This is a genomic window from Bacillus sp. BC08 (assembly GCF_054326875.1).
The window spans coordinates 57,672-173,014 of sequence record NZ_JBTGPA010000034.1; the positions used below are offsets into that span (position 1 = coordinate 57,672).

A 115,343-nucleotide genomic window follows, 5' to 3' on the forward strand; every position below is an offset into this window, starting at 1 on the left:
ATCACATCTAACTCTTGTTTATTTACTCCATTTAATACGTCTTTACGTTGTTTACTTGAAAATTTCATGGTAATTCCTCCCTTTGATAACGAAAAAAGAGACCACAAACTCCGCTATAGATTTCGCCTCTATAGCGCGTTGTGGTCTCTCCAAATCTCCTACCGAATTATTAACTTGTCACCATTATAACACTGTTTATGATTATTTGAAAGCTTTTGTTGCTTCAATTGCTTTTTTCCATCCAGCATATAGCTCTTCGCTTGTTGCCGCTTCCATCGTCGGTTCAAAGCGTTTGTCCATATGCCACTGTTCTTTAATTTCATCTTGGTTTTTCCAATATCCAACCGCAAGACCAGCTAAGTACGCTGCACCTAAAGCTGTCGTTTCATTGATTACTGGACGCTCTACAGGAACGTCTAAAATATCACTTTGGAACTTCATTAAGAAGTTATTCTTAACCGCTCCACCATCAACGCGTAATGTTTTTAGTTCAATACCTGAATCTGCTTCCATTGCACATAATACATCTTTCGTTTGGTACGCTAAAGATTCTAGTGTTGCACGAATGAAGTGCTCTTTCGTCGTACCGCGCGTTACACCAAACATAGCGCCGCGTACTTCACTATCCCAGTACGGTGTACCTAAACCTACGAATGCTGGTACAACGTATACACCTTCAGTTGATGCAACGCGTGATGCGTACACTTCACTCTCACTTGCATCTTTAAACATGCGCATTCCGTCACGTAACCATTGAATTGCAGAACCTGCTACGAAAATACTTCCTTCTAATGCGTAGTTTACTTTACCATCTATTCCCCATGCAATTGTTGTTAATAGGCCATGTTCAGAAGCTACTGCTTTTTCACCTGTGTTCATTAACATGAAGCAACCAGTTCCGTAAGTATTTTTCGCCATACCTTCACCGAAACAAGCTTGTCCAAATAATGCTGCTTGTTGGTCACCAGCTACACCTGCAATCGGTACATTTTGACCGAAGAAGTGATAGTCAATTGTTTCTCCATAAACTTCAGATGATGGACGTACTTCTGGAAGCATGCTCTTTGGTACTGTTAACATATCTAGAAGCTCATCATCCCACTGTAAGTCGTGGATGTTAAACATTAACGTACGTGCTGCATTTGAGTAATCTGTTACGTGTGCTTTACCACCAGATAGTTTCCATACAAGCCACGAATCAATTGTTCCGAATAATAGATCGCCATTTTCTGCTTTCTCTCTTGCACCTTCAACGTTATCTAAAATCCATTTTACTTTCGTACCAGAGAAGTATGCGTCAATTAAAAGACCTGTTTTTTCGCGAACCATTTCGCCATAACCTTTTTCTTTTAACTCATCACAAATTTCAGCTGTTTGGCGAGATTGCCATACGATTGCGTTATAAATTGGTTTACTAGTTGTTTTATCCCATACAACCGTTGTTTCACGTTGGTTCGTAATACCGATACCAGCGATTTGTTCTGGTTTTACATCTGCTTCGCTTAAGCAAGTTGCGATAACTGCTAAAATAGATCCCCAAATTTCTTGTGCGTTATGCTCTACCCAACCTGGCTTTGGAAAATGCTGTGTAAACTCTTTTTGAGCTGAATGAACAATTTCACCTTTTTTATTGAACAGAATTGCGCGTGAGCTAGTTGTTCCTTGGTCTAAAGAAAGAATATATTTTTTCATATTGGTTTCCCCCTATGCTACTTTTCTACTATTTGTATTACTTTCACTTTTTTTACTTGTCATATAAGAGATTGCTAGTACAATCACAGTTGTAATAATCACATAAATAAGTGCTACATTTTGTTTTCCTTCAAATACAACTTGATGGAATAAACCTGCAAGTGATCCACCTAAAATTGGACCAACTACTGGAATCCATGCATACTTCCAGTTTGAACCGCCTTTTCCTGCAATCGGAAGGAAGAAGTGTGCGATACGCGGACCTAAATCACGAGCCGGGTTAATCGCGTATCCTGTTGTTCCACCTAATGATAAACCAATACTTACGATTAAGAAACCTACGATAAATGGATTTAAACCATCTGCAAATTTATTTGCTCCAATTGCTAATATACCAAATACTAAAACGAATGTTCCAATCATTTCACTTAAAAGGTTTGCAAATGTGTTCGGAATTGCTGGACCTGTTGCAAATACACCTAATTTTGTTCCTGGATCTTCTGTTTCTTTCCAGTGTGGTAAGTAATGTAAATATACAAGAACTGCCCCGATAATTGCCCCAATCATTTGTGCTGCGATATAACCTGGTACGTCACTCCATGGGAACGCTCCCTTAAATGCTAGCCCTATCGTTAAAGCCGGATTCAAATGTGCCCCACTAATTGATCCAACTGCATATGCTGCAACTGCTACTGCTAAGCCCCAGCCCATTGTAATAACAATCCAACCAGAATCTTTCGCAAACGACTTCTTTAAACTTACACCAGCGCAAACGCCGCCACCAAGTAAGATTAACAACGCAGTCCCTATTAACTCTCCTAAAAATGCTGACATAGTATCCCTCCACAATCAATTTAAACGCTTTTAAATGTGATAGAGGTAAAATGAATGGCCATTCGTTTTTTTCAAAAGAAAAAGACCCACAGCTTCGCACGCTTCTATATAAATTTATATAGAAACAATGAAATGTGGATCTCTACTTTTCTCCGTCACGTTTATTAACTTGTCTATAATGTTAACCTCTTATGAAAGCGGTGTCAACGTAAATATTCACATTTTCGTCACTTTTTTTGGTAATGTTTCCATAGTTCGCGTTTTGATGTCGTAATCGCTGTCGCACCAGCATTTAAAGCTCTTTCAACATCTTCCACAGTACGAATGAAACCACCCGCTAAAATCGGGACACCAGTACGCTCTTTCACTTCAGCAATCACATCCGTTAGCGCACCAGGAAGCACCTCTATATAATCCGGTTTCGTCTTTTCTAGCAAATTACAGCTCTTTTCCATCGCGCTAGAATCAATTAAAAAGATGCGTTGAATTGAAACAACACCCTTTTGCTTCGCCTTCATAATGACACTCGCCTTTGTCGAAAGTAACCCGTACGGTCTAAACTCTTGGCATAAATACTCCGTCGCATGCCCATCACTCTGCAAGCCATGAATTAAATCCACATGTAAAAACACCTTTTTACAATATTGCTTCGCAAGTGACACGACACTCTTCAATTGACCGACATGAATATCTAAAATAACGATATACTCATACGAACTATGTAATAACTTTTCCAAATCTTTAATTTGCCTCACTGCCGGCAAAATCTTCTGTTCATGAAATTCCATTCTAAATGTCCCCTTCTTTATGTCATCCTATCCTTTATAGTACACAATTTGAGTAGAAAGAACAGCTAGTCCGGGGAATTATTTCCTCTATCTATATATTTTCTTCAACTTATCAGAAGCCATGCCACCTACAACCATTAGGATGAGGGGTAAAAAATTCATTACATATGGTGCATCTGCTACAAATGTAATGCTCGCTCCTGCAAACTTATTTAACATCCATACAACGATTTTTGTAAGAAATAAAAACACACCCACCATAAATAAACTATCAAAAAACACCTTCCATTTTGGATATGCTAACTGTTTACTATCTTCAATTACTTTTTGCGTCAACTCTTCATCACTCCTTAACAACTCATCAATCGTAATACCGAACAGATCGCTTAAATGAATAATAATTTCAATGCTCGGATAGTTCTTTCCCGTCTCCCATTTTGAAACAGACTGCCTACTTACATGAATTTTTTCAGCCAAATCATATTGCGACCAATTTCGTTTTTCTCGTTCTTCTTTTAAACGTTCACTAAAAATCATACTGTGTTTATCACCTCTCTACGTCTAGTATGGTCAAATAACTCACGAAGAGTAAAGCGAGTTGTCGTTGCGTAGGTGGTGCAACTTGTGCGTTACATATTGAAATGGCGCTATTTCATACTTTATATCACGCTGGTTTTATATACTTTTCTTCTATAATAATTTCCCGAACAATAATACAATGAACAGATGACTAGATTAAGCATAAAAAATACGCCATCCTTTCTTATCATTCTCCAGAAAGAATAACGTAAAGTTTCATTTTTTAAATAATAAATAAATTATGAACTTCTCAGCTGAAAATAAAGTATTGTCTTTTCTTATCTTCTAATATCTAGGTTGTGATTGAATATTTGTAAGGTGAACGTCATACATATCAATGATTTCAAGAAATCTATCAGCTTCACGGAAAACATGGTCCGCCAATAATGGGTGGATAATACTCTTTATTTTACATTGCTCAATTAAATCACGTGCTGTTTTCTTAAAATCCCGAAGAGATGCAACCGACACACGATTTTGATCTAAAAATTGATCTAAAAGTGGGACTGTTTGAGATTGTGGTTTCATAGATTCTAAGTCAATTGCTTGATACATCAATTCATCAAAATCATTACTAAAATTCCGAGCTGTATCTACAAGCTTTCTTTCCGATGGATCAAGAAGATGACCAATAAATTTAGCGTGGTCTGCCATAATCCTTAAAAAGAAAACATTTTCTTTAATAATAGCATCAGGAAGAGCATCTAATTTACCTTCGTTTAATTGTATTAAACGTTTTCTAAAATAATCAGCTTCCCTACTTGTATGGTCAACTAAAAGTGGAAAGTTATTTTGTCCTGGCAATTTACATGTGAGAATCAATCCTAAAATTTTCCGTTTAAATCCCCAAATATTAGTCGCGGCTTGTTGTACTTCTGAATTAAATCTTTTTATTTGCTCAGGATCTGTTTCATTTGTATAGGAATGCGCTATTTGTTCAATATGTTCAAACAATCGATAAAATTGATTCGCCTCTTCGATTAGCTGGGTATCCTCGCATCTAAACCCTAAGCGAAGAAAAAAAGAATGCTCCTTCATGATTCTAGACCAAAAACGAATTTCATTTAATGAACGCTCAACAAACATTACAGACGTAACACCTGTATCAGGATGTAATGATGTTTCATCCCTATGCATTGTTAATCCCCCCCAGTAAATATCACGCTAGTTCCATTCTTATGAGAAAAAAAATATATAAATACCATCAATAAAAGTTCATGATGAATATCGTATACATGTAATATTAAATATAACCTGCTCCCAAAAAGAAAAAAGGCTACCACCTAGATGTAAAGTTCTACTAGGTTGTAGCCTTTCAAAATTTCTATTAAAGCAATACCGAATCTTTATCACTATCCTGATTCCGTTTCTCTCGCTCTTCTTCTAAACGCTTCATATATACTTCGCCTTCTTTTTCGATAAACTCATTATCCATCTCTTGCTCTTTTTTCGAAGTATATAAAACCATGTAGCCACTTAATACGATCCCGACGATTACAAGATACACCCACCATGGTAAAGTTTCCACTGTACTTCATTCCTTTCCTTAGACAAGCCTTATTAGTTTCACTGTATGAGGAAAGAAGTGGATTTATGCTTAAAATTTATTGTGGATTCTTCGCGAAGAACGCTTGTACATATTCCATAAACTCTATTGGTTCCTGACGAAACGGTGCGTGGTAGCCTTTTTCAATGATATGGAACGTACTATCCGTAAATAGCTGATGATACAGTTCACCATTTTTCCAAGAAACGCTCTTATCGTGTCGTCCCCATATAATTAAAGTCGGCACCTTAATTTTATCGGCTTCCATCGCGATGCGGCGCTCTCTCATTTTCGTAAGCTGATCATAATGCTCTTTATCGTCACGACCATTTTTTACTGCATTTTTATTATAATCCGTAATCTCTGTTACAGTTTGCAAGTCCGTTGATAGCGGCGGCACTTCATAGCTTTCTTTTTGCTGGAAAGACTCTATCCCTGTAGAATCCGCTAAAATGAGATGCGTTACTGCATCTGGATATAAATACGCTAAATTTAGAGACATCTCTCCGCCCATCGAATGACCAAGTACTGCGAATTGATCGTATCCAAGTTTCTTCATTAGTTTATAATATAAATTCACTTGCGCAGGAAACGAATACTGAAAATCAACTGGCTTCGAAGAACGTCCAAATCCTAAAATATCAACCGCTATAATCGTGTGGTCCTTTACAAGTTCCGGGTAAATATCACTAAACCCATCAGATGAACCACCAAACCCGTGAAGCATAAGTAAAGGCGGCTTCCCCTCACCAATTTGCTTAAAATAAATCGTCTGTCCATCAATCTGCGCCATACTCTCTTTCGTATTCAGCTTCATCATAACAGTATTTTTCACTTCTCCAACCTTCGCAATCGGCTTATCAACAAAGTTACATACGATTAACAAAACGAGCACAATACCGCTAATGAAATAAAATTTAAACCGTTTCAAAATTCCCGTCTCCTTTCTCTTGTTGCTATTTAAAGTTTTTACATTATTTGGTTGTTTTATGATTATTTTTAATTGTAACTAAAACAGTTACAATTATACTAAAAAAATATTACTCACTGCCATTAGTGATGGTTATTTTGTAACTATTATAGTTACAAACGAAAAGTAAGTCAATTATTTTATTCCATATAATAAAAAGAGCGCTGAACAAATATCAGCACGCATCATCACTATTTACACACAGTTGTTCCGCTATTTCTTGTACCCGTTCCATCGTTATTCCTTCTCTAAACTCCACTGCTAGAGGATGGTCTGTCGGCTCTAATTCAATATAAGGACGAATGCCATCGGCTCTCGGATGAACCATCGTTTTTAAACTTACTGTTTCCAACTCATATGGTAAATCCGTTGAAAGCCACCCAAACATCGGCTCTAACAGTTCTTGTTTATCCCAGCATTCATTCACCTTATCAAAATTCGCTTCACTTAATGAAACCCATACACCCCATATGAAATGTTCATCTGTACCAATGATAGGGGTTTCAATACTCCCCCGCATAAAGAAGTGTTCTCCATCCATCACGCATATTCAAATCTATCTTCTCGCTCTTCAGGTTCAGCATCATAATAATAAATAGGAGCTGCTGATCCATAGCTCGTTGGAATTTCTTCATGATATGTACCGCAGCACCTACAAGTATACCCATTCATTTTCGTCATTCTATTCCTCCATCAGTTTTACATTCATTTTAGCAAAATATTTATAAAGCGAAAATAAAAAAAGCAAGCAGTTCCAGCGATCCGCTAAAACTACTTGCTCTCCAACTTACTATCTCTATTGTTACTCTTTAATAAATTCCTTCGTGCTTCTTACTGTATCAATTGGACGAACTAATTTTTCAATTTCTTCACGTTTTGGCTCTAGGAATGGAGGTAATGATAACTTTTCGCCAAGTGTTTCGTATGGCTCATCTCCCATAAATCCTGGGCCGTCTGTTGCGAATTCAAATAATATTTGCGGTGCAACTCTTGCATATAATGACTCGAAGAAGTGACGATTTACATATCCAGATGACGGAAGCCCTACGCTACCGATTCTCTCAATCCACTCTTCTAATACAGCGCGATCTTCTACGCGGAATGCAGCATGGTGCACTGTACCAAAGCCTTGTTGTGCTTCAGGAAGAACCGTATTATGTTCTACAATAACAGAAGCACCGTTTCCGCCTTCGTTTACTTCAAATAAATAGAATTCTCCTTCTTGCGCAATCTCTTTAAATAATAAAACTTTTTCTAACACTTCTTTGAAGAAACTAAAGTTTGCGATACGAATAAATACAGGTCCTAAGCCAGTAATTGCATATTCTAATGGAACTGGACCGTTTTGCCACGGTGTACCTGACTCTATCCCGTTATCTAATTCATCTGAGATTAATTGATAGTGTTGATCATCAAAGTCAACGAACGAAAGAGTTTTCTTACCAAATTGCTCTTTAATGCCTGTATGTTCTACTTCAAGACGGTCAAAACGTTTCACCCAATACGCTAGTGCTGCATCAGTTGGCACTCGGAATGAAGTTTTTGAAATTTCATTTGTACCGTGGACCCCTTTTGGAATACCTGGGAAGTCAAAGAATGTCATATCTGTTCCTGCACTACCTTTATCATCTGCAAAGAATAAATGGTACGTTTGAATATCATCTTGGTTTACTGTCTTTTTAACTAAACGCATTCCTAAAACGTGAGTGAAAAACTCATAGTTCTTTTCTGCACTACTTGTAATTGCTGTAACGTGGTGAATTCCTTTTAATTGGTTCATTTTATATTCCTCCAATGGGTTTTTAAATTTATATTTTCTCTTCTATTATTTTTCTTCAATAGGTGCTAATTTCGCTTCAATTTCTGCTCGCTGATCTTCTAAGAACGGCGGTAAATCAAGTTTTTCTCCTAAATGCTCTACATCGCCATCAACTGTAAATCCTGGTCCATCTGTCGCAATTTCAAATAGGATTCCGTTTGATTCGCGGAAGTATAAGCTTTTAAAGTAGAAACGGTCGATAATGCCTGAAGAATGGAAACCTTTTTGTATTACCTGTTCTTCCCAGTAAGCAAGCTCTGCATCATTTTTTACACGAATTGCTAAATGATGAATGCTACCGCGGCCTGGCTTTTCAGTAGGACCCTCTAAATATTTCACAACGATTTCTCCGAAGGCTTCTCCTTTAATAGATTGGAAAATCGCTTCTTCGTCATTTCGGCTAACTTCTGTATAACCAAATATGTCTGTAAGTGTACTCGCCAGTTTATCAAGTCTACGCACTGTCATTTCCACAGAACCCATTCCTTGAATTTGATGTTCAGCAGGAACTTCTGATTTCTCCCACGTTTCCCAGTGCTCCACTTTTTCTCCGTTTGAAACGAGTAGCACGAGGCGAAGGCCTTCCGCATCCTCAAATTGCAAAGCAGGACGATTTGCATATGTTGTTATTTCACTATGTTTTATATCAAATTTCTCAAATCGTTCTTTCCAGTAATGTAAGCTTTCCTCTGAAGGAACGAGTAATCCGATTCGCGTAATTGCATTCGTACCACGGTACGTTTTTCCTACTAAAGGCATTTCAAAAAATGATAGTTCCGTACCTGGGCTCCCTGTTCTATCTCCGTAAAATAAGTGATACATAGATGGATCATCTTGGTTTACCGTCATTTTCACACGGCGTAAACCAAGCACGTTTTTATAAAAATGGTTATTCTCACTTCCGTTTTTTGTAACCATTGAAATGTGATGATGCCCTTTAATTTCATACATTGATAATTCCTCCGTTTCATTTTACTAGTCAAGTGATACCTAAAAAATAATATGCTTCTTAGCTTTTCAATTTATTCTTATTATGTTTTTGTAAATTCATCTTAGTTTTTACTGAATAAGTTACTTCGTTTTTTTAATCGAAAGCAAGTGAGTGTATGTTTTTCATATGACTCAATCGCTTTCGTTACTATCACTTTACATCTCAAGTGATTAAAAAGCAAGTAATTTATCTCAAATTCGAGATATTTTTTTATTAAATAACATTTTGGACTAAAAACACGAGAAATTCTTGGTTTGAGAACATTATAAAATTCATAAGTTGATGGATGTGAGATATCGCCAGCATTTTTGAAAAAAACACGCTACGAGTATGCGAGATTTTTTACAGTTTTTCCGTTAATCCAATAACAGACAAGCACCCTAAAACCGCACCAGAATAGGAATGTATAAAAAATTGCATAGATCCATAGAACGTAAAAAGGAGGTTCCCTTGTGAGAGCAGGGTTCCTCCTTGTCCTTGCTACCGATAATAGGACGTTATGTTAACTGATCATGTATAGGATATTCATATAGGAATTGTTTCTATCAATGCTGAATTATACAAAGAAGGAGGCATGATAATGAAAAAAGAACAATTAATATTAATTGCTAGTCTTACTCTTTTATTTCCTGTCCTTGAATTTTTCTTCCAGAAATATGATTACTTCAATTTTTACGCACATATAGGTATTATAGCCATTGCTGTATCAACCGTCATATTCACACTCCATTATATAAAACAAATTTATTAGAAATTATCGATCGTATGAGGAAAGTATGAAAGAATAGAATTTAATTGAATATGTTTTCTATTACCCGTTTCAAGCTCTTCCCCATACCTTTTACTGCCCATACTAGTTTAAGGAACACTTTAAAGATAGCATCCCATACGTGTTCATTAATAAAAAATTCGTATACTTTCTTTAACCACTCTTTCGGGGATTTACTCTTACGTTTAAACCTTTGCCAATGCGTTTCTTCACTAGTTTTCATAACTACCCCTTCTTTCTTAATCGAATATGCTTTCTATTAGAAGTTTTAACACCTCGCTATAATGATGAAAAGAACGAGGTTTATCATATCTAGCAATTTAATCACTCCTAATTTTAAATTAAATTCATTATATAACGATTTCTAAATTTTTAGTTAATTACCAGTGAGAATTAAGCAAAATTTAAACAAAAACACCTATATTAGGATTTAGTTACAGGTTTCCCCCCTATAAAATCAACTATTTGCGCCACCAACTATGGGGTACGCGAATTACTTTGATATTATCTTTGAACGAACAAAATAACTCCTTTCGAAAAACAAATGAACTGATATTAATCAACTGCCAATAATCGAGAATTATGTAAATAAGCTGCCCATATGGACAGCTTATTGTATTTTTTGCTTAGCATATTTTTTCTGAAACTGGCGTTACTCAACTAAAAAGTTGATATGCTCCCATTCTAGTGGCGAGATATGTTTTATTAGTTCTTCGTTACACCCATGCGTACTTCTTAACTATTTTATTTCATTTTTAATAAAGTGAAACTTTAATCAGTGGGGGTTTTCTTCACCCCCCACTGATTATCAGCCCTCACCAATCGGACTTTTATGGGCAGCCCGCCCCCCACCTAAATTCTTTGCTTTCGCTGAATTTTGAGTTGGGGTTCTTACTGCCCATTAAAGCGGGATAAATTAAAATTTAATTACTTAACATTATGCTTATCTTGGGAGCAAGGTATTTTATCGGTGAGTGTATACAAACCATGTAATGCTTGCTGTTAATAATGCTGACGAAATCAAAGCTGTAAGAACACTATATGTTTGCCACATAAGTATTGTTGACCAATCGAAAGCACAGCACAGTATACCCAGGGCAATCGTAGCGGTCAGGAAAATAACTGTTACGGTTATTCTCTTTTTTGTCATTGGCTGCCGCTCATTCGTTCTCCTTCTGCGTAATCCTAAGAGAAATAGCAAAACGGCCAATAGGCAAAGAATAATTGTGATAGACGACAAAATGATATCCAAAAGCTGTGTGCCGCTTATTTCATATGACTGAGTTAGATTGCCTTCTAATATATCTTTAACTTTTAGTACCATGTTTGTATTGGTATTTGCGCCGTTGCTCAGCAAGGAGACGGCTGTTCGTTCATTTGGCAGTATGACTACTTCGGTTCTGAAATTTGGATTGCCCCCAGTGTGTTCTATAATCGTTTGTTCGGCGTTTACGGACCAGCCTGCCGCATAATACATACCGTTGACAGCCGAAACAGACATATCACCCCTATGTGATTTTTCGATAACCATGTGAAATATTTCGGGTATGTCCTGCACGATCCCCATCTGTATGCCCATCCAACGCGCCATATCTTTTGTATTAGAAATGATGTAGCCTGCTGGTTTATTCCCAGCATAATCCGGAGCTTTAAATGGAGTTGTCATAAAAAAGGAAGAACGGTAGCCCTGTGCCAACTGTCCAGTGGCTTGAGCAGCTTCTTTATAAACATACGTCTGGTGAAGACCTAACGGCTGAAATACCTGTTCCTTCATAAAGTCTTCATAGCTCTGTCGCGACACAATCTCAATAACCAAACCCAATACGTCATAATTAACGGTTCCATAGTTATACTGTTCACCGGGAGGGAACGCCAATTCAGCATCCACGAGCATTTCCACAGTCTTTTGCAACATATCCGGTGTATTGCCTTGTGGAATATTTTGAAGATGCCTAATATTTGTTAGACCACTGGTATGGTGAAGAAAGTTATTTAGTGTAAGACTTTGCATATCAACAGGTTTCCCTTGATATTTTAATGTAAACCAAGGTAAATATTTTTGGACAGGGTCAGTCATTGAAAGCAGCCCTTGCTCTTCCAATAGCATAATACCCATACCGGTAAAAGCTTTACTGACCGAGGCTAACTCATAGAGTGTATTTTCACTTGCAGACAACCCCTTTTCACGGTCTGCATACCCTGAAGAAAAGTAGAACACTTCATCATCAGCAAGTATTGAGATTGACATTCCCGGCACACCTGATATACGACAGGCATCATCTAGCAACGTTTGTATTGCCGCAGATTGCGAACCTGACAACGCATAACTTTTTGTTGCAAATCCTGAGAATAATATAAATATTGTTAATACAAAAACAATAATCTTTTTCATAAACTCTCCTTTTTGGAAAATTATAAGAGAATAATATAAAGTGAACCTATAATCAGCCCTCACCAATCGGACGTTTACGGGCAGCCCGACCCCCACCTAACTTCTTTGCTCCAGCCAAATTTTGAGGTCGGAGTTTTACTGCCCGTTAATGTTGGATAAATAACCTCCTTTTACAACTACGAAACTAAATTTTAATGTATCTTTCTATTCACCTGTATAATATCAAATAATTGCGAATAGTTACACTCGAACGAACAGATGGATGTAATTTGAAACAACTTTAAAGAGCCTTGCTACGTAGAATGTAGTAAGGCTCTTAGCTTTTTAATAATCAAAATTCAATAACTTTATTATCATTATACAACAGCCCCACTAAGCTTTTAACACTTAATGAGGCCATTTGATTCACATTATTAATTATGGAACGTCGGTTTATAGAACGAACGATTATCAAGTGCAAAGACACGCTCAGTGTATTCGCCTGGTTTTGTGCGTCCTAATGCACGGTCCATCATGTTCATTTTTGCATCTAAGTTATCGATGTAGTGCAGAATTTCTGCTTCTTTTACTAATGGTGGTTTTGGGCTACCCCATTCTGCTTTTCCGTGGTGAGAAAGGACGATGTGTTGAAGAATTAATACTTCTTCTGCATCGATGTTCAGCTCATCTGCTGCTTTACCAATTTCGTTCACCATAATAGAAATATGGCCTAGTAAATTTCCTTCTAACGTATACGTTGTAGAAATCGGGCCAGATAATTCGATTACTTTACCAAGGTCATGTAAAATAACCCCTGCATATAGTAAGTCTTTATCTAAAGATGGGTATAGATTTGAGATAGCTTTCGCTAAATCAAGCATCGATACGACGTGATAAGCTAATCCAGATACGAATTCGTGATGATTCTTTGTCGCTGCTGGATATTCTAAAAATTCGTTTTGATGCTTATTTAATAAATGTCTTGTTAGACGTTGAATGTTCGGATTTCTCATTTCAAATATGTATTGCGTAATTTTCTCGACCATATCTTCTTTTTTCACTGGCGCTTTTTCTACAAAGTCTGAGATGTCCGTTACTTCATTTTCATTCGCAACTCGGATTTGTTTCACACGTAATTGAATACGTCCTTTGTAGTTTAGAATGTCACCAGCTACTTTAACGATTGTTTCCGCTACATATTGTTTCTCAACTTCTGGTGATACGTCCCATAGCTTCGCTTCAATATCTCCACTTGGATCTTGTAAGATTACTGTTAAAAACGGCTTTCCATTGCTTGCTAGACCTTTTGTCGCTGTTTTAATTAACAAGAAAACATCGACTTGTTCACCAACTTCATATTCTGCAATTTTCTTTTTCATTCGAATTCCTCCACCATATCAGTTACTTTTAGTATAGCACACTACAACTCATTTTCTTTACGCTTACGCACTAATTTTATAATCTGTTTTTCTGTAAAATACGTTAGTAAATGCGCATGACATGTAAAGAAGATGACTTGTCTGTCTTTCGCAATTTCCTTTATTAGCTCAATTGTGCGATTCGTCCTTACCGCATCAAAATGCACGAAACTATCATCAATAATGAACGGATAATCATGCTCAAATGTTTTCGCTAACGCAAATCTCAGCGATAAATATAACTGCTCCGCTGTCGCTTGGCTTAGTTCATGACTGTAAAAACGCATACCATCGTTACGCTCGACAATGAACGGCTCTGCCTCTGACGGTGAAAAGATTTTACTATATCGTCCGCCTGTTAAATACACAAAGTACTCTTCTGATTTTTGTAAAATACGAGGAAGATGTACTTCATGATAATATTGCTTCGTTTTCGTTAACACTGTCTTTGCAGCCGCATAAGCAGCCCACTTCTTCACTTGTTCACGCACTTGCGCTTTTTTCATTTCCCACTCGTGCATTAAATCACCATACGTACTGCCTTCTTCTAAATTCGCAATTTCCATACGATGTTTCGCAATGCGCTCTGTTAGTTCTTTTTCCTTTGTAAGACAGTTTTGCGCGGCTGTCATTTCTTGCTTTAATTTTTCATCATAACCTTCAGCTTCATAATGTTCAGCTAATGATAAACTCGTTAAACGCTGTTCTAACAGATCAATTTGCGGTAACAAACGCCCTACTTGCTTCTCAGCATCTTCACGTTTTTCCGCCAGTTTACCTGCTTCTAAAAACATCTCTTCATCTGTAGAATGTGCGATATGCCATAAACTATCTCGTTCTACTAACAGTTGTTTCAATTGCTCTTGCATGAACCCATATTCTTCTTGCCATTCAGCTAGCTTCTCTTTTAGCTGCTTACAAGTTTGGCGCTTTTCTTTCTCATTTTGCATACGGATTTGTGCCTCGTGCAGCTTACTATACTCCGCACTACCGATAACAGTTTCTAGTTTATGTTCAAAATGCGAAATCATTTCATACAATGAAGATTTGCGCTCACTTTTCTTCTCTAACTCACGATATAATTGCTGCATTTTTTCCATACGCTCAAACGCCGGCAATATGTGTGCATACGTATAAAACTCAGGGAACGTATAGCGCATTTTATACACATTTACTTGTTCGCTAATGCGGAACGTTTCTCGCTCCCACTCCTCATAGGATGAAACGACTTTATCATACGCTCGCTCCATTTGCTGCAACTTATACGACTCGCGCTCAAATAGCTTACGAATCTCTTCATCTTTTTCTAACTCATAGCGCACAGACATCGCTTCTTCACTTTGTCTCCCGCCAGCACTTTGCTGAAGAGTAAGAAGTTCTTCTTGTAATCCACTTGATGGATCTTTATATAAAACAAGGGCAAGAACAATCCCTACAAAAATAATGACACTAATAAATAAAAGCGGGCGGTTATCTATAAATAAGCTTGTAAATAAAACGACTGTGTTAATAAGAAGTAACAGAAGACAAACTCTTTGCCACTGCTTTTTCTTTTGCATAGCCGCTCCTGCTTTTTCCTCGTACTTACGCTTCATTCTCTCTGCGCCCATACCGATAAACGCCGCATCTTGGAACGACTTCTCTTTCTCAGCTAACGCACTTCGCTCTTCATCCGCTAACATTTGTTGCTTAACTTGTCTTATGTTTTCTTCTTGTTCTTCTAATTGCTCCTGCGCTACTTTAAAACGATCATCGAGCTGTGCTTTTTGCGTTTCTAATTCACGCGCTTTTTGCACTGCTTGCGTAATTAACTCTTTCGTTGCCAAACTCATATCAAACGAAAGAACTGTTTCTTTTTCAAAAGTAGCACCAATTTGTTGCTCTAGTTCTGCCAGCTCTTCTTTTATATTCGTAATCGTTCCTGTTATATCGCGCATTTCTTGTCGTGCATTTTCATAAGACATATGCTGCATACGAAGTTCTTCTACATAACTTTCTTTTTGCAAAAACGCTTCATCTATTTGAATCGATTCCATTTCCGATTGCACATTCTCTATTTTCTTATGGAGTGAATCCACTTGTAATTGAAGCGGCTCCATCTTCGCCTTAATCGCTTCATAGCGTGCCATCCCGTTTACAGGAAACTGCCCGCTCTCGTTTTCTAACAATTTCTCGTGCGCACGCTTTTCAATAACGAGAGGTTCTAGCGCTGCTAATATTTCATAATCTTGCTTTCGCTTTTCTGCACTCTCTTTTTCAACGCGAACAACAGCAAGTTTCTCTTCACTTTCTTTTAACTGCTCCACTTGCTTTTCATACGTGCCAATTTTTCCTTGCCACTCTTTCATCTTCTCTTCAAGCTTCTTCATCTCTTGCAGTGACACGTTAATTTCTGGTTTACGCCCACTCGGCTTAAAGCGCTGATCCATTTCTTTTTCTAGCTTTTTATCTAGCTGTAATAACGCATCGCTTCCGACTGCGCTTGCTGAAAATAAATAATTACCAATATCCGCTTCGCCGAGCTGATGAATATTTTGAAGGCCGTGCATATCAAATGAAAAGACAGATTCAAATAAACTTTCATTCATCCCGCTTAATATATCGTGTAAAATTTCTTCGCCGCCCGTTTTCCTGTCCTCAAAATAAACGGTCACCTCACCAGCTGCCGTCTTTGGCAATCGTTCAATTTTCAAACGGCCATACTTCTCTGTTTGCACAGTCATCGCACCGCCATACTTGCCGCCTTCTTTCGGCTCATAACGGCGTTGTCCTCTCGTCGGAAAACCGAATAAAATACTTTTCATAAATGAGCGAATTGTCGATTTCCCCGCTTCATTTTCACCGTATAAAACAGTCAGCAATGAAAGATCCATTTCCACATTTTCTAATTTTCCGTACCCATAAATATGGAGTTTTTCAATTCTCATTTTTTATCCCTCTCTTGCTGGAATAATTGCTCTAAAATAATATTTTCTGCTTCCTTTTGAATCTCTTTCTTCTCTTCTTCTGTAAAAGATTCAATACTATTACGCGCTACAGGAGATGTCCAAATCGTGCGCAATACTTCCTCCATATTAGTGAAGGCTTCTAACTCTTTTAGCACACTACCGACGAAATGATTTTCTTCTTTCAAACGCTCGATTTCTGCAAAAGAAACCGTCTCATTTTTCCACTTCATCGCATATACGAAATCTTTTCGTTCTTCGCCAGCTGCTAAAATATGAAAAATCTCTTCCACACGTTTTTCATCACGTAAATAAGGAGAAAGTGGCCCTTGCCCTGTAAATACGACAGTTAAAAGCGTCCCTTCTTCTTCTCTTCGGCATTCATTCATCGCACTTGATACGCTCGTCATAAGTTCATCAACAGTTTCAAGTCCATCGATACTCACTTCTATCTCATCCCACACAACATCTGCTGTATGAAAAAATGAACAGTGCGATCCTTGTTTCGTAAGTTCAATCAAGTATGCACCCTTCTCACCCGTTTCCTTACGATGGCGCCCTTGTATATTACCTGGATAAATAATATACGGCTCTTCTGATAAAATTTCACGTTTATGTATATGACCAAGAGCCCAATAATCAAACTGCTTTTCTTTTAGCTCACGAATTTGAAACGGTGCATAGCGATTATGCTCTGCATCTCCTTCCACACTTCCGTGAAGCATACCAATATGAAAAGGCGCATCACTCATTTTCGTATACTGCGCTGTCATATTATCCGTTACCGCTTGCTGCAAATAACTAAACCCGTAAATAGAAGCTACTAGCTCACCATTTTTATAAAATGATTTCTCTTCTACATAAGGCTCCATAAACACATGAACATTTTCCGGAAACTCAATTGCTGCCCAGCTGCCCCCTAAATGATCGTGGTTACCGTGAATAATAAAAACAGGGATATCGTACTGCGACAGTCTCTTCATTTGCTCGCGCACAAACACTTGCGCTCTCAAACTTCTCGTCTCCGCATCATACAAATCCCCGGCTAGTAATACGAAATCAACGCGCTCTTGAATTGCTTTATCAACAATACGCTCGAACGATTCAAACGTACTCTGCTTCATTCTCTCCCAAACAGACTGCGGTACATTCATCTCCATTCCTTTAAACGGACTATCCAAATGCAAATCAGCCGCATGTATAAACTTCACTTGTTTCACAAATAACGATCCTTTCTTTTTCCGTACTTTACTACGAATAGTAAATCTAGTGCCCATAAAACTTCCCCTTTATTTTAACACGCAATGTCATATATTTCTTTGCATATTCTAGTGATTTATGCCAAAATAGTTATAAGATTCTGATTTTTATTATTGGAGGGAATTTTCATGGGAGTATACGTTCTAACAGTCTTTGAAAAAGATGGTTCAAAAGCATTAGACGAATCATTCGAGGCGGCAACTGAAAAAGAAGCGAAAGCAAAAGGTGAATCTATTTTACAAGAAAAAGGATTGTACGAAAAAACACATCGCTGCACATCTTCTGCAGGTAAGCTCGTTTTATTCCAGCGCTAAAAAAAGAAGCGTCATCCGCTTCTTTTTACTCTACTATATCTTCGTCACACCACGTAAACACCACATCTAGAATGCGATTACCGATACGTACGCGCTTATTCCATTTTCCTGTTTGGATCTGATGTTGCAATTCTGCTTTCATCTTTTCCGTCCAGTTGTGAATCGTTTCACTACCGTCGTACGGATATACGCTTGGAAACTCTTCCTGCAGTAGATGCAAGCTCTCTGCATCAAAATGAAAATGGAAGAAGTAGTTTGCTGTAAGCGATGGTTCTTGCAATCGTAAAAAATGATCATCAACTTGCTTTCTATTTCTATAGAAAGTAAAGATATTCACTTTACCGCTCGTAATTTGGTCAATTTGAATTTCGTGCTTCTCTATAATCACGTCTTGCCCACCTCGTTATATACTATCCTTAGTATATATGTCTTTTGCAACAAAGTTAACCATTTTCGCGCGAAATTCATTTCCTTCATTATATTACCTGTACCTCCATATGCAATCAGAACAAATAAAAACAAAGTTGAAGGGGAGCGATCACATGTATTTCGGAAGCAAAGGTTGGTATGTAAAAGAACTTAAAAAATTAGGTATTCGTACTTACGAAGGTAAAAAACTAGAATCATATCGTACGCATGTGTTATCTAGTTTACTTGAGAGAATGAAGAAGGCTTCGGCTTAATAAAAAATAGAAGAAGCTACTTTTAAAGTAGCTTCTTGCTTTTGAAAAATTTACTACCCTTTGTACCAATCATAGCCTAAATGAATAACATTCGCCTTCATATAAGACAATGAATTCTCCTCAAGAAATGTCTCATAATCCACAAAATTATCCATTCCAAATCTATCATTCTGAAACAAAGTTGCGTCACATTCATCACAAACATATACAACTTTATTTATATCTTTAATTTCTGCTTTATAAACGAGACCATTTCCATCACATCTTGGACAAACAACTTTTCCTTTAAATAGCTCCATTTTAAACTCCTCCACCACAAACTTTTAGAGTCTTAACTATATAATAGAATAAACTAACCCCTAAAACCAAAAATGCTATAATAAACCCAATCAAACTAAGGGGGCACATTTATCTTGCACGGAAAACACATTCAATTTCACAAGTTTGGCAACCCAAAAGATGTATTACAAGTTGAATATAAAAATATAGAACCACTAAAAGAGAATGAAGTTTTCGTCCGTATGTTAGTTAGGCCGATTAATCCATCTGACTTAATTCCCATTACCGGAGCGTACGCTCATAGAATTCCGTTACCTAACATACCTGGTTATGAAGGTGTTGGTATTGTAGAAGGTGTTGGTGCGGGCGTTACTAGAGACCTTATCGGTAAACGTGTTTTACCGTTACGCGGAGAAGGTACTTGGCAAGAGTATGTGAAGACGTCAGCTGATTTTGTAGTCCCTATTCCGGATTCTATTGATGATTTCACAGCGGCGCAAATGTATATTAATCCTCTTACGGCGTGGGTCACTTGCACAGAAACGTTAAACTTACAGCGTAATGACGTTTTATTAGTGAATGCTTGTGGATCCGCTATTGGTCATCTTTTTGCGCAGTTATCACAAATTTTAAACTTCCGATTAATTGCTGTTACAAGAAATAATAAGCATACAGAAGAATTACTGCGCCTTGGTGCTGCATATGTAATTGATACTTCCACTGCCCCGCTTTATGAAACCGTTATGGAATTAACAAACGGGCTTGGTGCAGATGCTGCGATTGACTCTATCGGGGGACCAGATGGAAATGCATTAGCTTTCTCCTTACGTCCAAACGGGAACTTTTTAACAATCGGTCTTCTATCAGGAATACAAGTAAACTGGGCAGAGATTGTCACGAAAGCAAAAGTACACGCGAACATATTCCATTTACGACATTGGAATAAAGAAGTCTCACCCTATAAATGGCAGGAGACGTTTCGTCACTTAATTCGCTTAGTGGAAAATGAGCAATTACGCTTTATGGCGGTACATTCTACATATGACTTAGCGGATGTGAAAGCGGCAGTTGATGTCGTGCAGTCTGCTGAGAAAACGAAAGGAAAAGTGTTTTTGACGAGTTATTAACTACAATTGAAGTGGGCTTTTGATTGACCTTTTAAATAGACTAGATAATACATTTAGGAACGAAAATTTGTAAGTATCTGGTATAATCCTATTAAAAGGTGAAAGGAGATTTTCACATGTGGTTCATTTCGGCAATCGTGCCTGTTGTAATAGTCGGTGGAATTGTAGTATTTGTAATAAAAAGATTGGAACATAAATATAAGAACGGAAAATTAGGTAAGAAAAAATCAAAAGAAGCTCAAAACTTATTAGACAGTCTCATACCTATAGGAATGCTTGTTGGCTGTATAATCGGTTTGATTTTCGGCATGTTTTTCCCGGACTTCTCCCTGCTTTCAGTTAGTTTAGGATCTGGAATAGGCTATTTATTTGGTTATTTTGCCTATGAAACTTATAGTAAGACAGGAGATAATTTTTCATAATCCAGAAAGAATAATCAGGACATTACATAGTAGTCATATACAATATGTACTGTCCTTTATTTTTGCATCAACGCTATCACCTTGCCTTTCACATCCTATACACCTTTTCTTACCTTAAATAACAATTTTATTATTTGTCATATAATTAGCACCTTCGTTAAACATATATAAAGATTGTTGTATTTCTTACTTTTCCCTTTGAAAACAATATATACTACATTTGAAATAAGCAAGTGTGTCTGCTTATTATCTAAATTCCCGTGCAATACCCCCTCGCGAAATGCTAGGAGAGCACTCCTAGCATCTTTTACAATAACGTTTTGCCTAATTTAAACAATATGTACAATATAGTTTTTTTCAGCTTATAGCTGGCTAGTACATTCGCCCTTATCTTATTTTTTCATTTATAAACTCCATCAACTCTTCTTCATTTTCACTTTAGTCATGAAACAAAAAAATCCCCTCAAAGCATCAACTTCAAAGGGGAGCCTGTTTTTCATTTATTTATATACGTACAGCTGTACCACTTACAGCAACCATTAACATTCCATCACGAACAACTTCATAATCTACATCAATACCAACGATAGCGTTCGCACCTTTTTGTTTTGCAAGTTCTTTCATTTCATCCATTGCGATATCACGAGCTTCTTTTAGCTTGCTTTCATAAGAACCAGCACGACCACCGACAACATCACGAACAGAAGCGAATAAATCGCGGACAATATTTGCACCCATAATAGCTTCACCGTTTACAATATCGATATACTCAATAATTTCTTTACCTTGAATTCCAGACGTTGTTGTTACAATCATGACTGACACTCTCCTAATAAGTTGTAGTTTGAATAAGCTTTCTTATATCTTTATTATGACATGGAAAAAGTATCTAATCTATTGAATTACCTTACAGGAGTGTGACAATTTTGTAAGAATGAAGCGCCTATTCTATTCAATAAAGCGCTTTAACATTTGGATACGTAAATGATTCTCTATTTTCTCTCCAGTCCTTTTCTACTTCTTTAAAAGTTGGTCGTCCTAATTCTTCCTTGTTTTTCTGTTTACGAAACCATTTCTTTACATACTTCTCTCCATTTTTGTTTTGAACCGTACAAAGGAAACTATTACTACTATCCTTTACTATTTTTACAATCACGAAAAGACACCCCTTCTCTCTTAAACTTGATCTTTTACTATAAGCCCTTCCTCTCTTATAGTCATACGACTCCTCGGCCGCGCCAAAGTTGTAAGATCAAAAACGATATTCACTATGTTTAATATGTGACGTACATATTATTTAAAGAAATCGGAGTTATAAGCATTATGCTTATCAAATATTTTATAAATTTCTAACTTATCATCTAATTTTGCATCTACTAAAATTAATATATTTCCATCGTAAATGTATTCTTCATACTTCTTAGCATGTTCTTCAGGAATGCCTAATCCGATAAATGCTCCTATTAAACTTCCAGCTCCTCCGCCAATACCGGCTCCCCCAATAGCTGCTGCGATAGGTCCCGCTGCTACAATTGGACCCATTCCAGAAATGGCAAGTACACCAAGACCTGTTAATAAACCACCGAGTCCGCCTGCTACTCCTCCTGCCACAAGCCCTGTCGCTGAAAAGATATCCGCTTTATGTGCGGTTTCATGATTCACTTTTTCACCCGATTTTTCTTCCAGATGTTCAATTTCCTTTTGATCCTTTGCAATAGCTGAAATGTTATCACCTGAGTATCCTTTATCTTTTAATTCATTAATAACGAACGCCGCATCATCAATTGTTCTAAAAATACCTACTATTTTTCTATCTACATCCATAACTATTAACCTCCTAAATTTTTATATCATGTATCTTTATCTTTCTTCATTTCTGTATACACTAATCTTCTTATTAACATAACCATTTACGAAAAAAGCGAATAGTAAAAGCATTACAAGCGAACTACTTAACAAGTAAATTAAATCAAATGTAATATCAATCATTAGTTCATTCATGTATACCAGACTCCTTTTTATTAAAAGTAAAAGTATATTTTATAGACTAGAAATCTTACAATTCATCTTCAGTCAATCTCTTTGTAGTATATGTATACCCTTCTTAACCCTTTCTAAACGTAAAATACTATAATTATATTTTTTCTTATTTATATGTTTAACATTTTTTAAAACGGGTATGTTTATATTGTTATGCTTACTATATAGAAAGGAATATTTCGATGAATGCAATCCAATCTACTACTATTCTTTATAATGAAACACCTACAATAACGCAGATTCATCATTTTTACGCTTTAATGACAACATTTCAAACTAATTTATTTATAAGTAAACACGGAACACTTACTTCTATTAAAAGCTTAAGCACATTAGTATCCTTTTTTCTTACTGTAAAAAAGAGAGAACTTGTATTATTTATCTTTGAAGGAATGGATGCAAACAAAGCTTTAAGAACACTCTTTCCTTCTTAAAAGTTTTATTATCCCCCTATTCCCTCGATTGTTACTTTTCATATATAGTTTTATATTTCAAAATGATTTCCTCTATGAAAAACGAGCCCCCTAATACAATAGGGGGATTTCTAGTTTGGCCTTACGAAAACTGATATAATATATATTACGTTTTTTATTCTTTACAATTGAAAACTTTTAATAACCTTGAAGGTAGGAATTTTTAATGAACTCGAAAGCAAAATTTAGTATTCGCTACAAAATTATGGCTGGTTATTTAGTTATCATTTTGTTCTTACTTATTTCTTTCATTATGCTAAACAATGAGATTTCCAGTTTACAAAAATCTCGTAATTTTATTATTGAGCACGATTTTAAAGTTCTTAATTTAACGAATCAAGTGGAGAAAGAATTGCTAACAATTGAAAATAAAGCGAAAGGATTTATCACTTCTAATGATGCAAATTACGTTCAATCCCTTAACGCCGCGGAAAAGGATTACGAAAAACATTATCAAGATCTTTTTGCTCTATTAGAGGATAACCCCTCTCAGCAAGAAAAATTAAAACAGATTAATGAAAACATTACTAGTTGGATTAATAAAGAGATTCATCCACTCATTACGAATCACAATAGTAATAACATACAAGCAATCGACACAACTCAAATTCAGTCATTACAATCGCAGGTAACTAACTTCCGTAGTGTAGAGGAGCAACTAACGAAAAAAAGAGCTGCACAATTAGATACCGAAAATAATAAATTAGAACTTTGGTTATACAGTTTATTGTTCTTACTTTCTTGTATTTCTATTATCGTTTCACTCTATATTTCGAATTCCATTACAAAAACAATTAAAAATGTAATTCAAGCTATTAAATCCATTTCTTCGAAAGAAAAAATTACGGAAAGAATTCATGTAAACACTCATGATGAAATAAAAGATTTGGCTCATACAACGAACCACCTACTAGACGAAATATCGAAAAGAGAGTGGTTACAAACCGAGCTTGCAGAGTTAATTTTAATGTATCAAGGTGTATCTTCTATTGAGATGTTAGGGAATAAAATTCTTAGCGGCGTTATACAAAAAACGCAAACTTCTTGCGGTGCATTTTATGTACGTGAAGAAATTGAAGACACTGTCTACTATGTGAAGAAAGCTTCTTTCGCAGATCAAAGTTCTGATATTGGAAAACAATCCATTAAAATGGGGGAAGGTTTAATTGGGCAGTGTGCTTTAGAAAAACAAAGTTTTATTCTTCGAGAAATACCAGAAGAATTTCGTTATGTCACTAGCGGCTTATTAGAAATACGCCCTCAAAACCTACTAGTTATCCCTATCTTATTTGAAGATGAAGTGATCGCAGTAATGGAGTTAGTAAGTGTAACTGAGATTTCAGACTTACATCAAGACTTAATTCAACAAACTGTTGATAACCTAGGTTTAACAATCCATAGTATTATGGGACGTATGCGAATTCAAACTCTTTTACATGAATCACAAGCGATGACGGAGGAGTTACAAGTTCAATCAGAAGAATTGCAAACGCAAGCTGAAGAACTACAAATGCAAGCCGAAGAATTAAGAACAACGAATGAACAACTAGAGTCTAGAACGGAAGAGGCGGAGCAAAAGACAGCTGACTTACAAATTACTAAATCAGAATTAGAAGAAAAAGCAAGTGAGTTATTACGTAGCTCAAAATACAAATCAGAATTTCTAGCAAATATGTCACATGAATTACGCACACCATTAAATAGTATCTTACTATTATCCGAAATGTTAAGAGAAAATCATGATAATCATTTATCCGATGATGAAATTGAATTAGCAACTGTTATTCATTCATCAGGAAAAGATTTACTTACTTTAATTAATGACATACTAGATTTATCTAAAGTAGAAGCCGGCAAACTAGACATCATTTTTGAAGCAACGAACATAAGTGATATGGCAGCAAATATGCAGCAAAACTTTTTACATATAGCTGCACAAAAAAATGTCGAATTTACGATTGAAGACAGTGATACAATTCCTGATTTGTTTTATACAGACGCAAAACGGATTGAACAAATTATTAAAAACTTATTATCTAATGCATTTAAATTCACAGAAAAAGGATCCGTTTCTTTACATTTCGATTCGATAGAAACAGCCAATTTAAGTCCTGAAATGCAGTCTATAAGTAATGATTGGATGACAATTTCGGTAAAAGATACTGGTATTGGTATCGCAAAAGAACAGCATCAACTCATTTTCGAAGCCTTTCAACAGGCAGATGGGGCAACGATTCGGAAATATGGTGGTACAGGCTTAGGCTTATCTATTTGCAAAGAGTTTGCTAGATTATTAGGTGGTTGGATTACGTTAGAGAGTCATGTAGGAGAAGGCAGTACTTTTACCGTATATATTCCTAACCTTCCAAATGGGTTAATTGATATACAAGTATCCAACCTAGAAGTCGCAGCCACGATAGAAGATGTTATTCCTGCTGAAGTTGTGGAGGAAACTATCGTGACGCCTGAAACAAATAACGTCTTCCAAGAGAAAACTATTTTAATTGTTGATGATGATCATCGAAATATATTTGCATTACAAAATGCATTAGAAAAACAACATGCCAACATTATTACTGCACAAAACGGCATAGAGTGTTTAGACATACTAAAAAACAATACAAATATTGACCTTATTTTAATGGATATTATGATGCCAAATATGGACGGTTATGAAACGATGGAACATATCCGAATGAACTTAGGATTACATGAAATACCTATTATCGCATTAACTGCTAAAGCAATGCCAAATGATAAAGAAAAATGTTTATCTGCTGGCGCTTCAGATTATATAAGTAAACCATTAAATTTACATCAACTCTATTCGGTAATGAGTGTATGGTTAATAAAATAAGTGAGGTTTAGTTTAAGTGGAAAATAAGTATTATAATTTTGATCCATCTGTAGATATGGATAAACGCACGAACTTAGAAATTGAATTACTATTGGAAGCAGTATTTAAACTATCTGGCTTCGATTTTCGCCAATATGCTCGCACATCTATTTATAGAAGAATTTGTAATCGAATGCAGCTCTCTAATATCCCTACCATTTCAAAATTAATTGAAAAAGTAATTCATGAGGAAGGGGTTTTAGAACAGTTATTAAATGATTTCTCCATTAACGTAACTGAAATGTTCCGTAACCCTAACTTTTTTAAAGCGCTAAGAGAGCATGTGATTCCTGAATTAAAAAAGTATCCTGAAATTAGAATTTGGCACGCTGGATGCGCAACTGGTGAAGAAGTATTATCCATGTCCATCTTACTTCACGAAGAAGGATTAAGTGAAAAAGCTGTTATTTACGCAACAGATATGAATACAGATGTGTTAGAGAAAGCAAAACAGGGTATCCTTCCGTTAAATAAAATGCAAACTTATACGAAAAACTATTTACAAGCTGGTGGTACACAAGCATTTTCTAACTATTATTCAACAGATAATCGTTTCGCTTATTTTAATCCATCTCTTTTACAAAACATTATTTTTGCTCAGCATAATTTAGTAACTGATCAATCTTTTAATGAATTTCATATTATACTTTGCCGTAACGTTTTAATTTACTTTACGAGTAAACTTCAAAACCAAGTACAGCAACTATTTTATGAAAGCTTAGGTCACAACGGATTCCTATGTTTAGGAAATAAAGAAACTCTCCGTTTCTCACATATAATGCCGCATTATATCCAATTTAATCCGAACGAACAAATCTATCAAAAAATACATTAAAAAGCGTATGAAATCCTTATTTGGATTTCATACGCTTTTTATTTCGTATTCGTTTGTATCATAATGAGGCACATATCATCTGATTGTGCTTGCTTCTGTTCTTCCTTATAAAACCCTTCTATCTCTTCTTCTAAATCTCCCCATTTTCTTTCTGTAAAAGCACGTAATTTCTCTTCAGATTCAAATTCATCATTTGCAATTGCTTCAAGAACACCATCTGTAAACAATACGATTTGAGCGTTCTTCTCAAAAGGTATAACTGTCTTTTTAACTTTTATTTCATCAAAAAATCCTACCGCGCAACTCCCGCGATTTAGTTCAACCATATTTGTTTCATCAACTAAAACGTATCCAGAAGGATGCCCTGCATTTACATATTCAATCGTTCTCTTTTCTGTATCTACTACTAAATATATCGCTGTAAAATAATATGGAATATCGTCATTCTCATTATGTAAAAGAGTCATATATTTATTTAAGTCTTTAATGACAAGTTCTGGATCGATTAAAGATTTAATTGTTTCACGTAATACAGACGAAATAAACATACAAACTAATGAAGCAGATATACCATGTCCCATCACATCTAATAATATAATACCGTAGCGGTTTTCATCGATTTTATACCAATAATACATATCTCCAGCTAGTTTGAATGAAGGTAAGTAACTTGCTTCAATTTTTATATGATCTTCTCTTAATGGGCTACTTAATAAATTTCTTTGTACTTGTGTAGCTAAATCTAATTCATTACGAAGGTTTTCTTCTTGTTCTTTATGCCAATTTAATTCTGATTTCAAGCGTAATGCTACACGCATACGCGCTAACAATTCAACTTTATTTATCGGTTTCGTAATATAATCCATTGCGCCTATATCAAGCGCTTCAGCTAATTTATTCGCATCTTCTAAAGCTGTTACAAAAATAATAGGAATATCTTTAAACTTCTCCTCGTTTTGTAATCGCCTACAAACTTCAAGTCCGTCAATTTCAGGCATCATAATATCTAATAGTATTAAATCAATTTCATTATGCCTGGAAGAATCTTCTCCAAATTGAATGTATTCGAAAAGCTCTTGTGCAGAATTAAGCGATACAAGATCCTGATATCCGGCTTGTTTTAAAATTTTTTCAATTACAAAGATGTTAACCGGATTATCATCGACAATTAAAATGGACACAAGTTATTTCCCCTTTTCTTATTTAAAATGTAAATCTATTATCATTTTCTATTTTTCTAGTATTGCATACTCAATTATAAAATGAAAATTTCCTACTCAAACCTATTTTTTATACAGCAAAAGAACAAACCCCCTAGAAATGAGAGTTTGTTCTTTCACTCTATAAATTAATTTAACACCATTGCTTTGTCACTTAAAAGACGATCTAATTCTTCCATATGATTTGTTTCATCTGCGATCATATCTTCTAACTTTACAACTAACTCTGTCATATTTAATTTCGCTGCCTGTTCTTTTCTCGTTTCATAGCGCTTAATTGTTTCATATTCTGATTGTCTAGCTTCTTCTAACATTTCTCTAACATCTTCTACTTGTTTCACTGGTAAAGGGATTGTAGTAGGTGTACCGCCTAGCGTCTTAATTTTCTCCGCTAAATATAGGGCATGTCCTTGTTCATCACTAATTTCAGATTCAAAGAAAGGTTTTAACACTTGTCTATATATACCAGAAACTGTAGCTGCATTATGGTTATACATAATAATTGCCGAGTATTCTCCTGCTAAATCTTCGTTCAATCCTTTGATTAGTTCTTTCACATCGTGTGACATTTTTATATCTCCTCCTATACTTAATAACTACCCCTTTTCTCATGTTTTAAACATAATTCTTTTAAATTTTTATGTATCTAAAAATGCTGCTTGCTTCAATTTACTTATCGCTTGCCTTTTAATACGAGAAACGTGCATTTGTGATATACCTAACCGTTCCCCTGTATCCTTTTGATTTAAATTTTCTCCAAATATATAATGAATAACACTCTTTTCCGTATCATTTAATACGTTAAAAATATCATTTAAAACGAGACGTCTTTCTGTCTCTTCATATCCTTGCTCTACTTCACCTACAGATTCAATTCTCGCTACCGAACTTCCATCAGATGAATTTTCAACTACATCATCTAAGGAAGATACTCTATAATTATTTTTCGCATCCATAATTTCTAGCACTTCCTCTTCGGATAGTCCTAAATGATCCGCAATCTCTATAATCTTCGGTGAACGTTGCAAACGATCTGTTAGCTCCTCTATCGCAAGTTTAATCTTTCCGCCTAAATCTTTAATTCGCCTCGGAACATGAATACCCCAAGTTTTATCACGTAAATACTTCTTTATTTCACCTACTATCGTAGGTATTGCAAACGGCTCAAAAGCATTCCCTATCGAATAATCATACCTTCTTATTGCACCTAAGAGCCCTAACATCCCTACTTGTATAATATCCTCATGCATCGGCCCACCTTTTGAATAACGATATGCAATGGAATGTACGAGGTTTTTATAGTGAACAACCAACCTTTCCTGCGCTTCATCACATTGGTTTTGTTGGAAGTCTACAATTAGTTTAATAACGTCTTCTTTAGCAAGATTTGTAGGTTGAGATTGGATTTCCATCATTCTCCACCTGCTCTCTTTGTATATATTTTGTCATTAAAACTGTCATGCCCTCATCATGCATAATTTGTATATCATCCATTAACGTATTGATTAAATATAAGCCTAAACCATTTTCCGGCAAATGTTCTACTGGTTTATTAATATCATACGGACCAACTTTACTTTTTAAAGTGCTGAAATCAAAGCTAACCCCATTATCCGCAACCATAATTTCTAATCGATCTTCATATAGACCAAAGACAATTGCAATTTCTCCAACGTCTTCTTTGTATGCATGTTGTACAATATTTGTACATGCTTCACTAATAGCAATTTTCATATCTTCTATATCGTCATAAGCAAAGCCCATTCGATTCGCAACACCAGCCATTGTTAAACGAATAATAGCCACATATTCTGCCTTTGCAGGAATTTTCATTTCTATCTTTTCAAATCTCTCCATCATCCCTAGTCACCTTCTTTCTACTTTTTCAAAATCGGAATTCAAATTTAATATTTCTGTTAGCCCTGTAATATCAAATAATCTTTTTAGTCTTTTAGATACACCAATAAATTCTAATTTGCCATCATTTTTCTTAACCGCTTTTAATAGAGCTATAAACACGCCTAAGCCTGTACTATCCATATACTCTACCTCAGTAAAATCTACTACAATATGAACCTCTTTCTCACTTGCAATAGGCATGATCTTATTTTTTAAATCTGATGCCGTATACGCATCAATCTCACCATTAAGTTGTACCGTATAGCCTACATCATTTTGCACAATATTTACTGCCAAATTCATCATTTCCGCCCCCTTATCTAAAACTTCTACTATGTAATTACCCATAAAAATTAGTTTTAAACATATTTTTTAATTTTAATTATAAATAAATTTTCTACACCTTTCCCAGCTTCATGCTTAAAAAATACTAAAAAATGTTTAAACCTTATAAATTTGTGTATGTATAATGTATAAACATTATTTTTAGGGGGATCTATCTATGGAAGAGCACAACTTTAAAAAGGGAGATTTCGTTCAATTTTCTTATCGACACGATCATGCTACAAAATTAGTTGGTTCCATTATTAACATACTGACGAATACAATTGTAGTGGATATAGGTAATGATGAGGACTTATCTCATATAGAACCAAGGCAGGTTGTAAGAATAAATAATTGTGAAAAAGTAACGATGGTTTAATACATAATAGAAAGTGTAATGTTAATGAGTGGGGGTTCTTCATCCTCCACTCATTCCTATGCAGATTACATAAAAAAAGCATCCAAATTAGTTTAATTGGATGCTTTTTTTATGTATTTTTACGAGCTTATTAACCTTATAGTCACATATAACAAACTTAAGATTACTATTCATTATCATACTTATGCTTTCCGCAGCATTCTAGAAAAGAATGTAACGATTAAAATAAAGACGATTGCACCTAATAACGCTGGAAGAATAAAGATGCCTCCCCATTCAGGACCCCAATGTCCAAATAACGCACTACCTACCCAAGATCCAATTAATCCGGCAATCACATTACCAACTATACCTAAAGGAAAGTCTTTTCCTGTAATCATTCCAGCTAACGCACCAATAAGTCCACCTACAATACACGTAATAATAAGTCCCACAATTAAACCTCCTATATTATTTTTATATTGGGTTTATCAAGCTTTGGTGTACAACCAAAGCTTGATAAACATGTATTATTCTTTATGATCCAATCCATCACTTACCTTTTGTTTCACTTTTCCGACTTTTTCTTTTATCGTTCCCTTCGTCTTCTCCCACTTCCCTTCATTTTTCAACTCTCTATCCTCTGTAATTTCACCAATTCCTTCTTTTATTTGTCCTTTTTTCTTTTCAACTTTACCCGTTATTTGTTCTTTCAGCCCGTTTTCACTCATTTTTATAATCTCCTTTTCGTAATAGATTTATAGATTTAAAGAGTATACATGCATCTTCTTTCTTGTAACCATTCACCGACTCTTTCTAAATCCTTAACGAATAACAAGATTTTTCCTTCATCCAGCTTTTCTTCGTAGAAGTTTGCTTCTTCCTCATTAAGCCCTAACTCTTGCATCTTATTTCTTAACTGATCTCCCGTGTTTTGAAAGACGTTAATAATGCTTGTCCCAAGCCCTTCCTCTTTTATCCCAATTGTATTCACGTCTGCATTGTCTGCAATTCTATCTGTCCTTTCTTTTTCATGTGTTAATACGTAAATATCTTTTTGGTCTATTCCTTTCTTCACTAGATCATTTGCCGCATTCATGACCTCTTTCTCCGTAATAAATTCATATACAAAAGGTTTACTATACTTCGTTTCCATTTTTAACTTCCTCCTTTAAAATGAATTATTTGTTATATTATATGTAGTACACCCATTTTCGAAATGTTAAACATAAAATATGAAAAAAGTTATGTGAATTTTTTCTATCCTAAAACTAGTAGAATAAATCTACTTACAATAACTACCTAAATTAACAGAAAATTATTATAATTAAACATAAGGAGGGATACTATGAAAAAAATCATATCTATATGCGCTCTAACCGCTCTATCTTTCACTTTAATAGGCTGTGCAAGTACCTCAGCTACAGACAAATCTCCACAAGCTAAACAAGAACAGAAACAAAATGCCTTTCAATTAAACTCCGCAAATATTACAGATATCGAAATACTTAGCACAAAAAATAACAACATTTCAAAATCTCAAACAGATAACGAAGAAATGATACAATCTATCGTTTCAGCAGTTCAAAAAGGCACTCCTAAGCAAATCACACTAGATCAAAAAAAGAGAGAATCTGCACATTCTACTATTACCGTTACATATAAAGATGACGCAAAAGAAGAGTTTCTTGTGTGGGTTGATAATAAGGAGCAAATTACGATTGCTAAAGATGAGAAGAAAGATAAAGTGGATGGTGTGGTAGTGAACATTAAAGATGTGAAAATGATGAAGGATTTCTTTTAAAATTCTAATATAATTGATATTAAAAAAGAGTAGGATTACATCCTACTCTTTTTTAATCATGTCCAATAAATAAACTTTTATAAAGTGAAACTTTAATCAGTGGGGGTTTTATTCATCCCCCACTGATTATTAGTTGAACTAATCGGACTTTAATGGGCAGCCCGACCCCCACCTAACTTCTTTGCTTTCGCTGAATTTTAAGGTGGGGGTCTTACTGCCCATTAAAGCGGGATAAATCTATTTTGGAAAGGACCTGCTCCATTCATTCGTAAAAGCATAAAGTAAATTGAATCCGTTAAAACACATGAGTGAACCTTTGGTTTTCCCCTCCTATTAAAAGGAGGAACTATGATGGGCTTTGGGGGTAGTTGTGGCGGCTGTGGCTTCGCCGGAGGATTTGCATTATTAGTTGTATTGTTTATTTTATTAATCATCGTTGGAGCTGCTTGCTTCTGCTAAAAAACTATCGAAAAGACACTCATGTGAGTGTCTTTTCTTTATATGTAAAAAAAGCCCACCTATTTCCGTAGGCGGGCCTTATCTTTATTACACAATAAGAAAGTATACTCTCTTTTTCTCTAAATTTTTATGTAATTATACATATTCATGAAAATAGATAAAGTTGTTATTACAACATATCTTCCACTTTCAACTTAGTTATCAGTAGAATGTTTTTCTATAAAATCAAGGATCCTCGCATTAACTTCGTTAGAGAACTCACCATTGATGGCGTGAGATGCATTTTTCCAGTTCACTATATCTATATCTTTAACGTACTTTTTTCCAGTTTCAACTGCTTTTACTGAATTATGCATTGTACTTTTTTCAGCCATTAAGGCAAGTACTGGGACATTGATATTTTTTAAGTCTTCTTTACTAAATAGATCAGGTGCTGGTGTTTTCAGTTTATAGTTACGCATACCCGACTCGATTAACTTAGCGATAGGTTCATCGTCATTTATTTCTGCTCCTCCAGAAACATAGCTTAACATCTTTTCTCGTATAAACTTAGGCACAATAGGAACGGAAGCTGGAATAGATGCTAGAATCATCTTTATGGATATTTGCGCAAATACAAAGACTGGATCCATTAAACTCGCCGTAGCAATATGCTCAGGATTATATCTGGCCAAGTTCATTGCTGTCCAACCTCCAATGGAGACACCCACGATATGTACTTTTTCTAAACCTAATCCTTCAATTACTTCATTTAACCATTCTGCTTGTTGTTTTTGGTTTTCAATTACCTTCGTTTGCGCGCTCATTCCAGGTTCACCGAGTAAATCGATTGTGTAAACAGGCCTTTTCTCCCTTAACCCTTCTAAATTTGGTACCCACATTGGAGTAGATGCACCACGTCCAGGGAGTAAGAGTATTGGTTCCTTATGTTTATTTTCCTCTTTAGTAAAGTAATACGTACGAATTGTACCATATGTAGTTTCTATATCTTTCGTATCGTTAGGTGTTGGAAGAAGTGCCATTGATTCATCGTAGGCAATTTGAAAGTCTTTTTTTCCCTTTTCAGATATAAAGTGACTAACCTTATTATCATCTCTCTTCATTTCAATTCCTCCTTTCTACAAATATATGGATGAAGTTTATCTATATACCCATGGCAGTAATCCATTGGAAATTTATCTTCTTTAAAGCAAAACTCTCTTTTAGAAAAAAGAAAAGACACCCTAAGGTGCCTTCCTCCGACTTGAACCATCTTAATTTTAATAATATGTATTGGACTCCCATCCAACTATTATTTTACCATGTTAAGTTGTTTTTGTTTATTGAGAAATACAATAGTTTATGTATGTCGGTCTTCTGTATTAGATATTTTGGTAATCCATGCAGCGATTAACAAGAGAACAAGCTATTAATTAAAGGTAAAACCACATGCTAAGCCGGTGTAACATACCAATAAAATTTATACTGTATATCTTATATATGACGTAGGAACCAGAAGAAAAAGGAATTAGCACGTAATTATCGTGAAGAAGTAGCCATAGTGGTAGTTCTAGTGAGGTTTGTACTAAATTAAGTTACGTACTTTTTTAAATTATATGTACAATGAAATTAACCCGGATATAACAATCAATGGAAGGATTACTGCGAGTTTATTTTTTAGAGGGACACGTTTGTCTGGGACACCGGGGTGGGTAACAAAAGCGAGTAAAACAATTGCTCCAATAATACCTAAAAGTATATGAATGATGATCATCCTCCTAAGGAATATTATTATTAATTTTATCACACCCAAACAAAAAAGGATACAAATAACAATTAACCCTAAATACACCATTATGAATTCCAATTATACAGCGTCACCAAACATAAAGTGAAACTATAATCAGCGATGAGTTTCCTTCCCCACTGATTATTAATTGAACCTATCGAGCATTTACGGGCAGATGAGAGATAACAGTAGAAATAATATAATTAAAAGAGGAGTGAAATTTCACTCCTCTTTTTTACTTGTGGATTTTAACACTCATTAGATCGCTACTAGAATTTTGCTTCTCTAAGCTTATCTCTATTTTAAGATTGTTTTTATTTATATCAAAATTACCTGTGCGTGTATTAGAAGCCACTATATTATCAATCTCTGTACTCAAATCTAAGTTTGGATTTATCATAGTGATCCACTTTTTCCCTAACTCTACTAACACCTTCTTACCTTGACCTCTATCAATTACAAAATTAACGGTAAAGTTACTTTCATTATCGCCTTCTACAGTGAAATTCCCATTAAATTCTGGAATCCCTTCTAATACCGGAGAGAATAACACGACCTCTGAACGTGGACCGCCTATCCCTATATATTTTAGCTCCGCATTATGTTTTGCGTTAATTTCAGTAATAAGATTTTGTGCTTCCTTAGATATAGATTTTTTTAATACCGAAGAGCTATCCATCCAACCTTCATGATAATAAATGAGCTCGTCTGCTAAATCTTGTGGGATAGCAGTAGGCTTTGACTCATGCCCTTTTTCCGATTTATTAATTGCATTGTATAAGAATAGTGCATACTGCTCACGAGTCACGAGACTTTGTGGTTCAAACTTATTATCGCCCGTACCAGCAGCAATTTTATATTCTTGTAATGCACTGATAGCATTTGTTGCCCAGTAATTTTTATCTACATCTTTGAAAGTGGTAGTAGATGTTGCTTTGAAGTTAAAAGCCTTTGTTAATACAACAGCTAATTGTTCACGTGTTAAAACATTATCTGGACCAAATTTCCCATTACCAAATCCGTTCATAATACCAGCTTTATTAAGAGCTAAGATTTCTTTTTCAAACATATGACCTTCTATATCTGTGAAAGAGTTTTGTGCATTAAGTTCATCTACTGGCTTCAAGTAGGCATATATTAGTCTAGCTACTTGTCCTCGTGTAATATTATCACCAAAACCAAACATTCCGTTTCCATAACCAGCCACAATATTTTTCTCTTTTAAATCCATAATTGCTTGATAAGACCAGTGATTTTCAGGAACATCTTTAAATCCTAGTGTATTTTCTGCTTGCACATTTGTTAGAGGAGTTAGTGTTGTTGATGCAATAACTGCCCCTGCTAAAATTAATTGTTTAAAATTCATAATTGAATCCCCTTATTCTTAAAATAATATATTTAAAAAAATACCGTACACATACTTTTTAATATTAACATATAAAGATGCCTTTTGTAGGTTAATTATGGAATATTTAAAGAAGATTATTCCAGCATATAATGTTTATAAAACTAAATTAAAACCGTACTAACTTGCTTCCAATACGCACTCATTTCCTTTATCCATTTTTAAAAAATACAATTTATAAATGCAAAAAATCCCCTCAAAGCATCAGCTTTAAGGGGACCCATCCTATCATCTTCTCTCTTCATACAACCGATTCGCTTTATACGAGCAAACGAAAAACATACATGTCGCAACAGGGATAAATGTCAAAAACAATCCTCTCATTAATGCAAATGGTGTTTCAAATAAGAATGACCATAGAAATGATACGCCTTGCTTATCCCATAATCCAGGCGTCAAGTATAGTTCTTTCGGATTTACACATGCTCCTAAATTCATCGTATTACTATACATAAATAAAAATAATATCGGTAAATAACAGATCGCTAATTCTAAAAATGTTTTAGATAGACGTTTATACTTCCCTGCTCGTGACATTTGATCTGAAAAAATGTCATCTTCACTTTCTTCATTTACCTTTTTAAAATAGTACGTACCTGACCACCGATTACCAGCTATATGCTCCCAGCCGCTATCTTCAAATAATGTACAGTAATTAATAAATTCACTTTTTCTACTAAATACTCTATGGTCTATTCTAATCGTCGCATCTTCCGGCTCTGTATATCTAAATGTATAACCAAATGTATTGCTTTCTAGTTGATAGCCTTTCCAAGCCATCTCTTCTAACCATTTTTCCTCTTTCTCAAAATCTAAAAAGAATTTCAATCTCCACATCATCGTTCCCCCTAACTATACGTGTAATAAACTCTTTGTAACCTCAATAATGTGCTGCATTCTCATAAAGTCTAAGTGCAATACTTCTTTCCCACGTTCCGTAATGACATACACTTTTCTTCGTTTATCTTCACTTTTTACCGATTCTATTAACCCTTGTTTTAATAAATTTTCAACCGCACCATACAATGTACCCGCTGCGATTTTCACTTGATGATTACTCAGTTCCTCCACCTTTTGCATAATTAAATATCCATGAGCTGGCTCTAATAAAGCTAAAAGAACGTAATACGTTGTTTCCGTTAATGGTAAATTTTTATCTCTATTCATAAAGACCTCCAATGTAACGATAAATATATAGCTAAACTATATAGTTCAACTGTATAGTTTGATTTTATACAGTTGAACTGTATATGTCAAATTAAGTTAAAAAAAAAACAACCTAGATCCAACATGGGATCTAGGTTGCTTTTTTACATAAATGTAATCGTCACTAAAGAATATCCTTCTTTCGCATTATACGGCTCAGCTTTATAAGAAACACGGTTTGCCCCTTGCGGATAACCGATTTCCCCAATTGCTTTTTTCACATCTTGCAATGCGCCATCCATTGATTGTTTATACAGGATTTCAATCTTTGGTGACTTTTCGTTATAACGTTGCTGCATTTTATTTTTGAATTCATTATAGTTATTTGCGATGTATTCATTTCCTAAATAGTTTAACTTTGTGTCTTTTAATATTTGCTGATATGCAGGAATCTTCGTACCACCTGCCGCAATTTTATTTGTTAATGTACTATAATAATTTGTTGTAGCTTGCGGATAGTCCCCGCGGTTCCACTCATGATTTCTTGCGATTTGCTCGTCAGATAAGTTGAAATAAGAATACGTTACGCGCCCTTGTTCATCTGGCACCGGATCATCAAATGTTGTATCAAGGTGATACCATTTGTTTTCGATTTTCACCAAGTTCCAAGCGTGAGGCTGACCGTCTCCAGTTCCTACTACAAAATGATTCTCAATTCCAGCTTCTTTTAATAATTGATAGGTTAATAGTGCATAACCTTGGCAAACCGCAGAACGATTTACGAGTGCTTCATATGCTGTGTAAGCTTTATAAGACGTATCATAAGAAATATGCTTTACGACATAATCATGAATCGCCTTCACTTTTTCATGATCATCCATTCCTACTTGCGTAATCGAAGAAACGATTGCCTTTGCTTGCTTAATTACATATTCTGTTTGTTCTTTTGTTTCACGATATGTAATCTTTAACGTAAACGTATAATTTCCAGGTGATCCAGAAAGTCCATATGAAACATTCGATCTATTATAATTCGTATACTCATTTTTACTTGCAACTTCTTTATAGGCGTTAAAAAGAGTATCCATCACTTCTTTTGTATTACTATTTGTCGTTTTATACGGAAGTGTAATATTCGTTTCATACGTATTAATGCGTTTTTGCACTTCATCTTTAAATGCTGCTAATAATGCCGCATCCCCTGTATTTTTCACCGCAACTTCAGGCTGTTTATATTTCAAAGTATTATATAAAAACTGCGCATATTGTTCACGTTTTACCGTACTATATGGCTCAAACTTCCCTTCACCTGTACCAGAAGCAATCCCGTTTGATTGCACCGCACTAATTGCATTTTCACCCCAAAAACCACTTGAAACATCGTTAAATGTATGCTTTTGTTTCGCAGAAAGATGGAAAGCATTTGTAAGAATTTGCGCCATTTCTGCGCGGCTAACAGAATCTTTCGGTCTAAATCCACCTTTGTCATCACCTTTAAAAATCCCTAATTTCGTTAACGTTAAAACCTCTTCAGGAAACAATGTTGAACCTGAGCGAATATCTCGATATGGATTATTTAAAGTTGATCCATCTTGTAATACATAACGAGCACCGTCATTACTAAACGTACCACCTTGCTTATTCGGTACTAACACACGATAAATTAAAGCTGCAACTTGCTCTCTCGTCGCAACATCACCGAAACCAAACTTTCCATTTCCATAACCAGAAATAATGTTTTTACTCGCTAAATCTTTAATCGCTGGATACGACCAATGCGATGTAGGCACATCAGAAAAAACACCCGCCTCAGCAGCTTTCACATCACTGCCATTTGTATACAGTAAAGCACCACCAATAAGTGATAATGATGTAATTGATTTTAATAGTTTTGTGTACATAATTCCTTCTCCCAATACGTTCTCTATTTATGTTATTTTTTGTCGAAAAATCTAAAAATATGACAAAATACATTATACAATTAAAAGTTTTTGAGGGATATATTGAATTTTAAAATATGCAAAAATTCATATTAATATATTTTCCCGTGTTAATATTATGTTGTATTTATAAATATGTATAGGTAGTAACTCGTTATAACTCCCCTCATGGTAATCTCTAATTTTATATTGGAGTTCTTTAAAATAATTCTTCTTTATTTCTCAATATAAAGAGTCTTGGATTTTCATTAACACTCCTGTAATATTATTAACAAAGAGTAAGGTAAGAGTTACTCTTTGCCATTTTAGAAGAGGTTCTGTTGGAGACAACAGGACCTCTTTTCATATAGTGATAGTTTTATTGAATTTTTCACCACTAACTATAAAAAAACAACTTATAATCATAATGTCACAAATGAATGCATTTAGGATAAAACAACTTCCAGTTACACTAGAACTTATTCTTTTCATTCTTATAGTAATCAGCGCTGGTGGCTATTTAATAAAAGACTACCGACTATCATAATCTAATTTATAAAATATGAATTCCTTCGAATAAAACTCAATATTATGTCCATAATGTTGATAGGCTGTATGCCAACATTCATTTAGCTTTCTCTGTATCTCCTTGTATTGAGCAGTTAGCCATCGCTAGCTGCTCTTTAATATGTAACCTTGTTAGACAAGTTTTCATATAATGTAGTCATTCCTTTCTTATAAAGTGAAACTGTAATCAGTAGGGGTTTTGTTCATCCCCCACCTAACTTCTTTGCTTCCGCTGAATTTTCGGGCTGAGGTCTTACTGCCCGCAAGTAGCGAGATAAATTAAACCCGTCACTTGGATTATAAAAATTGAATTATATCCTATAATTTTTTCAGAAATCATCCATATTTTATTTCTAAAAAAGTGCTTTGCTTTACTGAAAGGTGGTTGCGGAAACAACCGCCTTTTTATTTATGGCAAAATAAGATTTCTATTAAGCCTCATTACAAAGTATGTTATTACTGGTACAAGCTGGTATAATGAATACAGATCAAACATTGAAAGGAAATATGACAATGAAAAGATATTTTAACTTCATTTCACTTTTCTTAACTGTACTTGTAATAATTAATCTTATAAATATACATACGAAGTACCAATTCTTTATAGGTGCATCTATAGCACTATGTTTAACTATTATTTCTACAAATGAAATTATAAAATTCCTTGCTACTAGTAGCTTATTAGTTTACGGATTCGCAGCTCTTACTCTTTTAAGTATTGCTTGCTAACTTTCAATGTCGCTTTTTATTAAAATAGCGTTTTTATGTAATTTTAATATGGAACATTCATACGTTACGTTTGATATATCCTTTTTGACAGAATGAATAATGAGCTATATCTTTTTCTCAATGAATTTAGATATTTAACATGGTAAAATAATATTCGTATGGGATTCCAATACATATTATTAAAATTAAGATGGTTCAAGTCGCAGGAAGGCACCTTTGGGTGTCTTTTTTGTGGAAAATCAGTTTAAAAACTAAAAGAACCTCAATAAATGAGGTTCAAAAAATCTACTATTTTAAATTACCTTCGTAAAAAGCAACTCCATTTTGAACATGTTTTAAATACCACGTAATCGTCCCGCCACAAACATTTTCATTAAAACTATTAGCATATACTCCATTTGAGTAATAAAGAGTTCTTTTGAATTTACCATTAGAATACTCATAAGGAATTGAGCACGTTGCTTGCTTCGGAGAGCTCACAGCTTTTTGCGTATCAGCTGAAGCTGCCCCAATTCCTCCTGTTAATGCAATACCAGTTGCCAATAGCCCTACCACTAATTTCTTGAACATAATAAATCCCCCTTTAATAGTTTTTATAGCTTACAACTTAAATGTATCACTTTTGTAATTTTTGTAAATATATTGAATATGTAGAAATATTTATTTAATTTTTGGTAATATTAGGATTCTATTTTATCAAATGGAAAATAGAGGAGTTTAGGCAAGTATGTAACAATGCATAATAAATCAATCAGATATTATGCTATACTCACAAAGAGCTGATACAAAATTTCTTTAGATTGGAAAACTAAAGTCTTATCTACCTAACAGAAAGGCGCCTAATGGCGTCTTTTCTTTATTTTCAAAAGGACCTGCTCCATTTATTCTTTAAAACATAAAGTAAAGTGAACCCGTTAAAATCCATGGAATGAACCCTAGTTTTACCCTCTTATCTAAAGGAGGCACTATTGTTATGGGATATGGTGGTAGTTGCGGCGAAGGCTGCGGTTTCGCTGGAGGATTTGCTTTACTAGTTGTATTATTTATTCTATTAATCATTATCGGATGCAGTTGTTTCTGCTAAAAAACTATTAGAAAAGGTACCTATATATAGGTACCTTTTCTTTATGTGCCTTATTCATTATCTGATTCCAAATTTTTATCACGATTGGATTCGTTTTTTTCATTTTTCGCATTCGTCACACCTCAAATATAAATCGATTTAAGACATGAGGTTTTAACTAAAAGAATTTGGGACCATTTTGTCCCGCAAAGAAAGACCTTTTATTTTAATTAAAAGGTCTTTCTTTTTATATATTTATTAAGATTTATATTTTTTGACTGTACAAGGAATAGTTACAATGTATAAATCTATAGCATAGATTGTAACCCAAATCCCTTTACCTTCAGCCGCTAGCTTTTCATTTAATTGTGATAAATGCTCTGAAACTTTTCTTTTACCCCATCTTCTAGGAAACCATTGAAAAACCTTAGGAATGTTATGTTTTTTGTTATACCATACGTTCAATCTCCAAAAAATCAAGAAAAACGAGACAATCACTACAATACAAAAAATATCAAAATATGAAATTCCTAAAATCATATAATATATTCTCCATTTCCATTAAAGCTCAGATAATTTTTTTCTTATATAAAATCAGAGAAAAGATAGCAGCCTCCCACCCTCACAATATACAGTTATATACAGCTTATCACCAATTCTATTAGAGGAAATATCATCGGAATACCCTCAAATTATACCTATCTAAAAACAAAATATGGACTTTATTCACTTTTACGATACATTTATATGTTACGTTGGATAAGTCCTTTTATAAACCGTTTTTTTGATGTAGATGCCATTATTCTCAATACAATAGGAGCAATTATTGGAATATATATAGGAATAAGAAGATCCCCTCTAGTTTAAGCAAGAGAGGATCTTCTTATTCCTATATCAAACTACTCACAAACTCCGCAAAGATCACTTCAAACGCATACACACCTGCATCTGGATAGCCTAAACTTAGTCATACGACAACGATTGCTTTAACAAAGGTTTTCACTAGAACCTTCTATACTATTTAACTGACTCTACTTGTTTCTCTAATTCTCTTCCAAGGAATGTAGCAAGTTCAAGCATACCAAATTGATTCGCTACAGACTCTGCGTCAGAATTATAGTTTGTATTTGTATTAATATCATACGTATAAATTGTTCCATCCGAACTGCGAATAAATTCAATACCAGCAACGGTAATTTCATTTTCTTTCAGAAATTCTTTGTATTGTTCAATAATTGGCTCTTGGAAGTCTGATATAATTTCAAATTTTGTTGGCGATTCTGTCTTACTCTCTTCTCCTACTGGGCAAAAAGCATCTTGAATCGAGCACGCATCTGCTGGACAAAGTTCAAATCCTTCTGATGTATCTACTTTAACTGCATATACAAACTGGCCGCCTACAAACTCACAACGTGTAATATATGGTTCGGGCGCTTCAATATATTGCTGGATTAAAGTAATTCCATCAATGGGCTCTTCAAACGCCGGACCATCCAAATATTGTTCTAAAGCATCAATGGAATGAAACAGTTGAACACCAAGGCCTTTACCTGCACGGTTATGCTTTGTAATGAACGGTACTTCCCCTAACTCCTTTGCTGCTTTTACTATATGATCACGGCCAACAGCACCAATTGTTTTCGGCACTTGTATCCCAAATTTTCTTAATGCTGCATATTGATTCAATTTACTTACTTCAAGGCGTAATGCACGAGACCCGTTAAATACTGTTCGTCCATATCCCTCTAGCCAAGCAAGAACTCCTTCAGTCAATTCAGGTGCATATCGATGCCCTCTCGTATGTGAAGAGGCACTCATGCGGCTATAAAAAACACCTTTTGGAGGTTCTTGTTCTAATGAAAGTGTTCCTTCATTTAAAAGCCATTCCTCATACGGTAACTCCAGTTCTTCCAACCTTTTCACTAAATGATTCGTCCATTCCTTATTCTCATGTAATATGTAAATTTTACTCATTTGTAATCAATTCCTTTCTTTTTGCTTCAACTAATGGCATCACTTTTTCAGAAAATCGTTTCATCTCTTCAAGCTGTGGTGAAAATTGTAAAAGTAATAACGTAACACCCACTTTTTCAAAAGCAAGTATTCTTTCTGCAATTTGTTCTGGTGTTCCGATTAAATTAGGACGTAAGCCGCGATTCGATACAGAATAATCATTCAGCTTCACTTGCTGTTCCAACTGTGATTTACTCACAAAGTCTTGGTAACCCGCGTAACCTAACGCATCATCTTTCACATCCGTTATGCGTTTCCATTCTTCTAACGCCTCTTCTTCTGTGTCACGACAAATGACGTAAGCCGCAAGCCCGAATGACTGCAATGGCTCCTCTGTAACTTTCTTTCTACGATTCTTCATATCTTCTATTTTCACAGATACTTCTTCCACTGTTCCCCCGTGCATTACATATGCATCCGCGTGATTTACAATGACCTCTTTTCCTCTCTCACTCTCACCACCTGCATAAAGCTTAATGCCTTGTTTCTGCACAGGTTTTGGACTTAAATGTGTATGCTGAAGCTCATAAAAGTTCCCCTTATAAGAAAACTCTTCTTCTTTCCAAAGCTCTTTCAAAATTGTTACAAATTCCTCTGTGCGATCATATCTTTCATCATGTGCGGTAAATACTCCGCCATACTGTCTCGCTTCTTCTTCCCACCACGCTGAAACTACATTCAATGTAAAACGACCATTACTTAATTGATCAATATTTGCTGCCATTTTCGCTGTAACTGCTGGATTATGAAAGCCAGGTCTTACAGCTGTCATAATCTCTAATTTATCCGTCACTGCAGCAAGTGCTGCCGCAGTTGTCCACGCTTCTAAACTTGGTGCTGACACACCTTTTATATCATTTAAATTTAATTCTGCAATAAGTGTTGTTGAAAAACCTAATTGTTCTGCCGCTTGTGCGGTTTGTTTTGCATACTCAAACGTAGGCGGCATAGATTCATCATCTACATTTCGAAGCCATCCCCCAAAAATCGGTAACCAAAAACCATACTCCACTACCTATTCCCCCTTTATCTTTTAGCCATAAAAAAAGGCCACTCTTATCGAAATAAGAGTAGCCTTCTTGACTAAGTGAACCGCTCTTATCTTTCAGGTGTTTTTTCACCTGCAGGATTTGGCACCTTTCGTCTAAAACGAGGTTGCCGAAGTTTCATAGGGCCCGTCCCTCCACTTCTCAACATAAGAATTGTTTGATTTTCATTTATTATAATCATCAGAATAATAAAAATCAATACTTTAATACTTATTTTTCCGATATACATTAAATGATATATGAAAAATCATATTTTTATAGAGAATTATAGGCGTATTATGTTGTTTTACTTGCGGATATAGAGAGGGGTATATTGTATCTTGTCGAAAACATCATGTATAACCAAGTTGCTTTACTTCTATATTAAAAACATAGCAAAAGAGGTGTTAGTAGCATGAAAAATAAAAAATGCGAGAATTGTGGCTCTACTACATTTAAAGAAGGAAGAGTTGGATTTGCTTATCATGCATATGTTTGTGAGGATGATTCTAGCAGGCTCTTTTCAGTGGGGAAACGTTCCAAACTATTAACTACATTTTGTTTAGAATGTGGCGAGGTGAAATCATTTAGAGTGGAGAAGCCGGAGATATTTGAAGAGTAGAATAATACTAATTACATATTATAAAGATGGTTATGAATGATGGTAACATTCAAGCATTTCGCCTACCTTTAGAATTGGAATATTGAGTACTTTCATCTATAGGTGCTACTTCACTAGGAAAAATCCGTTCCCCTGTAAAGTTGCTTTCGAAATAATAGACACGAAATTTCATATAAAATGCAAATAAACAAGGAACGTATTAGTCGGTTCCTTGTTTATTTAGCTAAAGCATACTTCTTTGGAGAACCCAGATAAAAGTTAAATCAACTCTTATTTAACTTTTCCCTTCAAATATATGACAGTAAAGAATACATCATCACGGTGTCAGCAAGCAAAAGTGTATTCTGCATTTCTAAAAACAGTAGATGGCAGATTGTGACCTGCTGAATCTGCTAAGAAAGAATATACAAGAACATCCTTAACATCATCTTTATTTCCACTAATGATGACATCAAGAAAATCTTCTATTTGGAATTCTGGCGTAAACAACACAATCTTAGTTGTTCTGTTTGGTTCTAAAGAAACAAAAGTACGCGAGATTTCAACTAATTCATTTTGAGTTGGGAAAGAAATGTTTCGACTTCTCTTAACAGTTACCGTTACATTACTAGTATGACAGCGTGAATCATTGTTTAACATAATGTTGAGAGCAGTTGGAATAATCCCATTTTCAGAAACTGGAACTCGAAACACTCCAGTAGATTTATGAGCCATATAATCACATCCTTTCAAAATAAAATATATTTACAATATATTAGATGCAAGAAACGTTCATTTTGATAGGGACAAATTATATGATTAATATATCTATAATAATCCTCGGTATTACTAAGACAATGATTTAAAAGATTAACAAATATCGTGAGACCCAATTGAATGTATATGAAAAGGAAAAAGAATAAGGCGTCTAAAAAATTCCCTATTTTGAGCCAATAATGAGACATTATGTTAATCTTATATGTATAGTTGCACAAAATTGAGAAACTTAAGGAGACAGATTAATTTTATGAGAAAATCATTCATATTACTTACTTTCATTCTAGTATTAGTCAGTGTTACGGCTGCTTGCACACAAGATAAAAAAGATAGTGCCGTTGAAAATGGTCCAATAGAAGAACCAACCGCGAAAAATGAAAATGAAGAATTAATAAATTTTGAAGAAAAAGAAGATATGAGCCGCTTGGAACAAGGTATTTTATTAGTTGGTGAGAGTGTTAAGGGAGGCTATTACTTGACCGCCGTTCAAAATGCATATTTAAATGCTAGTAACGATTCCGTCGTTGTTAATGTCTCTGTAAAAAATGTACGAGGTCAAACGATTGGACTATCAGAATTAAAATATAACTTAAAAGATGAAAAAGCCGGAAAGGCCTATGAAGGAAAGGTGCTTGACCAAAACCCTTCTGATATACAAGTTAAACCAAATGAAACGGTAGAATTAAAAATAGCTTTTGAAGTACCAAGTACCGCAGATGAATATATGTTTTATATTGAAAGCTCTTTAGATCCTCTAGGAGCACGCTGGAAAATCGATAAGTTGCAATCACAAAAAAACTAAGTCTAAAATACAATTTGATTGAAGAAATCTCTTAAATAAGCAAAAAGTACCGAAAGAAGTCTTCTACATATCAACTATATAAAAGTCCCTCCGCCTTCAGACAGAGGGACTTTCTCATTCCTATTTCAAACTACCAGCAATCTCCGTAAAGATAACCCCAAGTGCATATGCACCTGCACCTGCATCTGGATAGCCTAAACTTCTTTCACCAACCGTACCAGCGCGGCCCATGCGAGCTACGATTTCCTTCGTATACTCTGCTCCTTTTTCAAAGGTAATTTTCATTATGTTTAAAATATCTGAACACATAAATTCATTTACTTTTTACGAAAATAAAATTGTATTGTTTAGAATTTTATTGTTAATCAATTTGAAACTTTATGAGTTAATTAAATGTGATATTTAAAGACGGAATTTGTGATGAAGTACTCACATGATGGAATTAATGTCAAAAAACAAAAAAACTCTAACTAATTCGTCATGGCGATTTAGTTAGAGTTTTTTTGTTTGAAGTATTCACGAGTATCTACCCTTGTCTTTTCAGGTAAGACAATATCAAGTTCTTTATCTAACCATGCAAGAGTCTTTTTACGAAGAAACTCACGCATGTGTTCTTCTGCTTCAAGCATTACTAAGTTAATTGTACAAGAAGAATTGCTAGGTTCACAAGAATTACAAGCCTCGTCTCGATATAGTAGGCCATTCTGCACAATATTTTTACATTGAAAAATAGGTTTTGGACCTTCGACAGCTTCTATTACATCCCAAAAAGAGATATCTTCTGGAGACTTAGCTAACCTATACCCTCCCTTTACACCTGGGACAGAATTCACAATGCCAGCTTTAGATAATTTACCGAAAACTTTTGAAAGAAATGTTTCAGAAAGTCCTTGAAACTCTGCCAAATCCTTTATTCCAACACTTTCCTTGGAAGGAGTATTAATTAAATAAACTAGGCAATGCAAGGCATATTCAACCCCAACACTATATTGCATATACAAATCACCTGCTTTTTATTTTAAGGGTTATCAAATTGTATCTTAGGACCATTTAGAATTTTAGTCAAATAAAAAAAGGCTCTTTTAGAATAGTATGTATTTCATTTGACAAAAATAATTTCAGAGCTTATATTAAAGACTAAATTAATCGACGATTAACTTAGTCGGCAATTAAAACGTAAAAACTTTTAAAAAGGGGAAATACAAATGAACAAAACACTTATCATAAACGCACATCCGAAAGTGGATGATCCATCATCAGTCAGCATTAAGGTTCTTAACCACTTTTTAGTATCTTATAAAGAATTAATTCCTAATAATGAAACGATTGAACAGATTAATTTATACGATGATGTAGTACCAATGATAGATAAAACTGTTTTAAGCGCATGGGAAAAGCAAGGAAATGGACAAAAGTTAACTGATGAAGAACAAAAAGTAACAGAGCGTATGTCCGAAATTTTACAACAATTTAAAAGTGCAAATACGTATGTTATCGTATTACCTTTGCACAACTTTAATATTCCATCAAAGTTAAAAGATTACATGGACAATATCATGATTGCACGTGAAACATTTAAATATACTGAAACTGGATCAGTTGGATTACTTAAAGATGGAAGAAGAATGCTTGTTATACAAGCAAGTGGCGGGATCTATACAAATGATGATTGGTATACAGAAGTGGAATACTCTCATAAATATTTAAAAGCAATGTTTAATTTCTTAGGTATTGAAGATTATCAAATCGTTCGTGCACAAGGAACAGCAGTACTAGATCCAAATGAAGTATTACAAAATGCGTATAAAGAAGTTGAAGAAGCTGCTTCTAGATTGGCTAACAAATAAATAAAAATCCCCTCCACCACAAGGCAGAGGGGATTTTCTAACTCTTATTTCAAACTACCCGCAATTTCCGTAAAGATAACTCCAAGTGCATGTGCACCTGCATCTGGATAGCCTAAGCTTCTTTCACCAACTGTACCGGCGCGGCCCATGCGAGCTACGATTTCTTTCGTATACTCTGCTCCTTTAACCGCTGCTTCTGCTCCTTTTTCAAAAGCAGTTTTCATGTCTTCTTCGTTTGAAGCGCTATTTAACCAAGAGTCTACACATGGAGCAAGTGCGTCAACAAGTGTTTTGTCACCAACTACCGCTCCTCTACCGAATGATCTTTCACCGATAGATTGTATACCTTGCAGTGCTGCTTGTAACATTTCAGCGAATTCTTTCACTGTTAACTCACGCTTCTCACCTGCTGCTTTACTAGCTGCGCGGAATGCTCCGCCCCAAATTGGACCAGATGCGCCGCCGCAATGTTCCATAATAATCATCGAACAACCGTCAAGGAATGACCCGATCGTTACGTTCTCTTGATCTACAATCGAATGCCACTCACGTTTTAATTGCTTAAATCCTTTTGCCACACTCATTCCGAAGTCGCCGTCACCAGCATGCGTATCTAACTCACAGAACGGTACTTCGTTTTTAATAATAACGTCGCTCATTTTATCAACGAGATAAATCATGTTGTTTAATGTAATGACATTGTTTTTAATAACAGCGTGCTCTTCCGCTGTTTCTATTTCAAAGGAAACTTCCTTCTCTTCTGTCTCTTCAAGTACATTCACGTACTCAACACTTTCAACTGGTCCATCAACTTTAAACGCTGGTGTATTACATTCTTTCGATAGTAATGTTTTTAACTCATCATCTAACTTCATTACAGTTAAAGACATACCAGCCATATCGATACTCGTCATATAGTTACCGACGAATACTCTATTAATTTTAATATTTCTAGCAGCTAATTCTCTCGTCACTGCATTATTAAATAAGTAAAGTTCTTGCAGTGGTGTTCCGCCAAATCCGTTAACTAAAAGCGCAATTTCTTCGCCATCTTTTACTCCTAAATCTTTTACAAGATCGTTTGTCATACGGTTCGCTAGTTCATCTGCTGACAACATTTTTTCACGTTTAATTCCTGGCTCGCCGTGAATACCTACGCCGTATTCCATTTCATCTTCCGCAAGTGTGAAAGTAGGGGATCCGCTCGCTGGAACTGTACAAGACGTTAACGCTAAACCGATTGTGCGCACGTTAGCAGCTGCTTTTTCCGCTACAGCTTTCACCGCTCCTAAATCCATACCTGCTTCCGCTGCTGCGCCGGCAATTTTATGAACGAGAATAACACCTGCAACGCCGCGTCGTCCTACTGTATACAAACTATCTTCTACCGCAATATCATCGTCCACTTTTACATAGTCAACTTCAATTCCATCTTCAGTCGCTAAATGCGCACCATTTTTGAAATTCATAATGTCGCCGCTGTAATTTTTAATGATTAATAACGTACCTTTTTTACTCGCTGTTTCTTTAATTGCTTGATATACCTGAATTTGTGAAGGTGAAGCAAATACATCTCCACACACTGCCGCATCTAACATTCCTTTTCCGACTAGTCCTGCATGCGCTGGCTCATGACCACTACCGCCGCCACTAATTAACGTTACTTTATTTTCGTTCATTTCTTTCTTCTTAATCACTTTATATTTCTTCAAAAGCTCAAGCTCTGGGTGCGCCATAACCATTCCGTTGCACATTTCCATTACTAATGTTTCTGGTTTGTTTATAATCTTTTTCATTGTAGTTCTCCCTCAATTCCTTTAATATATTGTGATATATTTGAAATCTTCTTCTTACTATCCATGTTAAAATGAAAGCGTTTTATAGTAAACGGACAAAATGGACAATCTGTCTAAAGACACCGCTCTCATTTATGGGTAGGATTTTCATATTACTAACATTCTAGGGATGATTGAGATGACCTCTTCTATAATTTCTAAAAAGATAATCGCAAATTCATTGAAGTATTTAATGGAAACAGAGTCGTTTCATAAAATATCAGTGAGCGATATTATGTTACACTGTCAAATGCGTAGGCAAACTTTTTATTATCATTTTAAAGATAAATTTGAACTATTAAGCTGGATTTATAGAGAAGAAACGAAAGAAAACATTATCGACTTTCTCGACTATGAAACGTGGGAAAATATTTTTGATTTATTATTTGATTACTTTTATGAAAATCAAAAATTTTACCGAAATGCTTTTAAAGTCATTGAGCAAAATTCGTTCAATCACTATTTATTTGAGCATACGAAAAACTTATATATGAAGATTATTGATGAACTATCTGTGAGCTGTGGATTTAGCCTTTCTAATGAGACAAAAAATACGATTGCCTCCTTTTATAGTCACGGCTTCGTTGGAACGATAAAAGATTGGATTGAAAGCAAATGCGAAGTAGATCCGTCCATTATGTCTTCTCTCATGAAAAATATGATAAACAATCAATTATTACTATTACTAGAGCAATCTGCAAAGTAATTAAAGGGTGGCAAAAGCAATGAAAAAGATTATGAATGATGTACAAAATATCGTTCAAGATATGATGCATGGCTTTTATTTTGAACATAACGACAAAGTGAATTACGACGAAATAAATAACATCATTTATGTAAAAGGTATTGAAAAACTGAAGCAAAACGTTGTTATCATAAGTGGCGGTGGTAGCGGACATGAGCCAGCTGATATTGGTTATGTAGGAAAAGGTATGCTTACAGCGGCCGTAAACGGAAGTATTTTCACTCCGCCTACCGTGGAACAAATTATTGCGGCAACTCGCCTCATGCCAAAAGATAAAAGTATTTTATTCATCATCAAAAACTTTAAAGATGACGTAGCTAACTTTTTAGCGGCGAAGCAAATTGCCAAAGAAGAAGGAAGAAAAATTGACCACATCATCGTAAATGATGACGTTTCAATTGAAGATGATGCTTCGTTTAATAAAAGAAGACGCGGCGTCGCTGGTACTGTTTTCGTTCAAAAAATACTCGGTGCGGCCGCTCTTGCAGGTCACTCTTTAGACGAACTAACAACACTCGGCCGTTCTATCACCGAAAACTTACACACATTAGGCGTCGCACTTTCACCTGCAAACGATCCAGTGAAAGGAAAAGCTTCATTCACATTAAACGACGATGAAGTCTTTTACGGCGTTGGTATCCATGGCGAAAAAGGTTACCGTAAAGAAGCACTATCCTCTTCTGAAATATTAGCGATCGAACTAATGAACAAACTAAAAAGCATTTATCGCTGGAGAAAAGGCGACAACTTCGCCATCCTCATTAACGGATTAGGCGCAACTCCATTAATGGAACAATACATTTTCGCAAATGACATTCGCCGCTTATGTGAGTTGGAAGGATTACAGATTACATTCGTAAAAGTTGGTACACTGCTAACTTCTTTAGATATGAAAGGTGTTTCGCTCAGTTTGCTTAAGGTAGAGGATTTGGATTGGGTGAAGTGGTTGAAAGAAAGTACGGAAACTGCTAATTGGTAATACAAATAAAGTGAAACTTTAATCAGTGGGGGTTTTGTTCATCCCCACTGATTATCAGCTCTCACCAATCGGGCTTTTACGGGCAGACCGACCCTCACCTTGAAATATCCGCTGTGCTTACACCATTGCTATCAAGTTAAACTCGCACAACGTCAATTAAAGTATAGGTTGTTTCTTGAAATAAATTTTTAAATAACTCAAAATAACAAGCAAAAAGTCCCTTCAAAGTTAAAGGGACTTTTTAGTATGTAGAAATTAGCCTAAACCTAAGATTACATCTCTTGAAAGGGGGCATTTTTATGTTATTCAGGTTTATTGAGGAGCTTTTGTTTGAAGCAACTTTAACCCCATACCAATAAAAATCATTCCTGTTATCTTATTTAGAATCATTCCTACCTTTTGGTTTCCTCTTAATTTTTTTGTAACATATGAAGAGAAATAAGCAACAAATAAACACCATAATAGTCCAGTTACTGTAAAAGTAAGTCCTAAAATGATAAAAGGCATAGGACCTAAAGCCTTTGTATCTATAAATTGCGGAAGAAACGCAATAAAGAATAAAGAGACTTTTGGATTCGTAAGACTTGTTAAAAGCCCTTGTATATATATTTTTCTAATGTTCAATTTATTGGACGAGGCCTGGAAAGCTACATTTGTCTTATCAAGTATCATTTTAATCCCTAAATATACAAGATAGATAACACCTATAACCTTAATAGTGTTAAATAGCACAATGGATTTTGTAAGTATAATAGATAAACCAAAAGCAACCAACAACGTATGAACTAAAGAACCAGTAATAATACCAAAAACAGAATACACACCTGCTTTTCTACCTTGTGAAATACTTCTCCCCACAATATACATGGTGTCTGCACCAGGAATTAAATTCAATAAAATTCCTGTTAGTAAAAACACTTCATAATTAATAATACCGTACATTTTAGCACCTCTATCTATTTTTTTGGTGCCCTTATTGATATTAAATTAAATAGACGAAAAAAGAAAGTATTTTCTATTTATTCAATAAAATTAGTGGATTTTTGAATCTACAAACGAAATCCACCTATTAAAAAATTCAATTACTCAAGAATTCTGCCCTCAATATTACAGCAAATTTACATTAAAAATGTAAATCCTCATTTCCCTGGTATTTTCCTTTATTAAGTCTTTTTCTTATGAATAATTCTGCAACAATTAAATTAGGTACCCACGCTAACCAAGCAATAATAGCGTAACTAAGTTCAAACCGCTCTATCCCAAATAGAACGATAAACAACGGTAGCCAAATTCTTAATGTAACTGCTCCAAAGGTTAAAGAATAATTTCTAATCATCCAATTCCGATGCTCTTTAATTTTTTTATTCTTAACTCTATGTAACGCTTGATATGCTGATGTTAGCCAAAATACAGATAACAAACCGAAACCTAGCTTCGCTACCAATCCTCCCGTGGCATAAAAGGATAAATATAGTCCAGAAACGCCTCCTAATAATATACCAACCATATAGATTCTCCCAACTATTCGATGACGGTTGATATTCCTTTCTCTAAATCTAGTGGATAATGTAAAAGGACCAATTACTAATGCTACTATACTAGTTGTAATATGTATAAATAGCATCATATACCAGAACGCACTTAATTTAGATCCAAACATAAGCTTCACTTTTACAAGCCCTGTTTGAAATCCATCCATAATAAAATATTGGATAACAACATAACCAGATACTAAAAGAGCAAAAAAAGTAAATACAAACCAAATTTTCCTGTTCAAATTTTACTGCCTCCCCATTACATTCACGAAAATTAGATTATATATTTCTTTTCATTCTCGGGAAAAAGAGAAAAGCCTTCTTTAATGATCTCTTCAACACATTGTTTTTATAAGCGGAATTAGGATGAGACTTACAGATCTCCAGGATAATAAATGAACATCGCACCTACAAATGAACATACTAGACAAAAAACAGCCTCGTATTTTATGACTAAAGAGGCGTTCGTATCCAGCTTTTTCCCCTCTCTTTTCAATATCAATTTAAATAACACTGTATATAATACTTTATATAATACATACCCAATAATTGCCCCAAGGGTATTCGTAAATAAGTCATCAATATCTGTAATTCTATTATTTAGTAATTGATTTAACTCAATTGCCAATGAAAAAAAGAATCCCGCACATATGGTGTTTTTCATTATTCTAAACTGCGGCCAAATAGTCGGTAATAAAAAACCTAATGGCATAAACAGTACAATATTCAAAAGATACGTCGTACTACCTGCCGTATCAAATAGAGTCAAGTTAATTTGATTTACACGAATCCACGTTTCATATCTACTTATATCCCATACAGTCGCAATTTGCGTCACTTTATACACTAACGAAAGGTAGAATAGAAAAACATATACCCATAGAAAATGCCGAATAGATATATTTCCTTTCGCTTTAGAATACAATCCAATTTGAAACACCACACAAAAAATAATAGTAAAAAAATAAGTATACAAATAACTAATCAAAACTCCTGTATGCATGTAGAATCCCCTAACTTTACATTTTCATCTATGACTTTGTTGTTTATAGGATAGGAAAAACTTTTAAAATAAAAAGTGGGGTAAATATAAAATTTTTCTTAAATCTTATGTTGGGTTTTATTATTACTCTTCTTAGTAATCCGCCATTGATAGCTAGGCAACGACATGCTTACACTTAACAATATTATCATTTTTGCACGTAATACTCGTAATACTTTAACTGATGAAGCATATATAAAATCGTGTGAATCGTTTGTTCAGTTAAAACATGAAATTAAGAAATATATGACGTATAATCACTCTTGCTATCAATAGAATTTAAAAAAGATGACTCCTGTTTGCATACAGAAAGCATCTTTTTTAGGTTACAGATTTTTTTAGAATGTCCTTTACAAAGGGTACAGATCAAGAGCATCTTATTCCTATTCAAGGAAATCAACTATACCTTCTTCCCTTAAAATCACTAAAACCCATTTACAAATCTATAAAAGTAGATATAATATCCTTATGGAACCTTTATTAATTTATAAAGCATTGTCAAATGAAACAAGATGTCAAATTTTATCATGGTTGAAAAATCCAGAAAACCATTTCGATGAAAAACCTTATCTAGAACAAGACCTTAACTTTCAAGTTGGCGTATGCGTAGGAGATATCCAGCTTAAAACTGGCTTAGCTCAATCGGTTATTTCTAGTTATTTATTAACTATGAAAAAAGCAGGCTTACTAGAGTCTGACCGAATTGGAAAATGGACCTACTATCGTCGAAATGAAAAAACAATACGAGAGTTTTCTGAATACGTCCAAAACGAATTATAAAATGAAAGCTAATAATCAATCAGCATACTAATTGATTATTAGCTTTCACACATTCTGCTTTTTTACAGGTATCCAATGACTTTCGTATAAATTGCACTGCCTATAAAAGCAAGAAACATCGAAAGGAGAAATTTTTTTAACACATTATATCTAGTTATTTAGATATCTGTTATTGTATTTTGAATTACATAATCCGGATAATATTGGCATCCGATCATGCTTATAATAATGCTTCTTTGTTAATGAATTTACTTTCAAAATACTGATACGAATGGAGAGTTTTATAAATGAAAAAAGTAAATCCTTTACTTATTCTGACACTCGCAATAGGTGTGTTCGGAATTATTACTACCGAGATGGGTATTGTCGGCGTATTACCACAACTCACTCAAAAATTCGAAATTTCAACTACACAAGCTGGATTTTTAGTAAGTATATTTGCACTAGTTGTTGCTATTTCTGGTCCATTTTTAATTCTGCTCGTCTCTAGTATGAATCGCAAAATAATTTTATTAACAGCAATTTTCATATTTGTTATTTCAAATTTAATCTACGCTTATACAACACAATTTGAAATCATGCTTATTTTTCGTATTTTACCGGCAGCGCTTCATCCACTCTTCTTTTCAATCGCTCTTGTAACAGCTGCTAAACTTGTCCCTCCAGAAAAGAGCGGTCAAGCAGTTACAAAAGTTTTCATGGGAATTACTGTTGGTTTCGCTTTAGGTGTACCACTAACCTCTTACCTTGCAGACCAATTTTCACTCGAAATTGCTTTCTTATTCGGAGCATTCGTTAACACTCTTGCATTCATTGGAATACTACTCCTACTTCCTTCTATGCCCGTTAAAGAAAAAATGTCTTTCGGCAAACAAATTCGTATACTCGGTAAACCAGGATTATGGTTAAATATTTTAACCGTCACATTCCTTTTTGCAGCCATGTTTTCCGTATACAGCTACTTCGCTGAGTACCTTGCAAAAGTAACTTCCATGAATGGATCTCTCATCAGTATCATGCTATTCATATTTGGTATAGTTATGATTTTAGGTAATCATTTATTTGGTGGTCTGCTGCAAAAAAGCATAATAAACACTGTAATATCATTCCCTATTCTATATTCTATTGTTTACATATTGGTTTATTATTTAGGCTCCTACCTTGTTCCAATGATTTTTATAGTATTCATTTGGGGAATCGTACATGCTGGTGGATTAATTGTTGGTCAAACATGGTTAATAAGTGAAGCTAAAGAAGCACCTGAATTTGGTAACAGTCTATTCGTTTCGTTCTCAAATCTCGGAATTACTTTAGGAACCACTATTGGAGGCTGGTTCATTTCAAACTTAGGTATTCACCAACTTATTTTAAGCGGATTTATATTCATACTACTCTCATTTCTATTAATTATAATAAAACTAAAATTTTTCAATTCTAATAGCCAGGCTTCATTATCAAGCTAGTACATTTTCACTTCCAGATTCGATAAAGTGAAACTTTAATCAGTGGGGGTTTTCTTCATCCCCCACTGATTATTAGTTGAACTAATCGGACTTTTATAGGCAGTTGATCCCCCACCTAACTTCTTTGCTTTCGCTGCATTTTGAGGTGGGGGTCTTACTGCCCATTAAAGCGGGATAAAAAACATTATAAATTCTTCTTATAAGATTTTATTAACTAAAAAGTATAATGCTCAAAGCCTTTAGCCATAATTACGACTAAAGGCTTTTTTGTATATAAAAATAATTCTAAAAGGAGCTAATTTTATGGAACATAATCAAAATGGAGTACTTGCTTTAATTGTTTTGTTTTTAGGATTATTGTTTTTTGTTAGTGGAATGGTTTATCATTTATGGGGTTCTTTTTAATGGTATGATTGTAATCACTCATAAAAAACCCTCAAATATATCGTTCCTTTATTAATTTCAACGTTTAGACATATATAATTCCACAACTAAAACGTGTATTGCAATTATCGATATGGAACATTTCCAAAAACAACTTAACATGGTAAAATAACATTCGGACGGGAGTCCAATATTATTAAAATTAAGATGGTTCAAGTCGGAGGAAGGCACCTTAGGGTGTCTTTTCTTTATTTTCAAAAGGACCTGCTCAATTATTGTGTAAAAAACATAAAGTAAGTTGAATCCATTAAAATACATGAGTGACCCCTTGTTTTCCCCTCTTATTAAAGGAGGAACTATTATGGGATTTGGTGGTAGTTGTAGTAGTGGTTGTGGCAGCGGCTTTGCTTTACTAGTTGTATTGTTTATTTTATTGATCATTGTTGGAGCTTCTTGCTTCTGCTAAAAAACTATCGGAAAAGACACTCTTATATGGGTGTCTTTTCTTTGTAATAAAAAGCTCTCCATAAAGGAAGGTTTTCATATCCCAATTAGTTATTTACACAGCACTTTATTCCTTCTCATCTCTCATACTGTAATACCCTAAATTAATAATAATTAAGAAATACCCACCCATAATTCCAGCTGCAAATGTCCACATGAATTCATGGTGTTCAATTTCATACAACACAAAAGCCATTGAAATAGCTACTTTCCTTGCTTTTAAAAACGCTGATAAAGTCTTTTGCGTTGTCGGTATTCGTGTTGAAAAAGGTTACCGTAAAAAAGCACTTTCCTCTTCTGAAATATTAGCAATCGAACTAATGAATAAACTAAAAAGCATTTATCACTGGAGAAAAGGTGACAACTTAGCCATCCTCATTAATGGACTCGGCACAACGCCATTAATGGAACAATACATTTTCGCAAACCACATTCGCCGTTTATGTGAGCTTGAAGGATCACAAGTTACATTCGTAAAAGTTGGTACCCTTCTAACTTCTTTAGATATGAAAGATGTTTCGCTCAATTTGCTTAAGGTAGAGGATTTGGAGTAGGTAATTAGTGATAAAACAAGGTGGGACTCTAGGTTCCCATCTTGTTTTTTTGTATGCGCCTAGTTAAAACAGCCTAACAACCACATAATACAATTCCACATAAAACGAAATTCTGATAATATAAAATAGATAATCATTTCTATATGGAACATTATCATTAACGAATCTCAATGATGTCCTGTTTGAGCAAAAAATAAATCAATTACTTAACAATCGTTGAAATTAAATTGGAGCTGATTTTTATTCATGAATAGACAAAATTCTTCTAATAACAAAGATGATTCCTCAAATAAAATTGCTGCTTTTATTGCAACACTAGGAGCTCTATTAGTAAGTGTAGAAGTTTTATCTAATCTTTTTATAATTTTTTGGTTAATGATAATAGCAGTAACAAATTTAATAGTTATATTTTATCTTCAAATTAGTATTTTTAGTTTAGTAACAACAATCCTTTTTGTAATCTTTTACTTTATATACAAAAAGTTATTTGCACATTCTAAATTTGTAGAAACCTTTTCAAAATATAATATGATCATTACAATAATTTCTTTATTAATTTTAAATATGTTATACATATCAAAAAAAATGTTTAACGGTGCATTAATTACACCTGTAGTAATAATTATTACATGGCTAATTTACAAATTTATGTTTAAAAAAATAAAAAATAAGAAGAGCTAGTTTTATAGAACATACTCAAAATAGAGCAATTACTTTCATTTTTTTATTTTTTGGGAATTGTAGTAATTTTATTGTAAGTGTTAATAATCCCCGCCTCCAGAATATCGTCTCATGCTTGAGGCGGGGGTTATTTTCTAATTTAAAATGTACTCATCTATTCCTTCTCATCCCTCATACTGTAATACCCTAAATTAATAATAACCAAGAAATACCCACCCATAATTCCAGCAGCAAATGTCCACATGTACTCACGGTGTTCAATTTCATACATAATAATCGCGCCGAGTATGGCGGCTGCAAATCGATTCATCATGCCGAGCATCGGTGCTTTTTCTTTTTTTACGATGCTATTTCCGAATTTTTCGATACGCCTTCCTAAAATCCAGGCGCAGTACATACTAACTAAAAGGCCGATGCTTATCCCTACAAACTGGGCTGGAAAAGGTGTCACCAACCATCCCAATAACATCACGCCTAGTAAACAATATATTTGTATGTTGAATGATCTTAATGCCATACGAATCATGTTATGCTCCTTATCTTTCCTATTAATCCCATCTTTCGGACTTCAAGCTTTCCGATATATCTTTTTTAAAATGGGGGAATTTGATTTTGCTCACCATTAAATAAGCGAGTAAGCATGTGCCCAACGCTACGGAAACTGGGTTATTTAGGAGGCATAAAATGAGGAGACACATTGCCGCAAATGGAATGGGCATTCCGATGAATGTTGGGAGTTTGCTTTGTTGCGTGTTAAATCTAGCAAGCCGCAGCATTCCGCAAATACTATAAGCGAGCGCACATATCATCCCAATAGACTGCAAATCTTTTAAAGCGACACTATATGCAAGAATAGATGGTGCCACACCGAAGGTCACTAAATCCGCAAATGAGTCTAACTCTCCGCCTATTTCCGAAACAGCATCTAGTTTCCGAGCGACCATGCCATCAAACAGATCAAATACCATACCTGTAATAATGAACATAACTGCACCATGCATATCGTGAACGAAAACAGCGTGAATAGCCAAAAGTCCACACACAAAATTTGCTATCGTAATCATATTTGGTATGTAACTCATAACACGCTTCTCCTCCTTTCTACTAATTGCTTCATCTTCATTCTTACTCATTAGACTCAAGATCCTTCTGCTTTTCTTCCAATATCACTTTATTTATTTTCGTTAACGTATCAGTCATTTGCTGCAATGCTTCAATATCAATTTTTGAGAAATACTTGTCGATTAATACATCATCTAACTTCGACAATTGCTCCATATACTTACTACCGTTTGGACCAAGTGTAAGGAAATACTCCCTTTTATTATTCGGATTAACTTGTTTTGAAATCATCTGTTGCTTTTCCAATTTCGATAAAACTTGGCTCACCGCACTTTTCGTTATATTAAAAGTACTCGCAATGTTATTTGCTGTCGTGTTTTCATTTAAATTGATATGAAATAGCATGCTCTCTTGCTGTCCAGTAAGACCGAACTCATCCTTTAAATCTTGAAATAATAAAATGTAGAGTTCCGTGTAGGCTCGATTCATTTCATTAATTACTTCTTTATATGATCTAGTCATAGCGTCCTTCCTCCAGTCACGCTTTTATATAGTTTAGTTTAGTTAACTAAACTATATTATACTCTTATGTTCGTGTAAAGGGAAATATCGCTCCGTACTTTATTCACAATGAAAAAAAGAAGACATCCATTAAGATGTCTCCCTTTCATACTTAAGACTCCAAACTCTTACCATTCGTCTTAATTACTTCTTTATACCAATCAAAGCTTTTCTTCTTCGATCTTTTTAATGAACCTTTTCCTTCGTTATCTTTATCAACGTATATATATCCGTAACGTTTTTTCATTTCTCCAGTCGAAGCACTTACAAGGTCAATTGGGCCCCAGCTTGTATATCCGATAATATCTACTCCATCTTGGATGGCTTCGGACATTTCAATCATATGTTTTTGCAAGTAATTAATACGGTATTCATCATTTACTTCGTCTTCACCATTTAATTGATCGATTGCACCGAGACCATTTTCAACAACAAATAACGGTTTTTGGTAACGATCGTACAGTTGGTTCGCTGTAATACGGAAGCCTTTCGGGTCAATCGTCCATCCCCACTCTGATTTTTCAAGGTATGGATTTTCAACAGAACCGAATACATTCCCGCTCGTTATGCTTTTTAACACTTCTGGATCTGTACTTGTCGCTCGGCTTGAATAGTAGCTAAAGCCAATATAATCAACTGTATGCTCTTTTAAAATTTCCTCATCTTCTTTTTCCATTTCAATTGTTACATTATTATCTTTAAAGAAGCGTTTTGCGTATCCAGGATATGCTCCTCTTGCTTGTACATCAATGAAGAAGAATGATTCACGGTCTTGTTCCATTGCACGAAGAACGTCGTCTGGATTACATGTATATGGATACGTTGCACCCGCAGCAAGCATACAACCGATTTTCGCATCTGGAATGATTTCATGACACGCTTTTACAGCTAACGCACTTGCAACAAGTTGGTGATGCGCTGCTTGATACTGAATTTGTTTTTTATTATCCCCTTCTTTAAACGCTAAACCTGCTCCCATGAAAGGTAAATGTAAAAGCATATTAATTTCATTAAACGTCATCCAATATTTCACTTTATCTTTATATCTATTAAAAATCGTTTTTGCGTACGTCTCGAAGAAGTTTACAAGCTTTCTACTTCTCCAGCTTCCATACTTTTCTACTAAATGAACAGGTACATCGAAGTGAGCCATCGTAACGACTGGTTCAATACCGTGCTTTAACAGTTCATCAAACAAATTATCATAAAACTGTAATCCTGCCTCATTTGGCTTTTCATCTTCACCATTTGGGAAAATACGTGTCCACGCAATCGATACACGTAACGCTTTAAATCCCATTTCTGCAAACAACGCAATATCTTCTTTATAACGATGATAAAAATCAATTGCTTCGTGTGACGGGTAAAACTCTCCTTCTACTGGTGTAAAAGAATGAATATTTCCTTTCATAATATCCCAACGATTTTCACCAGTTGGTAATAGATCAACCGTCGTTAATCCTTTTCCGTCTTCTACATATGCGCCTTCAACTTGATTGGCTGCAGTTGCTCCACCCCATAAAAAACCTTTTGGAAAATTAACTTTAGACATATAGAAAAACTCCTTTATATAAGAATGAACGAGGAAAGCTATTGTAAGTTTTAAAGAATACCTTTCTTCGTTTGAACCTGTATGAAATGTAACTACTATTTAACTCCTAACTTTAGTAAGGAATCTCCTGCTTGAATCTTTTCTATTTCCGTTTTTTTGATACTATATTTATCATAATTTGTAACAACAACTGGTGTTGTCACAATATAACCCGCCTTTTGAATTTCAGCTATATTAAACTCAATAAGTAATTGCCCTTTTTCTACTCTCGCTCCTTGTTCAATACGAGAAGAGAAAAATTCACCATTTAATTTCACAGTATCCATTCCAATATGGATTAAAATTTCAGCACCTGAATCCGCCGTAATTCCTACCGCATGATTCGTCGGGAAAAGCGCAGCAATCGTACCTGAAACTGGTGAAAACAACTTTCCTTCTGAAGGCTCAATCGCAACTCCTTCACCTAGCGCACCTGATGCAAATGCAGCATCGTCAATATTTTGAAGCGGCATAACGACGCCGTGGAAAGGACTAAAGATTACTTCATCATCGTTTGATGCAGCAATTTTATCAATTGTTTCAGCTGTTTCTGTAGATGCTTTCTTTTTCGTAAAACCAAATAAGTAAGTCAGAATAAAACCTACTATTAAAGAAACAATCATTGAAACAATTGCGCCCCAAAATCCAGCTGTAATCCCATCTTTCGGACTAATGAATGTAGGAAGCGTAAATATACCAAGTCCACCTGTCATATACGCTTGTGTACCAAATACGCCAAGTATTGCGCCGCCAATTCCTCCAGCAATACAGCTCATAATAAACGGCTTTTTAAGCGGAAGTGTAATGCCATAAATCGCCGGCTCTGTAACACCGAAAATACCTGAAATAAAAGCTGGAATGCTAAGTGTTTTTAATTTCTTGTCTTTCGTTTTCATCCAAACGCCAAGCACAGCACCAATTTGAGCAAATGAAGCAGCAAATATAAGCGCTAGTATTGGATCCACACCGTTTACTGCTAAATTGTTATAGCCAATCGGAACAACGCCCCAATGAAGGCCAAATATGACGAGTACTTGCCAGAAAGCACCGAGTAAAGCACCCGCAACTAATGGGCTTGCATGATAAACCCAAAGCGTCGCCTGTCCTAAAAACTGCCCTGCCCACGTCGCAATTGGGCCAATAACGAGAAATGTAACTGGTACAACGATTAATAATGTGAAGAATGGTAATAAAAATGTTTTCACAACATCCGGAATCACTTTCTTTAAAGACTGTTCTACTTTCGCTCCAAAATAAGCAGCGAGAATAATTGGAATAACAGATGATGCATAGTTCATTAAAATAACTGGTATGCCTAAAAACGTAATATGAATTGGTGATTCAAACATCGTCCCTGCAAATAACGTATATAATGGCTCACTTGCTTTTAAACCTGATAAAGCTGGATAAATTAAAGCTCCCCCAATTGCCATACCGATGAATGGTGATCCCCCAAATTTCTTACTTGCTGTATATCCTAAGAAGATCGGGAAGAAATAAAATAACGAATCGCCGACTGCATTTAATATTTGATACGTTCCTGACTGTGTACTTAACAAGCCTAACGCTACAAATAATGCATTAAATCCTTTAATCATCCCTGTTGCAGCTAACACTCCTAAAATAGGAGTAAAAATGCTAGAAAGAATATCTATAAGACTACTCTTTTTCTTCTCGCTCATAGTTTCTTCCTCAGCTTCTTGAAACCCTCCAGCAGCAATAACCGCTTTGTATACGTCAGATACATGGTTACCAATTACAACTTGATATTGTCCGCCGCTTTTCATAACAGTCACAACATCTTCCATACTTTTCAGTACTTCTGTATTTGCTTTCCCCTCATCCTTTAACTGAAACCGTAAGCGAGTTATACAATGTACAACGCTATGTATATTTTCTCTCCCGCCAACATTCTTCAGTATGTCTTTTGCTAATTTTTCATACTTCATAGTACCTTTCCCTCCCTACAATCATCCCATTTATTATTTTTATAAAAGAAAAAACCTAAACTAACCGTAACGGCGTGATACATACGAATCACTCCATTACAAGTCAATTTAGGTTTTGCCTGCCAAACAGTAACAATCCCGTTTATTCAATTACATAATTCATTGCGTTTCGTTACACGATGAATGTGCAACGTCAAGTACACCTTTTCATCTTTTGAAAGATGACCATTATGTGCTTTTCGCAAGTATGCTTCAATTTTTTCTGTACAACAATATGCCTCTTCATACTTACTTTTCACTTGCTCGTATAAAAAATCATCATCGGCCGAGTTCAATTCCTTCTGCATTAAACGCTGCGCAAAATATCGTAAATGCGTTACAAACCGGCTATAATTAAATGAACTTTCATCTAAGTTCATCTTATAGTGGTACTTTACAACATTTAAAATATCTTGGACGATTTTCGTCATCGCTACCGTTTGTTGCATCGCCGGCTCTCCTTGCTGCGCATTAACGAAATGTAGTGCAATTGACCCTGCTTCATCTTCAGAAAGTCTAAGCCCAGTCTCTTCTTCAATTATGTTCAAAGCTTGTAGACCAATTTCAAACTCTTTCTGATAGAACCTCTTAATCTCCCAAAGCAAAGTATTTTTAAGATCCATTCCTTCTTTATGCCGAGTTAAGGCAAAACTTAAGTGATCCGTTAATGTAAGATAGATATAATCACTTAAAGTCCCCGGCAAAGCTGTCTTAGCAAATTGAATAATTCTCTCTGTAATCTCTAAATTTTCTACAGGAATTTCAGTTAGCAACCTAGCAAGTTTCTCTGATAATTCTCTTGTTTCTAGCACAAAGGTCTTTTCTACCTTAGATTCATCAATCGTATCGCCTACTTTTTTCTGAAATCCCAAACCTCTGCCCATCAGTACAACTTCTGTCTCAGTATCCTTCATCGTACAAACAACATTGTTATTTAAGATTTTATGGATTCTCATATTGTTCCGCCTTCTTCTTAAAGTTACAAAAGGTAATAAAAAAACCTAAACTGATTCCAAAAGCCACACTACACCCGTAGCCTTTAGATCAATTTAGGTTTTGCCTGCCGAACAGTAACAATCCTTTTACTTATTAACTTACCTTTATTATACACAAAGAGTAAGCGGTTGCAATGATAAATTATTGAATATTTTTTTACAAAGAAAAATACTAACCTTTTATCAACTGTTGCTTACATTCATTACAAGACTAGTTATATATATCATTATATTTTACAATTACTGTAGATAACTTACATCTTTCACCACGTGTATCACCCTGAATAATCAAACATAATCATTAATAAAATTCCATATAGACCCATTAATGGTTAAAATGTTATAATAGAACTACCCTACATAGTTACTCATATTCATACTGAGGAACTAGCGTCTTATTAAGCAATGCGCATAAATTAGATAAAAAAGACACTTTGAAGTGTCTTTTTTATTTATTTTCATAAGAATTATCTATTTTATAAACAAAATCTATTCAACAACAAAGGAGCTCCTCAAATGGAGCATCCTCTAGCAAGAGAACTACGTAACATACGTATATGCCTTATTATCTTAATCCTCGTCATTGCATTTTGGGATCGTGAGAAAACTGTGGACATCACTGACCACGGTAGTGATCCTAGCTTAAACATTAGCAATATGACCCAAGTTGGCGATCATACATTTGCCTATAAAGACGAATCGAATCAAATTAAAATATTTAAGTTTGACCCAGATACAAATGAAATAAAGCTAATAAAAGAATTTTATGCTAGCGAATATTAATTACATAAAGTGAAACTTTAATCAGTGAGGGTTTTCTTCATCCCGCACTGATTATCAGCCCCCACCAATCGGACTTTAATGGGCAGCCCGCCCCCCACCTAAATTCTTTGCTTTCGCTGAATTTTGAGGTGGGGGTCTTACTGCCCATTAAAGCGGGATAAAGGCACCTTAAGGTGTCTTTTTTTATTTTCAAAAGGACCTGCTCACGTTTATGCGTCAAAACATAAAGTAAATGGAATCCGTTAAAAAACACGAGTGACCCTTTGTTTTCCCCTCTTATTAAAGGAGGAACTATTATGGGATTTGGTGGTAGTTGCGGCGGAAGCTGCGGTTTTTCTGGAGGATTTGCATTATTAGTTGTGTTATTCATTTTATTAATCATCGTTGGAGCTTCTTGCTTCTGCTAAACAAACTATCGGAAAAGACACTCTTATATGGGTGTCTTTTCTTTGTAAACTAAAAAGTATGAGAATCCGATCCTTTAGACATAATTACGACTAAAGGCTTTTTTTGTATGTAAATAAATGAAAAAGGAGCTAATTGTATGGAACATAATAAAAATGGAATGCTTGCTTTAATCGTTCTGTTTGTAGGACTAGCATTTTTTGTTTTCGGTATGGTTTATCATTTATGGGGAACGGTTTAAAAATAAATATTAATCCATTTAGAAGAAATCTAGATGCAACATCCATATCTTCATCTCATTAAGCACCGATAATCTTTTTCCTAGTTATATAACCCCTCCTTATGCTTGAGGGGTTTCTGCTTTCACACAATTATAAAAAAAGGCCCCATCACTGGGGCACTCAAAAAATAATATAAGTAAATGAATTAAAACAAATAACAGACAACTAAAATATATATCAAAAACATCACATAATCTATATATATGTAATATTGCATAAAATTATTTATTATTACATGCTATACGAAAAAAGGAATCGAAAATCGTTATTTTCTTCTTAGTTTTAAAGCAATATGGATATATACCTTCTTGTCGCATTTGAATTGTACTAGCAAAAGAAGACATCACAATTGATGTCTTCTTTTCTTATATTTTTATGATTTTTTTGAGTTGATGCTCTCCAATCAAGGAAAGATGTTGGGCGTCTAGAATAAGCTGCCGTTTGTTAAAAAGAAAAAATATTGCTTTTTGAAAAAAGTGATAACATATATTTCTTTCTCTTTTTTCAATTTAACCTTATTTTTCTAACAATAAGGCTATAGTTTGACTTCCTCCGTTGCCAGTTTCACCGGAAACATCATCGTAAATTTCTTTTACAGTAAACCCTACAGCAGTTACCTCTTTGATGAATAATTCTTTTGTGAAGAATTGATACCAAATGTTGTAAGTTTCTATTTTATCATCGGTTACCACTGTTGTTTGTTCTAATGTTACTCTATCAGGATATTTGAGATTTCTACCGATAGCTAAATAGCAATCCTTTGACCAGAAACCACCATTTTCATTCATACTCCAATATTGTTCTTCCTTGAACTGATCAAATTTATTTTGAGAGAAAACATCCAATAACAACTTTCCACCATCCTTCAGACTGTTCCAAATGTTGAAAAGTAATTTACTACGATTTTCAGGCGCAAGTGCACCATAATCACAATATATCAATAGGGCCAAGTCATACATATTTGAATCATTTAATTCCAAATAATTTTCATAGCGATATTCAATATTATAATCTAACTTTTTCACTTGTTCTTTAGCATAACGAATTGAGTTTTCAGAGAAGTCTATCCCTGTTACTGTATAACCTTTTCTAGCTAATCGCTCACTATAAAGGCCTGGTCCACAACCTAAGTCTAGTACTTTTTGATAAGATTTTTTGGGAGCTATTTGTTGGATAAAATCAATAGATTTATCAATAAACTGAAAACTCCTACTAGCTCCTTCAGTATCAGAGCTTAAATGAACTTCTAATAATTTTTTAGCAATATAAGGATCTTGCCAAAAAACATTATCAGTTTGTTCGAATCGTGAAGGTACCTGTAATTGATTTAATAAATTATTCATAAAAACTTCCTCCTAAAAATTTTTAAACACAAAAAAACCGCAGAGTTTTACTCTGCGGTTAAAAAAGAGAACAAGTCCGTAGAGTAAAAAAATCAAATGGGCATACCGAATAAACACATAAAAATGCGTATTTCAGTTTGCTTCAAATTGATTTATTTACTCTTTTCCAGTCATAACAAAGTTCACGAAAATCAAACTTCTGCTATGCCGAACTTCTTCACCTATCCTTTTAGTGTTTGTATAAATATAACAGACCATAAACTATGAGGTCAACTGCTAGTTTAACCCATTATTCAAGGATATGGCCCGATTGTTGAATAGAATGACTTGCATTTTTAAAAAGCTTTTTTCACTTTTTATGAATAGACACCTATTAAATAAAGAATGAGAAATGTATATTCAATTCTATAAAAATAGTGTGCTACTCAAATTGGTCTTGTTTCAAAAACAGATGCTACCAGTTCATCGTCTATACTAAATTATCATCTGTAACATTGAAGAAATTTTATTTACTGGATATGAGAATGAAGAAGAACTTTCCTTACGAAAAGAACTCATATAAATGTTTAAAGAGGATGCACCGATAGATGCATCCTCTTTAATTTATCTTCCGTCCGAAAAATGTAAAAACAAAAATATCTTTTGTCCATTTTCCTTTCCCATACATATAAAATACAAATCCACTAATACTAGTTAGTATAAGAAGCACAACGAAATATATCCAATTTTTATTATTACCATTCTTTAAGCTATCTATAATTTGCTCCTTAGTATTTCCCATATAAACACATTTTCCGTATCTACTAGGTAATTCTTTTATTACCTTTCCCTCTACTAATCCAAGTACAACTACATTTTCTTTATTTTCTACTGCTCTAAATGAATAAAAGCGTTTTTTTCCATCTGCTAACTTTGTAGTATTCGCCTGAATATCATTTATTCTTGTTGAAATGACATTCTGACTATTTAATTCCATAAATGGCGTTTCAAGAGACACATTTTCTTTATTTATTAATTTTAATTCTTTATTTCCAATATGTATTGGTTCATTATAAAAAGCTGTTACTTGGCCGTTACTCCATAACGAGCGATTGGGTGCAGAAGTCTGTGTATAATATGTCGTTTTTTTCTTTTGAATTCGATTCACTACCGCATATCCATCAGCAAGTAGCGTTTCATCCCCTGTTACATGTTCAGAATATACCTCTCCCCTTACAAAGTATATACCGTTTTTAACCTCTTTATCGCTTGAAATCATCTGTACATCACCGAGTTCATTCCAGACTAAAAAACTATTTAAACTCTTATACCCATAAAAAAGAAATACCATTAATAAAATTGTAAACAATGCCCCTATTTTAATTGTTGCCTTTTTATTCACTGGTTGTTATTCCCCCATATGCTACGAATACTTTCATCTTAAAATTATAATTAGAAATATTATTCATGTACATATATTAATCCTTTTTCCCTAAGCTAACTTTGCTACTCCCTATTTAAGTAAACGTCAAATAACGCTGAATCTACACGCTTATTTATATTTTCCTCTTCCATTTCAGCCAATAATAAAGCTGGTGAAGCGTTAAGTTCTGTTTTCCGCACCGGACAACTGAAATATATACACCATAACATCAAATAATCCGTATATATGCAATATTACATAAAAATATTTACTATTACATGCTATACTAAAAAAGGAGTCGACAATCGTTATTTTCTTCTTAGTTTTAAAGCAATATGGATATATACCTTCTTATCGCATTTGGATTGTACAAGCAAAAGAAGACATCTTAATTGATGTCTTCTTTTCTTATATTTTTATGAATTCCTTTGAGCAGATGCTCTCCAAGCACGAAAAGATGTTGGGTGTCCAGAATGAGCTCTTTGCTTTGTAGCAGCAACAGCTGGTTTTTCTTCAATAGTCTTGGGTTTCTCTTCCACAATCGCTGATTTTTCTTCAAGAGTAGTCACAGCGGTTTGTATTTTTTCCAACTGCTCTTTTAAAGCTTGCTGCTCAATTTTTAAATCCGTAAGTAATCGTAAAATCATTTCAGAATTAGCCATGCAGATCCTCCTTCCCCCAATACACAGAATAAAATACAATATGTAAACGCCCCAGTACCGGTGACAAAAATAAGGTCGTCAATTCTTATAAAATCTAAGCATCTTTTATTTTTCAAAAGGACCTGCTCAAGTTCATCCGTAAAGACATAAAGTACATTAAATCCATTAATTAATGGTCTTTAGGGAAGGAGGAGTTAATATGGGCTATGGCGGTACTTGTGGCGGTGGCTGCGGTTTCGGCGGCGGATTCGCTTTACTAGTTGTACTCTTTATTTTATTAATCATCGTTGGAGCTAGCTGTTGGGGCGGCGGATTCGGCTGCTAATAGGAGGCACTCTTGAGAGTGTCTTTTTTTGTGTTTTTTTGATGTACAACCCTTCGTATTCGCACATTTTAAAATTGACATAGTACTTCATGCACCATATACTGTTAACAACAGTATACTGTCATTAACAGTATAAATCCTAATTCATTCAAGGAGGAAAATCCATGAAACATACAGGAAGACATACAGGTGCGTTTCTTTTGTTATTTTTGGCAGAAGGTGATAACTATGGCGGGCAATTATTGCAAAAGTGCGAGGAAGAACTTCCAGTTAATCCAATTGATAGTGCCATTTTATATCGTACGCTAAAGAAATTAGAAAACGAAGGTGCAATTGAATCTTATGTAAGTACAGATCATCAAGACAAACCGAGAAAGATGTACAAAATTACGCCTGCTGGAAAGGAACAATTAGCAGATTTCCAAATGGATATTGAAGAAAAAATGAAGAACTTATCCTTTTTCATAGACAAATATAAGGACTTAAAGGATTCCGACCATGATTAATGGCGTGATTCTTTATACTTTAGCCATTATTCTTACGGGGATTTCTTTTATGAAGGACCGCAATAAAACGAAAAGAGCTCTAATGAAGTCGTGGAAAATGTTTCGCAATCTTCTACCTGCCATGCTTTCCATCATGCTTTTCGTTGGCTTATCGCTTTCTATCTTAACACCGTCTTTCATCTCTTCTATTATTGGAGAGCAATCTGGATTTCTCGGCATTGTTTATTCAGCGATACTCGGCTCCGTTGCACTTATTCCAAGCTTCGTCGTATTTCCACTTGGCAATACGTTAGTCCAACACGGCGCAGGCCTTCCTCAAGTTGCGGCACTTATGTCTACACTCATGTCAGTAGGGCTTACAACATTACCGATGGAACAAAAGATATTCGGGCGAAGCTTTGCTTACGCACGTAATGCGTCTGCATTACTCATGTCTCTCCTATTCTCCTATATTATTTGGGTGGTGATGGTATGAAAGAACTAAAAAGATATCGCTTCTTTTTCATCTTACTACTGGGGCTCTTTGTATTAACTTTTATAAATCAATCTTTAGGATGGAGCGCATTACAATTAACAGGGAATAGCATTTTAGATATGCTGTTTCTCCTTCCCCCTGTCCTCATATTTGTAGGATTACTTGATCAATGGGTGAAGAAAGAAACGCTCATGAAATATATGGGGGGAAATTCCGGTATATACGGAATCTTATTCTCTCTCTTATTAGGCGGCATTGCAGCTGGTCCGCTCTACGTTGCCTTCCCAATTGCAGCACTACTCTTACAAAAAGGCGCAAGTATTCGGTACATCGTATTTTTCTTAGGTGTTTGGACAACTGCGAAATTGCCAATTCTCGTGTATGCATTTTCTTCATTTGGAGCTACTTTTACACTCATTCATATTGGTTTCGGTTTAATATTCTTTTATGTTATGGGGCTTATTTTTGAGAGGTTTTATGATCAGGGGCAGTTGCTTCGATATGATGTTACGGAGGAGATGTAAGATTAACAAACATTGGATAACAGACGCAGAAGTTCGAACTGTTATTGGAGAAATAGATAAACCAGCATTAACAACATGTTACCCTTTCCACTACATCGGTGACCCCCAGATCGATATTACTACTACTTAAAAGGAGCTGTCCCACGAGTCATCTTTTGACTATGTGACAACTCCTTTTTATTTTAAAAACATTACCACAACCTTAATTCGATACAGTATACTAACTATATAATACAGAAAATTCCATTTGTTTACTTTTCAATATTTTTTGGAGGGGATTATCTTGAGTAAAAACATGAATCTACTTCTTCAAATAGTAATTGGAATTATCATTATGATCGCACCTATTCTCATTACAGGGACTATGTATGATGTCACTAAAACGATGGGTGACTTATTAGTTGCAGAACTTATTATAAGAACACTTTCCCTCATTATCGGCCTTTTAGTCATTAGTAAAGCTTTACATCGTTATTCCCAATAGTTATTCATCCTCAAAAAGGAAAGACATTGCACATACCATTCTTCTGTATTAAAATATCCAAAACAAGTGTTACGAAAGAAATATAAAAAGACACCTTTCCTAGAAAAGATGTCTTTTTTATTTGAACCTTAATTCTCGTTCTGTAAAACCCTCGCTGCCGTTACTCCCTCTTTCTCTTCTTTTAAAAACAACGATACGATAAATGCAACCACGATAAAGACTAACCCTAGTGTAAATGCACCTTGGAATCCTGATGTTAAACCGTTTAACTTCTCTACTGGGTCCATTGGATTTGCGGAGCTTTCCATATAGCTAGCTGTTCCTGAAGACATTTTCGAAATAAAGATAGCTGTACCAATTGCGCCAGCTACTTGTTGTAACGTACTAAATAGTGCTGTTCCGTGCGGATATAAATCTGGTGTTAATTGATTTAAACCGTATGTTTGTGCTGTCATGACAAACATGAGTCCAACCATTAATACGCTATGCATAACGATAATTTGTACCATTGATGTATCAGGAGTAATACCCTTAAATAAGAACATTGCAATCCCCACTAATACAATACCGGGAACGATAATAACTTTCGGACTAAATTTATCAAATAGTTTACCTGCGATTGGCCCCATTATAGCGCTAATAACACTTCCCGGAAGCATGATGATTCCTGATTTAAAGGCTGTAACGAGTAAAACTGTTTGCAGGAACATCGGTAATAAAGTCATCGTTGAAAATAACGACATCATTACAATGACAATTAATCCAACTGATAATGTAAACATCGGAACTTTAAATGCGCGTAATTCTAAAATTGGATTCTCAATTTTCAATTGTCGAACGACGAAAATACATAATGAGATAAGCCCAACAAGTAAAGTGCCATACACTTTCGCATCAGACCATCCTAAATCACCCGATGCACTAAAGCTATACACAAGCCCGCCAAATCCTAATGTCGATAAAAGGATAGATGGATAATCTACTTTTGGCCTTGTTAACTCTGAAACATTTTGAATGTACTTCATTCCAATCAAAATGGAAATGATCACGATCGGAATAACAATATAGAATAACCAGCGCCAATTCAGTGAATCAACGATTACTCCAGATAATGTAGGGCCAATTGCTGGAGCTGCCATCATCACAAGTGCGATTAATCCCATTGTGGCACCACGTTTTTCAGGCGGACAAATGATTAAAATCGTATTCATTAATAACGGTGTAATTAATCCCGTCGCTACAGCTTGGACGATACGGCCGACTAATAAAATGGAAAATGTCGGTGCGAATCCTGCAATTAATGTACCGACTAAAAATGTTACCATAGCGATCAAAAACATTTGTCTCGTTGTGAGCCATTGCTGAAGTAACGCTGTAATCGGGACTAAAACCCCAACTACCAACATGTAAGCTGTAGAAAGCCATTGAATCGTTGAAGCTGTTACGCCAAATTCTTTCATTAATACGGTTAACGCATTACCAAGTAACGTTTCGTTTAACAATGCAACCATTGCCCCTAAAAGTAATGCAATTAAAATGGGGGTATGTTTCATATTAGAAGTATCAACTTTGCCACTTGTAGGGCTCTTAGTTGTCATATTCATTTGCAGATTCTCCTCCTGTTTCTTACTTAAAAAACTTTAAATACATCGGAACACATGTAATATAATATACATATGTAGATTAAAAAGGGAGAATCAATTTTCAGTCACTGTATATTTAATCTACAAAAAAGGAGAATTGTAGATGAACGATAGTGAAAAACAACTTGATTTACGTATTAGACGGACACATAAATTATTGTGGGATTCCTTATTTGAATTAATGACGCAATCAAAACAGAAATATAGTACCATCACAATTAATCAAATATGTGACCGCGCGATGGTACACCGAACAACCTTTTATAAACACTTCGAAGATAAAGATGCTTTATTAGCCTTTGGATTTAAACGCTACAGCAAGATGATTGCGGGAATACCGGTTTCAGATCGATTAAGTAAACCATTTCAAGTAATGGAACAATTTCTACATCATGAAGAAATCGGTAAAATATTAGAGACGCAAATGTCTGATGAACAATTTATTAGCCGGACACAGTATTTAAGTCACGAAACGAGAAAACAAGAAATAGAAGCGTTAAATCAACTTTGCAAAAATCATACGATGCCAAATGATTTAATCATTGAATTTTATTCAGGAGCAATCACCTCATTAAGCGCATGGTGGTTTAAAAATGAAAGAAGCGTTTCTGCTGCTGAAATGGATAAGTATCTCCACCAACTTATTAACCGGGATATTTTTCAGTTTGAAGAGGAATAACTTCCCCCATCAAAAAAAACGCCTATATGAAATAGGCGTTTTTTTGTACATACTACATACCGAGTCTCTTCAATTTTATATTTATGTATAGTCTTTATTAAGACGGACCATAACCAATAAGATGAGCAATTATAACTGCTATTAAACCGATTGAGTATTCAATTAGAATTAAAGGAAGAATCCACCTTGCCCACCTTGTCCATGAAATTCCTGCAATTGCTAATCCAGCCATTAGCGTACCACCTGTCGGAAAAATAATATTTCCAATACCATCCGCGAATGAAAAGGATAATACTGCTGTTTGGCGTGTAATGTCCAATAAATCTGCAAGTGGCGCCATGATAGGCATTGTCAACATCGCATGACCACTACCTGATGCTAAAATAAAATGAATCGCTACTTGGAAATTGTACATTCCGACAACACTTAAAAAAGGAGACACATGTTTCATTTCTTCCGATACTTGATAAAGTAGTGGGTCTATAATATGCCCTTGATTCAATACAACTAAAATAGCGCGTGATACGCCAATAATTAATGCGCCGCCGATTAAAGATGCCGATCCTTGTGTAAAAGATTCTACAGTATCATCAAGAGATATCCTGCCAAGGATTGCAATGATTATAGTTAAAATAATAAATAAGGCTGCAATTTCTTTTATATACCACTCGTACTTAATAACACCAAATACAAGAATAATATAGTTGATTAAAAAGGCCGTTAATATCCATTTATGTCTTTTTGTTAACTCTACTTTCGCTGTTAGTAAGCTGTCTTGCTTATTTGTATCGAATTTTCCGTAAATTCCACTTGCAGGATCCCTCTTTACTTTCATAGCATGACGATAGACGAATGTAACCGCAATTACATATATGACTACGAATAAAACGAGGCGGAATCCCATCCCCGAATACATAGGAAGACCCGCTATCCCTTGCGCAAGCCCAACTGTAAACGGATTCATAATTGCCGTTGTAAATCCGACGGACGCTCCTACTAGTACCATCGCAGTTCCTGTTATCGTATCAAATCCAACCGCAAGAGCTAGCGGGATGAATAGAGGTACATACACTAAAGCTTCCTCCGCCATTCCCATTAATGACCCGCCAAGTGCAAAGAACAGCATGATAATAGGAATCATTAACTTTTCACGGTTAGCGAGTTTTTTTGCCATCGTTGAAACAAGAGCCTCAACTGTACCGGATGCCTTTAATACACCAAAAAATCCTCCGATAATAAGAATAAAAAAGATAATATTAGCAGCTTCTACCATCCCTGTAGGAATAGATTTTACCGTATCAAAAAATCCAAGTGGCGTTGATTCAATCCATTTAAATGAATTTGGATCTACTGTTGTATACTCATTTTTTTTAATCTGTTCATATTTTCCGGCCGGCAATATATGTGTAATCACAGCCGCAATAACTAACAAGACAAGTAACATTGCAAATACGTTTATTTTCCATTCTTTTTTTTCCTTTTTTTCTTCTGGCTCGAATGAAACCGCCTTTTCTGATACTTGACTCATATACCAATCCCCTTTGCAATAAAGTGAAACTTTAATCAGTGGGGATGTTCTTCCCCCAATGATTATTACTTTTACGGGCAGCCGGCAGTCTGGTTTCCCCACAACTATGACATACCATGCTATCCATCAATTCTTTTACTTATAACACGCTAGGATTTAACTACCTTTTTACTAATTTCATTTACAAATTGGTTAAATAAACGTTGCTGTAGAGCATCCTTTTCCGACATCATTTCTGGATGCCATTGAACCGCTGCTACATAACGATGAGCCTTCGATTCAATAGCCTCTATTACACCATCAAAGGACCATGCGCTCGCCTCAAAATCTTCCCCTAATGTTTTCACTGCTTGATGGTGAAAAGAATTAACCATTAAAGATTTTTGGCCAATAGCCTCATAAATTTTTCCCTCTTCCAAAAGATCTACGGAATGAGAGCCTTGCCATTTACGGAACTGTTCTCGAACATGGAAATATTCTGGCCCCATCTCGTGCTCTAAGTCTTGATAAAGAGATCCACCAGCTGCAACATTTAACACCTGTAATCCTCGGCAAATTCCTAGAATAGGAATATCTTTTTCTAAAGCTTGCTTTGCCAGATTTAATTCAAAATTATCTCGTTCTTCCTCTACAGTACCTATATACGATTTTGGAGTATCACCGTAATAAACCGGATTGATGTCCGCGCCACCAGCCAATAACAATCCATCTAATTGATTAAGTGTGGACTCAATTTGATCAACTTCCTCAATTGGAAGTAGAACAACCGTTGCACCTGCTCGTTGAAGTGAACGGATGTAGTCGTAAGAAAAGATAGCCATATCCTGACCTGGTAGCCCTCGTAAGCCCTCCTTTCCTATTTCACTATGATCAATATAATACCCAGTAACACCAATTAGTGGTTTCATTTTCTCTCACCTCATAATTTAAATGGTTTCGTTGTCTTTCTCTGTTGAAATTGTATACTCTTAACCTCCCTTTTCTAGCAAGTGGTAAAGAATTAAATATGTAAATTATGACTCTACTCATTTCACTATTTCTTTACACACCATTGATATAAGCAAATATCGTGCCAACATTGAAATTAAAGTGATTATTTACATATTTTTAAATATTTTGTCGTTTTATCAGTGTTTACTATGTTGAAATGTATTATAATTGGTTATTAATTGGTTACATAACGACCAATTAATAACCAACTTTAGACCAATTACATTCAACTAAAGAGGTGCTCTATGAACAAATTTGAAACCAACCACATTGTATTGATCACCGTTTTAAAAGAAACACGAAAAGCCCTACATCAACAACTAACGGAGATGGTAGGTGATCTCATAGATATCGAAAGTTTTTCTGTAGAAGAAAGTATTCCAAAAGTATTTCATTCTACATTAATTGTGTTACCGAATACATTTACGATAGAAACGGTGAAAGACTTTATTGGGGAAAACTGCGAAGTAATAATAGCAAAACGAACATTAAATTACGAAAACGTGGATCAACTTTTATTTTTACCAGAAGGAACACAAGCACTATATGTGAATGATAATCATGAAACAGTATACGAATCAATTGAAACGATGCGTCAATTGGGGCTGAACCACATTGAATATTTCCCATACTATCCTGGAAAAACGAATATACAAATGATCAAGCTTGCAATCACACCTGGCGAACTTGAAATTATCCCTGACTTTGTAGAAAAAGTAATTAATATTGGCCATAGATTAATAGATATTACGACAATCATGTCCATCCTAGATCGATTTCATTTAATGGAGGAATCAGGTAACCACGTTTCTGAGAGATACTATCGAAAAATAGTAGATTTAACAAAGAATTTAGCTAAAGCTCATCGACAACTTCATCAAGTTATTGATGGTGTTGGTGATGGCATACTAGCTATTGATTATGAAGGAAGAATTGTTGTCTTTAATGAATTTCTGGAAAGCATGCTGAAAATAAAAAGTAAAAACGCTATTGGTCATCCGATTGATGCCATTATTGATAATATTGATTTAGTAAACTTCATCCTTTCAAATAAGCAACAAGAAAGCGGGATATTTGTTGTAAACGGCTTGGATGTAATAGTGGAACGTCTACATATAAATGATCAATCGATTATTGTTACTTTTAGAAATGCCCTTAAGACCATCGGATTTGAACGTAAATTGAGAAAAGAATTTGTCAAAAAAGGTTATGTAGCAAAATACAATTTTCATAATATCGTTGGGATTAGCTCTCCGATCCAAGACACGAAACAAATTGCAAAAAGATTAGCTAAGACGGATCTAACTGTATTAATTGAGGGTGAAAGTGGTACCGGAAAAGAGTTGTTTGCAAGTGCTATTCATAACGCTTCCCAGCGAAATAGCGGTCCTTTCCTTGCTGTTAACTTCAGTGCTTTATCGGATGATTTAGTCGAGAGTGAATTATTTGGTTATGAAGACGGAGCTTTTACCGGCGCCAAAAAGGGAGGGAAAATGGGACTATTTGAACAAGCAAATGGCGGCACTATTTTTTTAGATGAGATTGGAGATATTAGCCTGAAACTTCAAGCACGACTACTTCGGGTATTGCAGGAAAAAGAAATCATGCGTGTTGGCGGAAGCCAAATTATCCCGATAGACGTTCGGATTATTGCAGCGACCAATAAAGATCTACTAAAAATGATTCAAGAAAATGTGTTTAGAGAAGATTTATACCATAGGCTTAAAGTACTCTTTATACACCTTCCCGAATTAAGAGCTCGTCGAAATGACATTGAATTATTGGCTAAACATTTTGTTGCACTATCGGACCCTAAAGTCAAAATTGAACAAGAATTAATTGAAGAACTGCAAGGATATCCATGGTACGGAAATGTAAGAGAACTTAAAAATACGATAGATTATATGCTTGCTGTCCGTACCGGAAACCAAATAACAAAAAATGATTTACCTAATCAACATTATTTTCAAAAGCCTCCACCTAGGAAAACAGATAGTGACCAGGGCGAGAGTATAACACCCTTTTCTTCAAGTTCAAACGCTCTTGATCAAGAATCTCTTTTCATCCTTACCCTCATTATGAATTATGAAGAAAAAGGAAAGGCAATCGGAAGAAGAATTATTTCTGAAAAGAGCCAAGAAGTCGAAATGAATTTATCTGAGGCACAGGTTAGACACCGATTGAACTTCCTTAAAATGAAAGGGTATGTGCAAATAAAAAGAGGCAGAGCAGGGATCAATTTAACAAGACAAGGTTTGGAGATTCTACGTAGTCTTTAGTCAAAGTTCGGATTTTCAGATACAAAGAGGCTGTTTTATAAGCAGCCTTTTTTTTGATGGAATAAAACGTCGATAAATTTAAGTTACAAATATTCAGAATTAATATTAAAATGAAGAATGGGGATAGGGGTATGGGATTATAAAGTGAAACTTTAATCAGTGGGGGTTTTCTTCATCCCCCACTGATTATTAGTTGAACCAATCGGGCATTTACGGGCAGTTGATCCCCCACCTAACATCTTTGCTTTCGCTGAATCTTGAGGTGGGAGTCTTACTGCCCGTTAATGCGGGGTAAAATTTATACATAACGAGGGAATAGAAATGAAACTACAATTAAAAGCGGATTTAGGGCTACTACTAGTTACATTCTTCTGGGGTGCATCCATCTTACTTACGAAGGTTGGACTCGAAGGCATAGAAGAATACAACTTAATCGCATTACGATTTATTATCGCCTTTCTTTTATCAGGTTTAATATTTTACAAACATTTATTCAAAATCGATTTTAAAACGGTAAAATATGCATTTACACTCGCTTCTGTCTTATTTATCGTTTACATTTTCGCAACTTTCGGCACAAAGTACACAAGTGTTTCTAATGCTGGTTTCTTACTATGTCTCACAGTCATTTTCATTCCGATATTATCAGCTATATTTTTAAAACACATTCCAGAAAAGAAAGTGATAGTAGGAATCTTTTTAACGATAATAGGAATCGGCCTATTAACATTAACGAGCGAATTCAAGATCGGTAACGGCGATATATTCTGCATACTGTCTGCCTTATTTTATGCCATTCACGTCATCATCACTGGCAGCGTAACGAAACATGTGAACTCCATTGCACTTGGAGTCATACAACTCGGTTTCGTCGGCCTATTTAGTCTTATTTTTTCATTCATTATAGAAACGCCAAAACTGCCTAGCACAACCAACTCATGGCTAATCATCCTAGCCTTAAGCATATTCTGCACAGCAGTTGCATTCATCGTGCAAGTAATCGCCCAGCAATACACGACGCCTACACATACCGGACTTATCTTCTCATTAGAACCTGTCTTTTCCGCAGGCTTCGCTTTCGTTTTCACCGGTGAAACACTTACTGGGAAAGGATACTTAGGCGCGACACTTATATTAGTGAGTGTGTTGATTGCTGAGGTGGATTTTAAGGGATTGTTGCGGCCTAATTATAAAAAAAATATGGAATAGTTATTTCGCTACAGTACATAAACATACCCCGAAAATATTCGTTTGTATTATTTTCATCCTCTTATCTTAATTTTTTAGATGCTATCTTCGAATAAGGTAGCATCTAAAAAATGTTACAAGGAATTATTATATTTATGTAGCCTGCATAGTTAACCTTTTCTACATTACTTACTGCACATAGTCATACAGATTTTTCGCTAACAATAAACAAGTTACTGTAATGAAAAGAGCACGAACATACCCGCTTCCTTTTTTTATAGCAAATTTGGAGCCAACGACTCCTCCAGCAATTTGAGCAATCCCCATTATAAAACCATACGCATAGTTTACTTGCCCCACATACATAAATATCAACAATGCACCAACATTACTTCCTAAATTAAGAAACTTCGCATTACCTGCTGCTTTTAAAAAATCATACCCAATAAATAAAAGAGAAAACATTAAAAACGAACCTGTGCCAGGCCCTAGAAATCCATCATAAAAACCAATAGCAAAAATAAAAAAGGTAAAAATAATGGCGTGTCGACCAGACAATTTCTTATGAGTGGAAATACTACCCCAATCCTTTTTGAATATCGTATAAATAGCAACCGCACCAAGCATAATCAGCATCAATGGCTTCAGTACTTCTGGGTTCATTAAATGAACGGTCCATGCACCTACTATAGAGCCTATGAAAGTGATTGGAAATAATTTAAAAGCCGATTTCAAATCAAGATTACCAGAACGATAAAACACAATATTACTAGTTGCACTCCCCATTGTTGATGCTAATTTATTTGTGGCTACTGCACTTGCTGGATTCAGTCCTGTAAATAATAAAGCGGGTAAGGCGATCAGTCCACCACCACCTACAACTGAATCAATAAATGCAGCTAAAAATCCAAAAGCAATCAAAATAATTAATACTGATGGGTCTAAAGAAAACTCCATACTATTAACCTCCCCTTTAGTCACTATCGTAATAGTAACTATCAATTTGCTAAATGTAAAGAGTTATTGTAACGTTGAAATATAAAGTGAAACTTTAATCAGTGGGGGGTTTTGTTCATCCCCCACTGATTATTAGTTGAACCAATCGGGCTTTTACGGGCAGTTGATCCCCCACCTAACTTCTTTGCTTCCGCTGAATTTTGAGGTGGGGGTCTTACTGCCCGTTAATGCGGGATAAAAGCAAACATCGGAGGACGAAAAAAGTGGACTACATAGTGCAACAGCTAAAAAAAATGGGTTTTAATGAATATGAAGCTAAATCTTATGTATCTCTTGTTAAACAGGGGCCTGTCACAGCCTACCAAGTGAGTAAGGATTCAGGTGTCCCAAGAGCGCGAATTTATGAGATTTTAGGTAACCTTGTAGAAAAAGGAATTGTCATGAAGGAAGAAATAAATGACACCACTCGCTATTCACCTCTACCTGTTGAAATCTTTTTACAAAAGGCTCAATCTGAATGGCAGTCTACTTATGAAGGAATCAGTGATTCATTAAAAAAACTCGAAACTTCCGAGGAAAAAACGGATAATCGAGTGATTACTTTAAAAGACAACAAAACAATCATTAGCTATTGTCAGGCATTAATAAAAAAAGCAGAACAACGTATTGTCATTTCAATGTGGGATGAGATGTATGAAGCATTAAAAGAGGAACTATCTGAGGTAGCTGATAAAGTTTCAGTACAAGGTATTACCTTACATGTTGAAAATCCAATTAAAAATCTAGAAGCCCATCGGATCACACCCTATACAGAAACTCGCTCTACAGAACATTGGTTTATCTTATCCATAGATTCGAAAGAGATGATTTATGGACCATCACTTGAAGAGCGTAACGTTGCTTTTTATACAGATGATCCAGTTCATATATACTTATTAGAGGATTATGTATGGCATGATGTGTTAGTGAACCGACTTGTCCGACGTAGCCAAGACAATTTGGAACAATGGATTACTACAGAGAGAAAATCCTTTTTTATGGGGAAATAAGAAACATATTTAAAGAATCAAAAATAAAGCATAAGTTAATGAAATGAAACACTTATGCTTTATTTTATTTACAAAGTGATACTCAAATCTTTTAACTATTCCCCTCCACAAATCGCCCAAACTCCTTCAAAAACCGCAGCTTAAAGCTCCCCACAGGCCCATTCCGATGCTTCGCCACATGAATCTCCGTCATCTCTTTCTGCACCGTTTCCTTATCATAATAATCCTCGCGATACATAAGCATAATGACATCTGCATCTTGCTCAATTTGTCCCGTCTCTCTTAAATCAGATAAAAGAGGTCGCTTATCTTGTCGTGCTTCTACAGAACGAGATAATTGTGACAACGCTACTACACAAACATTTAATTCACGTGCTAATTGTTTAAGTTTACGAGAAATTTCACTAATCTCTTGAAATCGATTGCCCTTATGCTTCGGATCGCCCGTAATAAGCTGCAAGTAATCTACAATAACTAAAACCTTTTTATCACCGTGCTTCCTCTTTAACTTACGAGTTTGCATCCAAATATCTTGCACCGAAATGCCTGCGTTATCGTAAATCTCAAATGGTAATTCCCCAATCTCCGCAAATGCCTTACTCACCTTTTCCCAGTCCTCTATCGCAAAACGATGCTTCGGATTTTTCAGCCTACCTCCTGACACTTCACCTACGCAAGACGCCATTCTTTTCAGCAATTGCTTACTACTCATCTCTAATGAAAATAATCCTACCGCCGCTCCAGACTTCGCCGCATGCATTCCAACGTTTAGCGCAAACGCAGTCTTCCCCATAGAAGGGCGTGCACCAAGAACGACAAAATCACCTTCCTGCAATCCGCACGTCATTTTATTTAGCGATGTATAACCAGTCTCAATACCCGTAATCTCTTTCGCATCTTGATGAAGCTCTTCATATAAATCAACTAGCGCATCCTTCAAATCAAACTCACATACACAGTCCTTTTCCTCTAACTCACAAAGTGCCGTTATCGTCTCACCAATAATTTTCTCACTCTTCTCCGCAATAAGGCGCTCTCCCATCTTGTGCCCGAGAACACCCGCCTGATACATTTTCCAGGCACCTCGAACAAGCCCCTCATAATAAGAGAAGTTGGCAGTTGTAGGCACACCATCCATTAACCCTATAAAATACTCCATTCCCCCGATCCCCTCTAAAAACTTCGGATCTACCCTAGAAATGAACGTCACAAGATCAATCGGTTGCCCCTCTTCTTCCATTTTTCGCATTAACTGAAATATAGACTTGTGCACTGACAGAGAAAAATACTGCTCCGTCAAACGACACTCCTTAATAAGCTCTCCATCAATTAATAGAGAACCTAATACCGTCTTTTCCGCCTCCACATTTTGAATACTCATGGCCGCCACCCGCGCTCCGCTAAAAAGCGCTGTAACTCTTCCTCTGACGGCGCATTCTTCTCCCACTCCTCACACCTCGCCAAAAACTCCTCCGTCTCCCCCGTACTAACAGACGAATCCTTCTTCCGAAAGCTCCCCGTATCCGCCTCAACCTCAGAAACTTTCGTAAAACCTTTCCCGTGCCATCCTCTCAAAATCCCCTTCACATAAGCAACCGTCCGCTTATTATTCTCAAACGCAATTTGAAGGGCCTTCAACACAAGCTCCTCTGACAAATCTTCCATCCACGCACTCAGTTCCTCCACAGTATGCGGAGACAAACTACCAAAATGTTGCTCATAAAAAGAAAACACGCGACTCCCCGTTTCTTCCTCTATAACCTCTTCTTCCTCTGTCTCCTCACAAACTGGCTCAACATCATCCACAGCCAAATCACTCGGCATACCGAAATGCGCTAAAAGCATCGGAACATTCAGCTCCTCCTCTACGCACTTCTGAAGAAACATATGTACAAACTCCTTATTCTTCACACCCTTCAGCTCGCGAAGCACACACTTCTCCACATTCGTATTCGTCACAGGATTATAACGAAGCCAATTCAAAACGAATAACTCCCGCGTATCCGCATCATAAAGAATCTTCCCATAATCAATGAAGCGCTGCACAAGCTTATCAACAGTCTCCCGATTATAACCCGTCTCCATCTCAGCTAATCGCTTCGGAAAAGGAAAAATCCCACATTGCGTCGTCTTCGAACAAGTTAACAAATAAACATAAAAATACCGCTCCTCCGGCGTCAAATCCAAAACAAAATCATCCTGCCAAAAATTCACCTGCACAGTACGATACACCGCCATCCCAATTCCTCCCGTCCTAATTCAAAAATGAAAATTTCCTCTTTGTACTATATATAGGAAGGAGGGCCGGGTTTTTGGCGTGTTATTTCAAAATTTTTTTCGACTCCTACTACGGTGTTTGTTGGTGTTTTTGTTTTGTTGTGTTTTTTCTTAGTGATTTATTACTTGGTAGGGGCTTGTAAGGGGCTTGTAAGGGGCTTATGAGGGGCTAGTTATCGGTTACTTCGATTAGAAACACTCGATCTGAGAAGCCACCTCGTTCTTCTGCTTTCTTTTTACGGATGCTGTTGATTTCTTCTAGTGTTGTGCCTTCGTGTTCGGCTAAGGCGTTTATTATTTCTAGTAGATCGGATAGTTCTTCGAGTTTATCAGGTTTTGTTTTTGCTTCAATGTATTCTGTTAGTTCTTCTTGTGTTTTTTTGCAGAGTTCTTTTATGTATTCATCTTCGGGTAGGGTTCTTGTTGTGGGCGTTTTTCCGTTGGATTTTATTATTTGTGGGATTTTGTTTCGGATTAGTTTGTTGTAGGTTGGCATGGGATTTTCCCTCCGTTTGGTTTTTCTTCTATGTATAATTCGGCTTGTTTAACCTAACAGCAACAACTTGACATAATACTTCAAAAGGTTGTGCAATCTATAAAACTTAACATTAAAATTTTTAGATTTCACAAAAGATGTTAAGTGATACACATTAATAGCCCTCCCTAAAGGAGGGCTATTAATGTGTATTTCTATATAAATCAAAAGTATCCTTAAAGAAAAACACTAGTTTTAATTCAATAGCATTTAATTGTGCAAAAATCTACTTCTTTATTCATATCTCTCAATAATTAAACTGTCCCAAAAAGAGTTATTACTTCTCCACTGAGAATAAGGTCGAGGATTTCCTTCATACATACCACTGTCAAAAAAGACAATTCCTTTTTCAACAAGCTCAATCCAAGAATCAAAATTGATTGGGCCACCAAAGCAGATTTCTTTATAAGCACCATTGCTGTCTTTTTTACAAGTAAACCATCCCATATCATTAAACTTATCCTCAAGTTTGTATTTTAGACATTTATCTTGCCTATTACTAGTAGGCGAATTTTCACCAAACCATCTAGCTAATGTAATCATTCCATTTTGAAATTGGGTTGGTACAATACTATACTTATCCTCTCTTTTATCACTACTAAAATCATAAATTACAACTATATCTCTTTCTGGAGTGATATCTAACATTTGGCCAAACTTATTGAAATCACCTACTTTAGGGCATGGTTCTCCCGACCAAGAATAACGTCCATTTTTTTTGAGATTAGGTTTCCCAAATACCTTTAAAAAGCTATCTCTTCTTTCTAGTGCACCTTTTCCTTCAAACAAATGTAAATACTCGGGATCATTAAAAATATATCTATTTGCTGACCAATCCCCAAAAGTTGTTTTAGAAGTTGTTTCATTTTTAAGTTCATATCCAAAAAGGTCTGCACAGTTATCTGCATTATGATTAATTCCAAACTGCTTTTCTAGCCAATGTCCTCCCTTTCCGTCATGATTAACATTTGCTCCATCTGTTTCAGGATATTTCCCCTTTACTTGATCTCGAAACATCTCAATTATACGTTCTTTCCCTATCATATAAACACTCCTTCTTGTTAAACTTTAAATAACCTATGATACATAATCCCTTTACACCTTGCAGAAAACCTCACACTAAATTTGTTTCAATTTGCAAATCAGCATTTTAAAGTTTGAAAACATCCACGGTTACTATAGACATTTCACCATGAATATTTCGTATAAAAGCTTCATAGGTTTTTATTAATTAATACTTCTAATATATTATAATATAGATGTATTGTATTAAAAACATCAGATTTGTAATACAATGGATGTTTTTCATTTATAAGGAGGATTTACCACATGTTCACTTTAACATACCAAGGAAAGATTATTATTGAAAAAGTACCCATTCAATGGATTCCAAAAATTGAAATTTATTATCCAGACCTTCCTCAATTCCCTATTATGTATATTCACACTAAACATGCAGACAAAAGAATAATAGCATGCCCAGTGAGCGTAAACTTTTTAATCTCAGGGAAATACTGTGATGTTGAATTCACTGTACTTGCCAATTACGCTTTTGATAAGACGATCGAAACAATTCTAAAAAAAGAATTACAAGAGAGAATTGGATTTTCAAAAAAAATCTCCAAAATCGATATTATAAAATGTTGTAAATCAAACATTCAATATGAAAAATTAATGGAAAACTTATGGGGATATATTGAAAAATCTTATGGAGAAACAATCCCGTTTGGAAGATATTACGAAGAAATATATTCAATAATTCGCTTTGTATCAGCATGGCAACCAAAAACCGGAAGACAAAGTGAAATGCGAATGTTATATAATTTTATGAGTGCTTTTGGTGAGGAGGTAGTATTTCCTCAAGAGTGGAATCACTTAGAATACTATATTGTCCCTAATTATGAAGATGCAATTAAATCAGACTTTTCTGATTTCCCTAAATTTAACAAATTATTTTTGGCAATAGATAAAGTATTTAATATTGAGTTTGACAAAATTTACACTGTACAATCAGTTTCTTTTCGAGTTATGTCTAAAGCTTGGAAACAAAATAAAAATGATTTTATCAACAACGTTTCAAAGAAACTATTAGATGCTGGAAAAATTAGTCTTGAGGATAAATACTATATTGAATTGCTGGTTGACGCCTTCAATAGACACGCATGGAGAGCTGCTTATTTTATTAGTTCATTTATGAATATAAGGAATAGTGATTACAGAAATTGGACAAAAAACTTTTTTAAAGATTTTTACGATAATGGTAGTAAGTTAAAAGGATATTCAGAAAAAGTAATTGCATGTTTCTTACAACAAGGTTTCGGTCAAGAAGAAATTATTCCGGTTGATACTTGGATAGAAACTTTCCATAAATATCCCTTAGGCATAGAATCAAGAACTGATTTTTATACACGTTTTAATGGATTAGGAAAAATGGAACGAGTTATATGGTTAGCTAGTCAATCTAATAAAACCAATATGAGAGACTTTTTTGATATTTTATGGTGTCAAAGGTATGGGGTAATAGGTAACCAAACTCTTAGAGGCGTAAATCCTATTGCATGTTATGGCTGTAAATTAAAAGATACGTGTGTTGGATTAGCCAACATAAAGGGTCAACATGTATATGTTGATAATGACATCTGCGAGAAAGATTTTGATAAAATTATATCAGATAGTATTCATTATAATATTAAATTCATTTGTATTCTCGAGTTTAATATCCCTAAAAAAGTTTATAAAAAAGATTCCGACAAATGGAATTTAGTAGATGAATTTTCAGGATACATTCTAAATGAAAACAATAAGTTAGATACACATTTAGTAAAAAAGAAGATAATTACTATTGATGAATTCACCTCAAATTCGGAACAATTGATTAATGTTCATTAAAAATAAGGCAAAAGAATTTCTAAATTCTTTTGCCTTATTTTTTAGATATAGGCATCCCCTATTTTATTGTTAGTACACTGTTAATATGATAAGATAACTTTATGATGAGCCTAATTTTATTCCTTATAGATATTCCTCTTTTTTAAATGGGGCTAACTGAAGGATCCAACTCCGATTTAAATTTATTAACTTAGGTGTGAATATTATGAAGAACATAGTGATGTATTATGAACAAAACATAGATGAGACATCAGAAATAACTATACAAAAAATGAACAATTTATTATTTTCATTGGAAAAGCATAATTTTACAATTAAAGGGATTTTCATAGACAAGCACGGCGAAAGTGAGCAACTGGACTCTATTACAAACTTACCTCTACACGATATTGATATGATAATCATTGGGAATATTATAAATATTTTCAATCGAAACCTTATTGTTCAACTAGCAAAAGTAGAAGGGATTAAACTTCTTATATTGGAGCAAATATAAAGATTCTTTACATTTATTTAATAGCTAATAAATAAATATACCTACTAAACACTTTATATTTAGCTATATACCGCTTTCATAATCAGAAATATACTTTTATTATTACTTCTAGTGCAAAATACCACTCAATAAATTATATAGATAACTAAAAGTAATTATTTTATTGTAGAAGATAATAGATTATTTACACATACGATAAAAAGAGAAAATTTATACCTAATCGATCAGAAAATCCAGTTATATTAACACCCCATAATTTAAAACCCATTAATCCCCTATAAAGTTTTCAAATTATAAAAGATAGGAAAAACATGTTTATATAAATTAAATTTATCGATTATTAATTAAAAATACAATTATAATGCAAAGTTTAAAGTATTAAAATCGTCTTAAAGAATATAAATTACTTTTTGTTCTCTTTTCTCCCTCGATTTTCATTTTCTTTATGTTGAACTTTCATAAATGTTAAGTTTTTGTGTATTTACCTTACACTATCTCCATTCTTATTTATCCTTAATACAGACACCATCTATATTGATCGAAAATTTATATTATACAGTAAAAATATAATGGACGAACTATCACTACAATACTACCTCATCTAACACACCTACTTTTTTCAAAAACCAGATATATATCTTTTATTTTTCTACATCGCTTACTTTATCCTTTGCCAATAGAGAGAATCTCCTATTATTGGATATATTTTCAGTGGTACTTATTCATATTAAAAAGCTCCGTATTTTGATAAAATAAAAAAATCAACCTGTGTACTTTTTTCAAATAAAAGCACTACATTATCGAATAACTTTTGTAGATATCGTTTTTAATTATGATGCCTTTGATAATAGTATATTCCATACAAGTGCCTTCTAACATTATAAATTTATCCTTTACTTAGTAGTAAAGATTCAATATCCTGTAAAATTCTTACTTACGTATTTCTTTAAGCACAAAACTATCCTTATGGATAAATTGATTTATAAAGTCTGTTTATTTATGTTACAATTAACACTTGATTTTGAGGAGGAGTTTTTATATGAAAGTCAATGAATACATCAAGTATAAAAGAGAAAAATTAGGCTTAACTACAAAAGAATTTTCCGATGCGCTTGACCTTCCAAAGGGAGCCGATAAGATGTTACGAATGTGGGAAAAAGGAGAAGCTCTACCATCAGAAGAACATTTAAAACTAATAAATGACTTTCCAGAAAATCCACCATTCTCTAACCCAGATCCTATAAATGCAAAGTTTAGAACTATAGACTTATTTGCGGGTATCGGAGGTATACGCTTAGCTTTCAGTCGCCTAGGTGGTTATACAGTTTTTTCCTCCGAATGGGACAAGTTTGCACAAAAAACTTATCGTATAAACTATGGCGAAGTTCCTCATGGAGATATTACACTCATAGATGAAAAAGATGTTCCAAACCACGATATTCTACTAGCTGGTTTCCCATGTCAACCTTTCTCACAAGCTGGACTAAAAAAAGGCTTTGAAGATACAAGGGGTACACTATTCTTTGATATAGCAAGAATCTTAAAAGAAAAGCGCCCCGCAGCCTTTCTATTAGAAAATGTCAAGCAGCTTAGGGGACATAATAAAGGAAATACATTGGCTGTAATAAAAAAAACATTAAACGAGCTGGATTACACTGTTTTTATTGAGATACTGGCTGCAAGAGACTTTGGTGTTCCACAGAATAGAGAGAGAATTTTCATTATAGGTTTTGATAATAAAAAAGGAGGAGCTTTAATACCATTTAAATTTCCACATCCAAAAGGAGTCTCTACCCGAGTAGGGGATATCCTTCAAAGCAATGTGGATGATAAATATACAATCTCTGATAAACTTTACGCGGGACATCTTAGAAGAAAAGAAATGCATAAAGAAAAGGGAAATGGTTTCGGATTTTCTCTTTTTAATGCTGAAAGTCCCTACACTAATACGATAAGTGCCCGCTATTACAAGGATGGTAGTGAAATTTTAATTGATCAGGGACCTAAAAAGAACCCGAGAAAGCTTACACCTAGAGAATGCGCAAGATTGCAAGGTTTCCCCGACGAATTTGTTATCCCTGTTTCTAATTCACAAGCTTATAAGCAGTTTGGAAATTCAGTAACTGTCTCTGTTATCGAAGCTATTGCCCAAAATATGCTGGAGTCTATGGAACAAATCGGGATGTTAGATGCAGATAGAATATTACAAGACCTTATACAAGGAAGTCGAGAAAGAAGTTGCTTATAATTATAAGCAACTTCTTCTTTTTCTATACAAAATACATTATTATATAGTGATAATTATACATTAAAATGCGTGTTTTTTTTTATAAAATCGTCTATATCACAAAAATTAGCAATAAAGCCCCTGTTAACAATTTCCCATAGATATAAAGATACAATTGTATTGTAAGGAGACCATTTTCCAAACAGATAGTCCAAATTTAATTCATCGTCTTCAATCGAATATAACCACTTGATTCCCCTTTGAAGCCCAACATCATTTTTAGACAGAATATTTAACCTCCCTAAAGAAAATATAAGGAACATCTCAGCTGTCCATTTACCTATCCCCTTAACTTTTGTTAAAGAATTAATAACATTTGTATCATCCATTGTTATTAGACTATTAAGATTCAGCTCTCCTGTAGTAATTTTTTCTGTGAGATCTCTAATATAAATAATTTTGGGTTTCGAAACACCAGTAGACCTAAGATCATCATCAGTAATATTAGTAACTGTTTTAACATTAACATCCGGACATAGAGTCTGTACCCTGCTCCAAATTGTATTAGCGGCTTGTATAGATAATTGTTGCCCTATTATTTTTTTCACCAGCGATTCAAAGTAATTAGATTGTAAAACCATCGAGTGATCTCCGATAACATTTATCAGCTTGCATAATAATATATCTGATTTACAAAGTTCTCTTACCGCTTCATCCGAAGTGGTAATTTTCACTATTTTCCCCATAACCACTCCCCTTAGAATTAACTGGATAAAATACACTTCCCATCCATAAGAACTATAGTTTCTAAATGCCAAAAAGAACCTTTCATTCAAATAGAGTTCAAAATGCCTACATCTTATTATATTTTTTTGCCAAACTAATATCTTTATTCTTCCTAAATTTCACCTCTTCCATCTTCTGATAATAGCTCTGCTCTAAATCAATATCAAAAAAATCAGCAAATTTAAAAATATAAGCTAGACAGTCAGATAACTCTTTACCTAAATCTTCTCTAATCTCTTCTTTCCCATAGTTAAATGCTTTCTCCATATCCATTCCTTCTAAAATATTTTTATTCGTACTATTAAATGCTTTTCTAAGTTCCTCTGCTACTTCTGCTACCTCGGTAGTTAATAGCATATAGTTATTCAATAGTGAATTTCTACTTTTTTCATATCCCTCATTATTAATTTCCCAATTCATTTCTTTTTGATACCTTTTTGTAAATTCTTGTAATTCTCTCATCTAGACACCTCTCAATATATTTGACAAAACTCCTCATCATAAAAGCAAATTGTATAGACTTCCTTCACTCTGCCTCATTCCCTTTAAGTATTTTAACCTAAATTCAAAAAAAGTTCATGTAATGTCTCATCAACCTTGTCCTAATCATTACACAAAAATACATTACTTCATCCAGATTCACAGAGTTATATTCTTTTCAGCTCTCATACTTTTCATAATGGGGATTTCCTTTAATCTTCAATGATAGAAATTTCACTCTCTCTATCTCATTATTTGCTTCAAAAAGAGATGAAAGCATCCTACTCAAGTAGCCTTAACATACGAGAAAGCTTATTAACTTAACAAAGATGCTAAACATATAAAACGTTATTATTTCTACTATTATATTCTTACTTTACACATAATACATGCACCTGCCCTAACACCTCTTCTGTCCATTCATCACTTCCTATAACACAAAGTAAAATCTTTTAATATATTTGATAATTAAGCCCTTCTTCACACGATAATAAATTGCAGCCAAGCTCGCTAAAGAAGCTCAAGGTCTACCTTATAATAGGACTTTGCTGCCTCTCCATTTTCATATTGCTCACGTGAAAATTAAATTTCAATTTCTAATTCTCTATTGTCCTTCTTTCTAACCAAATAAGTTTTATCACCATTTATCTCTTCAACCTGCTTCGTTAATTTAGCCAATTCAATTATGAGTTTCTCTAACATTTTCATCCCCACCGTTACAATTAATTACAATTACTACTATTTTACCAAACTATGTATAAAAGAAAAATCATACGCCATACCGTATGATCTACTAATTCCTATTATCCCCCACTAACTCCCCATACTCCTGACTACTCTGCTCAAGAAATATCCTACTCTCCCCACTATCCTTATAATAAGAATTCCAACCCCGCTCCCTCAAAATCTCCTTCCAACTCTCACTCTCCACCATCTTCTTAATAATACTATCCCAATAAGCAACCTCTTCCTCCGTCATATCTTTCGGGCCCATAATACCTTTCCAGTGCTGGAAGATGACGTTGATTCCTTGTTCTTTCCATGTTGGGATTTCTGGTAGTCGGTCTAGCCGTTTTGGTGCGGATACGGCTAGTATTTTTATTTTGCCGGCTTTGTATTGTTTTTCGGCTTCGGATAGGGTCATGGTTGCGGCATTGATTTGTTTGTTCGTTAGGGCGTTTATAATTTTTTCTTTGTTTTCGTAGACGAAGAATTGTAGTTCGGCAGGGTTTATGCCGAAGGCTTTGCTTACTTGTACTAATGATAGGTGATCGTCGTTTCCTAGGCCTGGGGCAACGCCGATTTTGAAGTTATTCTTGTCTTGTTTTAGTTGTTCCATTAGTTGTTTTGCGTTTTCTATGTTTGATTCTTTTGATACGACAACGACTTCCCAGTCCGATGCTAGTGTTGCGAGCGGTGTGAAGTCTTTATATGTTAGTTTACTGTGGCCTAGTAGGTTGTTCGTTATGAGTAAGCTTGAGTTAATCGCCAGTACGTGACCGCCTTTTTGTTTCGTATATTTCCATCCGACATCACCGCTGCCACCTACTTTGTTTGTGACTTTGATTGGTTTTGTGAAGATTTTTTCTTCTGTTAGCGTTTTTTGCATTGCTCGTGCTGTTAAGTCCCATCCTGCTCCTTGAACGTTTGGTGCAACGATTTCTACTTCTTCTATGTTCACTTTATTCTTGTTCGTTTTTTCTACAGAACAACCAGCTATTACTCCTGTCATGATCCATATACATAGTAATAATCGCTTTTTCATAGTCCTCGTCCTATTCGATATTTTCGTTCTGGTCGTCCGATAATGCCGTATGTGTACTCTACTGTGCATTCGTTTGTCGCTACTAAGTATTCTAAGTATCTTCTTGCGGTTGTTCGGGAGGCTCCCATTTGTTCTCCCATTTCTTCTATTGTAATGCCCTCTTCGAATCCTTTTATAATCCCTTTCACTTTTTGCAGTGTTAACGGATCCACACCTGTCGGTAAGTTTTTTATGTCTTGTGTTTGCGAAATGCCGAAGAAGTTATCGATAAGTGCTTGATTCACTTCATTGTTACTATGTAATAGTTGCTTCTTTCTTTTATAGTCTTCAATTGTGCGAACGAATTTTTCTAACGTGACCGGTTTTATAAGGTAGTTGCTTACGCCGTTTCGAATTGCTTTTTCTAGCATATGGTTTTCATTTGCCGCAGTAACCATAATGACGTCAACGTTTGGAAAGTCAGCATGAATTTTTGGCAATAAGTCTGTTCCGATTCCATCTGGTAAGTAATTATCTAATAGAAGTAAATCGATTTCTTCCCTTTGTAGTAGTTCCATCGTTTCTTTCGCGTTCAATGCTTTTCCAATCACTTTTACGTCCTTTATTTTTGATAAAAACTCTTCCTGAATTTGTGCGACGCGGAAATCATCTTCTGCAATTGCAACCTTCAACATATGCCCATCCCCCTGTTTGTCATATACTTTCTCTCAATGTTTTCGGAAGGTAAATTGTAAAAATAGCTCCCCCATTTTTCTCGTTTTGAATTTCAATTGTTCCCCCTAGTAGATCTACCATTTCTTTTACATTTGCTAGCCCGTAACCACGATTATTTCCTTTCGTTGAAAATCCTTTTTGAAAAATGGTCGTAATTTTTTCTGCCGGTATCCCTGCTCCACTATCTATCACTTCAAACACAATATCGTGCCCAATATCCGTAACAAAGAAAGAAACACTCTTTTCCTCTTGCCAACTCACCGCATCAAACGCATTGTCGATTATGTTTCCAAGAATCGTAATAAGGTGCGAAACTTTTATATGGTCTGGTAACGGATGCAGTGCACTATCTCCTTCAATATGAAAATCGATTTTCTTCTCAGATGCCGTTCCGATTTTTCCTAATAAAATAGCTTGTACTTTCGCATCATGAATTTGATGAAATAAAATATGGTTTTGGCTTTGATGAATATTAGATTCTTGCTGGATAAATTCAATAGCTTCTTTGTAATGTCCTAATTGAAGTAATCCTGATAAGACGAACAGCTTATTTGTAAATTCATGTGTTTGAGCGCGTAAGTCCTCGGAATACTTTCTTACCTCAGATATCGTATTAACAAGGTTTTGCAGTTCTGTTTTATCTCTAAAGCTACATACAACTCCTACCGTGCTGTTATTTTCGAGTATCGGCGTCCTATTTAAAATAAACACTTTATCTTGAAACGCGATTTCTTGATCGTTTTCTAGCACTCTTTCCATATTAAATTCCGGTAAAACTTTTGAAATGTGCTGCTGCATATAATCACCATTTACATGTAACATTTCTTCTGCCGACGTGTTCATCATCGTAATAAAACCGTTTTGATCGATAGCAATAATTCCTTCTTTTATAGATAGTAATATCGCGCTGCGTTCCCGGTATAGCGCTGCGATTTCATTAGGCTCTAAACCGAGTGTATCTTTCCGAATGCTACGTGCTAAAAGGATGCCACCAACAATGCCGGCTAATAATACTGCTAAGGAGAAAAGTATGATTTCTTTCGTTCTGCTTAATATGTTAGATTCAATACCTTTTATTAAAAACTCTACTGTCACAACACCTACGACTTGATTGTAGTCTCCGTTATGAACAATAATGGGCGCCTTCGCCATTAAAGCAGGACCGCTTTCACCATTTCCTTCAAGCGTATAATAGCCACCAAAAGTGAGTGCTTCATAGTTATATGGATTGTTACTCTTTGTGCCAATTAACTCCGAATTAGAATGGGAATACATCACCCCAAGGCGATCTTCTATAATGACATAATCTGCGCCAGCTTGTTCACGAACTTGTTCCGCAATGGATTGGATCGTACTTTTATGCTCATTATTTTGAAAAGCATCTTTTATAGCTGGCATAAAAGAGAGCGATTTAGCTGTTTGCAGTGCTAACTGCTCCACTTGACGCTTCGTATCAACGGACTGAATGTAAACAAATATTCCCGCTAACAGGAGAACGACAAATAAAATTAACGCGATAATTAGGCTTACTATTTTCGTTTGTAATGACACTTTGCGTGATTTCTTCATACTTCATATCCTTTGATAAAATATTCAAAACTATCAATCTCCTTTTTCTATTATTATGACAAAACGAATAATGAAGCAACTATTAAAACTCTTCATGTACATAAAGTACAAAAAGAATAAAATTGTCATAATATTGAGATTTTATTCTACAGACAGTACAATTCAACTATAATGAACACGCTTTCATAATTATCATTTTATTTATAAGCAAGAGGAGGAATGATTATGGCTCAAGCAAAATCTAATCGAGTCGCCGGCAATATTTTTAAAGGTTCTGTCGGCAATTTAATTGAATGGTACGACTGGTACGTTTACTCTGCTTTCGCTGTTTACTTCTCAGCAGAGTTCTTTCCTAAAGGCGATCCAACGAGTCAGTTACTGAACACAGCGGCTATTTTCGCAGTTGGGTTTTTAATGCGCCCTATCGGAAGTTTATTAATGGGACGCTATGCAGATCGGCACGGACGCCGAGCAGCATTAACGCTTTCGATTACGGTTATGGCCGGTGGTTCTTTAATTATCGCCTGTACACCTAGTTACGAAAGCATCGGTATTATGGCCCCAATTATTTTAGTTCTTGCCCGTTTATTGCAAGGATTATCACTCGGTGGAGAGTACGGAACTTCCGCAACGTATTTATCTGAAATGGCTAGTAGTGGTCGCCGCGGCTTTTATTCAAGCTTCCAATATGTAACGCTCGTTGCAGGGCAAATGGTTGCGTTAGGTGTTCAAATTGTTCTTCAGCAATTACTAAGCGAACCGGATATGAAAGCTTGGGGCTGGCGTATTCCATTCATTATTGGAGCGATGGGGGCAGTAGCTGTATTATGGCTTCGCCGCACGATGGATGAATCAGAGCAGTTCGCAAACATAAAATCGCAAAAACGCGAAAGCGCAGGAACCGTTCGCGCGCTTATGAAGCACCCGAAAGCAGTATTAACAGTAGTCGGCCTAACATTAGGAGGCACTGTCGCATTCTATACGTACACAACATATTTACAAAAGTTCATGGTAAACACAGTCGGTCTTCCGAAAGAAGTTGTAAGCTGGATTAACTTTGTCGCACTACTTATTTTCGTCGTACTTCAACCAATTGCGGGGCTATTATCCGATAAAATTGGACGCCGCCCACTATTAATGGCTTTCGGTATTCTCGGAACGTTACTAACAGCACCAATCTTCTTCTTCATGGAAAAAACGACAGAACCAATGGTAGCATTCTTACTCATGATGGTCGGCCTCATTATCGTTACTGGTTACACATCGATTAACGCAATTGTAAAAGCAGAACTCTTCCCAACTGAAATTCGCGCACTTGGCGTAGGTTTACCGTATGCGTTAACAGTTGCGATATTCGGTGGAACAGCAGAATTCATCGCATTATGGCTAAAGAGTATCGGAATGGAATCACTATTCTACTTCTACGTAGCCGGATGTATCGCAATCAGCTTTATCACGTATTGGCGTATGGATGAGTCATCGAAGACTTCGCAGATTGAGGCGGAGCTTGGTGGGGATACATTAGTTAATAATAAGTCTAGTTAAAATTATGTATTCTATTATCTTCGTTTATCTAAAAAAGCATAATTCACTAATATGCAATTTAAAAACCTCTACTTATATGTAGAGGTTTTTGTATGACGAAAAAACACGTAGTTCCATTGTTATTTTAAAAACCCCAAATTCTTCCTCATCTTAAAGTGGAACAAATTTATTACTTAGAGTGTCTAATAAGTGTATTTCTAATATGAGTTGTCCAGATTGGATACAACATATCCCGTTTGACATCTATTTTTATGTATTACAAAAAAATGAAAGGACTTATTATTCCCAAAAGTAAAAAACATGTATTGTAATACTTTCACAGGTGAACCATTACAAGTGGAAACAAAAAAGAAATAACGCAAACTGTGACTTATCAATCATATAAAGTGAAACTTTAATCAGCGGGGGTCTTACTGCCCGGCAAATAGCGGGATAAACGTTTTGGATGTCATTTAACCTGTGAAATTTCAGCTGCAGTAGTATTGTTACCTTATGTCATCTTTAATTGCATCGGTATTTAGAATACCTAGACAAAATCCATATATTCTTGAAAGAGGTTGAAAATTTATGTTCGTTTTAAACAAGTTCCATAACATTTTACATTACAAAAAGATTGTACCTGTAGTATTACTTTCATGTGTATCACTTATAGGCTGTTCCAATAGTAATGCTCAATCTGAACCACCTAAACAAACGAATCAAGCTAATCAAATTAAACAAGAAAATACAGGAAATCAATCTTTTGCTAAACTTGAAAAAGAATATGATGCTAAGCTTGGTATTTATGCACTGGACACAGGTACGAATCAAACGATTGCTTATCATTCAGATGATCGTTTTGCGTTTGCATCTACATCTAAATCATTAGCTGCGGGCGCTCTTTTACGCAAGAACTCATTAGAAGCTCTTGATCAAAGAATTACGTATACTCATGAAGATCTTTCTAATTATAACCCAATTACTGAAAAGCATGTTGATACAGGAATGACGTTAAAAGAACTTGCAGATGCTTCAGTTCGATATAGTGACAGCACAGCACATAATTTGATTCTTAAACAGTTAGGAGGTCCCTCTGAATTTGAAAAAATCTTGAGAGAAATGGGAGATACTGTTACTACTTCAGAACGATTTGAACCTGAATTAAATGAAGTGCATCCAGGAGAAACACATGATACCAGTACACCAGAAGCAATAGCTAAGACGCTTCAATCATTTACATTAGGGACTGCACTTCCAACAGAAAAACGTGAACTATTAGTAGATTGGATGAAGAGAAATACAACTGGAGATAAATTGATTCGTGCGGGCGTACCAAAAGGATGGGAAGTAGCTGATAAAACAGGCGCGGGATCTTACGGAACAAGAAATGATATCGCAATTATTTGGCCACCAAATAAAAAGCCGATTGTTCTTGCTATACTTTCTAATCATGATAAAGAAGATGCTAAATATGACGATAAACTTATTGCAGACGCAACCAAAGTCGTGTTAAATACCTTAAAAGCTACGGAATAAATGATAATAGGTTAAAAGTTTTCTATTTTAGGCGGGTGTTTTCATCAACTAAAAATTTAATAGTGTCCCAAAAACAAAATTTGGTGCTATCCCTAAAACATCTGGACTTTAATAGCCAACTAAAAAATGCAAACAAAAAGACCTTTAATCAGTCGTTTTGTTTGCATTTCCTTTTTCTAAAACCACAGAAAAGATAAGTACTATAGTTAACACCATAATAAACCTTACTTCACTTCCATCACTTACAAAAAATGAATACAAAGTATAAATTAAAATTAATATTCCATAAATAACTTTGTGCAATGAACTCCCCCCTTTTTTGCCGTATATATTTTAGTGTAAAAATTTAATTCAAGCCCTATATCACAATGAAAATAAAAAGCATCTGTGATATACACAAAGTGCTTTTCTCTTGTCAATTTATCTATTTTCACTATATTTATCTATTTTCTTTTTATAACTCAAGCTTCTTCGAATCGTACTTTTCTAGAGTTTGCTGCAATTCATTTTGTTCATATAGAATATGCTGATCTGTCTGTACATCTTCAACATTTGCTCCACCTGCTAATAATCTCCTGTACTTAAAAGAGTGCCCTGTTAATACTGTTTTAATCATTTTGTATCGCCCTCCTTTTGTTTGATTACTTGTATCATAAAACAGGTATCTGAAGTTGATATGTAGTCTATCTAGAGTGTATGTAAATTTAGAAAATCTCTAATAAAATGTTTGTATTATAACTTTACCACCAAAACTATTGCTCCAAACACCATGATTTGAAGAGAAAGTCCCCCATGTTCTAGCCTCAATTCTTCCTACAGTTCTATATTCAGTAAAACTAGTTAATCCCTATAATATAAAAAGAGCACCACTTTTTGGATGCTCCTCGTTATAACTATATATTATTTAATTTCCTTCTTTTGCTGATACCATTTTTCCTTCTTGAGAATCTGTACCTTCTGTTCTTTCAACTGTTTTTGCGTTTCCTTTAGGAGTTGCTGGCACTGCATCTTTAGGTAAATCAAAGTTTTGTGAGAAAGACGTTGTTCCATCTACACTCTGTGTAATTACTTGATTTGAACTACCTTCATTTGACTTTAAATTGTCCATTTTCGCATCATCTGCACCTCCTGCTACCAATCCTGTACTTAAAAGTGCTCCTGCTAATAATGTTTTAATCATTTTTCATTACCTCCTGTTTATTTGTAATATTCATCAAAAAAGTATCTAGAGTTAATGTTTTAGTCATTATCTTTATCTACTTGCTTTTTGATTACATTTAGCATAAGACAAGAATCTATAGTTGATATGGACTGCATCTGGAGATTATGTAAAGAAAAATAGATGATCCATTGTATATCCTAATGGATGCTTAGACAAGATTGAAACTTTATATGAATTTGAATAATTGAGTTCCCCTTTGTTTTTGGGTGTAAGGGACTAACCCTTTCTAATTTGAAAGCAAACTTTTTATAAATTGAAGAATTAAAAGAGGTGGGGATCTTACTGCCCATTAATGCGGGATAAAAGAAAACCGCCTGAAATGATGTGTAATCGAATAGTAGTACATAAAAAAATACAAGTAACAATAAATTAAATCTCGTTAAAACAAAAAGGAGATGTCCCAGGCATGGTACTAGGACATCTCCTTTATTTATCTAAATTTCTAAATTCTATACAGCACTATCAATTAAACAATTATTAAATATATCTTCTATCTAAAACATCGTATTATCATTAGCTGCTTCACTTGGAATCTCTTGAATTACATCCCAGTGTTCGACAATCTTTCCATCCTTGATACGAAATATATCCACTATAGCAACTCCCTTATCTTGAGAATTAGTACGAGAATGTACATGAAGAGCAACTGTATCCCCTTCAGCTACTACACGTTTAATCTCTGCAGAGGAATTAGGATTTTTAACAAAATCCTCCTTAAAGAAATCCATGAAGGCTTTTCGTCCATCAGCAACAAAAGGATTATGTTGCTTATAATCTTCGCTAACATATTTAGGGATAATATCGATATTATGTTTGTTAAAAACTTCATTATAGAAATCAACTACCATCTTTTTATTCTTTTCATTTTCTTTCACTTCTTTTGATACAGAAGCAACATTCTCGCTCTTTATTGAGTTCCCTTTGTTATTACCGGTGGAAGCTTGATATACCAGAGTCGAAACTACTCCTAAAATAAATACAGAAATAATTGTTATGATTAAACTTTTCTCTAATTTCATATATACCTACCTCTTCTACTTAAATAAGTTTTCTTCTATAAAAAGTTTGAAGAAGGAGAAACCTTCCCAAAAATGTAATGTCAGGGGTAATGTTAGGAATTTCATTTATCCTCCCCCTATACAAGGCATATTAGAAACGATTAACTCTAACTTAATACCTCATTAACAGTTGCACTGTCCACAATTTGAATAAACTTCTTAACCTTATCGTTCTCATCAAACTTATAAAGATGACAAAAATCTGCTACAAATGACTTCCCTGTAGCTTTATATGTTCCACTATATTTTCCATACACAATAACAGTATTGTTATTAAAAGTATAAATTTCATCTTTAGCGCTATAGTCATCCCATTCCGTGCCAAGACGTTCATGTACGTTTTTCACTACTTCATCTGGACCTATATAAGTACCTGCATATGGAAACCCAGCAGCTTCTGTCCAAGATACATTTTCACTTAAATACGTTTTGAACGCATCCAATTTCCCTTCGCCAGTTAACACATACGTTTCATGTAATAGTTTTTGATATTTATTCATATCATTAACCCCAAGGCATTTCTTTTGTTACAACTTTTGCACTTAATTCTAATACACCTTTATTTGCATAGTCTGGATATGCTGCTTCAAGTTTTGCCACAAAATCTTTTGAAGTTCCACTTTCCTCAGAAGCTTGAACCGCAGTTCTTAAATAATCCATTGTCGCAGTAAGTGCTTGATTATTTAGAGATTTTTCGATTGATCCATGGCTTGGTACAATTATGTCAGCATGTAATGCTTGTAACACTTTCAAGTTCTCAATCCACGCCTCCATCGCCGCTTTTGAGCTAGTATCCGCTAGGAATACATGTATTTCGTTAAATACATCAATACCACCAATTAATACTTTCAGCTCTTTATTAAATAAGCTAGTTCTGTAATGATCTAAGCCTACTAGTTCAAATGTTAACCCCTGAAAATCAATCGCTTTTTCTTTAAACACTTGAGGTAATACCACGTTACTTGGCGCATTTTCTCCAAGGGCGTCTTTCCAAACTTTTAATTTCCCTAAGACAGAATGAACGATATGTTCAACAGTAGACTCCGTAGCATACGCTATAGCTTCTGGGTAAGCAGCTTTAATATTTTCTAATCCAAAGTAGTAGTCTGGATCCCCATGAATAATAAAGATTTTATCTAGAGATAAGTTGTTTTTTTTCAAATACTCTACAATTTCTTTCGAATCAGATTGAGTAAATTTTGAGTTTATTAAAAATGCATGTCCTGCTTTCTCAACTAATGTTGCTGTGACCATAAAGCTTTTTTCGTCCGAACTAAACACCGTTAATTTCACATCTTTTTGATTTGTATCGATTGTTTTAAACATAGTATGTTATTCTCCTTTTGTTAAAGTTATTAACTAATTATCATATTTTTATCTTGTTCCGATAAAATCTCCCACTCCCATTTATCTGAAAGTGTAATAGTACTGGCGAATATTACGGAGATGAATGTCAGGTGGCCTAAGATAACATGTTTGCTACTATATCCTAAATTTTCTTAATATAAATTTTTAAAACGCGCTTCAATTTTATCCGGCGTCATTACGCCACCACCAATAGGAATAATTTGATTATCCTTTTGTAAAAGTAAGGAAGGATAGCTATTAACACCAAGCTGTCGAACTTTATTGAAATCATTTTGGACATCTATTATTGTTTCTTGAGCGTTTAAACGTTCTAATACTTGTTCAGGGTCCAAACCATGCTCGATTGCAATTTTGCGATATGTTTCAGGATCACTCAGACTTTGGCCCTCATAATAAAACGCTTTTTGCATAGCCGAAGTGAATTCTAATAAACGGTCTGGCGCTAATGAGCGTAAAGCTGAAAAGCCAATTGCAGCATCTTTCGAATTCATTTTAAAAGTCCCTTCCTCCACCAATTTTTGATATGAAGGACCAAATTCAGCACCTGTAAGTTGATTAATTCTTTTATTTCCTTCTTCTATATATGAGAAGTTTTTCATTGGTAAATTATCTAAAAATAACCCTCCACATAAAACCGTTAATGGCACTTCAGTGTGGTTTTTGTAAAATCCTTTAATACTTTCTGAAAAACCATAGCACCATCCACAATATGCATCCCATACGTAAATAAGGTTATCTTGTTTCGTCTCCATTTAAATCTCCTGCCTTTTTTTTATTATCCAGCTCAACTAAATTTTTGGTTTATATAAGTACATCTTTTTATACCTTGTTCTTTTTTAGATACCTTACTATATTTCCCCAAAACTAATATTTCCAAAGAAAGATCCACCAAGGTTTTTAACAAAAGATAACGTTGCACCTTATTGCCCCGTAACAGAAAATACTAAAGCTTAGAATATGCATTGATTTGAATGTGTTAGTAACTTTCTACACCGGGTGGCAACGTATGGACCACCATCCTTAATTAAATATATAAATCATATTTTTAGCAGATATTAGTTGTAACTAAATTGATTACATCTTTATGTAACTATTTTAGTTACAACTAATATAGAAGTCAATTCTTTTTTTCGAAAACATTAAATTTCTACATTAATCTACAACCAATCCCACATCACGTTCACCTACAAAGAAAAAAAGCACCAGGTCCCCCGATGCTTTCCCCCACTCTAAAACAAATGACAAGCCACCTCATGCCCCTTCGCAATCTCCACCATCTTCGGTACTTCCTGTGCGCATTTTTCAGTGGCGAATTTGCAGCGCGTTCTGAACTTGCAGCCGGATGGTGAGTTGAGTGGGCTTGGTACTTCTCCTTGCAAAATGATCCTTTCTTTCCCTATGTTTGTTGGATCTGGTTCTGGCATGGATGAGAGTAGTGCTTGTGTGTATGGATGTGCCGGTTTTGTGTATAGGTCTTCACTGTCGGCAATTTCTACTATGTTTCCTAAGTACATAACTCCGATTCGGTCTGATATGTGTCTTACCATGGATAGGTCATGTGCGATGAATAAGTATGTGACGCCTGTTTCTTCTTGAATATCCTGCAGCATGTTTACGACTTGCGCTTGGACTGAGACATCTAGTGCTGAGATTGGTTCGTCACATAAGATAAAATCTGGTTTTACAGATAGTGCACGCGCGATGCTGATGCGCTGGCGCTGGCCTCCACTAAATTCGTGCGGATAGCGATATAAATGTTCTTCTTTTAAGCCTACCTTTTTGAGCAGGTCTAATATGATTTCTTTTTGTTCTTCTTTTTCGTAAGAGCCGTGAATGTTCATTGGCTCACTAATAATTTGGAATACATTCATCGACGGATTTAATGATGCGTATGGATCTTGGAAAATGATTTGCATTCGTTTTCTATATTCTTTTAGTTCACTTTCTTTTAAACTTGCGATGTCTTTTCCGTCGAATAGGATGTTCCCTGAAGTGACATCGTGCAGGCGAATGATGCTTCTTCCTGTCGTTGATTTTCCGCAGCCCGATTCTCCTACTAGTCCGAATGTTTCACCCTTTTTAATTGTGAAGCTTAAGTCATCGACTGCTTTTAATTGCCCCGTTTTTCTGCCGAATAGTCCCTTTTTAATAGGAAAATACTTTTTTAAGTTCCGAACTTCAATTAAGTTTTCTTCATGCATGTGATTCACCTACTGTCTTATCGTTTAACCAGCACATGGAACGTCTTTCGTTTCCGATTTCAAAATATGGCGGACGCTCTTTTTCACAAATGTCCATCGCATGCGGGCAACGCTCTGCGAATGGGCAACCTTTTGGCGGGTTTAATAAGTTTGGCGTTACACCTTGAATTGGCGCGAGTCTTTCTTTTACGCCGTTCGATATTTTCGGCAGAGAGTTTAATAGCCCTTTCGTATATGGATGATTCGGCGATTGGAAAATATCAAGTACGGGTCCTTCTTCCATAATAAGCCCGCCATACATAACGATAACGCGTGTACAGTTTTGTGCAACTATTCCTAAGTCATGCGTAATAAGAAGTAACGCCATGTTCGTTTCGTTTTTTAAGTTTTTCATTAAATCTAGTATTTGTGCTTGTATCGTTACATCAAGTGCTGTCGTCGGTTCATCCGCAATGAGGAGGTCTGGGTTACAAGACATCGCCATTGCGATCATAACCCGCTGTTTCATACCGCCGCTTAGTTCATGCGGATATTGTTTCACCCTTTCTTCTGGTGAAGAAAGACCGACTTGTTTTAACAAGTTGACCGCGATGTGCTCTGCTTCTTTCTTTTTTACTTTTTGATGCCGTATAATTACTTCCGTCATTTGCTTTCCAATTTTTACGACTGGATTTAGCGCAGACATTGGATCTTGGGATATAAGTGAAATTTGATTTCCTCTAATAGAACGCAATTCTTTTTCAGATTTAGAAAGGATATTTTCATTATGAAAAAGGATTTCCCCTTCTTTCACTTTTCCTGGTGATGTAACGAGAGACATAACAGACTTCGCCATCACACTTTTCCCGCTTCCAGACTCCCCAACGATACCAACTACTTCTCCTTTATTTAAACGAAATGTAACGCCGCGAACCGCTTCTACTTCTCCGCTTTCTATGAAAAAAGAAGTCTTTAAACTCTTCACTTCTAATAGTTTTTCAGACACGCTTCTCACTCCTTTCACGTAACACTTTAGTTTTCATTTCCAGCTCCCTTTGGCGCAAAGGCTTTCTTCAATGCTTCACCAATTACGTTAAAACTAAGTACCGTTAAAAGGATAAGGAATCCTGGGAAGAGCGTTAAATACCAAGCTTCGCCAATATACCCTTGCGCATTGTTTAGCATACTGCCCCAAGAAGAATCTGGTTCTCTAATACCTAAACCTAAAAAGCTAAGTGATGATTCCATTAAAATCGATGTCGCAATTGTTAATGTCGCGGCGATAATAATGGTCGATAAAATGTTAGGAATGATATGTCTTACAATAATTGTGAGTGATTTTTGTCCAGATACTTTTGCATATAAAACGTACTCACGCTCTTTTACAGATAGCGTCTCTGCCCTTACAATACGAGCGGTGTCCATCCATGTTAGTAATCCAATAATAAGAACTAACGTCGTAATTCCTGGTTTTAAATAAGCATTTAATAACAGCATTAGGAAGAATGATGGAATTGACATAAGTACTTCAACAATTCGCATTAAGAAGTTGTCTAACTTTCCGCCAAAATATCCGCTAATTGTTCCAACTGCGGTCCCGATTGTAATGGAAACAACCATTGCAAGGAAACCGACCGCAAGTGAAACTCTTCCACCATATAATGCCCTCGTTAAGTAATCCCTTCCATAATCATCCGTACCGAAAGGATGACTCATACTCGGTTCTTGTAAACGATCTGGAATCGACATTTTACTAGGATCGTACGGTGATACGAATGCAAAAATGGATGCAACCGTTAAAACCGCAAGTATAATAACTCCCATTAGTACAAACTTATTTTTCGTAAAACTACTTTTTATCGTTTGAAATCTCCTATTATTCATTCCAAATCACCCCCTCATTCGAATGCGCGGATCTACTACGCCATATAAAATATCAGCAATTAAATTACCGAGAATTAACATGAACGATGATAACAATGTGATTGCCATAATAATTGGATAATCAAATCTAAAAATAGCATTTACCCCAAGTGAACCAAGACCCGGCCATGAGAATACTGTTTCTGTAATAAACGCTCCGCCTACTAAACTTGGAATAGATAATCCGAAAATTGTAATGATCGGTATTAATACGTTTCGAAGTACGTGATTAAATAAAACTGTTTTCTTCGAAGCGCCGTACGCATATTGAATTTGTACATAATCTTCTTCTAATTGCTGGATTGTGCTTGAACGAATATATCTCATATAAACAGAGACGTTTTGGAACGCAAGCACCATACAAGGTAAAATACCGTGCTGCACAATATCCCAGACGGAATCTTGACCGACTGTACGCATACCCATACTCGGAAGAAGGTTTAACTTTAAAGAGAATAAGTAGATTAATAGTAAAGCGAACCAAAAGACTGGCATTGAGATTCCCACATAAGAGATAAAGTTCACAACGCGATCAAAAATAGAATTCTTTTTCACACCTGTAAGTAGTCCTAGTGGTATTGCGATTACAAATGAGACGAGTAAAGACGATCCCATTAAGCCGATTGTCGCAGGTAACCTTTCTACAATAAGGTCTAAAACAGGACGATGGTTTTGAAGTGAATAACCAAAGTTCCCTGTTAAAATATTTTTTAACCATAAAATATATTGCATATAAATTGGTTGATCTAGCCCTAAACTTTTACGAATACGCTCAACATCAATTGGGCTCATATTCGGCGTGACAAAGTTTCGAACCGGATCGCCCGGTGCTAGTTTTATTAATAAAAAAGAAATAATAGAAATAACAAATAAAAGCGGAATTGCATTTAAAAGCCTCTTCGCAATTACTTTATACACAAACTTCCCCCCTCAAGATAAAGAAGCTGATTTCCACCAGCTTCTTTACTGTTTGTTTCTTATTTCACTTCATAAATCTTAGATAGATCTTCAAACATTGTAACTGGAATTGCTTTTGCTTCTTTCAATCCATCAAACTTTTTATCTACTGCAATAACCGCTTTCGGATATGCGATTGGTAGATAAGGTAAGTCTTCTCTAGCTGTCTCTTGAATTTTATGGTATAGTTCTGCTCGTTTCGTTTTATCTGTTTCAACTGCAGCTTCTTCCCATAATTTATCGAAATCAGCGTTTTTATAACGTGCATAATTGTATTCAGCATTACTTAAGAATAAGCTCTTATATGAATCTGGCTCAGGTCCCATTATGTAACCACCGAATGTAATATCATATTCTTTATTCGCTTTATCTAAGCTTTTTTCACTTGCTGCACTAGCATCCAATGCATTCAGTTCAACTTCTAAGCCAACTTCTTGTAATTTTTGTTGTGTATAAAGCGCTAAGCTTTCCATAATTTTATTATTCGTTACATACATAACGCGTACTTTTTCTTTATCTTTCACGCCAGCTTTTGCTAATAAATCTTTTGCTTCTTTCTTATCATACTTATAATCTTTAATGTCTTTTGCATAATACATAGCGTCTGGCGTTAAGATTGAATTTGCTGGTTCTGCAAATTGACTAGAAACGAATGCTGAGTTAATCATTTCTTTTTTATCTAACGCATGCGCAATTGCTTGGCGCACTTCTTTTTTCTTCATAAGATCTGTATTTTGGTTATAAGATAAGTAGAATAATCTACCTTCAGGGAATGTCACCATTGAGAAGTTCCCTGTACTATCTAATTTCTTAAAGTCTTGTGGCTCAATCATCTTCATGTTGATTTGACCATTTTGCAGTGAAACATTTGCTGTATTACGATCTTTTACAACGCGATATACGATAGAGTCTAATTTCGCTTTACCACCTACATAATCATCGAATCGATCTAATGCAACGTACTCATCTGATTTATACTCTTTAAACTTAAATGGACCTGATCCTACAGGCTCTAAGTTTTTCTTACTCTTCGCTAAATCTGCTTCTCCTTCAAATACATGTTTCGGAATTGGGAAGAAATCATTCATCACACCTTCAAAAGATGCACTTACTTGTGGTAAAACGAATTGAGTCGTTAGCTCATCTACTTTTTTCACCTCAAGCGGCTTTCCTTTAAAGATAAAGTTTTCACGGCTTGAACTATTTTGCTTCTCATCTAAAATAGATTGGAATGTAAATGCAATATCGTCTGATGTAATTTTCTTACCGTCATGCCATTTCAAATTATCCTTTAGTTTTAAAGTCCATGTTAATTGATCCTCTGAAGGCGTAAAGCTCTCAGCAAGAACAAACTTTTTCTTACCGTCTTCCATATGATACAGCGGTGCATATAAAGCTTGCTGCACAGTTAACGACACACGATCATTCGCATAAAGCGGATTCATCGTATCTGGATTATCACTAACACCAATCGTTAACGTTCCTCCATCTTTCGGAGTCCCTGATTTACTAGTGCCTGCTTGCTTCGAAGAATCTTTCTCCCCAGAACAAGCCGCTAATGCAATAAGTAATAGTAGGACAAATGGTAATGCAAATAATTTTCGTTTCATCTTTCGGCCCCCTCGAACTAGTTATACCCATAAGAAAACTCGGAATTAATCCCGAGTTTTCTTATAAGTTTTAAATTACCACTACCCGTATGTATTGTCAAACTTTTTCGCAAAGGTAGAAAGTTTGAAATCTATTCATGCATTCTTGCGGTAAACTATATTTATGCGGAGGGGAAAATAAAGTGAAACTTTAATCAGTGGGGGTTTTCTTCATCCCCCACTGATTATTAGCCCTCACCAATCGGACTTTTATGGGCAATTGATCCCCCACCTAAATTCTTTGCTTTCGCTGAATTTTGAGGTGGGGGTCTTACTGCCCATTAAAGTGGGATAAAAAGACCTCGAATAGATGGCCTCGTAAAATGAATAAAAAAACTAGCAACTTACAGAAAATGCCTCTAAAATGATTGTTTTATATGATCGAAAATGTAGAATGAAATTAAAGACAAAAAACACATTTAGGAGGTTATCATGACATTTGATGAATTGAAAAAAACCAAACCAACAACCTCATGGGTTGAGTATGATGAAGATGGAGAATTTTTCACTGAAGAAAATATAAGTGCAACAAATACGGTTCTTGACACTTACATTAACAATTTGCAGCAATTAGGGAAGAACCCAACCGAAGTCGAAGTAATGCGAGTTGTTAAAGAGGTCGTTATTAAATTAAATGAACTAAACATCGAACATAACCATTTTATCGAAACAATGGAAAGAGAAGATCTCTATGAATTTATCGATGCAGCTGCACGAATAGCTGGCTTAAAATCCGAAGAAGATATAACAGAAGAATGGCGGGAATGGTAAAAAAGCTGCATACTTGGTGTCTAAATTTATTCCTTCATAAAACTTTGTCCCTTATTCTCCAATTGGGAAATAAGGGACAAACAAAGACAATCAAATACTGATATATATTAAAATCTCCATTCATTTCCCATTACTTTAAAATACATCTTTTCAAATCCCCTAAAATACTTACTGTAAATACTTAATGTTTCAATATACGTATGAATAACTTCGCTTAAATCAAAATGAACACCATTTTTAGCTAAGTCATAGCTATCATCTAGACCATATAATTCAAAGTATTCCACCTCCCAATGCACACCCCTGTTGACTAAAAGTCTGGTGGTGCATTTAATTGATTCTTCAATCGTCAGTTCATGTACTTTTAGTTTTTCATGAATGATGGAAAGAGTTAATTTAATAGTGTATTCTTCATCAACCGTGCTACTAAACTCAAATAACTTCCCTTCCATATCATCTATCTTTGCTTTAGACATTAAGGATATCTCAATTAATTCATATGGTGGATTTTCACTTACTTCAATCAATTTATCACACCATTGAATTACTTCCGCTTTACTCCACAACCCACAGCAAAGTCCTAAACCATAAATATGGGTTAATTTTCGAACTAGATCCAAAGTTTCTCACCTGCATTTTTGTTTAATTCCAACAGAATATATGATACATCACATTTTGGATGCATACAGGCATTATAAACAAAAAGAACACTACAATCTCACTATACTTTCATGTGCCAAAATATATGGACCGCCACCCCCCCAAAAAAAAGACCACCAAAAGGCAGTCCCTCAAAACTCAATCCTATTCCCCACTCCGCGCTCCACCGCTTTCTCATACAAATACTTCGCAACGACAATATCCACTACCGCCAAACCAACTGATTTGAAAACAGTAATCTCTTCATCGTTCTCTCTACCAGCTTTTTCTCCACTAATGATTTGTCCAAGTTCAGCGTGGATGTCGCTCGCTTCAAATAAACCTTCTCGCACTGGAACTTGAAGGTCACCTGTTTCCTCTAGTGCTGCTTCTTTTGATTCGACTACTACTTTGTTTGCACCCGCGATAGCGTGGGATGGTAGTTCTTGCATGTTCGGTTTGAATGAGCCGACGGCGTTTATGTGGACGCCTTTTTGTAGTTTTTCTGAGAAGACTGGTGTGGATGCGTTCGTAGTTGTGACGATGATGTCTGCTTCGCTTATTGCTTCATTTGCATTTGTGTGAACATATGCAGGTTTATTGAATCGCTCTTGTATATATTGCGAGAATGCATATGCTTTTTCTTCTGTTCGATTGTATAAAATAACTTTTTCGATATCTCTTACCGCAAATACAGCTTCAGCAATTCCCTTCGCCTGTTCTCCCGTCCCAATGATGCATAACGTTTTTGCGTTATGCCGAGCTAAATGTTTTGTCGCTACTCCTGATAGGGCACCTGTTCGAATCATCGTTAAGTAGGATCCTTCTAAAAGTGCGAGCGGTTCTCCCGTTTGAAAATCTGATAGCATCACAATCCCGTTTATCGTTTTCTTTCCTATCTTTTTGTTCTCGGGGACTACTGTTACGACTTTTAAGCCAAGTGCCTCAAGCCCTTCTGCTACTGAAGGCATAATTAATGCCGTATTTTTCTCGTTCGCAAATGGTAATGAGCCGCGAATTGGTGTGATCGTTCTTTCTGCGGAAAATTCCTTTAAAGCAAGCGCCGCGTATTCAATGACTTCGTTCATATTTACTAAGTTTCGTTGTTCGTTCGCGCTTATGACTAGCATATCTTTCCACCTCCTCCTTCTATCTTCTATCCTAACAAAAATCCTCGATTCAAATCATCTCTCGGGTCTACAACGAACTGATGGAATCCTGTAATAAAGGCATGCCCCGTTACTTTCGGAACGACAGCTTCATATGTATCTACTGCGGTTATCGACAATACTTCTCCCTCAAACTTTCCGTCAGTAATGCATTCATGGACGAAAATTTCTCCCTTTTGTAAGGCATCTTTTTCAAAAAGAGTTGCGATTCTTGCGGAAGTTCCTGTGCCACAAGGGGAACGATCTACTTGCCCATCAGCGAAGATCGTTACATTTCGTAAAGTTGCGCCTTCCCCTTTCGGCTCATCTGAGAAAATAACGCCGTATATTCCTTTTAAACCTTCTTCAAGTGGATGCTTTACTTCCATTTGGCTCTCGATGTAGTGCTTAATTTTACCACCCCACGTTTGAATAGCAGATAAGTCTTTAAAATCAACCTTCAAACCAAATTCTTTACTATCCACTACAGCATAAAAAGCTCCGCCAAACGCGATATCTACTTGAAATTCATAGTCATCTATTTTAATAGGAACGTCTTTCTTATATACAAAGGAAGGAACATTTTCAAATGATACGGACTCTACTTCGCTCCCATTATATTTTGCGTACGCAATAACTTCTCCGGCAGGGCTATCAATAATGAACTTTTGTTTCTCACCTGTCACTTCAAACATACCAGTTTCAATTCCAACTGTAATAACAGCGATAATGCCATGACCACACATCGTACTCCAGCCTTCATTGTGCATAAATAATACACCAAAATCAGCGTGTGCACTTGCAGGCGGAGTAATGATACAACCGTACATGCCGTGATGTCCTCTCGGTTCATACATAAGAACTTCGCGAAGGTGATCCAAATGCTCCATACAGTACGCGCGTCTTTCTAGCTGTGTTTCTCCTTTTATTTCTGGCACGCCGCCTGTAATAATTCGAAGCGGTTCCCCAGCTACGTGAGCATCAATTGTCGTGTACACTTTACTAACCTTCATTTCTATCTCTCCCCTATATGTTGATACTATTTTCATTGCAAATATCATGCCAACGCATAGGGTATAAAGTGAAACTTTAATCAGTGGGGGTTTTGTTCATCCCCCACTGATTATTAGTTGAACCAATCGGACGTTTACGGACAGTTGATCTCCCACCTAACTTCTTTGCTCCAACTGAATTTTGAGGTGGGAGTTTTACTGTCCGTTAACGCGGGATAAATTTGTATACATTGTTAAAAAAGCATACACTACTGTCTATTTTTTTATACACTGTCCGGAAACTATTTTATGGAACACCTTGATACAACTAGGCTTATTATTTTCAATGGAAAGTTACTTCCACCCCCAACATATACTGTTCAAAAGCAAAAAGGAAGTGATCCCATGTATTACGGAACAAAAGGCTGGTACGTAGCTGAATTAAAAAAATTAGGCGTGCGCTATCATGAAGGGCGAAAACTAGAAAGTTACCGCGGACACGTCTTACGCAATTTATTACTTGCACAACAAGAGAAATTAAAAGAACAGTAATATACTAATGTAGCGATATCGGCGATTCTCGGAATATATCAACGATTTTTTAAATATATCGGCGATTTTTTAAATATATCGACGATTCGACATGAGATATCGACTTACCGACAAATCACTCCTCCATTCTACCAACCAATCACACATCAATACAAAGCAAAAGAAGGTCACCCAAACGGGTGACCTTCTTTTCTTATTCACAAACAAGAATTTGTCTAGTAAATGATCCTTTTCTTGTAATACAGCGGTCTGTAATTTCAAATCCTGCTTCATGGATCATGTCGTCCATTGTTTCCATCGTGACAACGACTACCTTTTTAGCGATGCGGCGCGCACTTGAAAGAATGGAGAACTGGTCTTCTGGTGTTGCGTGCGTAAATAAGTCATACGGCATATCGATAATTGCAACGTCGTAGTTCTCAGTAATTTCCTCGATTGGACCTTTTGTTACTGTTCCTTCAAACCCGAAATGTGCAATGTTTTTTCTCGTTCCAAGAACGACAAGTGGATTAATATCTCTACCAACGATGTTAATCCCCATAGAAAGTGCTTCTACTACTACTGTTCCAATACCGCAGCAAGGGTCAATTGCTCGTACTCCATCTGGATTTGGTACAGCAATATTTGCAACTGATCTCGCAACACGTGTGCTAAGAGATGTCGAATAACTATGCGGTTTTTTTATGTGATGATACCAAACTGGTTCACTTTCTACATAGTGTCCAAAGTACCAGCGTCCTCCAAGAGGAACAATCCCGAATACACGCTCTGGATTACGAACATCTGCTTCTCCTTCAATATGCATACCGAGGTCGCGTTCAATGAGACGTCTTTCCCCATATTCAATTTTATTTTCTTTCCCAAGATCATTGATTTTAACGAAGATAACTTTAAATGACGCCCCCGCCAAATCAATTTGTTCCACTTGTTTTAAAATACTTTCTAAGTCGTCGCCTTCATACATAACCTCAACGCGCTCTTTTATAAACGCACTTCTACTTGGGTCAATTTTGACATCACTTTTCAAAATATTAACGTGAGACTCCGTTCCAAAGAACGAGCGCATTTCCAAATAACATAAAGCACGCTCCTCCTCGCGAAATG

122 protein-coding genes, 5 pseudogenes and 1 riboswitch (2 of these 128 cut by a window edge) are annotated in these 115,343 nt (G+C 35.3%); of the genes and pseudogenes, 41 read left to right on the forward strand and 86 right to left on the reverse strand.

Annotated features, from left to right (window positions below):
- The 11 genes and pseudogenes from glpD to ACXVYO_RS16425 all read right to left on the reverse strand — a co-directional run.
- Positions 1-68 carry the beginning of an aerobic glycerol-3-phosphate dehydrogenase gene (glpD, locus tag ACXVYO_RS16375; protein WP_458467852.1) on the reverse strand. The gene continues 1,615 nt to the left of window position 1, outside the view, so 68 of the gene's 1,683 nt are visible here — the first part of the coding sequence; it begins with the start codon at positions 66-68; its stop codon lies off the left edge, out of view.
- Between the two features lie 133 nt (positions 69-201).
- A complete protein-coding gene (gene glpK / locus ACXVYO_RS16380; protein WP_458467853.1) occupies positions 202-1,692 on the reverse strand; it encodes a glycerol kinase GlpK in 1,491 nt (496 codons plus the stop codon).
- 12 nt (positions 1,693-1,704) lie between these two features.
- On the reverse strand, positions 1,705-2,526 hold the full coding sequence (gene glpF / locus ACXVYO_RS16385; RefSeq protein WP_458467854.1) for a glycerol uptake facilitator protein GlpF: 822 nt from the start codon (positions 2,524-2,526) through the stop codon (positions 1,705-1,707).
- 227 nt (positions 2,527-2,753) lie between these two features.
- Complete coding sequence (glpP, locus tag ACXVYO_RS16390) at positions 2,754-3,314, reverse strand: glycerol uptake operon antiterminator GlpP (RefSeq protein ID WP_061678705.1); 561 nt, start codon at positions 3,312-3,314, stop codon at positions 2,754-2,756.
- Positions 3,315-3,401: 87 nt separating this feature from the next.
- Positions 3,402-3,851 (reverse strand): helix-turn-helix domain-containing protein, encoded by a 450-nt coding sequence (locus tag ACXVYO_RS16395; protein ID WP_458467855.1) that lies wholly within the window; start codon positions 3,849-3,851, stop codon positions 3,402-3,404.
- Between the two features lie 327 nt (positions 3,852-4,178).
- Positions 4,179-5,030 carry a DUF2935 domain-containing protein gene (locus ACXVYO_RS16400; RefSeq protein ID WP_046953966.1) on the reverse strand — a complete coding sequence of 284 codons (852 nt, stop codon included), beginning with the start codon at positions 5,028-5,030 and terminating at the stop codon, positions 4,179-4,181.
- 190 nt (positions 5,031-5,220) lie between these two features.
- Entirely contained in the window at positions 5,221-5,421 is a 201-nt protein-coding gene (locus tag ACXVYO_RS16405; RefSeq protein ID WP_000449229.1) for a sporulation YhaL family protein, read from the reverse strand.
- 76 nt (positions 5,422-5,497) lie between these two features.
- Positions 5,498-6,370, reverse strand: coding sequence for an alpha/beta fold hydrolase (locus ACXVYO_RS16410; protein WP_458467856.1), 873 nt, complete (start codon positions 6,368-6,370; stop codon positions 5,498-5,500).
- Positions 6,371-6,584: 214 nt separating this feature from the next.
- Positions 6,585-7,090 (reverse strand): annotated as a pseudogene (locus tag ACXVYO_RS16415) (DUF2199 domain-containing protein).
- Between the two features lie 121 nt (positions 7,091-7,211).
- Entirely contained in the window at positions 7,212-8,189 is a 978-nt protein-coding gene (locus tag ACXVYO_RS16420) for a ring-cleaving dioxygenase (RefSeq protein WP_458467857.1), read from the reverse strand.
- Between the two features lie 45 nt (positions 8,190-8,234).
- Positions 8,235-9,179, reverse strand: coding sequence for a ring-cleaving dioxygenase (locus ACXVYO_RS16425; protein WP_458467858.1), 945 nt, complete (start codon positions 9,177-9,179; stop codon positions 8,235-8,237).
- A gap of 620 nt (positions 9,180-9,799) precedes the next feature.
- Between ACXVYO_RS16425 and ACXVYO_RS16430 the strand changes: the two genes are divergently transcribed.
- Positions 9,800-9,970, forward strand: a complete 171-nt coding sequence (locus tag ACXVYO_RS16430; protein ID WP_458467859.1) for a hypothetical protein — start codon at positions 9,800-9,802, stop codon at positions 9,968-9,970.
- A gap of 40 nt (positions 9,971-10,010) precedes the next feature.
- Here ACXVYO_RS16430 and ACXVYO_RS16435 read toward each other — a convergent pair whose 3' ends face one another.
- The 5 genes from ACXVYO_RS16435 to ACXVYO_RS16455 all read right to left on the reverse strand — a co-directional run bounded on the left by ACXVYO_RS16435 (position 10,011) and on the right by ACXVYO_RS16455 (position 17,942).
- Entirely contained in the window at positions 10,011-10,211 is a 201-nt protein-coding gene (locus ACXVYO_RS16435) for a hypothetical protein (RefSeq protein WP_000858032.1), read from the reverse strand.
- A gap of 741 nt (positions 10,212-10,952) precedes the next feature.
- Entirely contained in the window at positions 10,953-12,380 is a 1,428-nt protein-coding gene (locus tag ACXVYO_RS16440) for a serine hydrolase domain-containing protein (protein WP_458467860.1), read from the reverse strand.
- 413 nt (positions 12,381-12,793) lie between these two features.
- Entirely contained in the window at positions 12,794-13,738 is a 945-nt protein-coding gene (gene yhaM, locus ACXVYO_RS16445; protein WP_000726650.1) for a 3'-5' exoribonuclease YhaM, read from the reverse strand.
- Positions 13,739-13,779: 41 nt separating this feature from the next.
- A complete protein-coding gene (locus ACXVYO_RS16450) occupies positions 13,780-16,704 on the reverse strand; it encodes an AAA family ATPase (RefSeq protein ID WP_458467861.1) in 2,925 nt (974 codons plus the stop codon).
- Positions 16,701-17,942, reverse strand: a complete 1,242-nt coding sequence (locus tag ACXVYO_RS16455; protein WP_458468073.1) for a metallophosphoesterase family protein — start codon at positions 17,940-17,942, stop codon at positions 16,701-16,703. The genes ACXVYO_RS16450 and ACXVYO_RS16455 overlap by 4 nt, the downstream gene beginning before the upstream one ends.
- 168 nt (positions 17,943-18,110) lie before the next feature.
- Between ACXVYO_RS16455 and ACXVYO_RS16460 the strand changes: the two genes are divergently transcribed.
- Positions 18,111-18,296, forward strand: coding sequence for a YhzD family protein (locus ACXVYO_RS16460; RefSeq protein ID WP_000539551.1), 186 nt, complete (start codon positions 18,111-18,113; stop codon positions 18,294-18,296).
- A 25-nt stretch (positions 18,297-18,321) separates the two neighbouring features.
- Here the strand turns inward: ACXVYO_RS16460 and ACXVYO_RS16465 are convergent, their stop codons facing one another.
- A complete protein-coding gene (locus ACXVYO_RS16465; RefSeq protein ID WP_098814366.1) occupies positions 18,322-18,684 on the reverse strand; it encodes a hypothetical protein in 363 nt (120 codons plus the stop codon).
- 154 nt (positions 18,685-18,838) lie between these two features.
- Here ACXVYO_RS16465 and ACXVYO_RS16470 point away from each other — a divergent pair, with 154 nt between their 5' ends.
- A complete protein-coding gene (locus ACXVYO_RS16470) occupies positions 18,839-18,979 on the forward strand; it encodes a YflJ family protein (protein WP_000273536.1) in 141 nt (46 codons plus the stop codon).
- Between the two features lie 53 nt (positions 18,980-19,032).
- Here ACXVYO_RS16470 and ACXVYO_RS16475 read toward each other — a convergent pair whose 3' ends face one another.
- Positions 19,033-19,278: a 3'-5' exonuclease gene (locus tag ACXVYO_RS16475; protein ID WP_458467862.1), complete on the reverse strand. Its 246-nt coding sequence runs from the start codon at positions 19,276-19,278 to the stop codon at positions 19,033-19,035.
- Positions 19,279-19,389: 111 nt separating this feature from the next.
- Here ACXVYO_RS16475 and ACXVYO_RS16480 point away from each other — a divergent pair, with 111 nt between their 5' ends.
- Entirely contained in the window at positions 19,390-20,385 is a 996-nt protein-coding gene (locus tag ACXVYO_RS16480) for a zinc-dependent alcohol dehydrogenase family protein (protein ID WP_458468074.1), read from the forward strand.
- A gap of 116 nt (positions 20,386-20,501) precedes the next feature.
- Entirely contained in the window at positions 20,502-20,807 is a 306-nt protein-coding gene (locus tag ACXVYO_RS16485; RefSeq protein ID WP_458467863.1) for a hypothetical protein, read from the forward strand.
- Between the two features lie 504 nt (positions 20,808-21,311).
- Here ACXVYO_RS16485 and ACXVYO_RS16490 read toward each other — a convergent pair.
- From ACXVYO_RS16490 to ACXVYO_RS16505, 4 genes are all read right to left on the reverse strand, one after another.
- Positions 21,312-21,623 (reverse strand): YbjQ family protein, encoded by a 312-nt coding sequence (locus ACXVYO_RS16490; RefSeq protein ID WP_000637510.1) that lies wholly within the window; start codon positions 21,621-21,623, stop codon positions 21,312-21,314.
- A 136-nt stretch (positions 21,624-21,759) separates the two neighbouring features.
- Complete coding sequence (locus ACXVYO_RS16495) at positions 21,760-21,963, reverse strand: DUF4028 family protein (RefSeq protein ID WP_458467864.1); 204 nt, start codon at positions 21,961-21,963, stop codon at positions 21,760-21,762.
- Positions 21,964-22,100: 137 nt separating this feature from the next.
- On the reverse strand, positions 22,101-22,631 hold the full coding sequence (locus ACXVYO_RS16500) for a general stress protein (protein ID WP_458467865.1): 531 nt from the start codon (positions 22,629-22,631) through the stop codon (positions 22,101-22,103).
- Positions 22,632-22,667: 36 nt separating this feature from the next.
- Positions 22,668-22,808 (reverse strand): hypothetical protein, encoded by a 141-nt coding sequence (locus tag ACXVYO_RS16505; protein WP_458467866.1) that lies wholly within the window; start codon positions 22,806-22,808, stop codon positions 22,668-22,670.
- A 221-nt stretch (positions 22,809-23,029) separates the two neighbouring features.
- On the opposite strand from ACXVYO_RS16505, the gene ACXVYO_RS16510 reads away from it, so the two are divergent.
- The 3 genes from ACXVYO_RS16510 to ACXVYO_RS16520 all read left to right on the forward strand — a co-directional run bounded on the left by ACXVYO_RS16510 (position 23,030) and on the right by ACXVYO_RS16520 (position 27,051).
- Positions 23,030-23,281, forward strand: coding sequence for a hypothetical protein (locus ACXVYO_RS16510; RefSeq protein ID WP_458467867.1), 252 nt, complete (start codon positions 23,030-23,032; stop codon positions 23,279-23,281).
- Between the two features lie 205 nt (positions 23,282-23,486).
- On the forward strand, positions 23,487-26,177 hold the full coding sequence (locus ACXVYO_RS16515; protein ID WP_458467868.1) for an ATP-binding protein: 2,691 nt from the start codon (positions 23,487-23,489) through the stop codon (positions 26,175-26,177).
- 16 nt (positions 26,178-26,193) lie between these two features.
- Positions 26,194-27,051, forward strand: a complete 858-nt coding sequence (locus ACXVYO_RS16520) for a CheR family methyltransferase (RefSeq protein WP_458467869.1) — start codon at positions 26,194-26,196, stop codon at positions 27,049-27,051.
- 38 nt (positions 27,052-27,089) lie between these two features.
- On the opposite strand, the gene ACXVYO_RS16525 is transcribed toward ACXVYO_RS16520, so the two are convergent.
- The 5 genes from ACXVYO_RS16525 to ACXVYO_RS16545 form a co-directional block, all read right to left on the reverse strand.
- Positions 27,090-28,232 carry a SpoIIE family protein phosphatase gene (locus tag ACXVYO_RS16525; protein WP_458467870.1) on the reverse strand — a complete coding sequence of 381 codons (1,143 nt, stop codon included), beginning with the start codon at positions 28,230-28,232 and terminating at the stop codon, positions 27,090-27,092.
- Positions 28,233-28,399: 167 nt separating this feature from the next.
- On the reverse strand, positions 28,400-28,840 hold the full coding sequence (locus ACXVYO_RS16530; protein WP_000017769.1) for a ferritin-like domain-containing protein: 441 nt from the start codon (positions 28,838-28,840) through the stop codon (positions 28,400-28,402).
- Between the two features lie 69 nt (positions 28,841-28,909).
- Positions 28,910-29,686, reverse strand: coding sequence for an RNA polymerase sigma factor SigB (gene sigB, locus ACXVYO_RS16535; protein ID WP_458467871.1), 777 nt, complete (start codon positions 29,684-29,686; stop codon positions 28,910-28,912).
- A complete protein-coding gene (rsbW, locus tag ACXVYO_RS16540; protein WP_458467872.1) occupies positions 29,649-30,131 on the reverse strand; it encodes an anti-sigma B factor RsbW in 483 nt (160 codons plus the stop codon). Before rsbW ends, sigB begins: the two co-directional genes overlap by 38 nt.
- Positions 30,132-30,137: 6 nt before the next feature.
- Positions 30,138-30,476 carry an STAS domain-containing protein gene (locus tag ACXVYO_RS16545; RefSeq protein WP_458467873.1) on the reverse strand — a complete coding sequence of 113 codons (339 nt, stop codon included), beginning with the start codon at positions 30,474-30,476 and terminating at the stop codon, positions 30,138-30,140.
- Between the two features lie 196 nt (positions 30,477-30,672).
- Here ACXVYO_RS16545 and ACXVYO_RS16550 point away from each other — a divergent pair, with 196 nt between their 5' ends.
- Positions 30,673-30,873, forward strand: coding sequence for a hypothetical protein (locus tag ACXVYO_RS16550; RefSeq protein ID WP_048545443.1), 201 nt, complete (start codon positions 30,673-30,675; stop codon positions 30,871-30,873).
- Positions 30,874-31,055: 182 nt separating this feature from the next.
- On the opposite strand, the gene ACXVYO_RS16555 is transcribed toward ACXVYO_RS16550, so the two are convergent.
- From ACXVYO_RS16555 to ACXVYO_RS16565, 3 genes are all read right to left on the reverse strand, one after another.
- Entirely contained in the window at positions 31,056-31,307 is a 252-nt protein-coding gene (locus tag ACXVYO_RS16555) for a GlsB/YeaQ/YmgE family stress response membrane protein (RefSeq protein WP_000522902.1), read from the reverse strand.
- 75 nt (positions 31,308-31,382) lie between these two features.
- Positions 31,383-31,583 (reverse strand): CsbD family protein, encoded by a 201-nt coding sequence (locus ACXVYO_RS16560; protein WP_458467874.1) that lies wholly within the window; start codon positions 31,581-31,583, stop codon positions 31,383-31,385.
- A gap of 35 nt (positions 31,584-31,618) precedes the next feature.
- Positions 31,619-32,008, reverse strand: a complete 390-nt coding sequence (locus ACXVYO_RS16565; protein WP_063260039.1) for a general stress protein — start codon at positions 32,006-32,008, stop codon at positions 31,619-31,621.
- A 192-nt stretch (positions 32,009-32,200) separates the two neighbouring features.
- Between ACXVYO_RS16565 and ACXVYO_RS16570 the strand changes: the two genes are divergently transcribed.
- Together ACXVYO_RS16570 and ACXVYO_RS16575 are read left to right on the forward strand one after the other, a co-directional pair.
- Positions 32,201-32,656 carry an LptM family lipoprotein gene (locus ACXVYO_RS16570; RefSeq protein WP_458467875.1) on the forward strand — a complete coding sequence of 152 codons (456 nt, stop codon included), beginning with the start codon at positions 32,201-32,203 and terminating at the stop codon, positions 32,654-32,656.
- A gap of 351 nt (positions 32,657-33,007) precedes the next feature.
- A complete protein-coding gene (locus ACXVYO_RS16575) occupies positions 33,008-33,115 on the forward strand; it encodes a YjcZ family sporulation protein (protein WP_000505670.1) in 108 nt (35 codons plus the stop codon).
- A 194-nt stretch (positions 33,116-33,309) separates the two neighbouring features.
- Here ACXVYO_RS16575 and ACXVYO_RS16580 read toward each other — a convergent pair whose 3' ends face one another.
- The 5 genes from ACXVYO_RS16580 to ACXVYO_RS16600 all read right to left on the reverse strand — a co-directional run bounded on the left by ACXVYO_RS16580 (position 33,310) and on the right by ACXVYO_RS16600 (position 39,335).
- Positions 33,310-34,218 carry an alpha/beta fold hydrolase gene (locus tag ACXVYO_RS16580; protein ID WP_458467876.1) on the reverse strand — a complete coding sequence of 303 codons (909 nt, stop codon included), beginning with the start codon at positions 34,216-34,218 and terminating at the stop codon, positions 33,310-33,312.
- 900 nt (positions 34,219-35,118) lie between these two features.
- The gene (locus tag ACXVYO_RS16585; RefSeq protein ID WP_458467877.1) at positions 35,119-36,249 is read right to left on the reverse strand and encodes an S-layer homology domain-containing protein; all 1,131 of its coding nucleotides are present in this window, start codon (positions 36,247-36,249) and stop codon (positions 35,119-35,121) included.
- 267 nt (positions 36,250-36,516) lie between these two features.
- Positions 36,517-37,128: a DUF2812 domain-containing protein gene (locus tag ACXVYO_RS16590; RefSeq protein ID WP_458467878.1), complete on the reverse strand. Its 612-nt coding sequence runs from the start codon at positions 37,126-37,128 to the stop codon at positions 36,517-36,519.
- A 12-nt stretch (positions 37,129-37,140) separates the two neighbouring features.
- Positions 37,141-37,455: a PadR family transcriptional regulator gene (locus ACXVYO_RS16595; RefSeq protein ID WP_001078066.1), complete on the reverse strand. Its 315-nt coding sequence runs from the start codon at positions 37,453-37,455 to the stop codon at positions 37,141-37,143.
- Positions 37,456-37,598: 143 nt separating this feature from the next.
- Positions 37,599-39,335 (reverse strand): S-layer homology domain-containing protein, encoded by a 1,737-nt coding sequence (locus ACXVYO_RS16600; protein ID WP_458467879.1) that lies wholly within the window; start codon positions 39,333-39,335, stop codon positions 37,599-37,601.
- Positions 39,336-40,433: 1,098 nt separating this feature from the next.
- Between ACXVYO_RS16600 and ACXVYO_RS16605 the strand changes: the two genes are divergently transcribed.
- Positions 40,434-40,649: a hypothetical protein gene (locus ACXVYO_RS16605; protein ID WP_458467880.1), complete on the forward strand. Its 216-nt coding sequence runs from the start codon at positions 40,434-40,436 to the stop codon at positions 40,647-40,649.
- A 288-nt stretch (positions 40,650-40,937) separates the two neighbouring features.
- Here ACXVYO_RS16605 and ACXVYO_RS16610 read toward each other — a convergent pair whose 3' ends face one another.
- Positions 40,938-41,219: an LCI fold-containing protein gene (locus ACXVYO_RS16610; RefSeq protein ID WP_000473837.1), complete on the reverse strand. Its 282-nt coding sequence runs from the start codon at positions 41,217-41,219 to the stop codon at positions 40,938-40,940.
- Between the two features lie 403 nt (positions 41,220-41,622).
- Here ACXVYO_RS16610 and ACXVYO_RS16615 point away from each other — a divergent pair, with 403 nt between their 5' ends.
- Positions 41,623-41,733 carry a YjcZ family sporulation protein gene (locus tag ACXVYO_RS16615; protein WP_000540371.1) on the forward strand — a complete coding sequence of 37 codons (111 nt, stop codon included), beginning with the start codon at positions 41,623-41,625 and terminating at the stop codon, positions 41,731-41,733.
- A gap of 237 nt (positions 41,734-41,970) precedes the next feature.
- On the opposite strand, the gene ACXVYO_RS16620 is transcribed toward ACXVYO_RS16615, so the two are convergent.
- The 3 genes from ACXVYO_RS16620 to ACXVYO_RS16630 all read right to left on the reverse strand — a co-directional run bounded on the left by ACXVYO_RS16620 (position 41,971) and on the right by ACXVYO_RS16630 (position 44,737).
- A complete protein-coding gene (locus ACXVYO_RS16620) occupies positions 41,971-42,252 on the reverse strand; it encodes a hypothetical protein (protein ID WP_458467881.1) in 282 nt (93 codons plus the stop codon).
- A gap of 477 nt (positions 42,253-42,729) precedes the next feature.
- Positions 42,730-43,686 carry an ATP-grasp domain-containing protein gene (locus ACXVYO_RS16625; protein ID WP_458467882.1) on the reverse strand — a complete coding sequence of 319 codons (957 nt, stop codon included), beginning with the start codon at positions 43,684-43,686 and terminating at the stop codon, positions 42,730-42,732.
- The gene (locus tag ACXVYO_RS16630) at positions 43,679-44,737 is read right to left on the reverse strand and encodes an LLM class flavin-dependent oxidoreductase (protein ID WP_458467883.1); all 1,059 of its coding nucleotides are present in this window, start codon (positions 44,735-44,737) and stop codon (positions 43,679-43,681) included. Before ACXVYO_RS16630 ends, ACXVYO_RS16625 begins: the two co-directional genes overlap by 8 nt.
- 83 nt (positions 44,738-44,820) lie before the next feature.
- Positions 44,821-44,927, reverse strand: a riboswitch (SAM riboswitch).
- A gap of 241 nt (positions 44,928-45,168) precedes the next feature.
- On the opposite strand from ACXVYO_RS16630, the gene ACXVYO_RS16635 reads away from it, so the two are divergent.
- Positions 45,169-45,375 (forward strand): hypothetical protein, encoded by a 207-nt coding sequence (locus ACXVYO_RS16635; protein ID WP_458467884.1) that lies wholly within the window; start codon positions 45,169-45,171, stop codon positions 45,373-45,375.
- Between the two features lie 324 nt (positions 45,376-45,699).
- Here ACXVYO_RS16635 and ACXVYO_RS16640 read toward each other — a convergent pair whose 3' ends face one another.
- The gene (locus tag ACXVYO_RS16640) at positions 45,700-46,089 is read right to left on the reverse strand and encodes a hypothetical protein (RefSeq protein WP_000940657.1); all 390 of its coding nucleotides are present in this window, start codon (positions 46,087-46,089) and stop codon (positions 45,700-45,702) included.
- A gap of 292 nt (positions 46,090-46,381) precedes the next feature.
- Between ACXVYO_RS16640 and ACXVYO_RS16645 the strand changes: the two genes are divergently transcribed.
- Entirely contained in the window at positions 46,382-46,933 is a 552-nt protein-coding gene (locus tag ACXVYO_RS16645; RefSeq protein WP_458467885.1) for a DUF4352 domain-containing protein, read from the forward strand.
- A gap of 120 nt (positions 46,934-47,053) precedes the next feature.
- Here ACXVYO_RS16645 and ACXVYO_RS16650 read toward each other — a convergent pair whose 3' ends face one another.
- Both ACXVYO_RS16650 and ACXVYO_RS16655 read right to left on the reverse strand, forming a co-directional pair.
- Positions 47,054-47,230 (reverse strand): DAK2 domain-containing protein, encoded by a 177-nt coding sequence (locus tag ACXVYO_RS16650; RefSeq protein ID WP_458468075.1) that lies wholly within the window; start codon positions 47,228-47,230, stop codon positions 47,054-47,056.
- Positions 47,231-47,421: 191 nt separating this feature from the next.
- The gene (locus ACXVYO_RS16655; protein WP_001200342.1) at positions 47,422-47,928 is read right to left on the reverse strand and encodes an RrF2 family transcriptional regulator; all 507 of its coding nucleotides are present in this window, start codon (positions 47,926-47,928) and stop codon (positions 47,422-47,424) included.
- 210 nt (positions 47,929-48,138) lie between these two features.
- Here ACXVYO_RS16655 and ACXVYO_RS16660 point away from each other — a divergent pair, with 210 nt between their 5' ends.
- Positions 48,139-48,780: an FMN-dependent NADH-azoreductase gene (locus tag ACXVYO_RS16660; RefSeq protein WP_098275738.1), complete on the forward strand. Its 642-nt coding sequence runs from the start codon at positions 48,139-48,141 to the stop codon at positions 48,778-48,780.
- 44 nt (positions 48,781-48,824) lie between these two features.
- Here ACXVYO_RS16660 and dhaK read toward each other — a convergent pair whose 3' ends face one another.
- Positions 48,825-50,576, reverse strand: coding sequence for a dihydroxyacetone kinase subunit DhaK (gene dhaK, locus ACXVYO_RS16665; protein ID WP_458467886.1), 1,752 nt, complete (start codon positions 50,574-50,576; stop codon positions 48,825-48,827).
- A 178-nt stretch (positions 50,577-50,754) separates the two neighbouring features.
- Here dhaK and dhaS point away from each other — a divergent pair, with 178 nt between their 5' ends.
- Positions 50,755-51,321, forward strand: coding sequence for a dihydroxyacetone kinase transcriptional activator DhaS (gene dhaS / locus ACXVYO_RS16670; protein WP_000204226.1), 567 nt, complete (start codon positions 50,755-50,757; stop codon positions 51,319-51,321).
- A 19-nt stretch (positions 51,322-51,340) separates the two neighbouring features.
- Positions 51,341-52,339 (forward strand): DhaKLM operon coactivator DhaQ, encoded by a 999-nt coding sequence (gene dhaQ, locus ACXVYO_RS16675; protein ID WP_458467887.1) that lies wholly within the window; start codon positions 51,341-51,343, stop codon positions 52,337-52,339.
- Between the two features lie 312 nt (positions 52,340-52,651).
- Here dhaQ and ACXVYO_RS16680 read toward each other — a convergent pair whose 3' ends face one another.
- The 3 genes from ACXVYO_RS16680 to ACXVYO_RS16690 form a co-directional block, all read right to left on the reverse strand.
- The gene (locus ACXVYO_RS16680; RefSeq protein ID WP_458467888.1) at positions 52,652-53,281 is read right to left on the reverse strand and encodes a LysE family translocator; all 630 of its coding nucleotides are present in this window, start codon (positions 53,279-53,281) and stop codon (positions 52,652-52,654) included.
- Positions 53,282-53,462: 181 nt separating this feature from the next.
- Positions 53,463-54,116 (reverse strand): DUF2306 domain-containing protein, encoded by a 654-nt coding sequence (locus ACXVYO_RS16685; protein WP_458467889.1) that lies wholly within the window; start codon positions 54,114-54,116, stop codon positions 53,463-53,465.
- A 131-nt stretch (positions 54,117-54,247) separates the two neighbouring features.
- A complete protein-coding gene (locus tag ACXVYO_RS16690; protein WP_458467890.1) occupies positions 54,248-54,877 on the reverse strand; it encodes a VanZ family protein in 630 nt (209 codons plus the stop codon).
- A 507-nt stretch (positions 54,878-55,384) separates the two neighbouring features.
- Between ACXVYO_RS16690 and ACXVYO_RS16695 the strand changes: the two genes are divergently transcribed.
- The 3 genes from ACXVYO_RS16695 to ACXVYO_RS16705 all read left to right on the forward strand — a co-directional run bounded on the left by ACXVYO_RS16695 (position 55,385) and on the right by ACXVYO_RS16705 (position 58,009).
- The gene (locus ACXVYO_RS16695; protein ID WP_000433539.1) at positions 55,385-55,696 is read left to right on the forward strand and encodes an ArsR/SmtB family transcription factor; all 312 of its coding nucleotides are present in this window, start codon (positions 55,385-55,387) and stop codon (positions 55,694-55,696) included.
- Between the two features lie 287 nt (positions 55,697-55,983).
- The gene (locus tag ACXVYO_RS16700; protein WP_458467891.1) at positions 55,984-57,159 is read left to right on the forward strand and encodes an MFS transporter; all 1,176 of its coding nucleotides are present in this window, start codon (positions 55,984-55,986) and stop codon (positions 57,157-57,159) included.
- A 745-nt stretch (positions 57,160-57,904) separates the two neighbouring features.
- On the forward strand, positions 57,905-58,009 hold the full coding sequence (locus tag ACXVYO_RS16705; protein ID WP_080492803.1) for a YjcZ family sporulation protein: 105 nt from the start codon (positions 57,905-57,907) through the stop codon (positions 58,007-58,009).
- A gap of 105 nt (positions 58,010-58,114) precedes the next feature.
- Here the strand turns inward: ACXVYO_RS16705 and ACXVYO_RS16710 are convergent.
- Positions 58,115-58,234 (reverse strand): annotated as a pseudogene (locus ACXVYO_RS16710) (ATP synthase subunit I); the annotation flags it as partial.
- Positions 58,235-58,271: 37 nt separating this feature from the next.
- Here ACXVYO_RS16710 and ACXVYO_RS16715 point away from each other — a divergent pair.
- Both ACXVYO_RS16715 and ACXVYO_RS16720 read left to right on the forward strand, forming a co-directional pair.
- A pseudogene (locus ACXVYO_RS16715) lies at positions 58,272-58,601 on the forward strand (dihydroxyacetone kinase subunit DhaK); the annotation flags it as partial.
- A 246-nt stretch (positions 58,602-58,847) separates the two neighbouring features.
- Complete coding sequence (locus tag ACXVYO_RS16720; protein WP_458467892.1) at positions 58,848-59,282, forward strand: hypothetical protein; 435 nt, start codon at positions 58,848-58,850, stop codon at positions 59,280-59,282.
- Positions 59,283-59,436: 154 nt separating this feature from the next.
- On the opposite strand, the gene ACXVYO_RS16725 is transcribed toward ACXVYO_RS16720, so the two are convergent.
- From ACXVYO_RS16725 to licT, 6 genes are all read right to left on the reverse strand, one after another.
- Positions 59,437-59,808, reverse strand: a complete 372-nt coding sequence (locus ACXVYO_RS16725) for an ATP synthase subunit I (RefSeq protein ID WP_458467893.1) — start codon at positions 59,806-59,808, stop codon at positions 59,437-59,439.
- 22 nt (positions 59,809-59,830) lie between these two features.
- Positions 59,831-60,415 carry a CDP-diacylglycerol--serine O-phosphatidyltransferase gene (gene pssA / locus ACXVYO_RS16730; protein WP_458467894.1) on the reverse strand — a complete coding sequence of 195 codons (585 nt, stop codon included), beginning with the start codon at positions 60,413-60,415 and terminating at the stop codon, positions 59,831-59,833.
- Positions 60,408-60,866 carry a MarR family winged helix-turn-helix transcriptional regulator gene (locus ACXVYO_RS16735; RefSeq protein ID WP_458467895.1) on the reverse strand — a complete coding sequence of 153 codons (459 nt, stop codon included), beginning with the start codon at positions 60,864-60,866 and terminating at the stop codon, positions 60,408-60,410. Before ACXVYO_RS16735 ends, pssA begins: the two co-directional genes overlap by 8 nt.
- A 151-nt stretch (positions 60,867-61,017) precedes the next feature.
- On the reverse strand, positions 61,018-62,457 hold the full coding sequence (locus ACXVYO_RS16740) for a 6-phospho-beta-glucosidase (protein WP_458467896.1): 1,440 nt from the start codon (positions 62,455-62,457) through the stop codon (positions 61,018-61,020).
- 95 nt (positions 62,458-62,552) lie between these two features.
- Positions 62,553-64,445 (reverse strand): beta-glucoside-specific PTS transporter subunit IIABC, encoded by a 1,893-nt coding sequence (locus ACXVYO_RS16745; protein WP_458467897.1) that lies wholly within the window; start codon positions 64,443-64,445, stop codon positions 62,553-62,555.
- A 146-nt stretch (positions 64,446-64,591) separates the two neighbouring features.
- On the reverse strand, positions 64,592-65,440 hold the full coding sequence (gene licT, locus ACXVYO_RS16750; RefSeq protein WP_270732708.1) for a BglG family transcription antiterminator LicT: 849 nt from the start codon (positions 65,438-65,440) through the stop codon (positions 64,592-64,594).
- A gap of 555 nt (positions 65,441-65,995) precedes the next feature.
- Here licT and ACXVYO_RS16755 point away from each other — a divergent pair.
- Complete coding sequence (locus tag ACXVYO_RS16755; RefSeq protein ID WP_458467898.1) at positions 65,996-66,262, forward strand: YmzC family protein; 267 nt, start codon at positions 65,996-65,998, stop codon at positions 66,260-66,262.
- A 296-nt stretch (positions 66,263-66,558) separates the two neighbouring features.
- Positions 66,559-66,669, forward strand: a complete 111-nt coding sequence (locus ACXVYO_RS16760) for a YjcZ family sporulation protein (RefSeq protein WP_000505686.1) — start codon at positions 66,559-66,561, stop codon at positions 66,667-66,669.
- Between the two features lie 794 nt (positions 66,670-67,463).
- Here the strand turns inward: ACXVYO_RS16760 and ACXVYO_RS16765 are convergent.
- The 3 genes from ACXVYO_RS16765 to ACXVYO_RS16775 form a co-directional block, all read right to left on the reverse strand.
- Complete coding sequence (locus ACXVYO_RS16765) at positions 67,464-68,291, reverse strand: class I SAM-dependent methyltransferase (protein ID WP_163096399.1); 828 nt, start codon at positions 68,289-68,291, stop codon at positions 67,464-67,466.
- Positions 68,292-68,889: 598 nt separating this feature from the next.
- On the reverse strand, positions 68,890-69,672 hold the full coding sequence (locus ACXVYO_RS16770; RefSeq protein WP_429704745.1) for a hypothetical protein: 783 nt from the start codon (positions 69,670-69,672) through the stop codon (positions 68,890-68,892).
- A gap of 437 nt (positions 69,673-70,109) precedes the next feature.
- Positions 70,110-70,355 (reverse strand): hypothetical protein, encoded by a 246-nt coding sequence (locus ACXVYO_RS16775; RefSeq protein WP_141539698.1) that lies wholly within the window; start codon positions 70,353-70,355, stop codon positions 70,110-70,112.
- A 199-nt stretch (positions 70,356-70,554) separates the two neighbouring features.
- Here ACXVYO_RS16775 and ACXVYO_RS16780 point away from each other — a divergent pair, with 199 nt between their 5' ends.
- From ACXVYO_RS16780 to ACXVYO_RS16800, 5 genes are all read left to right on the forward strand, one after another.
- Positions 70,555-70,680, forward strand: coding sequence for a YjcZ family sporulation protein (locus tag ACXVYO_RS16780; protein ID WP_000540385.1), 126 nt, complete (start codon positions 70,555-70,557; stop codon positions 70,678-70,680).
- Between the two features lie 164 nt (positions 70,681-70,844).
- Complete coding sequence (locus ACXVYO_RS16785; RefSeq protein ID WP_000683186.1) at positions 70,845-71,186, forward strand: PadR family transcriptional regulator; 342 nt, start codon at positions 70,845-70,847, stop codon at positions 71,184-71,186.
- Positions 71,179-71,661, forward strand: coding sequence for a hypothetical protein (locus tag ACXVYO_RS16790; protein WP_097843714.1), 483 nt, complete (start codon positions 71,179-71,181; stop codon positions 71,659-71,661). The genes ACXVYO_RS16785 and ACXVYO_RS16790 overlap by 8 nt, the downstream gene beginning before the upstream one ends.
- Positions 71,658-72,185 (forward strand): permease, encoded by a 528-nt coding sequence (locus tag ACXVYO_RS16795; RefSeq protein WP_458467899.1) that lies wholly within the window; start codon positions 71,658-71,660, stop codon positions 72,183-72,185. The genes ACXVYO_RS16790 and ACXVYO_RS16795 overlap by 4 nt, the downstream gene beginning before the upstream one ends.
- A 283-nt stretch (positions 72,186-72,468) precedes the next feature.
- Positions 72,469-72,669 carry a hypothetical protein gene (locus ACXVYO_RS16800; protein ID WP_458467900.1) on the forward strand — a complete coding sequence of 67 codons (201 nt, stop codon included), beginning with the start codon at positions 72,469-72,471 and terminating at the stop codon, positions 72,667-72,669.
- Between the two features lie 128 nt (positions 72,670-72,797).
- Here ACXVYO_RS16800 and ACXVYO_RS16805 read toward each other — a convergent pair whose 3' ends face one another.
- The gene (locus ACXVYO_RS16805; protein ID WP_458467901.1) at positions 72,798-74,273 is read right to left on the reverse strand and encodes an MDR family MFS transporter; all 1,476 of its coding nucleotides are present in this window, start codon (positions 74,271-74,273) and stop codon (positions 72,798-72,800) included.
- A 142-nt stretch (positions 74,274-74,415) separates the two neighbouring features.
- Here ACXVYO_RS16805 and ACXVYO_RS16810 point away from each other — a divergent pair, with 142 nt between their 5' ends.
- On the forward strand, positions 74,416-74,991 hold the full coding sequence (locus tag ACXVYO_RS16810) for a TetR/AcrR family transcriptional regulator (RefSeq protein WP_458467902.1): 576 nt from the start codon (positions 74,416-74,418) through the stop codon (positions 74,989-74,991).
- Positions 74,992-75,088: 97 nt separating this feature from the next.
- Here the strand turns inward: ACXVYO_RS16810 and ACXVYO_RS16815 are convergent, their stop codons facing one another.
- Together ACXVYO_RS16815 and ACXVYO_RS16820 are read right to left on the reverse strand one after the other, a co-directional pair.
- On the reverse strand, positions 75,089-76,519 hold the full coding sequence (locus tag ACXVYO_RS16815; protein ID WP_458467903.1) for a YfcC family protein: 1,431 nt from the start codon (positions 76,517-76,519) through the stop codon (positions 75,089-75,091).
- A 149-nt stretch (positions 76,520-76,668) separates the two neighbouring features.
- Positions 76,669-77,427: a gamma-glutamyl-gamma-aminobutyrate hydrolase family protein gene (locus ACXVYO_RS16820; protein WP_458467904.1), complete on the reverse strand. Its 759-nt coding sequence runs from the start codon at positions 77,425-77,427 to the stop codon at positions 76,669-76,671.
- A 327-nt stretch (positions 77,428-77,754) separates the two neighbouring features.
- Here ACXVYO_RS16820 and ACXVYO_RS16825 point away from each other — a divergent pair, with 327 nt between their 5' ends.
- Positions 77,755-79,788, forward strand: a complete 2,034-nt coding sequence (locus ACXVYO_RS16825; protein ID WP_458467905.1) for a sigma 54-interacting transcriptional regulator — start codon at positions 77,755-77,757, stop codon at positions 79,786-79,788.
- Positions 79,789-80,109: 321 nt separating this feature from the next.
- Entirely contained in the window at positions 80,110-80,997 is an 888-nt protein-coding gene (locus ACXVYO_RS16830; RefSeq protein WP_458467906.1) for a DMT family transporter, read from the forward strand.
- A 168-nt stretch (positions 80,998-81,165) separates the two neighbouring features.
- Here ACXVYO_RS16830 and ACXVYO_RS16835 read toward each other — a convergent pair whose 3' ends face one another.
- Positions 81,166-81,933, reverse strand: a complete 768-nt coding sequence (locus ACXVYO_RS16835; RefSeq protein WP_458467907.1) for a TSUP family transporter — start codon at positions 81,931-81,933, stop codon at positions 81,166-81,168.
- 263 nt (positions 81,934-82,196) lie between these two features.
- Here ACXVYO_RS16835 and ACXVYO_RS16840 point away from each other — a divergent pair, with 263 nt between their 5' ends.
- Positions 82,197-82,982 (forward strand): TrmB family transcriptional regulator, encoded by a 786-nt coding sequence (locus tag ACXVYO_RS16840; protein ID WP_458467908.1) that lies wholly within the window; start codon positions 82,197-82,199, stop codon positions 82,980-82,982.
- Between the two features lie 91 nt (positions 82,983-83,073).
- Here ACXVYO_RS16840 and dnaB read toward each other — a convergent pair whose 3' ends face one another.
- The 4 genes from dnaB to ACXVYO_RS16860 all read right to left on the reverse strand — a co-directional run bounded on the left by dnaB (position 83,074) and on the right by ACXVYO_RS16860 (position 86,838).
- Positions 83,074-84,363, reverse strand: a complete 1,290-nt coding sequence (gene dnaB, locus ACXVYO_RS16845; protein WP_458467909.1) for a replicative DNA helicase — start codon at positions 84,361-84,363, stop codon at positions 83,074-83,076.
- On the reverse strand, positions 84,360-85,220 hold the full coding sequence (locus ACXVYO_RS16850; protein ID WP_458467910.1) for a DnaD domain-containing protein: 861 nt from the start codon (positions 85,218-85,220) through the stop codon (positions 84,360-84,362). Before ACXVYO_RS16850 ends, dnaB begins: the two co-directional genes overlap by 4 nt.
- 208 nt (positions 85,221-85,428) lie before the next feature.
- Positions 85,429-85,755: a nucleoside triphosphate pyrophosphohydrolase gene (locus ACXVYO_RS16855; protein ID WP_458467911.1), complete on the reverse strand. Its 327-nt coding sequence runs from the start codon at positions 85,753-85,755 to the stop codon at positions 85,429-85,431.
- A 273-nt stretch (positions 85,756-86,028) separates the two neighbouring features.
- Positions 86,029-86,838 (reverse strand): LlaMI family restriction endonuclease, encoded by an 810-nt coding sequence (locus ACXVYO_RS16860; RefSeq protein ID WP_458467912.1) that lies wholly within the window; start codon positions 86,836-86,838, stop codon positions 86,029-86,031.
- Between the two features lie 285 nt (positions 86,839-87,123).
- Here ACXVYO_RS16860 and ACXVYO_RS16865 point away from each other — a divergent pair, with 285 nt between their 5' ends.
- The 3 genes from ACXVYO_RS16865 (at position 87,124) to dcm (ending at position 91,427) form a co-directional block, all read left to right on the forward strand.
- Positions 87,124-88,683: a hypothetical protein gene (locus ACXVYO_RS16865; RefSeq protein ID WP_458467913.1), complete on the forward strand. Its 1,560-nt coding sequence runs from the start codon at positions 87,124-87,126 to the stop codon at positions 88,681-88,683.
- A gap of 205 nt (positions 88,684-88,888) precedes the next feature.
- Complete coding sequence (locus tag ACXVYO_RS16870; protein WP_458467914.1) at positions 88,889-89,179, forward strand: hypothetical protein; 291 nt, start codon at positions 88,889-88,891, stop codon at positions 89,177-89,179.
- 1,039 nt (positions 89,180-90,218) lie between these two features.
- Complete coding sequence (gene dcm, locus ACXVYO_RS16875) at positions 90,219-91,427, forward strand: DNA (cytosine-5-)-methyltransferase (RefSeq protein WP_458467915.1); 1,209 nt, start codon at positions 90,219-90,221, stop codon at positions 91,425-91,427.
- 53 nt (positions 91,428-91,480) lie between these two features.
- Here the strand turns inward: dcm and ACXVYO_RS16880 are convergent, their stop codons facing one another.
- The 6 genes and pseudogenes from ACXVYO_RS16880 to ACXVYO_RS16905 all read right to left on the reverse strand — a co-directional run bounded on the left by ACXVYO_RS16880 (position 91,481) and on the right by ACXVYO_RS16905 (position 96,720).
- Positions 91,481-92,152 carry a DNA-3-methyladenine glycosylase family protein gene (locus ACXVYO_RS16880; RefSeq protein ID WP_458467916.1) on the reverse strand — a complete coding sequence of 224 codons (672 nt, stop codon included), beginning with the start codon at positions 92,150-92,152 and terminating at the stop codon, positions 91,481-91,483.
- A gap of 106 nt (positions 92,153-92,258) precedes the next feature.
- Positions 92,259-92,654, reverse strand: a complete 396-nt coding sequence (locus ACXVYO_RS16885; RefSeq protein WP_458467917.1) for a hypothetical protein — start codon at positions 92,652-92,654, stop codon at positions 92,259-92,261.
- Between the two features lie 531 nt (positions 92,655-93,185).
- Positions 93,186-93,374: pseudogene (locus ACXVYO_RS16890) on the reverse strand (hypothetical protein); the annotation flags it as partial.
- A gap of 91 nt (positions 93,375-93,465) precedes the next feature.
- Positions 93,466-94,437, reverse strand: coding sequence for a tripartite tricarboxylate transporter substrate binding protein (locus tag ACXVYO_RS16895; protein WP_458467918.1), 972 nt, complete (start codon positions 94,435-94,437; stop codon positions 93,466-93,468).
- The gene (locus tag ACXVYO_RS16900) at positions 94,434-95,111 is read right to left on the reverse strand and encodes a response regulator (protein ID WP_000921551.1); all 678 of its coding nucleotides are present in this window, start codon (positions 95,109-95,111) and stop codon (positions 94,434-94,436) included. Before ACXVYO_RS16900 ends, ACXVYO_RS16895 begins: the two co-directional genes overlap by 4 nt.
- Before the next feature lie 19 nt (positions 95,112-95,130).
- Positions 95,131-96,720 carry an ATP-binding protein gene (locus tag ACXVYO_RS16905; protein WP_458467919.1) on the reverse strand — a complete coding sequence of 530 codons (1,590 nt, stop codon included), beginning with the start codon at positions 96,718-96,720 and terminating at the stop codon, positions 95,131-95,133.
- A gap of 225 nt (positions 96,721-96,945) precedes the next feature.
- Between ACXVYO_RS16905 and ACXVYO_RS16910 the strand changes: the two genes are divergently transcribed.
- Together ACXVYO_RS16910 and blaIII are read left to right on the forward strand one after the other, a co-directional pair.
- Positions 96,946-98,265, forward strand: coding sequence for an MFS transporter (locus ACXVYO_RS16910; protein ID WP_458467920.1), 1,320 nt, complete (start codon positions 96,946-96,948; stop codon positions 98,263-98,265).
- A 567-nt stretch (positions 98,266-98,832) separates the two neighbouring features.
- Positions 98,833-99,780, forward strand: a complete 948-nt coding sequence (gene blaIII / locus ACXVYO_RS16915) for a class A beta-lactamase BlaIII (RefSeq protein ID WP_458467921.1) — start codon at positions 98,833-98,835, stop codon at positions 99,778-99,780.
- Positions 99,781-99,924: 144 nt separating this feature from the next.
- Here blaIII and ACXVYO_RS16920 read toward each other — a convergent pair whose 3' ends face one another.
- From ACXVYO_RS16920 to ACXVYO_RS16975, 12 genes and pseudogenes are all read right to left on the reverse strand, one after another.
- The gene (locus ACXVYO_RS16920) at positions 99,925-100,083 is read right to left on the reverse strand and encodes a hypothetical protein (protein ID WP_002087303.1); all 159 of its coding nucleotides are present in this window, start codon (positions 100,081-100,083) and stop codon (positions 99,925-99,927) included.
- A gap of 151 nt (positions 100,084-100,234) precedes the next feature.
- Complete coding sequence (locus tag ACXVYO_RS16925) at positions 100,235-100,396, reverse strand: hypothetical protein (protein ID WP_458467922.1); 162 nt, start codon at positions 100,394-100,396, stop codon at positions 100,235-100,237.
- A gap of 294 nt (positions 100,397-100,690) precedes the next feature.
- Positions 100,691-100,960, reverse strand: a pseudogene (locus ACXVYO_RS16930) (hypothetical protein); the annotation flags it as partial.
- A 536-nt stretch (positions 100,961-101,496) separates the two neighbouring features.
- Positions 101,497-102,021 (reverse strand): nuclear transport factor 2 family protein, encoded by a 525-nt coding sequence (locus ACXVYO_RS16935; RefSeq protein WP_000764214.1) that lies wholly within the window; start codon positions 102,019-102,021, stop codon positions 101,497-101,499.
- 146 nt (positions 102,022-102,167) lie between these two features.
- Complete coding sequence (locus ACXVYO_RS16940; RefSeq protein ID WP_001046367.1) at positions 102,168-102,560, reverse strand: nuclear transport factor 2 family protein; 393 nt, start codon at positions 102,558-102,560, stop codon at positions 102,168-102,170.
- A gap of 4 nt (positions 102,561-102,564) precedes the next feature.
- On the reverse strand, positions 102,565-103,386 hold the full coding sequence (locus tag ACXVYO_RS16945; protein ID WP_016082679.1) for an MBL fold metallo-hydrolase: 822 nt from the start codon (positions 103,384-103,386) through the stop codon (positions 102,565-102,567).
- Positions 103,387-103,559: 173 nt separating this feature from the next.
- Positions 103,560-104,180, reverse strand: coding sequence for a DsbA family protein (locus ACXVYO_RS16950; RefSeq protein ID WP_000448622.1), 621 nt, complete (start codon positions 104,178-104,180; stop codon positions 103,560-103,562).
- Between the two features lie 477 nt (positions 104,181-104,657).
- Positions 104,658-105,629, reverse strand: a complete 972-nt coding sequence (locus ACXVYO_RS16955; RefSeq protein ID WP_458467923.1) for an ABC transporter ATP-binding protein — start codon at positions 105,627-105,629, stop codon at positions 104,658-104,660.
- Positions 105,622-106,614, reverse strand: a complete 993-nt coding sequence (locus tag ACXVYO_RS16960; RefSeq protein WP_458467924.1) for an ABC transporter ATP-binding protein — start codon at positions 106,612-106,614, stop codon at positions 105,622-105,624. The genes ACXVYO_RS16955 and ACXVYO_RS16960 overlap by 8 nt, the downstream gene beginning before the upstream one ends.
- Positions 106,615-106,640: 26 nt before the next feature.
- Complete coding sequence (locus ACXVYO_RS16965; RefSeq protein WP_073518896.1) at positions 106,641-107,492, reverse strand: ABC transporter permease; 852 nt, start codon at positions 107,490-107,492, stop codon at positions 106,641-106,643.
- A gap of 6 nt (positions 107,493-107,498) precedes the next feature.
- Positions 107,499-108,449: an ABC transporter permease gene (locus tag ACXVYO_RS16970; RefSeq protein WP_458467925.1), complete on the reverse strand. Its 951-nt coding sequence runs from the start codon at positions 108,447-108,449 to the stop codon at positions 107,499-107,501.
- Between the two features lie 59 nt (positions 108,450-108,508).
- On the reverse strand, positions 108,509-110,098 hold the full coding sequence (locus tag ACXVYO_RS16975; RefSeq protein ID WP_458467926.1) for an ABC transporter substrate-binding protein: 1,590 nt from the start codon (positions 110,096-110,098) through the stop codon (positions 108,509-108,511).
- 471 nt (positions 110,099-110,569) lie between these two features.
- Between ACXVYO_RS16975 and ACXVYO_RS16980 the strand changes: the two genes are divergently transcribed.
- Complete coding sequence (locus tag ACXVYO_RS16980; protein ID WP_458467927.1) at positions 110,570-110,908, forward strand: hypothetical protein; 339 nt, start codon at positions 110,570-110,572, stop codon at positions 110,906-110,908.
- Positions 110,909-111,015: 107 nt separating this feature from the next.
- Here ACXVYO_RS16980 and ACXVYO_RS16985 read toward each other — a convergent pair whose 3' ends face one another.
- The 3 genes from ACXVYO_RS16985 to ACXVYO_RS16995 form a co-directional block, all read right to left on the reverse strand.
- Entirely contained in the window at positions 111,016-111,528 is a 513-nt protein-coding gene (locus ACXVYO_RS16985; RefSeq protein WP_458467928.1) for a protein kinase, read from the reverse strand.
- A 171-nt stretch (positions 111,529-111,699) separates the two neighbouring features.
- The gene (locus tag ACXVYO_RS16990) at positions 111,700-112,677 is read right to left on the reverse strand and encodes an ornithine cyclodeaminase family protein (protein WP_458467929.1); all 978 of its coding nucleotides are present in this window, start codon (positions 112,675-112,677) and stop codon (positions 111,700-111,702) included.
- Positions 112,678-112,703: 26 nt separating this feature from the next.
- Positions 112,704-113,756 (reverse strand): proline racemase family protein, encoded by a 1,053-nt coding sequence (locus ACXVYO_RS16995; RefSeq protein WP_458467930.1) that lies wholly within the window; start codon positions 113,754-113,756, stop codon positions 112,704-112,706.
- Positions 113,757-113,996: 240 nt separating this feature from the next.
- Between ACXVYO_RS16995 and ACXVYO_RS17000 the strand changes: the two genes are divergently transcribed.
- On the forward strand, positions 113,997-114,239 hold the full coding sequence (locus ACXVYO_RS17000; RefSeq protein WP_141478163.1) for a YflJ family protein: 243 nt from the start codon (positions 113,997-113,999) through the stop codon (positions 114,237-114,239).
- A 193-nt stretch (positions 114,240-114,432) separates the two neighbouring features.
- On the opposite strand, the gene ACXVYO_RS17005 is transcribed toward ACXVYO_RS17000, so the two are convergent.
- Positions 114,433-115,343, reverse strand: the 3' portion of a protein-coding gene (locus tag ACXVYO_RS17005; RefSeq protein WP_144565426.1) for a TRM11 family methyltransferase. The gene runs 43 nt beyond the window's last position; only the last 911 of its 954 coding nucleotides appear in the window; its start codon lies off the right edge, out of view; the stop codon is at positions 114,433-114,435.

Bases quoted from the DNA above. Each gene is read 5' to 3' on its own strand.
- ACXVYO_RS16975 (WP_458467926.1), bottom strand. From the start codon at position 110,098: ATGAAACGAAAATTATTTGCATTACCATTTGTCCTACTATTACTTATT.
- glpK (WP_458467853.1), bottom strand. From the start codon at position 1,692: ATGAAAAAATATATTCTTTCTTTAGACCAAGGAACAACTAGCTCACGC.
- ACXVYO_RS16565 (WP_063260039.1), bottom strand. From the start codon at position 32,008: ATGGAAACGAAGTATAGTAAACCTTTTGTATATGAATTTATTACGGAG.
- dcm (WP_458467915.1), top strand. From the start codon at position 90,219: ATGAAAGTCAATGAATACATCAAGTATAAAAGAGAAAAATTAGGCTTA.
- ACXVYO_RS16575 (WP_000505670.1), top strand. From the start codon at position 33,008: ATGGGCTTTGGGGGTAGTTGTGGCGGCTGTGGCTTCGCCGGAGGATTT.
- ACXVYO_RS16780 (WP_000540385.1), top strand. From the start codon at position 70,555: ATGGGCTATGGCGGTACTTGTGGCGGTGGCTGCGGTTTCGGCGGCGGA.
- ACXVYO_RS16855 (WP_458467911.1), bottom strand. From the start codon at position 85,755: ATGCCAACCTACAACAAACTAATCCGAAACAAAATCCCACAAATAATA.
- sigB (WP_458467871.1), bottom strand. From the start codon at position 29,686: ATGATGGAAATCCAATCTCAACCTACAAATCTTGCTAAAGAAGACGTT.
- ACXVYO_RS16400 (WP_046953966.1), bottom strand. From the start codon at position 5,030: ATGCATAGGGATGAAACATCATTACATCCTGATACAGGTGTTACGTCT.
- ACXVYO_RS16635 (WP_458467884.1), top strand. From the start codon at position 45,169: ATGAAAAATAAAAAATGCGAGAATTGTGGCTCTACTACATTTAAAGAA.
- ACXVYO_RS16905 (WP_458467919.1), bottom strand. From the start codon at position 96,720: ATGAAGAAATCACGCAAAGTGTCATTACAAACGAAAATAGTAAGCCTA.
- ACXVYO_RS16590 (WP_458467878.1), bottom strand. From the start codon at position 37,128: ATGATGTGGAGATTGAAATTCTTTTTAGATTTTGAGAAAGAGGAAAAA.
- glpP (WP_061678705.1), bottom strand. From the start codon at position 3,314: ATGGAATTTCATGAACAGAAGATTTTGCCGGCAGTGAGGCAAATTAAA.
- ACXVYO_RS16695 (WP_000433539.1), top strand. From the start codon at position 55,385: ATGGAACCTTTATTAATTTATAAAGCATTGTCAAATGAAACAAGATGT.
- ACXVYO_RS16560 (WP_458467874.1), bottom strand. From the start codon at position 31,583: ATGAGTGAAAACGGGCTGAAAGAACAAATAACGGGTAAAGTTGAAAAG.
- ACXVYO_RS16600 (WP_458467879.1), bottom strand. From the start codon at position 39,335: ATGTACACAAAACTATTAAAATCAATTACATCATTATCACTTATTGGT.
- ACXVYO_RS16830 (WP_458467906.1), top strand. From the start codon at position 80,110: ATGAAACTACAATTAAAAGCGGATTTAGGGCTACTACTAGTTACATTC.
- ACXVYO_RS16620 (WP_458467881.1), bottom strand. From the start codon at position 42,252: ATGATTTTAGGAATTTCATATTTTGATATTTTTTGTATTGTAGTGATT.
- ACXVYO_RS16510 (WP_458467867.1), top strand. From the start codon at position 23,030: ATGAATGCAATCCAATCTACTACTATTCTTTATAATGAAACACCTACA.
- ACXVYO_RS16790 (WP_097843714.1), top strand. From the start codon at position 71,179: ATGATTAATGGCGTGATTCTTTATACTTTAGCCATTATTCTTACGGGG.
- ACXVYO_RS16640 (WP_000940657.1), bottom strand. From the start codon at position 46,089: ATGGCTCATAAATCTACTGGAGTGTTTCGAGTTCCAGTTTCTGAAAAT.
- ACXVYO_RS16460 (WP_000539551.1), top strand. From the start codon at position 18,111: ATGGGAGTATACGTTCTAACAGTCTTTGAAAAAGATGGTTCAAAAGCA.
- ACXVYO_RS16995 (WP_458467930.1), bottom strand. From the start codon at position 113,756: ATGATATTTGCAATGAAAATAGTATCAACATATAGGGGAGAGATAGAA.
- ACXVYO_RS16530 (WP_000017769.1), bottom strand. From the start codon at position 28,840: ATGTCACACGATGTGAAAGAACTAATCAAAGGATTGAACGAAGATTTA.
- ACXVYO_RS16725 (WP_458467893.1), bottom strand. From the start codon at position 59,808: ATGATTCGTATGGCATTAAGATCATTCAACATACAAATATATTGTTTA.
- dhaQ (WP_458467887.1), top strand. From the start codon at position 51,341: ATGAAAAAGATTATGAATGATGTACAAAATATCGTTCAAGATATGATG.
- dhaK (WP_458467886.1), bottom strand. From the start codon at position 50,576: ATGAAAAAGATTATAAACAAACCAGAAACATTAGTAATGGAAATGTGC.
- ACXVYO_RS16765 (WP_163096399.1), bottom strand. From the start codon at position 68,291: ATGAATAATTTATTAAATCAATTACAGGTACCTTCACGATTCGAACAA.
- ACXVYO_RS16825 (WP_458467905.1), top strand. From the start codon at position 77,755: ATGAACAAATTTGAAACCAACCACATTGTATTGATCACCGTTTTAAAA.
- yhaM (WP_000726650.1), bottom strand. From the start codon at position 13,738: ATGAAAAAGAAAATTGCAGAATATGAAGTTGGTGAACAAGTCGATGTT.
- ACXVYO_RS16420 (WP_458467857.1), bottom strand. From the start codon at position 8,189: ATGAACCAATTAAAAGGAATTCACCACGTTACAGCAATTACAAGTAGT.
- ACXVYO_RS16755 (WP_458467898.1), top strand. From the start codon at position 65,996: ATGGAGCATCCTCTAGCAAGAGAACTACGTAACATACGTATATGCCTT.
- ACXVYO_RS16705 (WP_080492803.1), top strand. From the start codon at position 57,905: ATGGGATTTGGTGGTAGTTGTAGTAGTGGTTGTGGCAGCGGCTTTGCT.
- ACXVYO_RS16470 (WP_000273536.1), top strand. From the start codon at position 18,839: ATGTATTTCGGAAGCAAAGGTTGGTATGTAAAAGAACTTAAAAAATTA.
- ACXVYO_RS16655 (WP_001200342.1), bottom strand. From the start codon at position 47,928: ATGCAATATAGTGTTGGGGTTGAATATGCCTTGCATTGCCTAGTTTAT.
- ACXVYO_RS16740 (WP_458467896.1), bottom strand. From the start codon at position 62,457: ATGTCTAAAGTTAATTTTCCAAAAGGTTTTTTATGGGGTGGAGCAACT.
- ACXVYO_RS16945 (WP_016082679.1), bottom strand. From the start codon at position 103,386: ATGTTTAAAACAATCGATACAAATCAAAAAGATGTGAAATTAACGGTG.
- ACXVYO_RS16430 (WP_458467859.1), top strand. From the start codon at position 9,800: ATGAAAAAAGAACAATTAATATTAATTGCTAGTCTTACTCTTTTATTT.
- ACXVYO_RS16515 (WP_458467868.1), top strand. From the start codon at position 23,487: ATGAACTCGAAAGCAAAATTTAGTATTCGCTACAAAATTATGGCTGGT.
- ACXVYO_RS16615 (WP_000540371.1), top strand. From the start codon at position 41,623: ATGGGATATGGTGGTAGTTGCGGCGAAGGCTGCGGTTTCGCTGGAGGA.
- ACXVYO_RS16660 (WP_098275738.1), top strand. From the start codon at position 48,139: ATGAACAAAACACTTATCATAAACGCACATCCGAAAGTGGATGATCCA.
- ACXVYO_RS16935 (WP_000764214.1), bottom strand. From the start codon at position 102,021: ATGAAATTAGAGAAAAGTTTAATCATAACAATTATTTCTGTATTTATT.
- ACXVYO_RS16605 (WP_458467880.1), top strand. From the start codon at position 40,434: ATGAAAAGATATTTTAACTTCATTTCACTTTTCTTAACTGTACTTGTA.
- ACXVYO_RS16810 (WP_458467902.1), top strand. From the start codon at position 74,416: ATGAACGATAGTGAAAAACAACTTGATTTACGTATTAGACGGACACAT.
- ACXVYO_RS17000 (WP_141478163.1), top strand. From the start codon at position 113,997: ATGGAACACCTTGATACAACTAGGCTTATTATTTTCAATGGAAAGTTA.
- ACXVYO_RS16490 (WP_000637510.1), bottom strand. From the start codon at position 21,623: ATGATTGTAACAACAACGTCTGGAATTCAAGGTAAAGAAATTATTGAG.
- ACXVYO_RS16485 (WP_458467863.1), top strand. From the start codon at position 20,502: ATGTGGTTCATTTCGGCAATCGTGCCTGTTGTAATAGTCGGTGGAATT.
- ACXVYO_RS16955 (WP_458467923.1), bottom strand. From the start codon at position 105,629: ATGCATGAAGAAAACTTAATTGAAGTTCGGAACTTAAAAAAGTATTTT.
- dhaS (WP_000204226.1), top strand. From the start codon at position 50,755: ATGACCTCTTCTATAATTTCTAAAAAGATAATCGCAAATTCATTGAAG.
- pssA (WP_458467894.1), bottom strand. From the start codon at position 60,415: ATGAGTAAGAATGAAGATGAAGCAATTAGTAGAAAGGAGGAGAAGCGT.
- ACXVYO_RS16885 (WP_458467917.1), bottom strand. From the start codon at position 92,654: ATGAGAGAATTACAAGAATTTACAAAAAGGTATCAAAAAGAAATGAAT.
- ACXVYO_RS16645 (WP_458467885.1), top strand. From the start codon at position 46,382: ATGAGAAAATCATTCATATTACTTACTTTCATTCTAGTATTAGTCAGT.
- ACXVYO_RS16570 (WP_458467875.1), top strand. From the start codon at position 32,201: ATGAAAAAAATCATATCTATATGCGCTCTAACCGCTCTATCTTTCACT.
- ACXVYO_RS16785 (WP_000683186.1), top strand. From the start codon at position 70,845: ATGAAACATACAGGAAGACATACAGGTGCGTTTCTTTTGTTATTTTTG.
- ACXVYO_RS16745 (WP_458467897.1), bottom strand. From the start codon at position 64,445: ATGAAGTATGAAAAATTAGCAAAAGACATACTGAAGAATGTTGGCGGG.
- ACXVYO_RS16805 (WP_458467901.1), bottom strand. From the start codon at position 74,273: ATGAATATGACAACTAAGAGCCCTACAAGTGGCAAAGTTGATACTTCT.
- ACXVYO_RS16965 (WP_073518896.1), bottom strand. From the start codon at position 107,492: ATGAATAATAGGAGATTTCAAACGATAAAAAGTAGTTTTACGAAAAAT.
- ACXVYO_RS16900 (WP_000921551.1), bottom strand. From the start codon at position 95,111: ATGTTGAAGGTTGCAATTGCAGAAGATGATTTCCGCGTCGCACAAATT.
- ACXVYO_RS16835 (WP_458467907.1), bottom strand. From the start codon at position 81,933: ATGGAGTTTTCTTTAGACCCATCAGTATTAATTATTTTGATTGCTTTT.
- ACXVYO_RS16820 (WP_458467904.1), bottom strand. From the start codon at position 77,427: ATGAAACCACTAATTGGTGTTACTGGGTATTATATTGATCATAGTGAA.
- ACXVYO_RS16395 (WP_458467855.1), bottom strand. From the start codon at position 3,851: ATGATTTTTAGTGAACGTTTAAAAGAAGAACGAGAAAAACGAAATTGG.
- ACXVYO_RS16925 (WP_458467922.1), bottom strand. From the start codon at position 100,396: ATGATTAAAACAGTATTAACAGGGCACTCTTTTAAGTACAGGAGATTA.
- ACXVYO_RS16815 (WP_458467903.1), bottom strand. From the start codon at position 76,519: ATGAGTCAAGTATCAGAAAAGGCGGTTTCATTCGAGCCAGAAGAAAAA.
- ACXVYO_RS16680 (WP_458467888.1), bottom strand. From the start codon at position 53,281: ATGTACGGTATTATTAATTATGAAGTGTTTTTACTAACAGGAATTTTA.
- ACXVYO_RS16940 (WP_001046367.1), bottom strand. From the start codon at position 102,560: ATGAATAAATATCAAAAACTATTACATGAAACGTATGTGTTAACTGGC.
- ACXVYO_RS16795 (WP_458467899.1), top strand. From the start codon at position 71,658: ATGAAAGAACTAAAAAGATATCGCTTCTTTTTCATCTTACTACTGGGG.
- ACXVYO_RS16425 (WP_458467858.1), bottom strand. From the start codon at position 9,179: ATGTATGAAATTAAAGGGCATCATCACATTTCAATGGTTACAAAAAAC.
- ACXVYO_RS16860 (WP_458467912.1), bottom strand. From the start codon at position 86,838: ATGATAGGGAAAGAACGTATAATTGAGATGTTTCGAGATCAAGTAAAG.
- ACXVYO_RS16950 (WP_000448622.1), bottom strand. From the start codon at position 104,180: ATGGAGACGAAACAAGATAACCTTATTTACGTATGGGATGCATATTGT.
- ACXVYO_RS16505 (WP_458467866.1), bottom strand. From the start codon at position 22,808: ATGAATGAACTAATGATTGATATTACATTTGATTTAATTTACTTGTTA.
- ACXVYO_RS16700 (WP_458467891.1), top strand. From the start codon at position 55,984: ATGAAAAAAGTAAATCCTTTACTTATTCTGACACTCGCAATAGGTGTG.
- ACXVYO_RS16980 (WP_458467927.1), top strand. From the start codon at position 110,570: ATGACATTTGATGAATTGAAAAAAACCAAACCAACAACCTCATGGGTT.
- dnaB (WP_458467909.1), bottom strand. From the start codon at position 84,363: ATGAGTATTCAAAATGTGGAGGCGGAAAAGACGGTATTAGGTTCTCTA.
- ACXVYO_RS16720 (WP_458467892.1), top strand. From the start codon at position 58,848: ATGAATAGACAAAATTCTTCTAATAACAAAGATGATTCCTCAAATAAA.
- ACXVYO_RS16500 (WP_458467865.1), bottom strand. From the start codon at position 22,631: ATGGATGTAGATAGAAAAATAGTAGGTATTTTTAGAACAATTGATGAT.
- ACXVYO_RS16625 (WP_458467882.1), bottom strand. From the start codon at position 43,686: ATGAGTAAAATTTACATATTACATGAGAATAAGGAATGGACGAATCAT.
- ACXVYO_RS16865 (WP_458467913.1), top strand. From the start codon at position 87,124: ATGTTCACTTTAACATACCAAGGAAAGATTATTATTGAAAAAGTACCC.
- ACXVYO_RS16990 (WP_458467929.1), bottom strand. From the start codon at position 112,677: ATGCTAGTCATAAGCGCGAACGAACAACGAAACTTAGTAAATATGAAC.
- ACXVYO_RS16550 (WP_048545443.1), top strand. From the start codon at position 30,673: ATGGAAGAGCACAACTTTAAAAAGGGAGATTTCGTTCAATTTTCTTAT.
- ACXVYO_RS16435 (WP_000858032.1), bottom strand. From the start codon at position 10,211: ATGAAAACTAGTGAAGAAACGCATTGGCAAAGGTTTAAACGTAAGAGT.
- ACXVYO_RS16690 (WP_458467890.1), bottom strand. From the start codon at position 54,877: ATGCATACAGGAGTTTTGATTAGTTATTTGTATACTTATTTTTTTACT.
- ACXVYO_RS16850 (WP_458467910.1), bottom strand. From the start codon at position 85,220: ATGGCGGTGTATCGTACTGTGCAGGTGAATTTTTGGCAGGATGATTTT.
- licT (WP_270732708.1), bottom strand. From the start codon at position 65,440: ATGAGAATCCATAAAATCTTAAATAACAATGTTGTTTGTACGATGAAG.
- ACXVYO_RS16610 (WP_000473837.1), bottom strand. From the start codon at position 41,219: ATGTTCAAGAAATTAGTGGTAGGGCTATTGGCAACTGGTATTGCATTA.
- glpF (WP_458467854.1), bottom strand. From the start codon at position 2,526: ATGTCAGCATTTTTAGGAGAGTTAATAGGGACTGCGTTGTTAATCTTA.
- ACXVYO_RS16775 (WP_141539698.1), bottom strand. From the start codon at position 70,355: ATGGCTAATTCTGAAATGATTTTACGATTACTTACGGATTTAAAAATT.
- blaIII (WP_458467921.1), top strand. From the start codon at position 98,833: ATGTTCGTTTTAAACAAGTTCCATAACATTTTACATTACAAAAAGATT.
- rsbW (WP_458467872.1), bottom strand. From the start codon at position 30,131: ATGATGGAGAGATTTGAAAAGATAGAAATGAAAATTCCTGCAAAGGCA.
- ACXVYO_RS16735 (WP_458467895.1), bottom strand. From the start codon at position 60,866: ATGACTAGATCATATAAAGAAGTAATTAATGAAATGAATCGAGCCTAC.
- ACXVYO_RS16440 (WP_458467860.1), bottom strand. From the start codon at position 12,380: ATGAAAAAGATTATTGTTTTTGTATTAACAATATTTATATTATTCTCA.
- ACXVYO_RS16545 (WP_458467873.1), bottom strand. From the start codon at position 30,476: ATGATGAATTTGGCAGTAAATATTGTGCAAAATGATGTAGGCTATACG.
- ACXVYO_RS16760 (WP_000505686.1), top strand. From the start codon at position 66,559: ATGGGATTTGGTGGTAGTTGCGGCGGAAGCTGCGGTTTTTCTGGAGGA.
- ACXVYO_RS16880 (WP_458467916.1), bottom strand. From the start codon at position 92,152: ATGGGGAAAATAGTGAAAATTACCACTTCGGATGAAGCGGTAAGAGAA.
- ACXVYO_RS16585 (WP_458467877.1), bottom strand. From the start codon at position 36,249: ATGAATTTTAAACAATTAATTTTAGCAGGGGCAGTTATTGCATCAACA.
- ACXVYO_RS16895 (WP_458467918.1), bottom strand. From the start codon at position 94,437: ATGAAAAAGCGATTATTACTATGTATATGGATCATGACAGGAGTAATA.
- ACXVYO_RS16910 (WP_458467920.1), top strand. From the start codon at position 96,946: ATGGCTCAAGCAAAATCTAATCGAGTCGCCGGCAATATTTTTAAAGGT.
- ACXVYO_RS16580 (WP_458467876.1), bottom strand. From the start codon at position 34,218: ATGAAGAGAGATGATAATAAGGTTAGTCACTTTATATCTGAAAAGGGA.
- ACXVYO_RS16870 (WP_458467914.1), top strand. From the start codon at position 88,889: ATGAAGAACATAGTGATGTATTATGAACAAAACATAGATGAGACATCA.
- ACXVYO_RS16450 (WP_458467861.1), bottom strand. From the start codon at position 16,704: ATGAGAATTGAAAAACTCCATATTTATGGGTACGGAAAATTAGAAAAT.
- ACXVYO_RS16475 (WP_458467862.1), bottom strand. From the start codon at position 19,278: ATGGAGCTATTTAAAGGAAAAGTTGTTTGTCCAAGATGTGATGGAAAT.
- ACXVYO_RS16595 (WP_001078066.1), bottom strand. From the start codon at position 37,455: ATGAATAGAGATAAAAATTTACCATTAACGGAAACAACGTATTACGTT.